This window comes from Candidatus Polarisedimenticolaceae bacterium, assembly GCA_036275915.1.
Lineage (GTDB): Bacteria > Acidobacteriota > Polarisedimenticolia > Polarisedimenticolales > DASRJG01 > DASRJG01.
In genome coordinates this window covers 1-114,980 of record DASUCV010000001.1, presented here as the reverse complement: position 1 = coordinate 114,980, position 114,980 = coordinate 1, and the positions used below count along the sequence as shown (strand labels likewise).

106 protein-coding genes (1 of these 106 running past the window's edge) are annotated in these 114,980 nt (G+C 68.9%); 65 read left to right on the top strand and 41 right to left on the bottom strand.

Annotation, left to right across the window (positions count from 1 at the left end):
- The 3 genes from VFV19_00530 to hutI form a co-directional block, all read left to right on the top strand.
- A protein-coding gene (locus VFV19_00530; protein HEX4822777.1) for a YggS family pyridoxal phosphate-dependent enzyme crosses the window boundary here: on the top strand, window positions 1-95 show its end. The gene continues 592 nt to the left of window position 1, outside the view; 95 of the gene's 687 nt are visible here — the last part of the coding sequence; its start codon lies beyond the left edge, outside the window; its stop codon occupies window positions 93-95.
- A 73-nt stretch (window positions 96-168) separates the two neighbouring features.
- On the top strand, window positions 169-681 hold the full coding sequence (locus tag VFV19_00525; protein ID HEX4822776.1) for a DivIVA domain-containing protein: 513 nt from the start codon (window positions 169-171) through the stop codon (window positions 679-681).
- A complete protein-coding gene (gene hutI, locus VFV19_00520) occupies window positions 678-1,958 on the top strand; it encodes an imidazolonepropionase (GenBank protein HEX4822775.1) in 1,281 nt (426 codons plus the stop codon). The genes VFV19_00525 and hutI overlap by 4 nt, the downstream gene beginning before the upstream one ends.
- On the opposite strand, the gene VFV19_00515 is transcribed toward hutI, so the two are convergent.
- The 3 genes from VFV19_00515 to VFV19_00505 all read right to left on the bottom strand — a co-directional run bounded on the left by VFV19_00515 (window position 1,959) and on the right by VFV19_00505 (window position 3,891).
- On the bottom strand, window positions 1,959-2,324 hold the full coding sequence (locus tag VFV19_00515) for a hypothetical protein (GenBank protein HEX4822774.1): 366 nt from the start codon (window positions 2,322-2,324) through the stop codon (window positions 1,959-1,961).
- Between the two features lie 66 nt (window positions 2,325-2,390).
- Window positions 2,391-3,323: a hypothetical protein gene (locus VFV19_00510; protein HEX4822773.1), complete on the bottom strand. Its 933-nt coding sequence runs from the start codon at window positions 3,321-3,323 to the stop codon at window positions 2,391-2,393.
- A 118-nt stretch (window positions 3,324-3,441) separates the two neighbouring features.
- The gene (locus VFV19_00505) at window positions 3,442-3,891 is read right to left on the bottom strand and encodes a hypothetical protein (GenBank protein HEX4822772.1); all 450 of its coding nucleotides are present in this window, start codon (window positions 3,889-3,891) and stop codon (window positions 3,442-3,444) included.
- Window positions 3,892-4,027: 136 nt separating this feature from the next.
- Between VFV19_00505 and VFV19_00500 the strand changes: the two genes are divergently transcribed.
- The 3 genes from VFV19_00500 to VFV19_00490 are packed head-to-tail and all read left to right on the top strand — an operon-like array spanning window position 4,028 to window position 7,382.
- Window positions 4,028-4,957: an ABC transporter ATP-binding protein gene (locus VFV19_00500; GenBank protein HEX4822771.1), complete on the top strand. Its 930-nt coding sequence runs from the start codon at window positions 4,028-4,030 to the stop codon at window positions 4,955-4,957.
- Complete coding sequence (locus VFV19_00495; GenBank protein HEX4822770.1) at window positions 4,957-6,234, top strand: ABC transporter permease; 1,278 nt, start codon at window positions 4,957-4,959, stop codon at window positions 6,232-6,234. The genes VFV19_00500 and VFV19_00495 overlap by 1 nt, the downstream gene beginning before the upstream one ends.
- A complete protein-coding gene (locus tag VFV19_00490) occupies window positions 6,231-7,382 on the top strand; it encodes an ABC transporter permease (protein ID HEX4822769.1) in 1,152 nt (383 codons plus the stop codon). The genes VFV19_00495 and VFV19_00490 overlap by 4 nt, the downstream gene beginning before the upstream one ends.
- Before the next feature lie 32 nt (window positions 7,383-7,414).
- Here VFV19_00490 and rocD read toward each other — a convergent pair whose 3' ends face one another.
- Window positions 7,415-8,635, bottom strand: coding sequence for an ornithine--oxo-acid transaminase (gene rocD, locus VFV19_00485; protein HEX4822768.1), 1,221 nt, complete (start codon window positions 8,633-8,635; stop codon window positions 7,415-7,417).
- Window positions 8,636-8,716: 81 nt separating this feature from the next.
- Here rocD and VFV19_00480 point away from each other — a divergent pair, with 81 nt between their 5' ends.
- From VFV19_00480 to VFV19_00470, 3 genes are read left to right on the top strand one after another with little or no spacing between them, the layout of a single operon-like run.
- The gene (locus VFV19_00480) at window positions 8,717-11,293 is read left to right on the top strand and encodes an MMPL family transporter (GenBank protein ID HEX4822767.1); all 2,577 of its coding nucleotides are present in this window, start codon (window positions 8,717-8,719) and stop codon (window positions 11,291-11,293) included.
- Window positions 11,290-12,069 carry an undecaprenyl-diphosphate phosphatase gene (locus tag VFV19_00475; protein HEX4822766.1) on the top strand — a complete coding sequence of 260 codons (780 nt, stop codon included), beginning with the start codon at window positions 11,290-11,292 and terminating at the stop codon, window positions 12,067-12,069. Before VFV19_00480 ends, VFV19_00475 begins: the two co-directional genes overlap by 4 nt.
- A 28-nt stretch (window positions 12,070-12,097) precedes the next feature.
- Window positions 12,098-13,528: a pyridoxal-dependent decarboxylase gene (locus tag VFV19_00470; protein HEX4822765.1), complete on the top strand. Its 1,431-nt coding sequence runs from the start codon at window positions 12,098-12,100 to the stop codon at window positions 13,526-13,528.
- A gap of 437 nt (window positions 13,529-13,965) precedes the next feature.
- Here VFV19_00470 and VFV19_00465 read toward each other — a convergent pair whose 3' ends face one another.
- The 3 genes from VFV19_00465 to VFV19_00455 are packed head-to-tail and all read right to left on the bottom strand — an operon-like array spanning window position 13,966 to window position 17,151.
- Complete coding sequence (locus VFV19_00465; GenBank protein HEX4822764.1) at window positions 13,966-14,817, bottom strand: SDR family oxidoreductase; 852 nt, start codon at window positions 14,815-14,817, stop codon at window positions 13,966-13,968.
- Window positions 14,814-15,080 (bottom strand): hypothetical protein, encoded by a 267-nt coding sequence (locus tag VFV19_00460; protein ID HEX4822763.1) that lies wholly within the window; start codon window positions 15,078-15,080, stop codon window positions 14,814-14,816. The genes VFV19_00465 and VFV19_00460 overlap by 4 nt, the downstream gene beginning before the upstream one ends.
- 28 nt (window positions 15,081-15,108) lie before the next feature.
- Window positions 15,109-17,151: a thiamine pyrophosphate-dependent enzyme gene (locus VFV19_00455; GenBank protein HEX4822762.1), complete on the bottom strand. Its 2,043-nt coding sequence runs from the start codon at window positions 17,149-17,151 to the stop codon at window positions 15,109-15,111.
- Window positions 17,152-17,322: 171 nt separating this feature from the next.
- On the opposite strand from VFV19_00455, the gene arcC reads away from it, so the two are divergent.
- A complete protein-coding gene (arcC, locus tag VFV19_00450) occupies window positions 17,323-18,285 on the top strand; it encodes a carbamate kinase (GenBank protein HEX4822761.1) in 963 nt (320 codons plus the stop codon).
- Window positions 18,286-18,356: 71 nt separating this feature from the next.
- Window positions 18,357-20,111: a hypothetical protein gene (locus VFV19_00445; protein HEX4822760.1), complete on the top strand. Its 1,755-nt coding sequence runs from the start codon at window positions 18,357-18,359 to the stop codon at window positions 20,109-20,111.
- A 38-nt stretch (window positions 20,112-20,149) separates the two neighbouring features.
- Here the strand turns inward: VFV19_00445 and VFV19_00440 are convergent, their stop codons facing one another.
- Window positions 20,150-20,284 carry a hypothetical protein gene (locus VFV19_00440; protein HEX4822759.1) on the bottom strand — a complete coding sequence of 45 codons (135 nt, stop codon included), beginning with the start codon at window positions 20,282-20,284 and terminating at the stop codon, window positions 20,150-20,152.
- A 21-nt stretch (window positions 20,285-20,305) separates the two neighbouring features.
- Between VFV19_00440 and hflX the strand changes: the two genes are divergently transcribed.
- From hflX to ilvE, 5 genes are all read left to right on the top strand, one after another.
- Window positions 20,306-21,919, top strand: a complete 1,614-nt coding sequence (gene hflX / locus VFV19_00435) for a GTPase HflX (protein HEX4822758.1) — start codon at window positions 20,306-20,308, stop codon at window positions 21,917-21,919.
- A gap of 75 nt (window positions 21,920-21,994) precedes the next feature.
- Window positions 21,995-23,503: a PLP-dependent aminotransferase family protein gene (locus VFV19_00430; GenBank protein ID HEX4822757.1), complete on the top strand. Its 1,509-nt coding sequence runs from the start codon at window positions 21,995-21,997 to the stop codon at window positions 23,501-23,503.
- 25 nt (window positions 23,504-23,528) lie between these two features.
- A complete protein-coding gene (gene pdxS, locus VFV19_00425; protein HEX4822756.1) occupies window positions 23,529-24,419 on the top strand; it encodes a pyridoxal 5'-phosphate synthase lyase subunit PdxS in 891 nt (296 codons plus the stop codon).
- Window positions 24,420-24,424: 5 nt separating this feature from the next.
- Complete coding sequence (pdxT, locus tag VFV19_00420; protein ID HEX4822755.1) at window positions 24,425-25,042, top strand: pyridoxal 5'-phosphate synthase glutaminase subunit PdxT; 618 nt, start codon at window positions 24,425-24,427, stop codon at window positions 25,040-25,042.
- Entirely contained in the window at window positions 25,039-25,932 is an 894-nt protein-coding gene (gene ilvE, locus VFV19_00415; protein HEX4822754.1) for a branched-chain-amino-acid transaminase, read from the top strand. Before pdxT ends, ilvE begins: the two co-directional genes overlap by 4 nt.
- Here the strand turns inward: ilvE and VFV19_00410 are convergent, their stop codons facing one another.
- From VFV19_00410 to VFV19_00400, 3 genes are read right to left on the bottom strand one after another with little or no spacing between them, the layout of a single operon-like run.
- Window positions 25,933-26,484: a DUF4252 domain-containing protein gene (locus tag VFV19_00410; protein HEX4822753.1), complete on the bottom strand. Its 552-nt coding sequence runs from the start codon at window positions 26,482-26,484 to the stop codon at window positions 25,933-25,935.
- Entirely contained in the window at window positions 26,481-26,957 is a 477-nt protein-coding gene (locus VFV19_00405) for a hypothetical protein (GenBank protein ID HEX4822752.1), read from the bottom strand. Before VFV19_00405 ends, VFV19_00410 begins: the two co-directional genes overlap by 4 nt.
- A complete protein-coding gene (locus tag VFV19_00400) occupies window positions 26,954-27,466 on the bottom strand; it encodes an RNA polymerase sigma factor (GenBank protein ID HEX4822751.1) in 513 nt (170 codons plus the stop codon). Before VFV19_00400 ends, VFV19_00405 begins: the two co-directional genes overlap by 4 nt.
- Window positions 27,467-27,530: 64 nt before the next feature.
- On the opposite strand from VFV19_00400, the gene VFV19_00395 reads away from it, so the two are divergent.
- A complete protein-coding gene (locus VFV19_00395; protein HEX4822750.1) occupies window positions 27,531-28,802 on the top strand; it encodes an MFS transporter in 1,272 nt (423 codons plus the stop codon).
- Here the strand turns inward: VFV19_00395 and VFV19_00390 are convergent.
- Both VFV19_00390 and VFV19_00385 read right to left on the bottom strand, forming a co-directional pair.
- Window positions 28,774-29,571 carry a phosphoribosylformylglycinamidine synthase subunit PurQ gene (locus VFV19_00390; GenBank protein ID HEX4822749.1) on the bottom strand — a complete coding sequence of 266 codons (798 nt, stop codon included), beginning with the start codon at window positions 29,569-29,571 and terminating at the stop codon, window positions 28,774-28,776. The two genes, VFV19_00395 and VFV19_00390, sit on opposite strands and share 29 nt — an antisense overlap.
- Entirely contained in the window at window positions 29,564-32,560 is a 2,997-nt protein-coding gene (locus tag VFV19_00385) for an AIR synthase-related protein (GenBank protein HEX4822748.1), read from the bottom strand. The genes VFV19_00390 and VFV19_00385 overlap by 8 nt, the downstream gene beginning before the upstream one ends.
- 96 nt (window positions 32,561-32,656) lie before the next feature.
- Here VFV19_00385 and VFV19_00380 point away from each other — a divergent pair, with 96 nt between their 5' ends.
- A complete protein-coding gene (locus tag VFV19_00380) occupies window positions 32,657-33,529 on the top strand; it encodes a LysR family transcriptional regulator (GenBank protein ID HEX4822747.1) in 873 nt (290 codons plus the stop codon).
- Between the two features lie 321 nt (window positions 33,530-33,850).
- On the opposite strand, the gene VFV19_00375 is transcribed toward VFV19_00380, so the two are convergent.
- From VFV19_00375 to VFV19_00350, 6 genes are all read right to left on the bottom strand, one after another.
- Window positions 33,851-34,309, bottom strand: coding sequence for a hypothetical protein (locus VFV19_00375; GenBank protein ID HEX4822746.1), 459 nt, complete (start codon window positions 34,307-34,309; stop codon window positions 33,851-33,853).
- 10 nt (window positions 34,310-34,319) lie between these two features.
- Entirely contained in the window at window positions 34,320-34,907 is a 588-nt protein-coding gene (locus tag VFV19_00370; protein HEX4822745.1) for a cohesin domain-containing protein, read from the bottom strand.
- Complete coding sequence (locus VFV19_00365; protein ID HEX4822744.1) at window positions 34,904-37,018, bottom strand: hypothetical protein; 2,115 nt, start codon at window positions 37,016-37,018, stop codon at window positions 34,904-34,906. Before VFV19_00365 ends, VFV19_00370 begins: the two co-directional genes overlap by 4 nt.
- 61 nt (window positions 37,019-37,079) lie before the next feature.
- Entirely contained in the window at window positions 37,080-37,751 is a 672-nt protein-coding gene (locus VFV19_00360) for a methyltransferase domain-containing protein (protein HEX4822743.1), read from the bottom strand.
- A 6-nt stretch (window positions 37,752-37,757) separates the two neighbouring features.
- Entirely contained in the window at window positions 37,758-38,540 is a 783-nt protein-coding gene (locus VFV19_00355; protein ID HEX4822742.1) for a polysaccharide deacetylase family protein, read from the bottom strand.
- A complete protein-coding gene (locus VFV19_00350; protein ID HEX4822741.1) occupies window positions 38,537-39,922 on the bottom strand; it encodes a class I adenylate-forming enzyme family protein in 1,386 nt (461 codons plus the stop codon). Before VFV19_00350 ends, VFV19_00355 begins: the two co-directional genes overlap by 4 nt.
- A 59-nt stretch (window positions 39,923-39,981) precedes the next feature.
- Between VFV19_00350 and VFV19_00345 the strand changes: the two genes are divergently transcribed.
- Genes VFV19_00345 through VFV19_00310 form a run of 8 tightly spaced genes read left to right on the top strand, consistent with a single transcriptional unit; the run spans window position 39,982 to window position 48,499 of the window.
- A complete protein-coding gene (locus VFV19_00345; GenBank protein HEX4822740.1) occupies window positions 39,982-40,272 on the top strand; it encodes a phosphopantetheine-binding protein in 291 nt (96 codons plus the stop codon).
- A complete protein-coding gene (locus VFV19_00340; protein HEX4822739.1) occupies window positions 40,259-41,497 on the top strand; it encodes a beta-ketoacyl-[acyl-carrier-protein] synthase family protein in 1,239 nt (412 codons plus the stop codon). Before VFV19_00345 ends, VFV19_00340 begins: the two co-directional genes overlap by 14 nt.
- Entirely contained in the window at window positions 41,494-42,690 is a 1,197-nt protein-coding gene (locus VFV19_00335) for a beta-ketoacyl synthase N-terminal-like domain-containing protein (protein HEX4822738.1), read from the top strand. Before VFV19_00340 ends, VFV19_00335 begins: the two co-directional genes overlap by 4 nt.
- A complete protein-coding gene (locus VFV19_00330; protein HEX4822737.1) occupies window positions 42,687-43,370 on the top strand; it encodes a glycosyltransferase family 2 protein in 684 nt (227 codons plus the stop codon). The genes VFV19_00335 and VFV19_00330 overlap by 4 nt, the downstream gene beginning before the upstream one ends.
- A complete protein-coding gene (locus tag VFV19_00325) occupies window positions 43,367-44,092 on the top strand; it encodes an SDR family oxidoreductase (GenBank protein ID HEX4822736.1) in 726 nt (241 codons plus the stop codon). The genes VFV19_00330 and VFV19_00325 overlap by 4 nt, the downstream gene beginning before the upstream one ends.
- Window position 44,093: 1 nt before the next feature.
- Window positions 44,094-46,571: an MMPL family transporter gene (locus tag VFV19_00320; protein ID HEX4822735.1), complete on the top strand. Its 2,478-nt coding sequence runs from the start codon at window positions 44,094-44,096 to the stop codon at window positions 46,569-46,571.
- Window positions 46,572-46,580: 9 nt separating this feature from the next.
- Entirely contained in the window at window positions 46,581-47,753 is a 1,173-nt protein-coding gene (locus tag VFV19_00315) for a methyltransferase (GenBank protein HEX4822734.1), read from the top strand.
- On the top strand, window positions 47,750-48,499 hold the full coding sequence (locus VFV19_00310) for a hypothetical protein (protein ID HEX4822733.1): 750 nt from the start codon (window positions 47,750-47,752) through the stop codon (window positions 48,497-48,499). Before VFV19_00315 ends, VFV19_00310 begins: the two co-directional genes overlap by 4 nt.
- Here the strand turns inward: VFV19_00310 and VFV19_00305 are convergent.
- The gene (locus tag VFV19_00305; protein ID HEX4822732.1) at window positions 48,496-49,440 is read right to left on the bottom strand and encodes a lysophospholipid acyltransferase family protein; all 945 of its coding nucleotides are present in this window, start codon (window positions 49,438-49,440) and stop codon (window positions 48,496-48,498) included. The genes VFV19_00310 and VFV19_00305 overlap by 4 nt on opposite strands.
- A gap of 24 nt (window positions 49,441-49,464) precedes the next feature.
- Here VFV19_00305 and VFV19_00300 point away from each other — a divergent pair, with 24 nt between their 5' ends.
- The 3 genes from VFV19_00300 to VFV19_00290 are packed head-to-tail and all read left to right on the top strand — an operon-like array spanning window position 49,465 to window position 52,128.
- Window positions 49,465-50,220, top strand: a complete 756-nt coding sequence (locus VFV19_00300; protein HEX4822731.1) for a class I SAM-dependent methyltransferase — start codon at window positions 49,465-49,467, stop codon at window positions 50,218-50,220.
- Window positions 50,217-51,521 (top strand): NAD(P)/FAD-dependent oxidoreductase, encoded by a 1,305-nt coding sequence (locus VFV19_00295; GenBank protein ID HEX4822730.1) that lies wholly within the window; start codon window positions 50,217-50,219, stop codon window positions 51,519-51,521. The genes VFV19_00300 and VFV19_00295 overlap by 4 nt, the downstream gene beginning before the upstream one ends.
- Window positions 51,522-51,537: 16 nt before the next feature.
- Window positions 51,538-52,128: a hypothetical protein gene (locus VFV19_00290; protein ID HEX4822729.1), complete on the top strand. Its 591-nt coding sequence runs from the start codon at window positions 51,538-51,540 to the stop codon at window positions 52,126-52,128.
- Between the two features lies 1 nt (window position 52,129).
- Here VFV19_00290 and VFV19_00285 read toward each other — a convergent pair whose 3' ends face one another.
- From VFV19_00285 to VFV19_00255, 7 genes are all read right to left on the bottom strand, one after another.
- Complete coding sequence (locus VFV19_00285) at window positions 52,130-52,651, bottom strand: tetratricopeptide repeat protein (protein ID HEX4822728.1); 522 nt, start codon at window positions 52,649-52,651, stop codon at window positions 52,130-52,132.
- A complete protein-coding gene (murD, locus tag VFV19_00280) occupies window positions 52,648-53,988 on the bottom strand; it encodes a UDP-N-acetylmuramoyl-L-alanine--D-glutamate ligase (GenBank protein ID HEX4822727.1) in 1,341 nt (446 codons plus the stop codon). Before murD ends, VFV19_00285 begins: the two co-directional genes overlap by 4 nt.
- On the bottom strand, window positions 53,966-55,321 hold the full coding sequence (locus VFV19_00275; GenBank protein ID HEX4822726.1) for a hypothetical protein: 1,356 nt from the start codon (window positions 55,319-55,321) through the stop codon (window positions 53,966-53,968). The genes murD and VFV19_00275 overlap by 23 nt, the downstream gene beginning before the upstream one ends.
- 11 nt (window positions 55,322-55,332) lie before the next feature.
- Window positions 55,333-57,492 carry a redoxin domain-containing protein gene (locus VFV19_00270; protein ID HEX4822725.1) on the bottom strand — a complete coding sequence of 720 codons (2,160 nt, stop codon included), beginning with the start codon at window positions 57,490-57,492 and terminating at the stop codon, window positions 55,333-55,335.
- 38 nt (window positions 57,493-57,530) lie between these two features.
- Entirely contained in the window at window positions 57,531-59,327 is a 1,797-nt protein-coding gene (gene lepA, locus VFV19_00265; protein HEX4822724.1) for a translation elongation factor 4, read from the bottom strand.
- A gap of 126 nt (window positions 59,328-59,453) precedes the next feature.
- Window positions 59,454-59,795, bottom strand: a complete 342-nt coding sequence (locus VFV19_00260; GenBank protein HEX4822723.1) for a hypothetical protein — start codon at window positions 59,793-59,795, stop codon at window positions 59,454-59,456.
- A 61-nt stretch (window positions 59,796-59,856) separates the two neighbouring features.
- Window positions 59,857-60,303, bottom strand: a complete 447-nt coding sequence (locus VFV19_00255) for an Rrf2 family transcriptional regulator (GenBank protein ID HEX4822722.1) — start codon at window positions 60,301-60,303, stop codon at window positions 59,857-59,859.
- 145 nt (window positions 60,304-60,448) lie between these two features.
- Here VFV19_00255 and VFV19_00250 point away from each other — a divergent pair, with 145 nt between their 5' ends.
- Window positions 60,449-61,717, top strand: a complete 1,269-nt coding sequence (locus tag VFV19_00250) for a radical SAM protein (GenBank protein ID HEX4822721.1) — start codon at window positions 60,449-60,451, stop codon at window positions 61,715-61,717.
- A gap of 30 nt (window positions 61,718-61,747) precedes the next feature.
- Here VFV19_00250 and VFV19_00245 read toward each other — a convergent pair whose 3' ends face one another.
- Genes VFV19_00245 through mtnA form a run of 3 tightly spaced genes read right to left on the bottom strand, consistent with a single transcriptional unit; the run spans window position 61,748 to window position 64,653 of the window.
- A complete protein-coding gene (locus VFV19_00245; protein ID HEX4822720.1) occupies window positions 61,748-62,530 on the bottom strand; it encodes an enoyl-ACP reductase in 783 nt (260 codons plus the stop codon).
- A gap of 23 nt (window positions 62,531-62,553) precedes the next feature.
- Window positions 62,554-63,585 (bottom strand): tRNA (adenosine(37)-N6)-threonylcarbamoyltransferase complex transferase subunit TsaD, encoded by a 1,032-nt coding sequence (gene tsaD, locus VFV19_00240; protein HEX4822719.1) that lies wholly within the window; start codon window positions 63,583-63,585, stop codon window positions 62,554-62,556.
- 51 nt (window positions 63,586-63,636) lie between these two features.
- Entirely contained in the window at window positions 63,637-64,653 is a 1,017-nt protein-coding gene (gene mtnA, locus VFV19_00235) for an S-methyl-5-thioribose-1-phosphate isomerase (protein ID HEX4822718.1), read from the bottom strand.
- 37 nt (window positions 64,654-64,690) lie between these two features.
- On the opposite strand from mtnA, the gene VFV19_00230 reads away from it, so the two are divergent.
- The 29 genes from VFV19_00230 to glsA all read left to right on the top strand — a co-directional run bounded on the left by VFV19_00230 (window position 64,691) and on the right by glsA (window position 94,719).
- Entirely contained in the window at window positions 64,691-66,283 is a 1,593-nt protein-coding gene (locus VFV19_00230; GenBank protein ID HEX4822717.1) for a methylmalonyl-CoA mutase family protein, read from the top strand.
- A 144-nt stretch (window positions 66,284-66,427) separates the two neighbouring features.
- Complete coding sequence (locus tag VFV19_00225) at window positions 66,428-67,402, top strand: ABC transporter ATP-binding protein (protein ID HEX4822716.1); 975 nt, start codon at window positions 66,428-66,430, stop codon at window positions 67,400-67,402.
- A complete protein-coding gene (locus tag VFV19_00220) occupies window positions 67,399-68,376 on the top strand; it encodes an ABC transporter ATP-binding protein (GenBank protein HEX4822715.1) in 978 nt (325 codons plus the stop codon). Before VFV19_00225 ends, VFV19_00220 begins: the two co-directional genes overlap by 4 nt.
- 134 nt (window positions 68,377-68,510) lie before the next feature.
- Window positions 68,511-70,121, top strand: coding sequence for a TolC family protein (locus VFV19_00215; protein ID HEX4822714.1), 1,611 nt, complete (start codon window positions 68,511-68,513; stop codon window positions 70,119-70,121).
- Between the two features lie 3 nt (window positions 70,122-70,124).
- Complete coding sequence (locus VFV19_00210; GenBank protein ID HEX4822713.1) at window positions 70,125-70,907, top strand: Yip1 family protein; 783 nt, start codon at window positions 70,125-70,127, stop codon at window positions 70,905-70,907.
- Window positions 70,904-72,211 carry an efflux RND transporter periplasmic adaptor subunit gene (locus tag VFV19_00205; protein HEX4822712.1) on the top strand — a complete coding sequence of 436 codons (1,308 nt, stop codon included), beginning with the start codon at window positions 70,904-70,906 and terminating at the stop codon, window positions 72,209-72,211. Before VFV19_00210 ends, VFV19_00205 begins: the two co-directional genes overlap by 4 nt.
- Window positions 72,208-72,909: an ABC transporter ATP-binding protein gene (locus VFV19_00200; protein ID HEX4822711.1), complete on the top strand. Its 702-nt coding sequence runs from the start codon at window positions 72,208-72,210 to the stop codon at window positions 72,907-72,909. Before VFV19_00205 ends, VFV19_00200 begins: the two co-directional genes overlap by 4 nt.
- A gap of 1 nt (window position 72,910) precedes the next feature.
- Window positions 72,911-74,125 carry an ABC transporter permease gene (locus VFV19_00195; GenBank protein ID HEX4822710.1) on the top strand — a complete coding sequence of 405 codons (1,215 nt, stop codon included), beginning with the start codon at window positions 72,911-72,913 and terminating at the stop codon, window positions 74,123-74,125.
- 49 nt (window positions 74,126-74,174) lie between these two features.
- Window positions 74,175-74,810, top strand: a complete 636-nt coding sequence (locus VFV19_00190; GenBank protein ID HEX4822709.1) for a MotA/TolQ/ExbB proton channel family protein — start codon at window positions 74,175-74,177, stop codon at window positions 74,808-74,810.
- 10 nt (window positions 74,811-74,820) lie between these two features.
- Window positions 74,821-75,261 (top strand): biopolymer transporter ExbD, encoded by a 441-nt coding sequence (locus VFV19_00185; protein ID HEX4822708.1) that lies wholly within the window; start codon window positions 74,821-74,823, stop codon window positions 75,259-75,261.
- Window positions 75,262-75,678, top strand: a complete 417-nt coding sequence (locus tag VFV19_00180) for a biopolymer transporter ExbD (protein ID HEX4822707.1) — start codon at window positions 75,262-75,264, stop codon at window positions 75,676-75,678. It abuts the gene before it with no gap.
- Window positions 75,675-76,397, top strand: a complete 723-nt coding sequence (locus VFV19_00175; protein ID HEX4822706.1) for a TonB family protein — start codon at window positions 75,675-75,677, stop codon at window positions 76,395-76,397. Before VFV19_00180 ends, VFV19_00175 begins: the two co-directional genes overlap by 4 nt.
- The gene (locus VFV19_00170) at window positions 76,394-77,485 is read left to right on the top strand and encodes a tetratricopeptide repeat protein (protein ID HEX4822705.1); all 1,092 of its coding nucleotides are present in this window, start codon (window positions 76,394-76,396) and stop codon (window positions 77,483-77,485) included. Before VFV19_00175 ends, VFV19_00170 begins: the two co-directional genes overlap by 4 nt.
- Window positions 77,486-77,545: 60 nt before the next feature.
- On the top strand, window positions 77,546-77,929 hold the full coding sequence (locus tag VFV19_00165; GenBank protein HEX4822704.1) for an NADH-quinone oxidoreductase subunit A: 384 nt from the start codon (window positions 77,546-77,548) through the stop codon (window positions 77,927-77,929).
- Window positions 77,930-77,933: 4 nt separating this feature from the next.
- On the top strand, window positions 77,934-78,392 hold the full coding sequence (locus VFV19_00160) for an NADH-quinone oxidoreductase subunit C (GenBank protein HEX4822703.1): 459 nt from the start codon (window positions 77,934-77,936) through the stop codon (window positions 78,390-78,392).
- A gap of 16 nt (window positions 78,393-78,408) precedes the next feature.
- Window positions 78,409-79,605 carry an NADH dehydrogenase (quinone) subunit D gene (gene nuoD / locus VFV19_00155; protein HEX4822702.1) on the top strand — a complete coding sequence of 399 codons (1,197 nt, stop codon included), beginning with the start codon at window positions 78,409-78,411 and terminating at the stop codon, window positions 79,603-79,605.
- 159 nt (window positions 79,606-79,764) lie between these two features.
- Complete coding sequence (locus tag VFV19_00150) at window positions 79,765-80,229, top strand: NAD(P)H-dependent oxidoreductase subunit E (GenBank protein HEX4822701.1); 465 nt, start codon at window positions 79,765-79,767, stop codon at window positions 80,227-80,229.
- A gap of 8 nt (window positions 80,230-80,237) precedes the next feature.
- Window positions 80,238-81,536, top strand: coding sequence for an NADH-quinone oxidoreductase subunit NuoF (nuoF, locus tag VFV19_00145; protein ID HEX4822700.1), 1,299 nt, complete (start codon window positions 80,238-80,240; stop codon window positions 81,534-81,536).
- Window positions 81,537-83,084: a 2Fe-2S iron-sulfur cluster-binding protein gene (locus VFV19_00140; protein HEX4822699.1), complete on the top strand. Its 1,548-nt coding sequence runs from the start codon at window positions 81,537-81,539 to the stop codon at window positions 83,082-83,084.
- Window positions 83,085-83,087: 3 nt separating this feature from the next.
- Entirely contained in the window at window positions 83,088-84,155 is a 1,068-nt protein-coding gene (gene nuoH / locus VFV19_00135) for an NADH-quinone oxidoreductase subunit NuoH (GenBank protein ID HEX4822698.1), read from the top strand.
- A 1-nt stretch (window position 84,156) separates the two neighbouring features.
- Window positions 84,157-84,654 (top strand): NADH-quinone oxidoreductase subunit J, encoded by a 498-nt coding sequence (locus VFV19_00130; GenBank protein HEX4822697.1) that lies wholly within the window; start codon window positions 84,157-84,159, stop codon window positions 84,652-84,654.
- Window positions 84,651-84,953 carry an NADH-quinone oxidoreductase subunit NuoK gene (gene nuoK, locus VFV19_00125; protein ID HEX4822696.1) on the top strand — a complete coding sequence of 101 codons (303 nt, stop codon included), beginning with the start codon at window positions 84,651-84,653 and terminating at the stop codon, window positions 84,951-84,953. Before VFV19_00130 ends, nuoK begins: the two co-directional genes overlap by 4 nt.
- A gap of 7 nt (window positions 84,954-84,960) precedes the next feature.
- Window positions 84,961-86,916, top strand: coding sequence for an NADH-quinone oxidoreductase subunit L (gene nuoL / locus VFV19_00120; protein HEX4822695.1), 1,956 nt, complete (start codon window positions 84,961-84,963; stop codon window positions 86,914-86,916).
- Between the two features lie 2 nt (window positions 86,917-86,918).
- Window positions 86,919-88,388: an NADH-quinone oxidoreductase subunit N gene (locus tag VFV19_00115; protein ID HEX4822694.1), complete on the top strand. Its 1,470-nt coding sequence runs from the start codon at window positions 86,919-86,921 to the stop codon at window positions 88,386-88,388.
- Window positions 88,388-89,902, top strand: a complete 1,515-nt coding sequence (locus tag VFV19_00110; GenBank protein HEX4822693.1) for a DcaP family trimeric outer membrane transporter — start codon at window positions 88,388-88,390, stop codon at window positions 89,900-89,902. The genes VFV19_00115 and VFV19_00110 overlap by 1 nt, the downstream gene beginning before the upstream one ends.
- Window positions 89,903-89,949: 47 nt before the next feature.
- The gene (locus tag VFV19_00105; protein HEX4822692.1) at window positions 89,950-91,455 is read left to right on the top strand and encodes a DUF3011 domain-containing protein; all 1,506 of its coding nucleotides are present in this window, start codon (window positions 89,950-89,952) and stop codon (window positions 91,453-91,455) included.
- On the top strand, window positions 91,452-92,489 hold the full coding sequence (locus VFV19_00100; protein HEX4822691.1) for an amidohydrolase family protein: 1,038 nt from the start codon (window positions 91,452-91,454) through the stop codon (window positions 92,487-92,489). Before VFV19_00105 ends, VFV19_00100 begins: the two co-directional genes overlap by 4 nt.
- A 14-nt stretch (window positions 92,490-92,503) precedes the next feature.
- Window positions 92,504-93,706, top strand: a complete 1,203-nt coding sequence (locus VFV19_00095) for a DcaP family trimeric outer membrane transporter (protein ID HEX4822690.1) — start codon at window positions 92,504-92,506, stop codon at window positions 93,704-93,706.
- A complete protein-coding gene (glsA, locus tag VFV19_00090) occupies window positions 93,706-94,719 on the top strand; it encodes a glutaminase A (protein ID HEX4822689.1) in 1,014 nt (337 codons plus the stop codon). The genes VFV19_00095 and glsA overlap by 1 nt, the downstream gene beginning before the upstream one ends.
- Window positions 94,720-94,808: 89 nt before the next feature.
- Here glsA and VFV19_00085 read toward each other — a convergent pair whose 3' ends face one another.
- A complete protein-coding gene (locus tag VFV19_00085) occupies window positions 94,809-95,732 on the bottom strand; it encodes a transporter (protein ID HEX4822688.1) in 924 nt (307 codons plus the stop codon).
- Between the two features lie 21 nt (window positions 95,733-95,753).
- Here VFV19_00085 and VFV19_00080 point away from each other — a divergent pair, with 21 nt between their 5' ends.
- Window positions 95,754-96,800 carry a glucose 1-dehydrogenase gene (locus VFV19_00080; GenBank protein HEX4822687.1) on the top strand — a complete coding sequence of 349 codons (1,047 nt, stop codon included), beginning with the start codon at window positions 95,754-95,756 and terminating at the stop codon, window positions 96,798-96,800.
- Entirely contained in the window at window positions 96,793-98,406 is a 1,614-nt protein-coding gene (locus VFV19_00075) for a SulP family inorganic anion transporter (GenBank protein HEX4822686.1), read from the top strand. Before VFV19_00080 ends, VFV19_00075 begins: the two co-directional genes overlap by 8 nt.
- On the opposite strand, the gene VFV19_00070 is transcribed toward VFV19_00075, so the two are convergent.
- The 3 genes from VFV19_00070 to VFV19_00060 are packed head-to-tail and all read right to left on the bottom strand — an operon-like array spanning window position 98,403 to window position 101,073.
- The gene (locus VFV19_00070) at window positions 98,403-99,014 is read right to left on the bottom strand and encodes a hypothetical protein (GenBank protein HEX4822685.1); all 612 of its coding nucleotides are present in this window, start codon (window positions 99,012-99,014) and stop codon (window positions 98,403-98,405) included. The two genes, VFV19_00075 and VFV19_00070, sit on opposite strands and share 4 nt — an antisense overlap.
- Entirely contained in the window at window positions 99,011-99,670 is a 660-nt protein-coding gene (locus VFV19_00065) for a VIT1/CCC1 transporter family protein (protein ID HEX4822684.1), read from the bottom strand. Before VFV19_00065 ends, VFV19_00070 begins: the two co-directional genes overlap by 4 nt.
- On the bottom strand, window positions 99,667-101,073 hold the full coding sequence (locus tag VFV19_00060) for a DASS family sodium-coupled anion symporter (GenBank protein HEX4822683.1): 1,407 nt from the start codon (window positions 101,071-101,073) through the stop codon (window positions 99,667-99,669). Before VFV19_00060 ends, VFV19_00065 begins: the two co-directional genes overlap by 4 nt.
- A 48-nt stretch (window positions 101,074-101,121) precedes the next feature.
- On the opposite strand from VFV19_00060, the gene VFV19_00055 reads away from it, so the two are divergent.
- Both VFV19_00055 and VFV19_00050 read left to right on the top strand, forming a co-directional pair.
- Window positions 101,122-101,586: a DUF2127 domain-containing protein gene (locus tag VFV19_00055; GenBank protein HEX4822682.1), complete on the top strand. Its 465-nt coding sequence runs from the start codon at window positions 101,122-101,124 to the stop codon at window positions 101,584-101,586.
- Between the two features lie 2 nt (window positions 101,587-101,588).
- Complete coding sequence (locus VFV19_00050) at window positions 101,589-103,010, top strand: alkaline phosphatase family protein (protein HEX4822681.1); 1,422 nt, start codon at window positions 101,589-101,591, stop codon at window positions 103,008-103,010.
- Here VFV19_00050 and VFV19_00045 read toward each other — a convergent pair.
- Genes VFV19_00045 through VFV19_00030 form a run of 4 tightly spaced genes read right to left on the bottom strand, consistent with a single transcriptional unit; the run spans window position 102,998 to window position 107,226 of the window.
- Window positions 102,998-103,498 (bottom strand): hypothetical protein, encoded by a 501-nt coding sequence (locus tag VFV19_00045; GenBank protein ID HEX4822680.1) that lies wholly within the window; start codon window positions 103,496-103,498, stop codon window positions 102,998-103,000. The two genes, VFV19_00050 and VFV19_00045, sit on opposite strands and share 13 nt — an antisense overlap.
- A complete protein-coding gene (locus VFV19_00040) occupies window positions 103,479-103,631 on the bottom strand; it encodes a hypothetical protein (protein HEX4822679.1) in 153 nt (50 codons plus the stop codon). Before VFV19_00040 ends, VFV19_00045 begins: the two co-directional genes overlap by 20 nt.
- A 17-nt stretch (window positions 103,632-103,648) precedes the next feature.
- Window positions 103,649-105,586 carry an LTA synthase family protein gene (locus tag VFV19_00035; protein HEX4822678.1) on the bottom strand — a complete coding sequence of 646 codons (1,938 nt, stop codon included), beginning with the start codon at window positions 105,584-105,586 and terminating at the stop codon, window positions 103,649-103,651.
- Window positions 105,586-107,226: a POTRA domain-containing protein gene (locus VFV19_00030; GenBank protein ID HEX4822677.1), complete on the bottom strand. Its 1,641-nt coding sequence runs from the start codon at window positions 107,224-107,226 to the stop codon at window positions 105,586-105,588. The genes VFV19_00035 and VFV19_00030 overlap by 1 nt, the downstream gene beginning before the upstream one ends.
- Before the next feature lie 133 nt (window positions 107,227-107,359).
- On the opposite strand from VFV19_00030, the gene VFV19_00025 reads away from it, so the two are divergent.
- The gene (locus VFV19_00025; GenBank protein ID HEX4822676.1) at window positions 107,360-108,034 is read left to right on the top strand and encodes a response regulator transcription factor; all 675 of its coding nucleotides are present in this window, start codon (window positions 107,360-107,362) and stop codon (window positions 108,032-108,034) included.
- A complete protein-coding gene (locus VFV19_00020) occupies window positions 108,031-109,401 on the top strand; it encodes a HAMP domain-containing sensor histidine kinase (protein ID HEX4822675.1) in 1,371 nt (456 codons plus the stop codon). The genes VFV19_00025 and VFV19_00020 overlap by 4 nt, the downstream gene beginning before the upstream one ends.
- Window positions 109,402-109,430: 29 nt before the next feature.
- On the opposite strand, the gene VFV19_00015 is transcribed toward VFV19_00020, so the two are convergent.
- From VFV19_00015 to VFV19_00005, 3 genes are read right to left on the bottom strand one after another with little or no spacing between them, the layout of a single operon-like run.
- Complete coding sequence (locus VFV19_00015; GenBank protein ID HEX4822674.1) at window positions 109,431-112,445, bottom strand: efflux RND transporter permease subunit; 3,015 nt, start codon at window positions 112,443-112,445, stop codon at window positions 109,431-109,433.
- Complete coding sequence (locus VFV19_00010) at window positions 112,442-113,512, bottom strand: efflux RND transporter periplasmic adaptor subunit (GenBank protein ID HEX4822673.1); 1,071 nt, start codon at window positions 113,510-113,512, stop codon at window positions 112,442-112,444. The genes VFV19_00015 and VFV19_00010 overlap by 4 nt, the downstream gene beginning before the upstream one ends.
- A complete protein-coding gene (locus VFV19_00005; protein ID HEX4822672.1) occupies window positions 113,509-114,717 on the bottom strand; it encodes a TolC family protein in 1,209 nt (402 codons plus the stop codon). Before VFV19_00005 ends, VFV19_00010 begins: the two co-directional genes overlap by 4 nt.
- Between the last annotated feature and the right edge of the window lie 263 nt (window positions 114,718-114,980).

Genomic DNA, 114,980 nt, shown 5'->3' with positions numbered 1-114,980 from the left:
CGATGGGGATGACCGACGACTTCGAGGTGGCGGTCGAAGAAGGCGCGACGCTGGTACGCGTCGGCCGCGCCATCTTCGGCGGTCGGCCCGCGTAAGAAGGCTTCCTATCCCGTTGTTCTTGCAACCCTTCGAGCGCGCGACTATGTTTCGCCGCGACGGAGGAGTGGGATGAGCACGCGCCTGACGGCGATGGACATCGAGAAGCAGGACTTCACGCGCAAGATGCGCGGGTTCGATCCGGACGAAGTCCAGCTATTCCTCAAAGCTGTGGCCGAAGAGATCGAGCGTCTGAACTTCGAGAACGCGACGCTGCGCGAGGAGAACGGAAGCGTACGGCAGCGGCTCGACGAGTTCCAGGATCGGGAGCGCACGCTCCAGGAGACGCTCGTCACCGCCCAGCGCATGTCGACCGACCTGCGCGATCGCTCCAAGCAGGAGGCCGAGCTCCTCGTCCGCGAGGCGCGCGTCAAGGCCGAGCGGCTGCTCGAGCAGGCCCAGGATCAGCTCCAGGCTCTCGAGAACGAGATCGGCCGCGTGCGGCTCGAGAAGGACGCCTTCGAGAATCGTCTCCGCGCCTCGATCGAGGAGCATCTTTCCCTCCTCGACTTGCGCCGGCAGGAGAAGGCCGACGGCGACAATCTTCGTTTCCTGAGGCGCCGCTCGACGACCGACGTCGGATGATCGAGGCCGACCTCGCCGTCGTCGGCATCTCCGAGCTCGCCACCCCCGAAGGAAATTCCGCACGGATCGGTCCGGACCTCGGCCGCATCCGGACGGTTCGCGACGCAGCGGTCGCTTGCCGCGACGGCCGGATCGTCTTCGCCGGCCCCGAGCGGGAATTCCGACAGGCGGTGAAGCTTTCGCCGGCCGCGCGCACCGTCGATGCCCGCGGCGGAACGGTCCTGCCCGGCTTCGTCGACGCCCATACGCATCTGCCGTTCGCCGGTTGGCGCGAGTCCGAGTTCAACGAGCGCCTCTCTGGGGCGACCTACGAGGAGATCGCGGCGCGGGGCGGCGGCATCCTCAAGACCGTTGCCGCGACGCGGGCCGCCTCCCTCGGCGATCTGACGTCGCTCGTCCGCGCGCGCCTCGACGCGATGCTCGAGCTGGGGACGACCCTGGTCGAGGCGAAGAGCGGCTACGGCCTCTCGTTCGAGGCGGAGATCAAGCAGCTCGAGGCGATCCAGGGCGGCGCGCAGGGACACCCGGTCGACGTCGTGCCGACCTTCCTCGGCGCGCACACGGTGCCGCTCGAGCACCGGGGCGACCGGGCCCGCTACATCGACGCGGTCGTGCGCGAGATGCTGCCCGAGGTGGCGAAGCGAGGGCTCGCCGCCTACGCCGACGCGTTCGTCGACGCGCGTGCCTTCTCGATCGGCGAGGCCCGCCGGATCTTGGGCGCCGCGCGGGAGGCCGGGCTCGGCGTGCGCGTTCACGCCGATCAGCTCGCCGACGACGGCGCGGCGCAGCTCGCGGCGGAGCTGGGGGCCGCGTCGGCCGACCATCTCGAGTACGTTTCGGAGGCCGGGGTCGCTGCATTGGCACGTGCGGGGACGGTCGCGGTTCTCCTCCCCGGCGCGCGCTTTTTCCTCATGCAGGAAGCCAAGCCGCCGGTACGGCGGCTCATCGAGGCAGGCGTTCCGGTCGCCGTGGCGACCGACTTCAATCCGGGAACCTGCCCGAGCGAGGCGATGGGAACGGTCCTCGAGCTGGCGTGTCTCACGCTCCGGCTCTCGATCGACGAGGCGATCGCCGCGGCGACCCTGAACGCGGCCGCCGCCCTCGGGAAGGCGGGGGAGACCGGGTCGATCGAGCCGGGCAAGCGCGCGGACCTCGTCGTCCACGCGGTGCCGGGCCGCTATCACCTGATCTATCGGTTCGGGGTCCGTCGCGTGCGCACCGTCATCGCGAGCGGGCGCGTCGTGGTCGACGAGGGCCGGATCCTGCCCCGGGCGTGATCAGAAGAGCGGCGCGCGCTCCTCGTGGTCGAACTTGTAGATGTACTGGGTGACCTTGAGATCGATCGTCTGCTGGTACTTCGCGGTGATGATCATCTCGCGGTTCGTGCGCTCGAGGGTGAGGTCCTTCTTGTCGAGCGGGAGCCTCAGCTCCTTCGCCTTGTCGAAGATCCGGTTGTAGATCTCCTGGTCGTGGTTCCGCGTCGCCGCGAAGCGGCATTCTTCCTGGATGAAGTCGCGGAACTCGTACGCGTTGATGCGGACCGGGATGATCTTCACGGCGAGGAAGATGCCCGACCCGAGTAGCGCCACCGCGATCAGGAGGCCGATGCGGCCTTCGCCGCGCTCGTTCTTTCGTCCGTTCATGGTCCCGTCCCTCGGCCCGGAATATAGGTTCCGGCCGGGAAGGGAACAACCGCGCGGAAATCGCGGTCATTTCCGCTGGTAGACCTGCTCCACGAACCGGTCGTCGAACGTCGTAGCGCTCGTCAGGGACACCTGGACGAGGGGGAAGATCCGCTTGGCGAGCAGGTCGACCTCGGCGATGTGGTACCAGGGGTGCCCGAGCGACCAGCCCCTCGGGCGGAACATCTTGTCGGCGATCCCCTGGCCAAGGGCGGTGGGCACGGCCTCGCCGAGCAAGGGAACGACCTTCGGCGGGGTCTCGTCGAGCTTCCGCGCGACCTCGAGCAGGTGCTTCTGGCGGTCGTCGGGGATGAGCCCCCAGAAGAAGTGCGACGTCTCGTGGACGATGACGCTGGCCTCGTCGGAGAGCGTGTCGCCCTCCCGGATCTCGAGGAGAAGGACCGTCCCGATCGCCTCGGCGTGCGTCCCGCCGCCGGGCGGGACCGGGACGAGGGCCAGGCGGGGCGGCAGCGCCGACTTCGGATCGACGTCGTAGAAGGCGGCGATGCGCTGGAGCAGCTCCTCGAGGCGGGGGATCGAGCGGTCGCCGCGTGCGCGCTCGAGGAACGCCTTCGGGATCGCGCCGTCGTTCCAGATCCGCGCGTACTTCGGGGCGAAATGCGACAGGGCGCCAGCGAGGCCGTCATAGGACGCCTGGGTGAGCTGTCCCCGCACCTGGGCGAGAGCGTCGTCGACCGTCGGCGCCATGCAGAAGACGCCGAGGAGCTTCGAGAACTTCACCGGAGGGCCGCCCTGCTCCGCCGCGGTCTCCTGCCGGCGGAGATTCTCCGCTCGCGCCGAGACGAACGCCTCGAGCGCCGCCTGGTCCTCGAGCGTGAACGCCCCGTAGAGATCGACGTACTGCTGCCGGTGCACGGGGATCGTCTTGCCGTTGCTCGTGCCGGCGAGCGAGTCGATCCAGTGGTAGAGCGCGCCCGGGTACGACGCCGCCGCCTGCATCGCGAAGGGGTGCGTGAGAAAAGGGGACGAAACAGAGGGGACAGAGGGGACAGCTTCCGAAACTCGAGTCGCGGGCGCGCAGCCGAGCGAGGCCGCGACGATCAGGACGAGCGCGAGCTCAGCGCTTGAACAGGTTCTCGAACTGCGACTTGGGATCATTCGACGTCCCGGAGGTTCCGGTTCGCTTTCCCGTGGCGTCCAGGACCAGGCGGGCTTCGAAGAACGTGCACGTGTTCGCCTTCGACTTCTCGGTGACCGGCGCGGTGATCGCCGCCCGGCACTCCCAGCGGGCGCCGGTGTCGAAATGCCGGCACGCCCGGCAGGCGTGAAGGCTCGCGGCGCAGTGCGGGCATCGTGATTCGGTCCCGACGGCGCCCGAGGCCGGAACGTCGCGCCCGCAGTTCGGACAGCGGAGCACCTCGTTCGCCTCGCGGGCGACCGCGTGGCGGAGCGAGCGTTGCTGCGCGCGCTCTTCGGGGGTCAGGGGGCGCGGCGCCGGCGTTCGAGGACGGTCGCGGTCCTCACGCGAAGACTCCTGGTAGCCCTTGTGGCCGTACTTCCGTTCCATGGGATTGCCTCTTACGGGGCCGGCGAGCCCGGGACGGGGAGTCCGGCTCCGGCGGCAACGTCATCCTACGGCGGTCGGGCTCTCGCGGCAACTCCCCTCGGGAAAAGTACAATGCGCGCCTTCTGACGAGGGGCCGATGATCCACGTGGTCGGGTTGGTCAAGAGCTACGGAGCCCTCCGGGCGGTCGACGGGGTCTCGTTCGACGTCGCCAAGGGGGAGCTGTACGGTCTCCTGGGGCCGAACGGCGCCGGGAAGACGACGACGATGTCGATGCTCTCGGGGCTGCTCGAGCCCGACGAGGGTCGCATCCTCTGCGATGGGGTCGACCTCGCGACCCACCCGCTCAAGGTCAAGGCGCAGCTCGGCGTCGTTCCGCAGGAGCCGGCTCTCTACGAGAACCTCAGCGCACGCGAGAACCTCACGTTCTGGGGCGGGCTCTACGGGCTCTCCGGCGCGGACCTTCAGCGCGCGGTCGACCGCGCCCTCGATCTCGTCGGCCTGAGGGAGCGCGCCAAGGACCCGGTGAAACAGTACTCGGGGGGAATGAAGCGGCGCGTCAACCTGGCCCTCGGGCTGGTCCACGGTCCGCGCGCGGTGCTCATGGACGAGCCGACGGTCGGCATCGATCCGCAGGCACGCCTCAACATTCTCGAGGCCGTGAAGCAGGTTGCCGCCGCCGGCACCACGGTCATCTACACGACGCACTACCTCGACGAGGTCGAGACGCTCTGCGACCGCATCGCGATCATGGACCACGGGAAGATCCTCGCCGAGGGCACCCTGGACCAGCTCAAGAGCCGCGTGGGCGGGCGCGACGTCGTCACGGTCCGCGGGACGTTCGACGTCGCCGCCGTCATGCCGAGGCTCGACGCGATCGAGGGAGTCTCGGTGACCTCCTCGGAGGCGGGGAAGCTCGTCCTCACCGTCGACGGCTCGGGCCGGGGCGCGGTCGACCTCCTGGGGCGCGTCCTCGCCGAGGGGCTCCCGATCGAGGGAATCTCGATCCAGCCCCCGAGCCTCAACACCCTCTTCCTGAACCTGACCGGTCGCGAGCTGCGCGACTGATGGCGCTCCTCGCCCGCCTCATCGCGAAAGATCTCAAGCGCAAGACGAGGGCCCCGCTCGGCTTCATGGCGGCGCTCGCCTTCCCGCTCGTCTTCTCCGGATTGATCGCGCTCGCCTTCGGCCGCGGCGACGAGGTCCCCAAGGTTCGCATGCTCGTCGACAACGAAGACGGCGCCTTCCTCGGCAACGCGCTCGCCTCGGCGTTCACGTCGCAGCAGGCGGCGAAATACTTCGACGGCAAGACGGTCGGCGCCGCCGAGGGGAAGAAGCTCATGGAGGCGGGGAAGGCGTCGGCCTTTCTCACGATTCCGGCCAACTTCACGAAGGACGTCCTGGACGGACGGCCCGTCACCCTGAGCCTCCTCAGGAATCCGGCCGAGGGGATCCTCCCGGAGATCGCGACTCAGGTCACCGGCACGCTCGCGGACCTCCTCGACGGTGCGCGCCGCGTGCTCGACAAGCCGCTCGGGCAGCTCCGCCCCTTGATTCGAGGCGACGCGAGCCCCGCCGACACCGACGTCGTCCAGGTGACGCTCGCGGTGAAGCGTGCGCTCGATTCGTCCGGCGCGCTCCTCTTCCCGCCCGCGATCACTCTCGACAGCGAGCTCTTCAATGGCGGAACGCAAGTGAAGGCGCCCGCCGAGACGAAGAAGAACGGCGACGCTCCTTCGCTCATCTTCCTCACGGTGCTCCCCGGCGTGGCGGTCTACGGCCTGTTCCTCGTCGCCGATCAAGGGATGCGCGACGTCATGACCGAGCGAACGCTCGGCACGCTGAGGCGCCAGCTCGCGGGCCCCGTGCGCCCCGAAACGATCATCCTGGGGAAGGCCGTCTATACCGCCGTCCTGGCCTCGGTCGCGATCACGATCTTGGCGCTCGTCGGTCTCACCGTCCTGAGCGTTCCGGTCAGCTTCGCGGGTTTCGTCGCCCTCTCGGCGGCGCTCGTCATCGCGGTCACCGGCACGACGTCGATCATCTACGGGCTCGCGAAGACGGAGCGGCAGGCTTCCACCTTCGGCAACATGATCTTCCTCGTCATGGGGTTCCTCGGCGGAGGATTCCTCCAAGTGGAGGCGCTGCCGCCGTCGGTGCGCGCCATCGCGCCGTTCACGCCGCTCTACTGGGGGACGAAGGGGTACCGCGAGCTCTTGGAGCACCACGCCTCACTCGCGGGGGTCGCGCAGCCGGTCCTCGTCCTCACAGCGATGGGGGTCGTCTTCCTCGCCGCGGGCGCGTTCGCGCTCAGGCGTATCGCCCGGCACGGTGCCGCGGCATGAGCCCGATCCTCCGCCTCGCCGCGAACGACGTACGCCTGACGGCACGCGACCGCGCGGCCTTCTTTTGGCTCCTCATCCTCCCGATCTTCCTGATCTGGATCTTCGCGAGGGTGGGCGGCGGCGGGGGAGCGAACGACGTCTCGCTCGCCGTGATCGACCGCGACGGCGGATGGCTCGCCTCGGCGTTTCTCGAGGAGCTCGCCGGCCCCAAGGTTGCGCTGAAGGTCTACCGCGGCGACCAGGCCGACGCGCCGGAGGCGAAGAGCGCGGCGCGGTGGTTGACGCTCCCTCAAGGGTTCACCGTGAACGCCCTCGCCGGCAAGCAGCAGAAACTCAAGATCGAAACGACGGAGAACGCCGCCGCCGACTACTCGCGCGCCGCGGAGGTCGTCGTGACGCGCGCGATCGTGCGCACGCTCGCCCGCGCGGCGGAGATCCGCGGCGGCGCGCTCCCGGAGAACACCGCCACGTACGACGCGCTCAAGGCGCGGCCTCCCATCGTCGCCGTCGAGACCGCCGAGGCCGGCACCGGCGTCGCGGTCCACGGCCTCGCGCAGAGCGTGCCGGGGAACATGACCTTCACCGTCATGATGATGACGCTCATCTACGGGGCGGTCTATCTCACGATCGAGAAGCGGGAGGGCGTGCTCCGGCGGCAGATGACGCTGCCGCTCCGCCGCTCGACGATCTTCGCCGGCAAGGTCCTCGGGCGCTGGATCATCGCGATGGCGCAGATCGCGATCCTCGTCGCGGCCGGCCGCTTTCTGTTCCGGCTCGACTTCGGGCACTCGCCGCTCTCGCTCTGGGCCGTGCTCTTTGCCTACGCCTTCGCCGTCGCGGGCATCGCGACGTTCCTCGGCGCGATCCTCGCGAACCCGGAGCAAGCCTCGACGGTCGGATGGCTCGCCGCCACGGTCATGGGGGCGCTCGGCGGCTGCTGGTGGCCCGCCGAGATCATGCCGTCATGGCTCCGCACCGCCGCGCACATCTTTCCGACGGCGTGGGCGATGGACGGGCTCCACGCCGTCATCAGCTTCGGGCGAGGGCTCGATGCGGTGCTCGTGCCGGTGGCAGTACTCGCGGGTTTCGGAGTGGTCTTCAGCTTGCTCGCTGCGCGGAAGCTGAGTGGGTTAACAGTCAACAGTTAACAGTCGACGGGACTGTCAACTGTGAACCCGGCTCAGTCGAGCTCGCGAAACACCGCTTCGACGCGCTCGAACGCCCAGTCGAGCTCCTCGCGCGTGACGTTGAGCGGCGGCGCGAAGCGGATCGTGTGGACGTGCGTCTCCTTGCAGAGGAGCTGCTTGTCGCGAAGGGCCTCGCAGAAGCGGCGCGCGCCGCCGGCGTCCGGCTTCAGCTCGAGGCCGATCCACAGGCCCTTGCCGCGCACTTCCTTGATGTGCTTGCTCTTCAGTCCGCGGAGCTTCTCGAGGAAGTAGGCGCCTTCGCGCGCCGAGTTCTCGATCATCCCCTCGTCGACGAGGACCTTGAGCGCTTCGCGCGCGACCGCCGCGGCGAGCGGGTTGCCGCCGAAGGTCGAGCCGTGATCCCCCGGCTTGTAGACGAGCATGATCGGATCGTCCGCGAGGATCGCCGAGACCGGGTAGAAGCCACCGGAGAGCGCCTTGCCGACGATGACGATGTCCGGGCGCACGCCTTCGTGCTGAAAGCAGAAGGCCTTCCCGGTGCGGCCGAGACCCGCCTGGATCTCGTCGCAGATGAAGAGCGCGTTGTTCTTCTTGCAGAGTGCCTCGATGCCGCGCAGGTAGCCCTCGGGCGGGAGGTGGATCCCGCTCTCGCCCTGGATCGGCTCGACGAGGATCGCGGCGACGTTCGGGTTGATGGCCTTCTCGATCGCCTCGAGGTCGCCGTAGGGGAGCATCGTGAAGCCGGGGGTGAGCGGGCCGAAGTTCTCCTTGTACTGCTGCTCCTCGGAGAAGCTGATGATCGTCGTCGTGCGGCCGTGGAAGTTGCCGGTGAAGACGAGGATCTCCGCCTTGTCCTTGGGAATCCCCTTGACCGTGTAGCCCCACTTCCGCGCGAGCTTGATCGCCGTCTCGACCGCCTCGGCGCCGGAGTTCATCGGCAGCATCTTGCGGTAGCCCGACAGCTCCGACATCTCCTTGTAGAGGAGGCCGAGCTGGTCGCTGCGGAAGGCGCGCGACGTGAGCGTGACGCGGTCCGCCTGCTCGATCATCGCCCGGCGGATGCGCGGGTGCGCGTGGCCCTGGTTCACCGCCGAGTACGCGGCGAGGAAGTCGAGGTACTTGACCCCTTCGACGTCCCACACCCAGCAGCCGGACGCCTTGTGCACCACGACGTCGAGCGGGTGGTAATTGTGGGCGCCGTAGTCGTCTTCGAGCTTGATCAGGTCGGCCGCGCTGAGCTTAAGGGTCTGCATCGTGTCCTCCGCGGGGATGGTCGGCCAAGATAGCACGCGGGCGTTGACCGCTCCCGCACCAATCGGAATAATCCGGTCCGCATGAGCACACCATCGTCCGGCGCGACTCCTGTCGGACGGAAGCAGCGCATCCTCCTCCGCATCGAGCGATTCAGCCGCGAGCGCTGGGGCCTCGTCTTCGCCGCGAGCATCGCGCTCTTCGTCGTGTCGTCCTGGCTCGCCACGCGCATCAAGCTCGAGTCGGACGTCCTGAATCTCATCCCGCACGGCGACCGCCAGGTCGACACGTTTCGCGAGGCGCTCCACGAGTTCGGCTCGATCGACTACCTGATCGCGCTCTTCGAGGCCGCGCCGGACGAGGGGCCCGACGAGCTGGAAGACTTCGCCGACGCCTTCGCCGAGAAGATGCGCGCGCGGACCGATCTCGTCGAGACGGTCGAGTACCGCTTCCAGCCCGATGCCGCGTTCATGGATCTGTTCACCGAGAACGCGCTCCTCTTCCTGCCGCCCGAGCAGCTCCCCAAGATCGCGGAAAAGCTCACCGACGGCGCGATCCAGACGCAGATCCGCGAGAACAAGAGCGCGCTCGCCTCGCCGACGGCGACGCTCGCCGGCGGGCTCATCCTCAAGGACCCGCTGGGGCTGATGCCGCTCTTCGTCGACCGCCTGCTCGCGCATAAGGGGGCGCTCAAGGTCGATCTCTCGGACGGCTACTACCTCTCGAAAGACAACCGCACGCTGATCATGCTGATCAAGCCGGTCCATCCGTCGCAGGACCTGGCGTACTCACGCAAGCTGATCGACGCGGTCCGCGAAGACTCCGAGAGGGTCCGCACCGATCTCCGCGCCGACAGCGCCGGCGGCGCCGCCACGGAGATCCGCCTCGGCGGCAACCCGGCGGTCCTCACGGAAGAAGCCGGGCTCTTGAAGCGCACCGTCGTGACGAACGGCATCGTCTCGTTCTTCGCCGTGACGTTTCTGTACTGGGTCTGCTACCGGAGGTTCGCGGCGCTCCTGTATTCGTCGATCCCGCTCATGGTCGGTCAGGCGGCGACGTTCGCCGTCGCCGCGGTCGCCCTGGGGAGCTTGAACTCCGCATCCGCCTCGCTTCCCGCGCTGCTCATGGGCCTCGGCACCGACTTCACGATCCTCATGTACGCGCGCTACGTCGAGGAGCGCCAGGCGGGCGCGTCGCTCGCCGTCGCGACCGAGAAAATGGTGGGAGAGACCGGGCTCGGCGTCTTCACCGGCGCGATCACCTCCGCCGGCACGTTCTACGCCATGTGCGTCGGCAGCTTCCGCGGCCTGTGGGACCTCGGCTTCCTCATCGGCACCGGCATCCTCATCTGCGCGGTCGCGATCGTCTTCATGCTCCCGGCAATGATCGCGTGGAACGACGGCGTGCGCCGGCGGCGCGAAGGGAAGATCCAGCGCTTGCACCTGCAGTCGCTCGGCCTCGAGCATCTCATCACCTTCTCGGTGCGGCACCGCGCGCTGGCAATCGGCGGCATCGTGATCGCGACGATCGTCGCCGGAGTCCTCGCGCTCAACCTCGGCTTCGAGGAGAGCATCAACGCGCTCCGGAGCAACGACGCCCCCTCGTTCAAGGTCCAGCAGGAGATCGCCGACAAGTTCGGCGCCTCGCTCTCCTACATGATGGCGATCGCGGAAGGCTCGACATTCGACGAGGCCGTCCACCGCGCGCAGGCGATCGAAGAGCGCGTGAAGCCGTTCCAGGCGAACGGGATCGTCGCCTCGAAGGAGTCGATCCTCGACTACCTGCCGCTCCCCGCGAGGCAAGCGCAGGTCATCGACGCCGTCAAGAAAGACACGACCGGCGCCTTCGACGTCGCGCGCATCCGCGGAACCGTCACGCAAGCGCTCGAGGAGAACGGCTTCCGGACCGAAGCGTTCCAGAGCTACCTCGACCGTATGGCCACCTTCCTCTCGCCGAAGCGGCCGATCACCCTCGAAGACCTCTACGGCAAGGGACTCGGGCGCGTCGTCGACCGGTTCGTCCACCAGAGCGAAGGTCGCGTGCGCATCGTCACCTATCTCTACAGCGCCGACCCGCGCTTCCGGCGGAACCCGCCGCCGGGGCTCGTCGAGGCGCTCCAGGAAGGCGATCCCGGCATCGTCGTCACCGGGACCAACGTCGTCGGACGGCAGCTCCGCCGCATCTTCCTTCGCGACTCGCGTGTCGCGGTCGTCCTCGGGCTCGTCCTCGTCGCCGTGCTCCTGTGGATCGACTTCCGCAGTGTCAAGCTGTCGGCGATCGCGCTGGCGCAGCTCGTGTCGGGCGTCATCCTCATGCTGGGCGTCATGAAGATCTTCAAGATGGACATCAACTACGCCAACGCCTTCGTCGCCACGATGATCATGGGGGTCGGCATCGACTATTCGATCCACCTCGTCCATCGCCTTCAGGCGAACGGCGGCGTCGTCGACGAAGGCGTGCTCGAGACCGGCAAGGGGGTCGCGATGGCGGCCGCGACGAACGTCGCCGGTTTCGGCACGCTCTGCTTCGGCCACTACCCCGCGATGATGAGCGTCGGAATCGTGGCGCTCATCGGCTCGTTGACGTGCCTCGTCACCGCGCTCATGCTCGTGCCGCCGCTCATGGCGGACAAGATTGACGACCGCAAGGAGCCTTCATGATCTGGCCGCTGCCGCTCATCGCGATCATCCTCGGCATCGTCGAGGGGATCACCGAGTTCCTACCGATCTCCTCGACCGGCCACCTGCTGCTCACGAACCACCTCCTCGGCTTCGAAGGCGACCGGGCGGAGGCGTTCGCGATCTTCATCCAGCTCGGCGCCATCCTCGCGATCGTCGTCGAGTACCGGAAGCGCCTGATCAGCGACGTGGCCCGAAAACCCGGCTTCGCCGTCAACCTCGGCGTCGCGTTCCTTCCTGCCGCGGTCATCGGGCTCCTCACGCACCACTGGATCAAGGAGCACCTCTTCGGGCCCAAGACGGTCGCCGCGGCCCTCATCGTCGGCGCGATCGCGATCGCGCTCGTCGAGCGGTTCCGGCCGACTGCCGTCGTCGCGCGCGCCGAAGAAGCCGGCGTGGGGCGCTCGTTCCTCATCGGGGTCGCGCAGTGCTTCTCGCTCTGGCCCGGCTTCTCGCGTTCCGCGGCGACGATCCTGGGCGGCTTGCTCTGCGGCCTCGAGCGGCAGGCCGCCACCGAGTTCTCGTTCTTCCTCGCGATCCCCACGATGGGCGCTGCGACCGTGTGGGACCTCTATAAGAACCGTCAGGCGCTCGACTCGCACGACTTCGTATGGCTCTTCGTCTCCACCGCCATCGCGTTCCTCGTCGCGTGGGCGGCGATCCGCTGGTTCCTGCGGTTCGTCTCGCGCCACTCGCTCACGCCGTTCGCCTGGTACCGGATCGCGCTCGGCCTGCTCGTCCTCGCGCTCGTGCGCTAGCGGGCAAAAAACGCCGTAGGATGAGCGCGTGAAGCGCCCTTCCCTCGGCGACATGCCGCCCGACGAGTTCCGCGACGCCGCCCACAAGGTCGCCGACCTCGCGGCGGACTATCTCGACCGTCTCGAGGACTACCCGGTCCTACCGCGCACCACGCCAGGGGAGACGCGCGCACAGATCTCATTGTCGCCACCGCGCGAGTCGGAGCCGATGGAGAAGATCCTCGACGACTACCGCACCATCGTCGAGCCCAACATCACGCACTGGCAGCATCCCGGCTTCATGGCCTACTTTCCCAGCGTCGCCTCCGGACCGGGCATCCTTGGCGAATGGCTCGCCGCGACGTTGAACTCGAACGTCATGCTCTGGCGCAACGCGCCGTCGTCGACGGAGGTCGAAGAGGTCGTCATCTCGTGGCTTCGCCAGATGCTCGGCCTGCCCGACACCTTCGACGGCATGCTCACCGACACCGCGTCGATCTCGTCGCTGCTGTCGATCGTCGCCGCGCGCCACGCCGTACCCGGATTGAACGCGAGAGACGAAGGCCTCGCCGGCCGTCCCGGCATCGGCAGGCTGCGGATGTATCTTTCGGGCGAAGCGCATTCATCGATCGACAAGGCCGCGATGGTCGCCGGCATCGGCAAGGCCGGCATGCGCCGCATCCCCGTCGACAAGGAATACGCAATGCAGCCCGACGCGCTCGCGAAGGCGATCGCGGAAGATCGCGCCAACGGCTGGACGCCATTCTGCTGCGTCGCCACGCTCGGCACGACGAGCTCAACGGCCATCGACCCCTGCGACGCGATCGCGGTGATCTGCAAGAAGGAACAACTCTGGCTCCACGTCGACGCCGCCTACGCCGGCATCGCCGCGATCGACCCCGAGTCGCGCCCCCTCTTCGCCGGCTGGGAGCACGCCGACTCGATCGTCGTCAACCCGCACAAGTGGATGTTCACGCCGTTCGACGCGTCGCTCCTCCTCTGGCGCGATCGCGAAGGCTTCCGCGACGCCTTCTCACTGGTGCCCGAGTACTTGCGCACCCCCGACGCCGGCGCCGTCCACAACTTCAACGAGTACGGCATCCAGCTCGGCCGCCGCTTTCGTGCATTGAAACTGTGGATGCAGATCCGCTGGTTCGGCGTCGACGGCATCGCCGCGCGCTTGCGCGAGCACATGCGCCTCGCTCGCCAGCTCAAGACGTGGGTCGAGGCCGATCCCGACTGGGAGGTTGTGGCGCCCGTCCCATTCGCGACCCTTTGCATCCGCCACAAGAGCGACGACGCGAAGAATCAGGCGATCATCGACGCCGTCAATGCCTCGGGCGACATCTTCCTTTCGCACACGAAGCTCGACGGCCGCTTCGTGATCCGCGTCTCGATCGGGAACCCGCGACAGACCGAGGCGCATGTGGCGAAGTGTTGGGAGTTGTTGAGAGAGGCGGGGCGAGCTAGTGGAGGGTAGATTCCCATCGGCATGAGCGGACGATTGCTTCGGCTTCCGTAATCTCATCCACGCAAGCGGGGTTGTGAAGTCCTTCCGCGGACCACCGATAGACCCCAAGCAAGAGATCCGCTCCTCTGAGTGTGTACCAGGCTCGGCCTTGTCCGTCCTTGCCAACAGGAGCACTCCCGAATTCTTCCAAGCGATCGCCTCGCATCGCGAGTTCGCCCACCGTGTCTTCCGCAAGCCATCGCCGGATGCACGATTCGCACTGGGTCGCTGAAACACCGTCGCCAAATTCACGTCGAAACGCTGTGCTGAGTTGGAGTGTGCCGCCGCGCGAGTTCCGTATGCCGAACACTAGGTTTTGGAACTCATGAAAGCGCCATGAGCTCGGTGCTGACAATCGAAGCCCGGCGATTACAAAGGAGGTCACCTGGCTCCTCGTGACCCCGTCCCTACTTCTTTCTCAGAACGGCGATCATCTCTTTGGGCACATCCACCAGATCATTGAACTCGCCGGCCCCTCTCAGCCACTCCCCGCCATCAATCGTCACGACGTCGCCCGTCATCCAGGCGGACGCGTCGCTCACGAGAAACGCGGCAAGCTCGGCGAGCTCATCGGGCGTCCCGAAGCGGCCGGCGGGGATGCGCTTCAACCGCGCTTGCTCCAACTCTTCCGTCGGAAGGAGACGCGAGAAAGCACCTTGGGTGGGAATCGGGCCGGGGGAGATCGCGTTTAATCGGATGTTGTAGCGCGCCCATTCAACGGCGAGGGAGCGCGTGAGAGCGACGACGCCGGCTTTGGCGCACGCACTGGGGAGCACGAACCCGGAGCCGGTCTCGGCATAGGTCGTTGCGATCGAGAGGACGCTGCCGGGCTTCTTCGCTTCGATCCACTTCTTGCCGATCGCTTGCGTGCAGTGAAACGTTCCGTGCAGGACGATGCGTACGACGGCGTCGAAGCCGTTCGGCGTGAGGTCTTCCGACGGGCAGAGGAAGTTGCCGGCGGCGTTGTTGACGAGGATGTCGGGAAGCGTAAGCGCCTTCTCGATGAGATCGAGCGCGGCGTCGACCTGGGCGGCGTCGCGGACATCGCAGGTCGCGAACGCGGCGCGGCGTCCGACGGCCTCGATCTCCTTTGCTGTCGATTCGAGCGGCTCGCGACGCCGGCCGCACAGCGCGATGTCGGCCCCCAGCGATGCGAAGCGGAGGGCCATGGCGCGGCCGAGGCCGGTGCCGCCGCCGGTGATCCACGCGGTCCTGCCGCGGAGGAGGTCCGCGCGCAGGGCCGGCTGGAACGCGCTCACTTCGAGGTGGAAGTTGCTGGGGTCGAGGTGCCGGGGAAGAATCTCGCGAGCCACGCGGCGAGCGCGGCCCACCCGAAGATGACGACGCCGAAGAAGGCGCCCGCCGTCAGATAGGCCGTGTGCGTGCCGGCGCGCACGAGGTCGGTCATGGAGCCGGCGGGGACGGTCTTGTCGAAGATCGCGAAGAACTTCTGACCGGCCATGACGCCGATCACAACGCTGCCAATGAGGTTCAAGACCAGCCCGATCATCTTCTTCGACATCGCGCCCCTCCCGGGTCCGTCGATCGATCTACCAGTTGGCCAGCTCGCGCAATGCGGCCGTCACGTCGTCTTGCGACGGCAGGATAGCCGCCTCGAGGCTGGGCGCATAGGGCGGGAAGCAATCCTTCGCGGCGCAGCGGCGCACGGGGGCGTCGAGCGCGTCGAAACACTTCTCGGCGATACGCGCCGCGACCTCACCGCCGAAGCCGTTGTTGAGCGGGGCTTCGTGGACGACGATCGCCTTACCGGTCTTCTTGACCGACGAGAAGATCATCTCCTCGTCGAGCGGGACGAGCGTGCGGAGATCGATGACCTCGACGGAGAAGCCGTCCTTCGCGAGCTCCGCGGCGGCGCGCTGGCATCGGATGACGCCGCTGCCCCAGGTGATCGCGGTCATGTCGGTGCCGGGGGTGACGATGGCGGCCTTGCCGAAGGGGATCAGGTAGTCGGCGTCGGGCTCGGGCGACTTCGTGAAGACCTGGCGGTAGAGCCCCTTGTGCTCGAAGAAGATCACCGGGTCGTCGATGCGGCACGCGGTCTTCATGAGGCCCTTCGCGTCGCGCGCGTTCGACGGGTAGACGATGTACCAGCCCGGCGTTTGGAGGTAGAGCGACTCCGGGCACTGCGAGTGGAACGGGCCGCCGCGGATGTAGCCGCCGGTCGCCATGCGGATGACCATCGGGCACGACCACACGCCGCCGGAGCGCCAGCGGAGAGTCGGGATCTCGTTCCGGATCTGCATGAAGGCGGGGAAGGAGTAGTCGGAGAACTGCATCTCGATGACCGGCTTGAAGCCGCCGGCCGCCATGCCGCAGGCGACGCCGGCGATCGTGGCTTCCGCGAGCGGGGCGTTCTCGACCTGCTTGGGGAAGGCGTCGGTGAGGCCGCGTGTCACGCCGAAGACGCCGCCCTTGGGGTCGGCGATATCCTCGCCCCACATGACGATCTTCGGGTTGCGCTGCATCTCTTCCTTGAGCGCGTGGTTCAAGGCGTCGACCATCGTGATCGGCGCTTCGGAGATCGGCTTGGGCTCGCGCTCGGCGGTAACCGGCTGCGTGCCGGAGAAGATGTGGAGCGCGGCGGTCGAAGGGTCGGGGTTCGGCGCCGCGTCGGCTTCGTCGCCCGCGGCGTTGACCTTCGTCTTGATCTGATCCCGCATCTCCTTGAGGCCGGCGTCGTCGATGAGGCCCCACGAGACGACGCGGCCCGAGGTGTGGGCGATCGGGTCCTTCCTGCGCACTTCTTCGAGCTCTTCTTCAGTTCGATACTTCGCCTGATCGTCGGACGACGAGTGCGAGTCGATGCGAACGACGTGCGCCTCGACGAGGAGCGGGCCGCCGCCGTGGCGCATCTCTTCGATCAGGGGCTTCAGCGTCTTGTACATCTCGGTGAACTGCGTGCCGTCGACTTCCACCGAGCGGACCTTGAAGCCCTTGGCGATCGTGTGGATCTCGGAGCCGGTCTGCACCGACTGCGGGACGCTGATCGCATAGCCGTTGTTCTGCACGAGGAAGAGGACCGGGAGCTGATCGCGGCCGGCGTAGTTCAGGGCCTCGAAGAACTCTCCCTCCGACGTCGCGCCCTCGCCCGAGGAGACGTAGACGATGTCGTCCTTGCCCTCGGCCTTGACCGCCTTTGCCATCCCGGCCGCCTGGAGGTACTGCGTGCCGGTGCACGCCGTCGGCGAGACGACGCGCAGCTCGCGCGACGAGAAGTGCTCGCTCATGTTCCGGCCGCCGCCACAGGGGTCGTCGGCCTTGGAGAGCATGTGGAGGAAGATGTCCTTCGCCGACATCCCGAGGCCGACCATGAGCGCCTTCTCGCGGTAGTACGGGAAGAACCAGTCGCGCCCCGGGCGGAGGAGCAGCGACATCGCGATCTGCAGTTTCTCGTGGCCGCGGGTCGACGCATGGAACGAGACCTTGCCGGCGCGCACGAAGGTCTTGAGGCGCTCTTCGATGGCGTCGACGGTGAGCATCTTGTGGAGGAGGTCGAGATAAATGGCCTTGCCGAGCTCCGGACCTGCTTTCGTCGCGGTGCCCGTCGCGGCGCTACCAGCTTTGCGCGACATGCATCTCCCTTCGAGAAAAACGCCGCCGCTTGAAAGCTGCGGTCGGCCGGCCCATCTTGGCCCATCTGGGCTGGAGTTTCCAGGGGCCAGAGGGGACAGCTTCCGAAACTCAGCGGGAGAGTTTCGGAAGCTGTCCCCTCTTTGATAGCGTTGCGCCCGACGGAGGTCTCGATGGGGGAAGCGGCCACCAAGCCGATCGTGCTCGTCGCCATGGGCGGGCACGCGTTCATGCAGAAGGGTGAGAAGGGGACGATCGAGGAGCACGAGCGGAACGCGGAGGAGATCGCGCGCCTGCTCATGACCCTCGTCGAGAAGGAGTACCACCTCGTCATCTCGCACGGGAACGGCCCGCAGGTGGGGGCCCTTCTCCTTCAACAAGAGTCGGCGGACGGTGAGATTCCGCAGATGCCGCTCGACGTGCTCGTCGCGATGACCGAGGGCAGCCTCGGCTACATCCTCCAGCAGAACCTCCTGAACCAGCTCCGGAAGAAGGACGTGCGGCGGTACGTGGTCACCGTGGTCACTCAGGTGCTCGTCGACGGCGCCGATCCGGCGTTCGCCAAGCCCACGAAGCCGATCGGACCGTTCCTCTCGAAGGAAGAGGCCGAGCGCCGCCGCGACAAGCTCGGGTGGAGCGTGAAGGAGGATGCGGGTCGCGGGTGGCGCCGTCTCGTGCCGTCGCCGCACCCGCTGCGCGTCGTCCAGCGTCACATGATTCGGGACGCGGTGCGGGCGGGCCACATCGTCGTCGCGTGCGGCGGCGGCGGGATCCCGATCAAGAAGGACGCGAGCGACCAGTACGTCGGCGTCGAAGCTGTGATCGACAAGGACCTGACGTCGAGCGTGCTCGCCTCCGACATCGGGGCGGCGCTGTTCATCATCCTGACCGCCGTGCCGCAGGTGTACCTCGACTTCGGCACGCCGAAGCAGCGCGCGCTGGGCGCCGTCACGCTCGACGAGATCGAGTCGCTGATGGCCGAGGGGCACTTTCCGCCCGGGAGCATGGGACCGAAGATCGAGGCCGTGATCAATTTCCTGAAGGCGGGCGGCCGCCGCGCGCTGATCACGAACCCTGAGAGCCTGCCGCTCGCGATCGAGGGACGCGCCGGCACCCACGTCGTGGGGCGCATCTGAGCGCGAGACGACTCATCGGCGCCGCCTGTCTCGCGGCGGCTGGCCTGGGCTCCGTACATGCGACCGAGCCGATGCGGATCGAGGTCGATCTGACGACGATCCCGAGGCGCATCGTGCACGCCGACCTGAAGATCCCCGCGGCGCCCGGACCGCTGACGCTCTACTACCCGAAGTGGATGCCGGGCGATCACGGTCCCACCGGGCCGATCGACAACCTCGCGGGCATCTTCTTCCGTGCGGGCGGGAAGGACCTCGCGTGGACGCGCGGGCCCGAGGACATGTACGTCTTCAAGGTCGTCGTGCCGGAAGGCGCCGGCGAGGTCGACGTCGCGCTCGACTACCTGATGCCGCCGGAGCCCGAGGGAAATCCCGAGGGCGCCTCGGCCTCGGAGAAGCTGGCGATCTTCAACTGGAGCCACGTGCTGCTCATGCCGTCCCCGCGCGGCGACGACGTCATGGTCGAGGCCGACCTGAAGGCGCCCGAAGGCTGGACGGTCATGCCGGTGCTCGAGAAGAAGCCGGTCTCGCTGACGACGCTCATCGACTCGCCGGTTCTCGCGGGGAAATTCACGAAGACGATCGCGCTCGACCCACACGTGTTCGTCGATCTCGCCGCCGACGCACCCGCCGATCTCGCGATGCCCGAAACGATGATCACGGCCCTCAAGAAGCTCGTGCGCGAGACCGATGCCGTCTTCGCGCCGCGGCCGTTCAAGGATTACCACTTCTTGGTCGCGCTCTCGTCCCAGGTCTCGCGCTTCTCCGTCGAGCATCAAGCGTCGAGCGACAACCGGTTTCGCGAGCGGACGCTGATCGACGACGACATGCGCCGCGTCGCCGCGGACACGCTCTCCCACGAGTACGTCCACGCGTGGAACGGCAAGTACCGCCGGCCGGCGGGCCTGAGGCCCGGCGACTTCGAGACCCCGATCGATTCGTCCCTGCTCTGGGTGTACGAGGGTTTGTCGCAGTACTACGGCTGGGTGCTCGCCGCGCGGAGCGGAGAGCTCAAGAAGGACGAGGCGCTCGACACCCTCGCGGTCACCGCCGCCGAGCAGGAGACGCGCGCCGGCCGGCGCTGGCGCGATCTCGTGGACACCGGGAGGTCGGCGCAGCTCCTCTACTACAGTCCCGACGCGTGGACCTCGTGGCGCCGCGCCACCGATTTCTACGACGAGGGAGCGCTGCTCTGGCTCGACGTCGACGTCGCGATCCGCAAGCTGACGAAGGGGACGAGGACGCTCGACGATTTCTGCCGGCGGTTCTTCGCAGGCGCCGTGCCGATGCCGCCGGTGAAGACGTACGAGATCGGCGACGTCATCGTCGCGCTGAACGCGGTGGCGCTGAACGATTGGGCGGCGTTCCTCGACGCGCGCGTTCACGCCCACGGCGAGCACGCGCCGCTCGGCGGCGTCGAGGGTGCCGGATGGACGCTCGCCTGGGCCGAGAAGCCGTCGCCTCTCATGGAGGCGACCGCTACGGTCTCCGAGGTCGTCGACCTCCGTTACTCGATCGGTCTCGTCGTCGAGACGAGCGGGACCATCGCCGACGTGATTCCCGATTCGCCGGCGTGGAAGGCAGGACTCGCCCCGGGCATGAAGATCGTGGCCGTGGACGAGCGGCGTTTCACGAAGGAAGGAATCGACGACGCGGTGCGCGCCGGGAAAGACGCTGCTGCGACGATCGCGTTCCTCGTCGAGAACGCCGACTATTTCCGAACGATCCGCGTCGAGACGCGCGGCGGCGCCCGATTCCCGGTCCTTTCGCGCGCAAAAGGTTCCGACCTGCTCGAGGCGATCCTGGCGCCGCGGGCGCGAACGCCGTAAGAATGAAACGACAGGATCAAAGGAGGTAACGCCCGATTTCAGACCTTCACGGTAACGTTCTCGGTCTTTCCCCCGCCGACAAGCACCGCCTCGAGCGCCTCTATCGCAGGCGGATCGATCCGCACGACATCCTCACGCACGATCTCGCCCGCGAGCTCGCCGAGGCCACGCACGCCGTCGGGCGGCGCGTCGGGGTGCTCGTCGATCGCGGCGGCCGCATCGAGCGCGTCGCCATCGGCGACGCGCGCCGCGTCGACGTTCCGCGCGAGCCGTCGGCGCCCTCGGGGCGCGACCGCTTCTGCACCCTCCGGTGGATCGCGACGAAGCGCGAAGACGAGCCGCTCACACCGACCGATCTCTCGCCGCTCGCGCTGCACCGGCTCGACGCGATGGCGGTCGTCGCCGTCGAGGAGGACGGGACGCCCGGGCCGGTGCGCATCGCGCACCTTCTTCCCGCCGAGGAGCGGGAGCGTAGCCGCGCCGCCAAGGAGCCCCCGCGCCGGCCGGACCTGATCGTCCCGCGAGGGCTCGCTCGCCCCGCGCGCGAGCGTCACGTCGAAGACGTCGTCGCCGACGGCGAGCGTTACCGGCTGCTGCCGCCGCGCCCCGCGAGCCTGATCGACGAGGACTTCCTCGATCTCATCGGCGCGCTCGAAGAAGAGTTCGAGCGCACGCGCAAGCGCACGCGCGTCTCCGGCAAGGCCGGGCGCGCGATCCTCGTCCACGTCACGACCGGCAGCCGCATCGCCGGCGAAGAGTCGATCGACGAGCTCGAAGAGCTCGCGACCTCCGCCGGCCTCGGCGTCGTCGAGCGGATCGTGCAGCGGCGCCACCATTTCGACCCGCGCACGCTCATGGGCTCCGGGCGCCTCGACGATCTCATCATCCGCGCGTCGCGCCTGCAGGCCGACTACATCATCGTCGACCAGGACCTGACGCCGGCGCAGGCCCGCGCGATCGCCGAGTCGACTGCGATCAAGGTGATCGACCGCTCCCAGCTCATCCTCGACATCTTCGCCCGAAGAGCGCGCACGCATGAAGGGAAGATCCAGGTCGAGCTGGCGCAGCTCAAGTACCTGCTGCCGCGCCTGATGAGCCGCGGCGACTCCGGCCTTTCACGACTCGAAGGCGGCATCGGCGGCCGCGGCCCCGGCGAGCAGAAGCTCGAGGTCGACCGCCGCCGCGTCCGCGACCGCATCAAGTCGCTCGAGAAGATGCTCCAGGCCGAGCGCACGCGCCGCGAGCAACGTCGAGCGCGTCGCCGCGAGCGCGACGTCCCCGTCGTGTCGCTCGTCGGCTACACCAACGCCGGGAAGAGCACCCTCCTGAACGTGCTCACCAAGAGCGAGGTCTTCGTCGAGCAGCGGATGTTCGCGACCCTCGATCCGTCGTCGAGGCGCCTTCGTCTGCCGCGCGAGCGCGAGATCGTCATCAACGACACCGTCGGGTTCATCCGTGACCTCCCCAAGGACCTGCTCGCCGCCTTCCGCGCGACCTTGGAGGAGATCAGCGACTCCGACCTCCTCGTCCACCTGGTCGACATGTCCCACCCGCGCCACGAAGCGCAGATCAAGGCGGTCACCTCGATCCTGGAAGAGCTCGGGCACCGCGACATGCGCCGCCTCCTCGTCTTCAACAAGGCCGACGCCGTCGATCCGCAGCTCGTGCTCCACATTCTCGAGAATTACCCTGGAGCGATGGCCATCTCCGCGTTCAAGCGGGAGGGGATCCAGGCGCTTCTCAGGAAGGTCGACGACCTGCTCGCGGAGGATCGGGCCGCTTCGAGGCTGAATACTCAATTGGCCTAGCTCGGCTTAGTTGCAAGGTGGCAAATCCGCCGTACAATCCTCAGCCTAGGTAGGCCAAGAGGGTTAAGGCGGACCATGACAATCCCCGGACTCACGATCGAGCTCGAAGGCGCTCTCCCGGTCTACCGGCAGATCGCCGATGGGATCCGTTTCGCCCTCGCGGCAGGGCGCCTCACCGCCGGCCAGCAGCTCCCTCCGACCCGCGATCTCGCGAAGCAGCTCGGCGTGAATCGGAACACGGTCATCGCGGCGTACGAGCTGCTCGTGGAGACCGGCGTCGCGACGGGGCAGACCGGGCGGGGGACGTTCCTCGTCGGCACGCGCGAGCCGCGGTCGATGGTGGCCGACGCTTCGTTCGGCGCGTTCTCGCGTGCGGTCGAAGGGTCGAAGGTCGGGAGCCTCCTCACGATCTACCGGGTCGCGACATCGCACGAGGGGATCTCGCTCGCCGGCGGATACCCCGCCGCCGACCTCATGCCGATCGACGCGTTCACACGCTCGATGAAGCGCACGCTCGAGCGGCGCGGCTCCGAGGTGCTGTCGTACGGGCCGACCGCGGGCTACGGTCCGCTCCGCGAGACGATCGCGGCGGAGATGACCCGTCGGGGCGCGCCGGTCGAGCCGTCGTCGGTTCTCATCACGAACGGCTCGCAGCAGGCGGTCGAGCTGGCGCTCCGCACGTTCGTCGATCCAGGCGATCCGGTGGTCGTCGAGGACCCGACGTACACCGGCGCGATCAGCGTGCTGTCCGCGCTGGGCGCGCGCCCGGTCGGCGTTCCGCTCGACGACGAGGGGATCCGGCCCGATCTCCTGGCGCTCGCGCTCGAGCGGCACCGCCCTCGGGTGATCTACCTGCAACCGACCTTCCACAACCCGACCGCGCGGGTCATGGGAGAAGAACGCCGCCGTCGGGTCCTCGAGATCGCGCTCCGCCACCGGTGCTTCATCGTCGAGGACGATTGGGCCGGCGACCTGCGGTTCGAGGGTAAGGACCTCCCGACCCTTCACGCGCTCGACGGAGGACGCCACGTGCTCTACGTGAGCACCTTCTCGAAGAAGCTCCTGCCGGGCCTGCGCGTCGGCTGGGTCGCGGCGCCGGATCCGGTGAGCGACCGGCTGATCGCGCTCAAGCAGATCGAGGACTGCGGGACGAGCCCGCTCGTCCAGGCGGCGCTCCACGAGTTCATCGAGGAGGGCGGGCAGGAGGAGCATCTCGCCCGCGTGCGCACCGCGTACCGGTCGCGCAGCCTCGCGATGGATGAGGCGATGCGCGTTCATTTCCCGCCGGGTGCGCGTTGGATGCGCCCCGCCGGCGGGCTCTTCCTCTGGGTGACCTTGCCGGAGGCGGTCGACGGCGACGAGCTGTTCGTCGCGGCCCGCGAGCGCGACGTGCTCGTCGGGCGCGGCTCGCTCTTCCATGTCGCCGGAACGGGCAAGAACACGCTGAGGCTGACCTTCTCCTCGGCGACGGAAGACCAGATTCGCGCCGGGATCCGGGTGCTCGGCGATCTCCTGCGTGACCGCTGGCCGAAGGATCGTGCGGGCACGCGCGAGCGAGCGTTCGAGGCGGTACCGATTCTCTGATCGTGGGTGGACGGAGGCGAGGACGATGGCAAAGACGGAAACGGGAACGACGAGGCTCAAGACCGGCCTCGCGGAGATGCTCAAGGGCGGCGTCATCATGGACGTCACGAACGACGAGCAGGCGCGGATCGCGCAAGATGCCGGCGCGTGCGCGGTCATGGCGCTCGAGCGCGTGCCGGCCGACATCCGGCGGGACGGCGGCGTCGCGCGCATGTCGGACCCCGCGATGATCGAGAAGATCATGAAGGCGGTGACGATCCCGGTCATGGCCAAGTGCCGGATCGGGCACTTCGCCGAGGCGCAGGTGCTCGAGGCGCTCGGGGTCGACTACATCGACGAGAGCGAGGTCTTGACCCCCGCCGATGAGGAGTTTCACGTCGACAAGTTCGCGTTCAAGGTGCCGTTCGTCTGCGGCTGCCGGAACCTCGGCGAGGCGCTTCGCCGGATCGGCGAGGGCGCCGCGATGATCCGGACGAAGGGCGAGGCGGGCACCGGGAACATCGTCGAGGCGGTGCGGCACATGCGCTCGGTTCAGTCCGGGATCAAGCGCCTGACGATGCTCGGCCCAGAGGAGATGATGACCGAGGCGAAGAATCTCGGTGCCCCGGTCGACCTGGTCCGCATGGTCGCCGCGGACGGCAAGCTGCCGGTGCCGAACTTCGCCGCGGGCGGGATCGCGACGCCGGCCGACGCGGCGCTCATGATGCAGCTCGGCGCCGAGGCGGTGTTCGTCGGCTCCGGCATCTTCAAGTCGGCCGATCCGGCGGTCCGCGCGAAGGCGATCGTCCGCGCGACCACGCATCACCGCGACCCCAAGACGGTCGCCGAAGTCTCGCGCGGGCTCGGCGACGCGATGCACGGCATCGAGACGGCGAAGCTCCCCGAAGGCGAGCTGATGCAGACCCGGGGATGGTGAGACGCATGACGAAGGTCGGAGTCCTGGCGCTCCAGGGCGGCTTCGCGGCGCACATTCGCCGCCTTCGATCGCTCGAGGTCGAGCCGGTCGAGGTACGCCGCGTGCGGGAGCTGTCGGGCCTGGCCGGTCTCGTCATTCCGGGGGGCGAGAGCACGACGCTCCTCAACCTCATGGCCGACGAGCCGTGGTTCGACGCCCTCGGGGAGTTCCACGAAGAGGGCGGCACGCTCCTCGGCACGTGCGCCGGCGCGATCCTCCTCTCGCGAGAGGTCGTGCCGGAGCAGGAGAGCCTCGGACTCTTGGACGCGCGCATCGAGCGGAACGCGTTCGGGCGGCAGGTCGACTCGTTCGAGACGACGCTCGACGCGCCGGCGGCGCTCGGCGGCTCTCTCGACGCCGTGTTCATCCGGGCGCCGCGCTTCCGCGCGCTCGGCCCGACGGTCATTCCGCTCGTCTCGCACCGAGGCGAGCCGGTTCTCGTTCAGCAGGGACGCGTGCTCGCGCTCACGTTCCATCCGGAGCTCACGCGTCATGGCTCGGTCCACGCGTACTTCGTCGCCATGACGAAGCGCGAGACGAAGGCAGAAGCCGGGGGTCTCGTTCCGGCCGGGAGGATTTCGTGAAGATCTACGTCGACGGCACGCTCTATGGCAAGGAAGACGCCAAGGTCTCGGTGTTCGATCACGGCTTTCTTTACGGCGACGGCGTGTTCGAAGGGATCCGCGCGTACGACGGCAACGTCTTCCGCTTGAAGGAGCACATCGACCGCTTGTACCGCTCGGCGCACACGATTGCGCTCGAGATCCCCCTGACGCCGGAGCAGATGACGCAGGCGGTGCTCGACACCGTCGCGGCCAACGACAAGCGAGATGCCTACATCCGCCTGGTCGTTTCCCGAGGCCCGGGCGACCTCGGGATCGAGCCGGCGAACTGCGAGCACGCGACCGTCGTCATCATCGTCGCCGACATCAAGCTCTACCCGAAGGAGCTGTACGAGACCGGCGCCAACATCGTCACCTCTTCGGTCCGCCGGATCCCGATCCAGTGCCTCGACCCGCGGATCAAGTCGCTCAACTACCTGAACAACATCATGGCGAAGCTCGACGCGCGCCGCGCGGGGGCGCTCGAGGCGGTCATGCTCAACCACCAGGGCCGCGTCGCCGAGTGCACGGCGGACAACCTGTTCTTCGTGGCGGACGGCGGACTCAAGACCCCCGACCTGATGAACGGCGCCCTGCCGGGCATCACGCGCGCGACGGTGCTCGAGATCGGCGTCGCGCTCGGAATGCCGACGGAAGAGGGGAACTACGGCCTGCACGACCTCTACAACGCGGACGAGGTTTTCCTCACCGGAACCGGGGCCGAGATCATGCCGGTCATCTCCGTCGACGGGCGCAAGGTCGGCACCGGCAAGCCGGGGGCCGTCACGAAGAAGCTCCTCGAGGAGTTCCGCAAGCGGCGGACGAAGGACGGGATCGCAGTCCCGTACGCGGGGGCGGTCGCGAAGAGCTGATCAGTGCAGGCCGGGGACACCGTTCAGCCCCGGCACGTGGAGCTTCTCGCCGATCTCGCCGATGCGGTTCAGATCGATCTCGCCGGCCAGATTGGCGAAGACGATCTCCTTGTCGTCGGTGTCGAAGATGAGGGCGACGAGTCCGTCGATCTTCTCGCCGGTCGTATGGGTCAGCACCGAGACCGTCGACGACTCGTCCTTGATTCTCGCGATGCGCTGCCAGCCCGCGGCCGCGAGCTTCTCGTCGGTCTTCTTCACGAGCGCGAGCGCCTCGGAGGCCGGTCCCTTCACGGTGCCGATCACCGCGTGGATCGCCTTGAGCTTCGAGAAGAGGTCCTTCGAGCCCGGATCGTCGCCGTCCTTGCTGTTGGCCATGGCCTGGAGGATCGCGCCCTCGAGGTTGACCTCCACGACCTCTGCGTTTTCGTCGATGAGCGCACGGAAGGCGTTGACGTCGACGTACCCCGCGGACGACGAGGCGGGCGACTCGGCGTGCGCGAAGGACGCTGCGGCGAGAACGGCGGCGACGGAAAGAGCGCGGAGCGAGGTCATGACGATCTCCTGGAGTTACGGACGGCGGGTGACACCTTGTCCTCGATGACGTGCCGGGCGGTCGCGTCGCGCGTCGCGGCGAGCGCCCGGGCGGTATAGCCGAGGACGAGCTGGGCCTGGGCTTGGGCCTTGGCTACCTCGGCCCGGGACGGCCCGCGATCGGGGGAGTTGACGAGGTAGAGCGTGCCTGCGCCGAGGATCGTCACCGCGACCGCGGCGGCAGCGGCGCGGACGAGCGAGGTGCGGGAGCGCGGTGCGCGCACCGTCCGATGCCACACCGCGTCCAGAGCGGCCGGCGGCAGAGGGACGCGAGGAAGCTCGCGCAGATCGAGCTGCAGGTGTTCGAGATCCTCCAGGAGCTCGGCGCACGCGTTGCAGACCTTGAGATGGTCGACGAGCTCGCCCTGGAGCGGCGCGGGAGTGTCGGCATCGAGCGCTTCGTGGATCAGGTCGCGTGCACGATCGCAGCTCATGGCGTTACCTCGGCGCGCACGAGGGCGGTGCGCAGCTTCTCGCGCGTCCGGTGAAGGGTCGCTTTCAGGGTTCCCAAGTTCAATCCCAGAGTCGAGGCGATCTCCTCGTAGGGCAGTCCCTCGACCTCCCGGAGGAGGACGACCGCGCGATCGCGCTCGGAGAGCTCGAGGAGCGCCGCTTCGAGGCGACGCGCCGCTTCCCCGGATTGCGCGACGCGCAGCGGATCCGGCCGTCCGTCGACGGGCTCCGGCGAGGTGTCGTTCTGGCTGACCTCGACGTGCTTGCCCTTCCGGCGCATGCGGTCGACGCACAGGTTGTGCGCGGCGCGGAGGAGCCAGTTCCGGCAGCCGGGCCCAGGGTCGACGCGCTCGCGATGGCGCCACAGGCGGACGAGGCACTCCTGCGCCACGTCCGAGGCATCTTCGGCGTCCCGCAGGAGGTAACGGGCGTAGCTGTGCACGCGATCCTTGTGCTCCAAAACGGCGGCCTGGAATTCGGTCGTGGTCATCGTCCAAGCCTAGGAACGCCGGCGGCCGCCGAAAGTTGCGGAGGGGTTGCTAGAGTGAGCGGCGGTGCGACCGTACGAATCCCTCCGGCATCGCGATTTTCGCTGGCTTTGGACCTCGCAGATGGTGTCCCTGACCGGCTCGCAGATGCAAGTCGCGGCGGTCGATTGGCACGTCTACCTGCTCACGAAATCCCCGCTCGCCCTCGGGCTCGTGGGCCTCTCCCGGGTCATCCCGATCGTCTCGTTTTCGCTCCTGGGAGGGGTCGTCGCCGACCGGTACGACCGGAAAAAGGTGATGCTCGCGACGCAAACGACGATGACATGCGTCGCGGCCCTCCTCGGTTTCCTCACCCTGACGGGGCACGAGACCCTCTGGACGCTCTACGTCCTGACCGGGATGACCTCGGCGGCCGGGTCGTTCGACAACCCCGCCCGGCAGGCCCTGATCCCGCGCCTCGTTCCCCGCGAGCACCTCCCGGGCGCCCTGGCGATGAACCTCACGATGTTCCACGTGGGGATGATCGGCGGGCCGGCGCTCGCGGGCGTCCTCATCGCGGCGTCCGCGGACGGGACCCGCGGGCTCGCCTGGATCTACTTCGTCAATGCGCTCTCCTTCCTCGGCACGCTCATGACGCTCCTTTCGCTCCGGGCCTCGGGAAAGGTCGAGGGAACGGCGCACGGGGAGACGCCGTGGCGTTCACTCAGGGAGGGTCTGCGCTTCGTCTTCTCGACCCCGATCATGGTGTGGACGATGGCGCTCGACTTCATCGCGACGTTCTTCTCCGGCGCCAACTCGCTCCTCCCGATCTTCGCCGATCAGATCTTGAAGGTCGGCGCCGTCGGCTTCGGGTGGCTGCGCGCGGCGCCCGCGCTCGGCGCGCTCGCCGGCTCGCTCTACACCTCGCTGCATCCCATTCCGGCGCGCCAGGGACGGGTGCTCCTCTGGGCGGTCGCGGGGTACGGCACGGCGACCGTCGTCTTCGGGCTCTCCCGCAGCTACCTCCTGACGTTCCTTGCGCTGGCGGTTGCCGGTCTCGCTGATCTCGTCTCGACCGTCGTGCGGCAGATCCTGCGGCAGCTCATCACCCCGGACGCGATGCGTGGGCGGATGACATCGGTGAACATGATCTTCTTCATGGGCGGACCGCAGCTCGGCGAGCTCGAGGCGGGGCTCCTCGCCTCGCTCTTCGCCACCGCGACGCTCGGCGCCACGGTCTCCGTCGTCTCCGGTGGGCTCGCGACCGTCGCGGCGGTCGCGGTCGTCGCGTGGGCCACTCCGATCGTCAGGGACTACGTCACCGCGCCGCCTAGCTCACCGCCGCCACCCCGTTCCTGAAGATCGCGAGCCCCGCGCCCTCCGCCGGCAGAGTTCCCAGGGCGCGCTTCCGCGTCCACTGCGGATGATGGAACGGGTAGAGATAGGCGTCGGGGTGGGGCATGAGGCCGAAGAGCCGGCCGGACGGGTCGCACACGCCCGCGACGCCCCCTTCCGACCCGTTGGGGTTGTCCGGCCACGCTTCGGTCGGCTTTCCGTCGGCGCCGAGGTAGCGCGCGGCGACGAGGTGCTCGCGATCGAGACGCGCCGCGACATCCGGCTCGGTGACGAACCGGCCTTCTCCGTGGCGCGCGGGCAAATCCATCGTCTCGATCCCGCGGGTCCAGACGCACGGGGAGGCCGGATCGAAGCCGACGCGCACCCACGCGTCCCGGTAACCGGGGCGCGCGTTCGGGGCGAGCGTCGCGCGCGGTGTCCGGTAGTCGCCGTCGAGACCGGGCAGCATCCCGAGCCGCACGAGGGTCTGGAAACCGTTGCAGATCCCGATCGCGAGACCACCCTTTCCGATGAAGGCGAGGAGGTCGTCGTAGAGCCGCCAGCGGATCTTGTTCGCGAAGACCGATCCGGCGCCGAGGTGGTCGCCGAAGGCGAAGCCGCCGATGAAGGCGACGATCGGGTAGTCGGCGAGCCGCTTGCCCGTGCCGCGGTCGAGGAGATCGAGGAGCGGGACCTTCTCCGGATCGGCGCCCGCGAGACGGAACGCGGCCTCGGTCTCGGCCTCGCAGTTCAGCCCGAGGCCGGTGATGACGAGGACGCGCGGCCTAGGCATGGGCGAGCGCCTCCTTGTACGCGGCCTTGATCGCGGCCACGGGGAGGTCGAGCCGCAGCTTCCGCCTCATGGTCGCGCGGAGGTACGGCTTCGTCGTGACGGTTCCGATCGGGCGGCAAGCGCTCCCCGCGAAGAGCGCCTCGAACGCCGCGGCGTGCTCGGGAGCGACGGTGACGACCAAGCGGCCGCACGATTCCGCGAACAGCGCGACGTCCGGTTCGAGAGCGAGGAGATCGGCGCAGCCGTCGAGGTCGAGCTGCATTCCCATCTCGGCGGCCATGGTCATCCGGGCGAGAGCGGCGGCCAGTCCTCCCTTGGCCGGCACCGCCGCCGCGCGGACGAGACCGCGCCTCGTCGCCTCGGCCAGCGCGCGGTAGAGCGGCCGGGTCGTCGCGGGATCGACGACCGGAACCGTGCGTCCGACGTAGGGAGCGGGCTTCCCCGTCTCGGCCGCGAGGCCGTCGCGCTCCCCGCGCCAGCGCAGGTACTCGCTCCCGCCGGTCTCGTCGCGTGTCGTCCCGAGGAGGTAGACGCGCTCGCCGTCGGCCTTGGGATCGAGCGTCACCGCGGTGACGACGTCGTCGATCTGGCCGAGCGCCGAGACGAGAAGGGTCGGGGGAACGCTGATCTTGACCCCGCCCATCGTCGAGTCGTTCTTCATCGAATCCTTCCCCGAGATGAGCGGCGTCCCGTACGCGATCGCGAGGTCGGCGAGGCCGCGGCAGGCGCGTACGAGCTGGGCGAGCTTGTACTCGCCGTCGGGGGTCGCGGCGGAGGCGACGGGATCGGGCCAGCAAAAGTTGTCGAGGACGGCGATGCGGTCGATCGACGCGCCTGCCGCGAGCTGTTTCCGCACCGCCTCGTCGAGGACCGCCTGTGCCATCGCGTACGTGTCGAGATCGGAGAAGAACGGGTTGATCCCCTCGGAAAGCACGTAACCGCGGCGACCGCCATGGCGGGCGAGGAAGACCGTCGCTTCGGCCGGCACATCGCTCCGCACGCCGACCCAGGGCTTCACGACCGTCAGCCCTTTGACCTCGTGATCGTAGTGCCGGGCCATGTTTTCGTTCGAGGCGAGGTTGAGGCGGCTCATGAGCGCGAGGAGCGACGCCGACAGGTCGCCCGGCGGCGCCGACGCCGGCTCGTCCCACGCCGGCGGCGACCACCGCGCAGTGAGATCGAGGTCGGGATCGCCCTCGTGGAGGAACTCCATGTCGAGCCGGCCGACCGTCTCGTCGCCGTAGGTGACGACGAGGAAGCCCGAGTCGGTGAACGTGCCGAGGACCGACGCTTCGACCTCGCGCCGGGCCGCGAGCGCCAAGAAGCGATCGACGTCGGCCTCGGGGACGGCAAGCGTCATTCGCTCCTGCGCCTCGGAGAGGAAGATCTCCCACGGGGCGAGGCCCGCGTACTTGAGCGGGGCCTTCGCGAGATCGAGGATCGCGCCCCCCGACGCCTTCGCCATCTCCCCGACCGACGACGAGAGCCCGCCGGCGCCGTTGTCGGTGATCGACGCGTAGAGGCCGAGATCCCGCGCCTCGAGGAGGAAGTCGAACATGCGCTTCTGCGTGATGGGGTCGCCGATCTGCACCGCCTGGATCGGGGCCGACTCGTCGAGCGCCGCCGACGAGAAGGTGGCCCCGTGGATGCCGTCGGCGCCGATGCGGCCGCCGACCATGACGATGCGGTCGCCGGGTGTCACCGTCTTCGCTTCGCCGGGCGATCCGGCGATCGTCTTCGGAAGACGCCCGACGGTCCCGCAGAAGACGAGCGGCTTTCCGAGAAACCGCGCATCGAACAGCTCAAACCCGCGTCCGTAAGGGACGCCGCTCTGGTTCCCGCCGTCGATGACCCCGCGGTGCACGCCGTCGCGGATGCGCCGGGGGTGGAGGAGCCCGGCCGGCAGCGTGCCTTCATGGAACGGCGACGCGAAGCAATAGCCCCACACGTTCGCGAGCAGCTCGGCCCCGCGGCCGGTGCCGAACGGGTCGCGGTTCACGCCGACGATCCCGGTCATCGCGCCGCCGTACGGGTCGAGCGCGGACGGCGAGTTGTGCGTCTCGACCTTGTAGACGAGGTGGTCCTCGTCGTCGAACGCGACGACGCCCGCGTTGTCGTGGAAGACCGAGACGAGCCAGGGGCTGGCGATCGTCTTTGTCGCGCCGCGGATGTACGTCGCGAACAGCGACGGGATCTTCTCGGGGGTTTTCCCCGGCTCGTGATACGTGATCGTCGCGTTAAAGATCTTGTGCTTGCAGTGCTCGCTCCACGTCTGGGCGACGCACTCGACCTCGACGTCGGTCGGATCGGCGCCGAGTCCGGCCGCCGTGCGACCCGGGTCCGACGCGGCGTCCCGAAAGTGGTCGCGGAGCGCCCTCATCTCCGGAAGCGTCAGCGCGAGGAGGCGCTCCTTCGAGACGGCGAGGAGCTCGTCGTCCGAGCCGTGCAGCGGAACGCGCCGGACCGGCGGGCGCGCGTGTTCCGCCACCTTCGGCACCGTGAGATCGGGAGGCGCCGATCGCCAGGCCTCGTACGCCGCGACCTCGATCGTCTGAATCACGGGGTTCGCGAGGATGCCGGTCGCGATCCGGCGGGCGTCCTCGATGCCGGCGCCGTCGAGGAGGACCATCGTCGAGGTATAGACGGCCTCGCCTTCGCGGAGCCGCCGGCCGAGGGTGTCCTCGATGCACACGCGGGCGGACTTGCCGACAGGGTCGGTCACGCCGGGCTTGAACCCGACCGTCACCGCGACGTCGAACGCGCCGTCGTCGTGACGTCCGAGCGACCCGCGCTGGGCGACGGGGTCGACGAACTCGTGGAGAACGCGCGCGGCCTCTTCGTCGGAGAGGGCGGCGTCGATGCGATACACGTCGCGCGTCCTCGCCGCGCGGAGCGTGAGTCCGAGAAAGGCGCGGGCGGCGCGCACCAGCGCCGCGCCGCGTGGATCGGCGAGCCCCGGCCGCGATGCGATCTCGAGACGATGGACCATGGACGACCCTCCGGGGCCACGTTAGCGCGCGCGAGCTATAAGATCCAAGAGATTGCTCGACTACAAGGTATTGACCTAGACGATATCATGGGCGCCATGGCGGACCCGGCGGCTCTCGAGACGTTCGTCGCGATCGCCCGGCACGGCAGCGTGCTGCGCGCGGCGGAGCGGCTGAATCGGACCCAGCCCAGCCTCTCGGCACGCCTTGCGGCGCTCGAGGCGTCGTGGAAGACGAAGCTCTTCCGCCGGCACGCCCGCGGCATGACGCTGACCCCCGAGGGGGCTCGCTTGCTGGCGATCGCGGAATCCGCCCTTGCAGGATTGGCCGAGGTCGATCGCGCGGCGGGTGTCGCCACGGCCGGTGCCTCGGAGCTGCGCGTCGGGTCCGGAGACGCGCTCGGTCGCGAGCGGCTCCCCCGGGCACTGACCGCGCTGAGGCGCGAGCGTCCGGGGATCGAGGTGCGCGTCCTCGAAGGCCCCACCTCGCGGCTGCTCGAGGCGCTCCGCGCGGGAGAGGTCGACGTCGCCCTCATCACCGGCCGGCCCGAGGGCGTGCCGGGGATCGACGTCGCGGACCTCGCGTCGAGCGCCGTCGACCTCTTCATCCGCCGCGGCGGAACGTTCCCGCGCCCGGCGACCCTGGAGAGCCTCTCATCCGAGCCGATGGTCGCGCTCCAGCCCGGGTCGGGGTTCCGGCGTCACCTCGAGGCCGCGTTCACCAGCAAGGGCCTACCGTTCCGTCCGGCGATCGAGGTCGGCAACCTCGCCTTGGTCCGGCGCTTCGTCGCCGCCGGACTCGGCCTCGCCCTCGTCCCCGCGATCGCGTTCCCCGGGGCGGAGGGTGCGGCCGGAATCGCGCGCCGCGAGATCCGCGGGATCCCTCCGATTTCCTATTCGATCGCGTCGCGAGCGGGCATTCCCACCTCGGAGCTCTCGCGGCGATTCATCGAGATCGTGAAAGGAATTTAAGGTATCCGCTACTTTCCGGGGCTGCGGAGTAGGTGCAGCGCGGAATCGCTAAAGAAGCGAAGAGACTTCGCGACTCTCGGTAACATTCCACCTGACCTCCCCAACGACTTGGGCACGCGAGCCTCTCGCGTGCCTTTTTTTTCCTCTGCGGACGTGATTGCCGCAAGCGAGTGCAATGCGACGTCAACACTGAGGGGTTGTCGTACGTATCAATCGGTGTTGGCCCGGCGTCGAAGACACCGAACCGACAACCCTCCTCTGTGCCGGGCACGCGGGACCCCCCCTCTCCCGCGTGCCCTTCTTTTTTGGGGAAGTCGACAGTCAGTTCGCCGCGGGAATTCCGCGAAGGATCCCCGACAGCAGAACGATCAGGATCACGAGCGCCGCGCTGACGCCCGTCCAGAAGCGCGCGTTCGCGCGGATCTGCGCGAGCGCGGCGGAGCGGCCGGTGAGCGCGGATCCAAGGAAGAACACCACGAGCGCGGCGAGGAACTTGATGCCGAAGATGCCGTGGTACAGGGCCTGTCCGCGGTGCGCGGGAGATTGGTACAACAGGAAGTTCAGGAGTCCGCTCGCGAGCAGCAGCGTCACGCACACCATGAACACCACGCGCCAGCGGCGGACGACCGCCTCGCGGAGGCGTGCAGCCTCGGCCGCGGGGAGCTCGCCGAGCGCGGGGATCAGCGCGAGAAAGGTGTAGACGGTCGCACCGCCGGCGACGACCGCCGGAACGATGTGACACCACCTCAGGATCAGCGCGGGAAGAACGACGCCCGACATCTCCGCTCCTTTACTTGGCGGACAGGCCGCCGCCGGACCAGGTGACGGTGATCGGGTTGCAGCCGGGAGGATTGACGGTCCCGTCGCACACCTGCTTCGGATCGCCGAAGTCGACGCGACCGTCGGCGGCGCCCGCGGCGATCGCCTTGCGCGCAATGAAGGTGACCGTGAACAGCGTCGACGTCGTCGTGACGTCGACCGGGGACTCGACCGTGGGATCGACCCGGGTGGCGACGACGACCATGGTGCCGCCGATCGTCGTGTGGTCCTCGCTGAAAAAGACGTCGCCCGGCGAGACCAGTCCTTGTGACAAGAACGACGAGCTGTAGTCCCAGCTTCCGAACAGGAGGGCGTCCGGGTCGTAGGTGATATGAAACGCGGCGCCGAAGAAGCTCGGCACGCCGGTGACGGTGACCTTGATCGTGACCGCGGCGCCGTTCGCCGAGGCATGGGCGAGCGCGACGGTGTAGGGACCGGGGGACGGAGTGTCCGCGGTGAAATGCGCGCTGGGCGCCGAGGTGGTCGACGTCGACGAGCCGCCACAGGCCGTCACGAGCACCGTCAGGACGGCGGCCAACAGAGGAAGTCGGATCGTCACGGGGTACTCCCTGTCGGAGCGGTACAGCTCTGCGCGAAGAACGCCGCGACGTAGGCGAGATCGTCGCCGTCGATGAGACCGGAGAAGTCGCGGTCGGCGGCGGCGAAATAGCGAGGATCGCCGCTTGCGGCGTTGAAGGAGACGGCGATGCCCATCACGTCGAGGCCGTCGACGACGCCGTCGCCGTTGACGTCGGGCAGGGTCCGCGCCGCATCGATCGAATTGCCGAGATGGCCGATGTTGACCCGGTTCCCGTTCGGCTCCGGCTCGTTCGCGGGCGAGAGCGCGGGATCGCCGGCATCGATCGTGAGCGAGCAGAGGAGCGGCACGTAGAGGGTGTCGAGGCCGGGATCGACCGAGATGTTGCCGTTCGTTCCGCTCGAAGCGCCGAGCCCCGGTGCGTAATCGCCGGCGACGTTGCCGAGCGCGTCGTTGTACGCGACCGTCGTCGTGATCGCGCCTCCGGGGACGACCGACCCGCCGACGCCGAACCCGTCGTTCCCCTGCACGATCGAGTTCGAGAGCTCGAGCGCGATCGCGCCGACGCCGCCGATCGAGTCGGCCTCGGAGAGCGCGCTCCAATCGATGCCGCCGGCGCCCGCGGGCGCGACGTTCGCTTCGACCGTGAGGAAACGCTGCGTGGCGGTGACCGTCGATTGCGCGCCTCGCGAGCGTGCGAAGACGGCGACCCCGCCGCCGAACGCCGTGCCGGCGGTGCCGCCATCGTTGGTCGCGATGAGGTTGTTCTCGAAGGTGAGCGCGACGGCCGACGGGGCGGTCGCGCCGTCGTCCTGCGGATCGTCGTTCGCGAAGAGACTGAGCGTCGCTCCCGCGCCGAAGACGATCGTGTGGTTGCCGCGAATCTGGTTCTTCGTCAGGTCGAGCGCGAGCAAGCCGGAGGCGCTGCGAAAGCTCGAGGCGTCGAGGTAGAGGCCGCCGCCTCCGACGGCCGCGGGATCCGCGGGACGACTCTGGGCGAAGTTCCCGATGATCATGTTCGCGTCGAGGTGGAGCGCGCTCGTGCCGGTGCTCAGGTCCGACGCGATCGTCTGGGCGTGGATGCCGCCGCCTCCGAGACGCCCGGTGTTGACGGAGACGTCGTTTCCCACGACCGTGATCGTGTCGGCCGCTCCGTCGCGCGGCGCCATCACGACGGAGATGCCGCCGCCGATCCCTTCGGACGTGTTGAGACGCACGGCGTTCACCGCCGTTCCGGTGCCGCCCACCGTCACGGATTCCGTGCCGAGGCCGTTGATGCCGGCAGTCCGCACGAAGATGCCGCCGCCGGTCGAGATCGCGCCGCCGGTCGGGCTCTTGACTGTGTTGTCGTGGACGGAGTTGCCGGTGACGGCGACCGTCGACGTGTCGGTATCGCTCGCGGTGTCGGTGATGACGGCGATCCCGCCGCCGTGCGCGGTGAACGCGAAGCCGCCCGCCGATCCCGCCGTGTTCCCGAAGACGCCGTTCGTGTCGACCGTCGCGACGCTCGCCACGCCCGCCGCGGATGCGTCGACGAAGACGCCGCCGCCGTCTCCCTGCGCGGTGTTGTCGTGGATCGAGTTGGATCCGATGAGTGCCGACTTCGTCGGGTCGGTGAGGAACGAGCCGGTCGTGAGAGAGACGCCGCCGCCGTTCCCGTCGGTCGTGTTGCCCGAGATGATGTTGAAGGAGATCGTCACCGCGCCCAGGCCACGGACACCCGACCGCCCGCCGTTAATGATCCCGAACCCCGACACCGTGCTGAGGTCGTTGACGGTGACGACCGGTCCGGGGGCCGCGCTTGCGACGTCGCAGACGCCCGTGCCGTCGAGCACGGCCAGGCCCGGAGTGCTCCCCGTCTGATAGCCCGCGGCGACCAGCGTGATCGCGCCGGGGCCGGTGCCGGGCACCACGACGATGCATTCCGCGTACGTACCGGTGGCCACGATCACCGTATCGCCGTCGTCGGTGAGGTCGATCGCATGCTGGATCGTCTTGCAGGGAGAGGTCGTCGTGCCGCACGTCGGCGAGTCGGTGCCGGTCGTCGCGACGTACCAGTTCGTCGCCGCGGCCGCGGGACCGGCGACGAGCGCGAGCGCGAACGCGCCCGCCGCGAGCCTGGCCGACTTCATCGAGGAGAGCCTCCCGGACCGCACGAGGGACAACCGACGGTAGAGAGCACCCGCCCGCCTGTCAAGCCGAGGCGCGGGCTTCGAGCAGCACGTTCCGGAACGGCGTCCCCGCACCCATGGGCGTGACCTCGACGGCCAAGCCGAGCAACTCCAGCCGCCGCCGCCAGTCCTCCGCCGAGCGGTAGGCGAAGGGGCGCCGGCCCTCTCCTCGAAGGAGCGCGAAGAAACGCTCGCTCGCCTGGACCGCGCGGAAGCCCGCGCCCGCGCCGCCGTCCGCCTCCCGGACGAAGAGCCGTCCGCGCGGCGGGAGCACCCGGGCGATCCGCTCGAGGAGGCGGTCCTGGTCGACCGAGGCGAGGTAGTGCAGCACGTCGATCGCTGCGAACACGGTGGCAGGGACCGGCGGCGCCGTGGCGAGATCCTGGATGGAAATCGTCGCGGCGGCACCGCACGCGGCCTGCGCCTGCCGGGCGAGCGACCCGCCGACCTCGACGCCGGTGAGAGCGGGAGGCGTGCGGCCGTCCGCCGCTTCGAGGACTAGCGCCAGAAGAAGCCCACGTCCGCACCCCAGATCGGAGAGCGAAGGGGACTCGGCGATCCCGCGCTCGAGGAGCGCGCGGTAGACCGGGTCGCCGGCGAGCTTCCCGCGGGCCATGCCCATCGCGAAGCGGCCCGACGCCACGTAACGGCGCGCGGTCCGATCGACGAGACGCCGGAACGACGCGTCGTCCACCGCGCGCTAGCTCGGATCGGGAAGCGGCACGGGGCGGAGGCCGGCGCCACCGATGCGATCGAGGAGACGGGGCAGCGTCTCGAGCACCGCGGGCGCCGCCGCGGTGTCGTGGAGCACGAGGATGTCCCCCGCGGCGAGATCGCGGAGGAGCCGCGCCGCCACGCGCTCCGGGCGGCGATCGACCGTGTCGAATCCACGGCGCGTCCATGAGACGAGGGTGAGGCCGCTCCTGGCGAGCGCGCTTCCCACGAGAGGACTGCGGATCCCCGCCGGCGCGCGGAAGAACACGGGCGCGCGTCCGCACGCCCGCACGACCGCCTCCTGGCACGCGTCGATCTCACGCCGCAGGGTCGCGGGCCGGTGGAAGTAGAAGCCGCCGCGGTGGTGCTCGGTGTGGTTCTCGAGGCGGTGGCCGCGTCTCGCGATCTCGGCCGCGAGCTCGCCGAAGCGGCGAGCGCGCTCGCCGATGACGAAGAACGTCGCCTTGGCACCGGCCGCGTCGAGCCGGTCGAGGATCTTGGGGGTCACCGCCGGGTCCGGGCCGTCGTCGAATGTCAGGACGACACCATTCATTGCCGCCGCCGCGGAAGAGCGTACGACGTTCGGGCCGAGGAGCGCGCTCCGCGGGGCCAAACCGCCCCCGAGGATCGCGAGGTGGTCGGTCACGAGCGTGCCGACGATCCACGGCCAGAACCGCGGCGCGAGCGCGGCGGCCGGAACCGCGGCGGCGTGGAGGGCGAGGGACGTCGCGACGAGCGGGGCGGGACGAGGACGCGCCGCCGCCGTCATTCGACGACGGGGGTGAGGGCCGCGCGATCGATCTTGCCGCGGGCGTTCCTCGGAATCTCGTCGACGAGCTGGACGCTGCGCGGCACCTTGTGCGGCGCGAGACGTGCGCGGCACCACGCGGTCACTGCGTCGTAGGTCGTGCGCGTCGGATCGCACGCGACGACCGCACGGACGATCTCGCGGCAGCCGGGCGCCTCGAGCCCGAACACCGCGACGTCGCGTACGCCCGGCATCGCCCGCAGCACGCTCTCGATCTCCGCGGGATGGACCTTCTTGCCGCCGACGTTGATGAGCGCGTCCGCCCGGCCGAGGAGGCGAAGCTCGCCCGACGGAGTCCACGCGGCGAGATCGGCGGCGAAGAAGGCGCCGCCGTGGAGCTCGTCGCGCGGGACTGGCACGTAGCCCGACCCGACCGCCCCCGAGGTGACGCGCAGGCCCGTCTCGTGGAGCGTCACCGTCACCCCGGCAAGCGGTGTGCCCACCGTCCCGCGGAGCGCGGCGCCTCCCTCGCGGTCGTAGCAGATCCCGCCGCACTCCGAGGCGCCGTAGAAAACATGAGCGCGGATTCCGAAGGCCTCCTCGAACCGCGCCGCGGTCTCGGGTCGCAGCGGCGCGCCCGCCGAGATCAGCGTCCGGATCGTCCGCGGCCACTCCGGTGTCTCCGCAAGCGCGGCGATCGCGTGCAGGTAGATGGGGACCGTCGGAAAGACGGTGGCCTCGAGGACGCGGCCGGCGTCGAGGGGTCCCCACGGACCGCCGGTGTCGGCGAGGACGAGGAGGAGCCCGCGCCTGAGCGCCGGCACGACGGCCGACGAGAGCGCATACGAGTGCGACCACGGAATCTCGGCGAGGAGCCGGTCGTCGGCGCCGATCCCCATCGTCGTCGCGATCTGATCGTCGTCGATCGCGAGCGCTTCGGTCGTCGTCGCGATTCCCGCGGGAGTCCCGCTCGAGCCCGAGGTCATCTTCACGCAGCCGGCGGCGGGCGGGGGCGAGGCCGCCGGCCGGCCGAACGCAAAGGTCCGGGGCGCGGTCTCGCGCGTGGGGAAGGCGAGATCGCAGGCAACTCCTGCCGCGATGCCGAGCGCTTCCGCGATCCGCTCGCGCTCTCCCGGAGGGGCGCTCCAGTCGGCGAGTACGGGAACGCGGCCGGCGCGGACGATGCCGAGGAGGGCGCCGAGAAAGCCCGCGCCGTTCGCAGAGGCGAGGAGGACGTAGCCTCCGGGCGGCGCGGCGCTGTGCTCGATGTCGCGCGCGACGGCGAGCGAAAGGGCGTGAATCTCCGCTCGGGTCGCCTTGGTCGTCGGAGAGGCGACGAGCGGTGCATCGCCACGGCGCCGCGCGAGCTCGTCGAAGGTGCTGAGGATCGGATCGTTCGTCATCTTGGGGAGGCCCGCGTGTGCTAAGCTCTGCCGCCTCCGAGCCCGCTCACGGATCCATTATGCCGAACGACGCGACCACAGCTCAAAGGATCAAGCAGCTCCTGGTCGAAAAGCTCCACCTGGACGGCCTCTCGCCGGAGACCATCGACGACCAGATGCCTCTGTTCGGCGAAGGGCTCGGCCTCGATTCCGTCGATGCGCTCGAGCTCGTCGTGGCCTTGGAGAAAGAGTTCAGTCTCCGCATCCAGAGCCACGAGGTCGGCAGGGAGGCCTTCGGCTCGGTCGCCACGCTCGCCGCGTACGTCGACGGCCGTCTCCAGACGGCGGACGACGCTCATGTCCGGAGCTGAGCGCAGCGTTCCCACATCCGCGGACATCGTCGTCACCGGGCTCGGCGCCGTCACCGCATACGGCTGGGGAGTCGACCCGCTGTGGGACGGTCTGCGCGAAGGCGCGGGCGCGATCGCTCCTTTCTCCCGCTTCGATGCGACACGTCACCGCACGCGACTCGCGGCGCAGGTCCCGCCTTCGCCCGCGGGCGCGCGTTACGAGCGCCGGTCAAGTTTCGCCGACCGGTTCGCGGTCGAGAGCGTCCGCGAGGCGCTCCGCATGGCCGGGCTCGAAGGGGCCGCCTCGGGGCCGATGACCGGCGTCTTCTTCGGCAGCTCCACGGGCGGGATGCTCGAGAGCGAGCGTTACTACGAGCGCCTTCTCCACGACCCGAGGCACCGCGCGCGCCCGGGTCTCCTGGCCAGCCAGCAGCTCAACGGCCCGGGTGACGCCGTCGCGCGCGAGATCGGGGCTCAAGGTCCGAGCGAGACGTTCTCCTCCGCCTGCGCCTCCGGCGCGATCGCGATCGGCGCCGCGCTGCGGGCTCTCCGCCGGGGCGAGGTCGATCTCGCCGTCGCCGGCGCGTCCGACGCGCTGTGCCAGCTCACCTACGCCGGGTTCAACGCGCTGCGCTCGGTCGACGAGCGCCCGTCGCGTCCGTTCCGCGCCGATCGCGCGGGCCTCTCGATCGGCGAAGGCGCCGGGGTGCTCGTCCTGGAGCGGCGCGCCCGGGCCCTCTCTCGCGGCGCGCGGGTCCTCGCGACGGTGGCCGGCGAAGCGGCGACGTGCGATGCGTTCCACATGACGGCGCCGCAGCCGCAAGGACACGGGGCCGCGCGCGCGATGCGGCTCGCGCTCGAGGACGCCGGTGCGACGCCCGCGGAGGTCGACTTCGTCAACGCCCACGGGACCGGGACACCGCTCAACGACGCGGCGGAGGCGGCCGCGCTCCAGGCCGTGTTCGGTGATCGCGTTCCGGCGATTCCGGTCACTTCCACGAAGGCGTCGATCGGGCACCTCCTCGGCTCGGCCGGTGCGGTCGAGGCTCTCGTCACGGTGATGTGCCTCGTGCGCCGTGAGGTCCACCCGATGCCGCCTGCCGGAGATCCGGACGCCGCGCTCGGGCTCGATCTCGTCCTCGGGCGGCACCGTCCGCTTCGGCGCGCCGGCTGTGCCCTCTCGACGAGCCTCGCCTTCGGGGGCGCCAACGCCGCGCTGGTCCTGCGGCACGACGAGGCCGCGTGAGCCCGCGGGTGGTCGTGACCGGGCTCGGCGCGGTCGGCCCTCACGGCGTCGGGAGGGAGGCTCTCGCGGCGGCATTCGCCCGAGGCGAGCCGCTGGCGAGCGCGGTCGACCGGTCGGAAGGGTTCCACGACGGCGCAGGATCGCGCCTCGCCGCAGCGGTCGGTGCCGCCGACCTCGGCGCCTGGCTGCCGCCTTCGCAGGCGCGACGCCTCGGCAAGCCGTCGCGATGGGCCGTCGCGGCGAGCCGCATGGCGCTCGCGGAGGCCGGGCTCGCCGATCTCCAGGGGAAGCGTGCCGCGGTCTTCCTCGCGACCGCGTTCGGCGCCGTCCATTACACCGAGAAGCTCGTGAGGCAGCTCCTGGATGAGGGCCCCGAGGCGGCGCAGCCGTTCTACTTCTCGGAGTGCGTCGCGAACGCCGCGGCCGGCCAGGTCGCGATCGCGCTCGGCGCATCCGGCGCCAACGTGACGGTGACGCAGCGCGAGGCGGGGCCGCTCATCGCCCTGGCGCGGGGAGCGCAGGAAGTCGGCGAGGGACGGGCCGACGTCGCGATCGTCGGATCCGCCGACGAGATGACGCCGCTCCTCCACGCGATTCTCGATCGCTATCGCGCGACGACCCGCGCCGAAGGCGAATCGCCTAGGCCCTTCGACCGCGACCGTGACGGGATGCTCGCGGGGGAGGGCGCGACGATGCTCGTCCTCGAGCGCGAGGCCGACGCGACGGCGCGCGGCGCATCCCCGCTCGCACGGATCGCCGGGTCGGCGTCGGCGTTCGACCCCACCGCCACCCCGAGCGACTGGGGCGACGGTGCGGACGGCCTCGGCCGCCGCCTCCGCGTCATGCGAGAAACGCTCGGGCCGATCGACGCGATCGTCTCGGGAGCATCGGGGACCCGGCGAGGGGACCGGCTCGAGGCGCTCGTTCTCCGCAGCGGATGGGACGGCGGCGCGCTGCCGCCGGTTCTCGTTCCGAAAGCGGTCGTCGGCGAGTACGCCGGAGGCGTTCTCTCCGGCGGCCTGCTCGCCCTCGCGGGAGCGTCGTTCGGACCGGTCGCCGGCTTCCGCTCGCCCGATCCCGAGCTCCTGGTCATGCCGCACGACGGGAGCCGCTTTCCGCGCCCCGCGCGGATCCTCGCGTCCTCGCTCGCCGCGGGGGGAGCGGCCGCATGGGCGGTCCTGGAGCGGGCGTGAGCGGCCGGCGTTTCGCGATCGCGATCCCTGCGCTCGACGCGGCGGCCACAGTCCCCGCGGTCATTCGACGCGCGCTCGCCGTGCATGCCCACGTGATCGTCGTCGACGACGGCTCGACCGACGGCACCGGCGACGCGGCACGCGCCGCGGGTGTGAGCGTGCTCGTGCACCCGGAGAACTTCGGCAAGGGACGCGCGCTCAAGACGGCGTTCGATCATCTCTTCGGAGCCGGGTTCGACGCGGTCGTCACGGTCGACGCCGACGGCCAGCATCCGCCCGAGGAGACGCCCAGGCTCATCGACGCATGGCGCGACGGCGCCGACCTCGTCCTCGGCACCCGCGACCATCTCTTCGCCAAGATGAGCGCGGTCCGGCGCGCGTCGAACGGGACCTCGTCGTGGCTCATCTCGCACGTCGCCGGCGCCTCGCTGCCCGATTGCCAAACCGGCTTCCGCCTCTACACGCGCGAGCTGATCGCGGCGGTCGGGTTTCCCGAGGCGCGCTTCGAGGCGGAGAGCGCGGTGATCGTTCGCGCGGTCCGTCACGGGTTCCGTATCATCGGGATCCCGATCCGGCTCGACGAGCCGGACGGCCGGGCGACGAGCCACTACAGGCCGGTCGTCGACTCGATGCGGATCGCAGGAGCCGTGGCGCGCGCGCGATTCGAGGGACGCGGATGAACGGCACCGTTCTGGTCACGGGGGGGACACGCGGCATCGGCCGCGCCGTCGTCAGAACGCTGCTCGCCGCCGGTCGCCGCGTCGCCTTCACCTATCGACAGCGCGAGGACGACGCGCGCGCGATCGTCGAGGCGGCGAACGGTCACGCGCTCGCCTGGCGCTACGACCTCGCCGATCGTACGCGTCCGGGCGACCTCGTGCCGGAGATCGAGGCCGCGCTCGGTCCGATCGACGGCCTCGTCAACAACGCGGCGATTCGTCGGGACGGCCTCCTCGCCACGACCGCCGACGCCGACTGGGATGCGATCCTCGACGCGGACTTGGGCGCGGCGTTCCGCTGCTGCCGCGCGGTCATCCCGGGAATGATCTCGAGGCGCCGTGGGAGCATCGTCAACGTGTCGTCGCTCACGGCGGTGCGGGGTGTCGCGGGGCAGGCGGCGTACGGCGCGGCGAAGGCCGGTCTCATCGGCATGACGAAGTCGCTCGCGCGGGAGCTGGGACGGCGGAGCGTGCGCGTCAACGCCGTGGTGCCGGGTCTCGTCATGACCGAGATGGTCGCGGACGCGCCGCCGGAGAAGCTCCAGGCCCTGCGCGCGATCGAGGCGCTCCCTTCGGGGACTCTCCCCGAGGACGTGGCGGCGACGATCGTCTTCCTCCTCTCCGACGAGGCGCGCGCGATCACCGGGCAATCGTTCCTCGTCGATGCCGGAAGCACCGCCTGACGTGAGCGGAAGCTCGCCCAGCCGGCTCGCGCGCTCGATCGCGATGCGCCCCCGGCTCACGCTCGCGATCGGCTGCTTGCTCGCCGCCGTCTCGCTCTGGCCGGCGGCGCGCCTCGGGATCCGGAGCGACGTCGAGGCGATGCTCCCCAACGGGACTCCGGCCGCCGAGGCGTACCGCGCCTTCCTGGGCACGTTCGGCGGCATCGAGCGCGCTTACGTGACGATCCGCCTGCCCGACGGCGTTCCCGCCGACCCGGATCGTCTCGCCGATGCCGCGGAGACTCTCGCCGACGCGCTCGCGGCCTCGCCCGAGGTGGCGCGCGTCCGTTACGCGCTCGACGCCTCGGACGAGGCGTTCGCCACGGCGGAGCTCGCGCCGCGCCTCCCGCTCCTTCTCGGCGAGCACGCCCCGGAGTCCGTCGCGGCCGCGACGACGCCCGGCGCTCTCGCGGCGCGCGTCGACGCGCTGCGCGACGCGGCGGAGGGGCCGGCGGCGCTCTTCCTCTCGTCGATCGCCTCCGCCGACCCTCTCGGGCTCGCCGAGCACGGCCTTCGCGGGCTCAGCCCGGGGAGCGCGCTGCCGTTCGATCCCGTGACCGGGGTTCTCCTCTCGAAGGATCAGCGTGCGGTGCTCATCGTCGTGACCCCGAAGCGCGGCGAGGCCGACGCCGAAGGGGGCCGGGCGCTCAGCGCCGCGCTCGATGCGGCCTACGCGGCGGTGCGGAAGGAGCAGGGCGGCGATCTCGTCTTCGATGCGATCGGCGGGCCGCTGTACGCGGTGCACGACGAGGCGGCGCTGAAGGACGATCTCGTCCGCATCCTCACCGCAGCGGGCGTCGTCGTCCTCCTCATGATCGTCGTCGCGTTCGAGGGGATCTCGATTCCCGCGATCTCGATCGCCGCGGTTGCGATCGGGCAGCTCTGGTGCGCGGCGCTCGTCGCGCTCGCGCTCGGCAACGTCACCGCGGTCGGCGTCGGGTTCGCCGCGATCCTGCTCGGCCTCGGCGACGATTTCACGATCCACCTCGGCGCAAGGTTCCGGGAGATCTGGGCGTCCGGACAGGAGCCCCGGACGGCGATGATGCAGACGGTCGACGAGACGTGGCCGGGGATCTCGACCGCCGCGTTCACGACCGCGATGGCGTTCGCCTGCCTCGGGCTCGCGCACTTCCGGCCGCTCCGGGAGCTCGGGCTCGTCGTCGCCGTCGGCGTCTTGCTCTCGCTCGCCGCGACGTTCTGGTCGGCGGGGCCGATGCTGATCCTCGTCTCCCGCCTGTGGAAGCGCGTGCGCGCTCCAAGGTGGCGCGGATTCGGATGGTTCGTGACGTGGGGTGTCCGGGCCGGCGGCGGATTCCCGCGGGCTTCGCTCGCGGCGTGCGCCCTCCTCACGCTCGCCTCGATCGTGGGGGTAACTCGGCTGTCCCTCGATACCGACATGCGGCGACTCCGGCCGTCCGATCATCCCGCCGCGCGTGCGGAGGAGCGGCTCGTCAAGGACTTCGGTATCGGCCTCGACACGTCGACGATCACGGTCGAGGGGCGGGATGTCGATCGAGCCCTCGACCGGGCCGCCGCGGTCGCGTCGATCGTGCGCGAGCGGTACCCGGATGCGGAGATCGTGACGCCGTCCGATTGGCTCGTGCAGGGCGACCGGCTCGCGGCGCGCGTCGCGGCGCTTCGCCCGCTCGGGCTCGACGCCGCGGCGCAGCGACTCTCCGTGGCGCTCGACGGCGCGGGCTTGAACGTGCACGCCTTCGACCCCGCGCTCGACGTCCTCCGCGGCATCGCGGACGGGAAGGCGCCGCCGCCGATCGCGCCCGCGAAGTGGCCCGACTGGATCGCCGACGGGATCCGCGAGGGGCCGCAGGGGACCGCCGTCGCCGTGCGGGTCCGCATGCCGGCGGACGCCTGGCCCTTGGGACCGCCGGCCGCCCTTCTCGACGCGATCGAGAAGGCAGCTCCCGGGGCGAAGGTCGCGAACGCGAAGCGCCTCGGCGCCGAGCTGCGTAACGTCGCCGTCCGCGATCTCGAGCGGCTCGGGAGCCTGGCGATCGCCGTCGTCCTCGGCCTCGTCGCGTTCTCGTACCGCGGCAACGTCGCCGCAACGGCGCTGACGTTCCTCCCGGTCGTCCTGGGGACCGCGTGGACCGCGGGTTTATGGGGCGCGCTCGGCCTGCCGCTCGATCTCTTCTCGCTCTGCGTCCTGCCGGTCATGGTCGGGATCGGGGTCGACGACGGGCTTCACGTCATGCACCTCGCCCGGCAGCGCGGCGAGGACCTCGAGCGCGCGGCGCTGGACGCCGGCCGCGGCGTCGTCCTCACGAACCTGACCACCTGCGCCGGATTCGCCGCGCTCGCGCTCTCCCACGTCCCGGCCCTGCGGAACGGGGGCCTCCTCATCTGCACCGGAAATCTCCTGTGCCTCGTCGCGACGCTCGTCGTGCTGCCGGCCGTCGCGCGCCTGAAGGGCTCTCGGTAAAATCCCGCCATGCCCACGACCAGCCGGCGGCGCGGGATCGACGAGCGTGCGTCGTACCTCGCCCCGGAGCTGCTGCCCTTCTTCGACGACGCGTTCGTGCGCTCGTGCGATCTCTTCGAGGAGTACGTCGGCCGCCTGACCGGCGACGTGTTCGCGCGCTCGGGGCTGTCCCAGGCCTGCCGCGAGCCGGTGACCGTCGCCGAGGCGATCGAGCGAGCCGGGCTCGACCCGCGGGCCGCCACCGTCCCCGTCGATTGGATGTTCCGTATGCTCGCCTCGCGCGGGCGGCTGGCGGAAGCCGGTGAGGGCCGTTACCGCGTCGTCCGCGACGACGCCGAGGATGCCGCGACGATCCTCGCCGCCCAGGAGGCGCACGATCCCCGCCCCCTTCCTTCCTTCGCGATCGCGGCGCTCGCCGCCGAGCGCTACCCCGCCGTTCTCAGGGGCGAGACCACCGGCGAGCGCGCCCTCTTCACGGCCGAGCACATGTCGACGTGGGCGGCGTACTTCTCGAACGCCAACGTCATCTACTCGATCAGCAACAAGCTCGCCGCGGTGGCGGGGGAGGCGGTGCTTCCTTCGTCCGCCGCAAGCATCCTCGAGATCGGCGGCGGCCTCGGGAGCGGAGCGGCGGCGCTGTGCGGGCGGCTCGTCGCGAGCGGCCGCGACGTTTCCCGGATCGCTTACCGGTTCACCGAAGTGTCGATACCGTTCTTGAGGCGCGGGCGGGCGCTGCTCGAGGACGCCTTTCCGGGAGTCGCGCTCTCGTTCGCGAGGCTCGACATGAATGCCCCGTTCGGCGACGCCGGGGTCGAGCGCGGATCGGCCGATCTCGTCCTCGCTGTCAACGCGCTCCACGTCGCCAAGGACCTCAGCTTCACGCTCGGCGAGATCCGCGAGGCGCTCGCGCCGACGGGGAGCCTCGTCGCCGGCGAGTGCTTGCGTCCGTTCCCCAGGCAGGCGGTCTACGTCGAGTTCGTGTTCAACCTCCTCGAGTCGTTCCGCGACCCGGTCTTGAACGCGGACTGGCGCCCGAACGGGGGCTTCCTGACCCCCGAGCAGTGGACGGAGGCGCTCACACGGCACGGCTTCCGTGACGTCCGTTTCGTCCCGGATGTCGCGTCGATCCGCGACGACTACCCGTCGTTCGTCATCGCGGCGATCGTCGCGCGCCGCGCGTGAAGGCCGCCCTCGAGGTTCCCGCGGCGGGGCCGATCTTCGACGGCCATTTTCCGGGGCGACCGATCCTGCCGGGGGTCGCCGCCTTGGCGATGGTCGCATCGGCCCTGGGAAACGGCCGGCCGCTCACGGGAGTTTCTTCGGTCCGCTTCCGTGACCTCGTCGCCCCGGGAACGACCCTGGACGTCGACGCCGCCGATCGCGACGATGGCTCGATCCGCTTCGACGCGCGTGACGGAGGCCGCGTCCTCTTGAACGGCCGACTCGCGTTCGGGACGCCGCGCTCGACGGCGCCGTCGGCGTTCGCCGTCGCGACGCGCCGGGCGAAGGACGTCCCCACCTTCGACAGGCTCCTCCTCCACCGCGGACCCGCGCGCCTCGTGCGCGCCGTCGCCGGAGAAGCGGACGACGGGGCGACCTGCCTGGCGCGCATCCCGGCGGGCTCGGGCCTGGCTGCGGGAGGGGAGGCACCGGCGCTCGCCGCGCTCGAGGCGGCGGCGCAGACCGCGGCGGTCTGGGAGGCGCTGCGCCGGCTCCGGCGCGGCGAGGACGAAGGGATCCAGCTCGGCTACCTCGTCGGTCTCCGCGACGTGACGCTCTACGTGGCGTCCCTTCCGGTCGAGGTCGATCTCTACGCGACGGTGCGCCTCACGGCCGCGGTGCCGCCGCTCACGCACTACGCCGTCGAGGTCGTCGCCGAGGGCGAGCCGGTCGCACGCGGGACGATCGCAACCTGGCTCGCCGGCTAGCTCCAGATCTCGCGGAACACGAACCACTGGTGGGGCGCGGACCGCACGGCACGCTCGACCGCTTCGCCGACGCGCGCCGTGGCCTCGGCCACCTCGTGCTGACGGTCGGCCGTGCCCCACGGTTCGATTGGCGGCGCGAAGACGCAGCGGTAGCGCCGCCGCCCCTCGCGGATCGCGAAGACGGGGAGGAGCGGGACGCCTGCGGCGCGGGCGAGCGAGGCGGGACCCGCGGGGAGCGACAGCGGCCGCCCGAAGAGCGTCGCCGGCACGATGCGTCCACCGGTGCGCGGGCGGTCGCCCTGGATGGCGACGATCTCGCCCCTGCGCAGTACGTCGAGGAGGAACATCCCCTGCAGGGGATCCTCGCTCTGAAAATGCATCGAATAGTGCTCGGTCTCGACCGCGCGGACACTCTCGCGGATGAACTCCTGCGCGCGGGGATCGATCTCCGGCTCGCGGATCAGGTGGACGTGCCGCTTCTCGACCGTCGACGGCATCATCGAGCCGACCTCGTAGAGGCCGAGGTGCGCCGTGACGAGCACGCAGCCGCGGCCGTTCGCGGTCGCCGCCTGCCAGTGCTCCATGCCGTCGACCGCGACGTCGAACTTCCGGTCGGTCGCGAGGCGCTCGTAGCGCTCGCTCAGGCACCACGCGAACGCCCACATGGTCGCGTAGATCCGCCGCTGCCGCCGGAAGAAGCCGCAGGGCCCGAGCACATTTTCGAGGTTGGCGCCGATCGCGCGCCTGATGTTCCAGATCGTGAAGAAGAAGAACGTCGTGAAGATCGTGATCCAGATGCCGAGCGTCCACTCGGGCGTGGAGGAGACCGACCATCGGTGGAAGCGGTACCAGAAGAGCCCCGTGACGTGGTAGTCCCCGAGGACGCGGCGGGCCCACCCCGTCCGCGGCGCGTGGGGGGGCGCTTCCGCAGTGACGCTCATGTGGCGGCATTGTAGACTCGGCGGGTGCACGGCCCGTCTCGATCCGAGTCCGACGTCCATGCCCCGCACGCGCCGCTGACCGAGTACTACGCGGACGAGAAGCAGCGGCGGGGGTTCGTCAGCGACCTCTTCGACGAGACCGCGGGGGACTACGACCGGATCGAGCGGATGATGGCCCTCGGCACCGGCCCCTGGTACCGGCGGCGTGCGCTCCTCCGGTCGGGGCTCGTCCCGGGGATGGAGGTGCTCGACGTCGCGACTGGCACCGGGCTCGTGGCCGCTCAGGCCGCCGCGATCACGGGTCGATCGGTCGTCGGTGTCGACCCGAGCTTCGGCATGCTCCGCTCGGGCTCGAGGCCGAACGAAATCGTCGCCGTGCGGGCGGCCGCCGAGCGCCTGCCGTTACCGTCGGACCGGTTCGACTTCTTGAGCATGGGCTTCGCCCTCCGCCACATGTCCGACCTCGCGGCGGTGTTCGCCGAGTTCCACCGGGTCATCAGGCCCGGCGGAACGGTCTGCGTCCTCGAGATCACCCGCCCGGAGAGCGCGCTCGGGCTTCGCGCGCTCAAGACCTACATGAGGCTCGTGATCCCGGCGTTGGCGCGGGTCGTCGGCCGGCATCGCGACACGCCCAAGCTCTACCGCTACTTCTGGGACACGATCGAGGCGTGCGTGCCGCCGCAGGCGGTCATGGCGACGTTGACACAGGCCGGTTTCGCCGACGTGAAGCGCACCGTCGAGATCGGCATCTTCTCCGAATACACGGGGCGCAAGGCATGACCGAAGAGACCGCGGTTCTCATCCTCGGCGGCGGGCCGGTGGGCAGCGCGGCGGGGATCGTCCTCGCCTCGCGCGGCGTGCCGGCGATCCTCCTCGAGTCCGACCGGCACCCGAGGTTCCACGTCGGCGAGTCGATGCTGCCGCACGCCCTGCCGCTCTTCGACCGGCTCGGTGTGCACGACACGGTGCGTTCGCTCCCGCGGACGATCGTGAAGCCCGGCGCGTCGTTCGCGAATCACGACGGGACGCGGAACGTGATCTTCTGGTTCGACGAGGCGTTCGCGCCCGCGCTGCCGCATGCGTACAACCTCAGCCGCGACGAGTTCGACGGTGCACTCTTCCGGATCGCGGGCGAGCGCGGGGTGGACGTGCGCGAGGGGTGGAAGGCGGTCGCCCCCGAGTGGGACGGCGACCGGCTCAACGGCGTCCGCGTGCGCACGCCGCAAGGGGACGAGCGGACGATCAAGGCCCGCTGCGTCCTCGACGCGACCGGTCAGGGCGCGTTCCTCGCGACCCGCATGGGGTGGAAGAGCGTCTACCCCGACCACAAGAAGCTGGCGATCGTCGGCCACTACGACGGCTGCTTCCGGCCCGAAGGTCGCGAGGCGGGGAACATCGTCATCACGATCACGGAGTCGGGGTGGTTCTGGTTCATCCCCTTCCGCGACGGAGCGACTTCGGTCGGCGCCGTCCTCGATGCGCGCCGCTTCGGGGCGATCGAGGGCGGCCTCGAGGCGCAGTTCGATGCGGCCGTGGCGGCCACCCCGGACGCCGCGCGGCGACTCCAGCACGCGACCCGGACGATCCCCGCCGCCGCCGTCCAGAACTTTTCCTTCAAGGTTTCGCGCACGCACGGCGACGGCTTCGCGATGGTGGGTGACGCCGCCGGCTTCCTGGATCCCGTCTTCTCGACCGGCGTGTACATCGGGATGACGGTCGCCGAGAGGGCGGCGCACGACGTCGCCACCGCGATCACCGCGAAGGGACGCGTCGACGCCGCCGACACCGCGGGCGCGGCGGCGCTCAACAAGAAGCTGCAGCGCCTCTTCTTCAGCCTGATCCGCTCGTACTACGACCCCGACTTCCTCGCGTTCTTCTTCCACCCCCGCCACGGACTTCAGCTTCCTGCGGCGGTCGTCTCGGTCCTTGCGGGCGATGTGCTCCGCGACGGCGCCTGGAAGACGATCGGGCGGTTCCGCGTTCTCCAGGGACTGGGGAAGGCGCAGCGGATCGCCCGGAAGTTCGGCCGCCCGATCGTGCCGCCGCTCGACGGGTCACCTGGAGACGTTCGGCTCCAATGAGGGGACGGGTACCCAGATGAGAAAACTACTGGTCCTGGGCGTTCTCGCGCTCGCTTTCCTCGGGTACCGATCCGCTCGCGCCGAGGACATGTCGGGGAACGTACAGTTCTTCGTCGGCCAGCGTTGGCTCGGCGACGACTGGAAGCCGGTGAATCAGCCGGCGATCTTCGGCGTCGAGGTCGACTTCGCTCCGACCTCCTCGCCAATCCGCGTCGCGCTCGCGACGATGATCGCGAGCGACAGCGGGACGGCGGTCGCTCCCGTCCTCGGCCATGTCGGCGACGTCAACGTCGCCTTCTTTGAGATGTCCGCCGGATTCCTCTGGGTGCCCGTGAAGAAAGGCGTCGCACGCCCCTATCTCGGCGGCGGGGTCGTCCTCATGGGGGCGGGCTTCGGCAAGGACTGGAACTTCTGGGACTCGGGCAGCCACGACCACTCGTTCGGCTTCTACGAGAACGCCGGCGTTTACTTCAAGGTCGGCGACACGTTCAACATCGGCATGGACGGGCGCTTCGTGCAGGGCACGAAGTTCACGTTTGCCGGTCAGGACGTGAACGCGAATTACGAGCAGGCGAGCCTGCTGCTCGGGTTCTCGTGGGGGAAGTGATCTAGAACGGCTTTACGCCTTCGTACGACCCCGCCGCGAGAGCGTAATGCCAGATCTCGTTCGGCGAGCGCGCGAACGCCTTGTCGAACAGAGCTTCCGCGTGGGCGCGGTCGCCGTTCAGGTTGTACCAGCATCCCACCCGGAGAAGGCCGCGATCGTCCTCCGGATCCATCGAGATGGCGCGCTCGTAGATCGGCTTGGCCTTGTCCCACTCGCCGGCGGTGGCGTACACGTCGCCGATCCGGTAGAGGTCGCTCTTCGCGACCTTGCCGCCGATCACGCCGTCGAAGATCGCCTGCCCCTTCGCCTTGTCACCCGACAGGTAGTAGACGCGGCCCACACCGATCCGCTCCCATGAGCCGTCGCCGGCGATCGTCTCGGCACGCGCGAGGAGCGCGGCAACCGCTTCCTTCGGCTCCTTGCCGGCGTAGTAGGCCTTCGGATCGAAGACGGTCTTGGCCGCGTGGACGGCGAGCCCACCGAGCACGAACGAAACGAGAGCGACGACGACGGTTCTCTTCATGACGCCTCCTGGACGTAGGCGCGCAGTCTATCCCCGCGCTCCTCAAAGTTGGCGAACGGACCGTAGCTCGGGGAGGCGGGGGAGAAAAGCACGGTGCGTCCCTGCGGCGTGAGGCGGCGCGCCAGGGCCACCGCGTCCGCGAGGTCCCGCGCGGCGTGGAGCCGGCTCGCGGCGGAGGGGTCGCGGGCGAGGACGGCCTCCTTGATCCTGGAGCCGGTCTCCGGAACCAGCACGACATTGGGGATCGCGCGCGCCAGGAGCGCCTCCGCGAGCGGCGCGAAGTCGAAGCCGCGGTCGGTGCCGCCGCCGATGTAGGTCGCGACCTCGCCGCCGAACGCCTCGAGCGCCGCGACCGCGGCTTCCGGCGCGGTCGAGATCGAGTCGTTGATCCAGCGGATGCCGCCGTGGAGGCCGAGGTCCTCGAGACGGTGGGGGAGTCCCCGGAAGTCCGCGAGCACCTCCTCGAGGTGAGCGGGGCTCGCGCCGAAGAGCGACGCGGCGGCGAGCGCGGCGCACGCGTTGGCGCGGTTGTGAGGCCCGCGCAGGAGCATCCGGACGTCGCTGAAGAGGACCTCGTCGCCGCGGCGGAAGGCGCCGCCTTCGAACCGGAACCCCGAGCTGCCGCCGTAGGCGACGTGGCGGGCGGGACCGAACGGGAAACGGCGCGCCAGCTCGAGGTCGCCCGCGTTCCACACGGTGACGTCGTCGGGTCGCTGCGTCGCGGCGATGCGCAGCTTGGACGCGTAATAGGCTCCGGCATCGCCGTGCCAATCGAGGTGCTCGGGGAAGAGGCGCGTGATCACCGCGACCGAAGGGCCCAGCGTGAGATCGTGCGTCTGGTAGCTCGACATCTCGTAGACGACGACCGGCCGCACGCTCACGGCGTCTTCCAGCACGTCGAGCGCCGGACGCCCGATGTTCCCGACGAGAACGGACGGGACGCCGGCCGCTTCGAGCGTGCGGTGGATCAACGACGCCGTCGTCGACTTTCCCTTGCTGCCGGTCACGCCGACGACGGCGAGCCGCTCGCGCCGGGCAAGCGCGACGAAGATCGCGGTCGCGCTCGTCACGGGTAAGCCGCGCGACGCCGCCGCGAGGAGGAGCGGGTGCGACGGCTTGATCCCCGGGGACTTGAGGACGAGATCGAGGCCGTCGAGAGCGGCGGAATCGCGCTCGTCGATCCACGGGACGCCGTCGGGCAGATCGGCGGGGCGCGCGGCCGCGATGACGCGGACGGCGAGGCAACGCCGCCTCAGGAGCCAGGCCACGCTCGCGCGTCCTTCGGCTCCGTAGCCGAAGACCCCGGCGCGCGTCTCAGTGCCGAGCGAGATAGCCATCGAGTGCCGCGAGGAGCGCAGGGGAGAGCGCGTGATCGTCGCCGCGGGCGAGGGCGCGAGACGTCGCGCCGGCCCAGTCGATGTCGCGAAGGGTCAGCTCTTCGTGGAGCGCCGTCATGACGCCGTGCGGCAACGGCCGTCCCGCCTCCTTCGCGAGCTTGAGCGCGACTGCGCTCTCGTCGGGGGTACCGACGCACTCGAACGGCTTCATGCCGCGCAGGCCGAGCAGCTCCTCGACGTAGGACACGTTCTCGGGATCTGCGAGCGGGTCGCCGCCGAAGAGGCGGTGGTAGTCCGTCTCGGAGAGGAAAGGCCGCGCCATGAGCGCGACGAAGACGCACTTCGCGCACGCGAGGCACCACCGCGCGGGCGCGTCCGCGGTCTGCCGGAAGTTGCGGTTGCACGAGCTGACCGCCTCGAAGTACGCAGGATGCGTGGTGAACGCCTTCGTGATTCGAAGCTCCGAAAGCGGCCGCAACAGGCTGACGTAATCGAGGGTACCGCCCGTGTGGCGCGAAAGCCACGCGCGTGCCGCGCGCTCGAACTCGAGCGACTTGCTCCACTGATGGTTGACGTCGAGCCCGTTCCAGATCGTATTGCCGGAGGAGGCGCTCGCCTCGTTCGAGGCGATGACGGCCTGGCGGCCGCCGAGCGCGGCGAGGAGGAGCCCCGCGAACGCGAGATAGGCGCTGACCGGCACGTGCCCGTTCCACGCGCCGGAGGCGTTCAGCTCGAAGAGCTTCGGGTCGAGCGTCCGCTTGGCCACGTGGTGCGTCGTCCCGGCGACCACCCCCGACCGGGCCGTGGGCTCCCACGCGCGTCCGATCGTGAGGAGATCGTGGTCGATGCCGCCTTCACGGAGCGCCTCGTGCGAGACGACGGAGTCCTTCCCGCCGCCCCAGAGGAGGAGCGTTTCGCCGGATGGTTCCGCGGTGGAAGGAGCCGCCGTCTTTCGCTCCCCGGAAAAAGGAGCGAGGCCGGTCGGATCGATGCCGTTCCGGTAGAAGAATTCCGCGAGTCCGGCCGTGTAGACGCGGTTCCAGAACGCGGCGTCGTCTTCGGACAGCGGATCGCCCGGGACGACGATGCGCGGCGGGAGGCAGGTCTTCCAGTACGACGTGCCCGCGGCGAGATGGAGCGCGGCGAGGAGGCGAGGCGCCCACGCGCCGTCCCGCAGCGGTCCGAGCGACGGCGGAATCTCGAGCGTCTCCTCGAGATCGACCCGCGCTAGGGCCGGTGCGACCAGCGCGTAGCCCAGCCGCACGCGACGCCCGTCGATCGCGCGGTGGGTCAGCTCGAGGGTGTCGTAGGGCAGCGGCCGTCGCTCGATCACGAGCGAGGAGTCTAGCGCGCGGCGTCGAGCCAGGCCTTGATCCCCTCCGCGAACGCCGGGTCCGCCCAGTCCTGCGCCCCCTGCCGCTCCTCGAGCACGCCGCCCTTCCCGTCGACGACGTAGGTCCGCGGGACGCGGAACGCCGGATCGATCTTGCCGGCCACGCCGCCCTGCGGTGCGCGATAGGAGTGGAGATCGACGCCGAGCGTCTTCTGGAAATCCGTGATGCGCTTCCCGTCTTCCTCGCCTTCGACCGAGACGAGGACGACCTTGCCGGTGCCCGCCTTCTCGATCGTGTCGCGGAACTTCACGAGCGACGGCAGCTCGGCGACGCACGGCTTGCACCACGTCGCCCAGAAGTGGACGAGCGTAGGGCCGCCCACCGCCTTCGCGAGCTCGATGCGCTTGCCGTCGGACGACATCACGCTCATCGACAGCGCCGGGCGGTCCGGCTCGGCCGGGGCGCTGCATGCCGTCGCCGCCCCGGCCTTCGCCGTCGCGAGCGAGCGGTCCATCGCCGCGTCGAAGCCCTCTTCGTGCGCGTAGTACCAGACGTCGGTCACGGTGCCCGACGGCGAGACGAAGAACGTCGTCGGTGTCGAGATGCTCCGGTACGTTCGGGTGACGACGCCGTCGGGGTCCTCGACGACCGTCCACGAGATTCCCTGCGCCTTGATGTACTGCTCCGTGATCGCACGGTGCGAGGGCTGCCCGGCCTGGTCCTTCTTGATGATCGTGACGCCGACGATGTCCGCGGCGTTCGGGTGCGCCTTGACCCACTTGACGAGCTGCGGCACGTCGACCTGGCAGTGCTTGCAGGTCGACGACCAGAACATGACGAGCGTCGGGCGCCCGTTCCCCTTTCCGGTGAACGCGTAAGGTGCGCCGGTGCCGAAGGTCTTGCCGCGGAACGGCGGTGCGCAGTGCCCGACGAGCTCCGAGCCCGGGTAATACGGGAACATGCGCTGGATCTGCGGGACCTCGGCCCCCTTCGCCACCTGCTGCAGGACGTCGCTCGCCGGCTTGTTCCCGCCCCCCGTGATGAGGAGCTGATCGGGGCTCTTGATCTTCGCGACGACGAGCTGCCCCATCGCGGAGAACACGGCGACGTTCGGCACGTCCTCGACGGCGAGGGCCTTGCTCACCGCGAACCCGTCGTCGGCGAGGAGCGGAAGCGACGCGGGAACCTCGAGCATCGCGAACCGCTCGACGAGATCCTCGTCTTTCTGGTCGTCGCGCTTCCCCGCGACTGCGTACACCTCGAACGCCGGATAATCCTTCGCGAGCGCCTGCGCCATCGACACGAGGGATCGCTCGGACCAGGCGAAGTTCGGCGCCCAGAAGATGAGCGCGACCGGCTTCCCCTTGCCGAGGCGTCCCTGGAGGTCGAACGGGGCGGCCTTCCCGCCGTCGAGCTTCCGGAGAGGACCGGCGAGCTTGTACGGCGCGGGGGGCGCAGGCTTCTCGTCGGCGTAGGCCGGAGGAACGAGGGAGAGGCCGGATGACGGACCCGAGGGCGTCTCGGGCACCGCCGGCACCGTCGGGCCGCCCTCCTGCTCGATCCGATGGCGCTCCGCCGCCGCCTGCGCCTTGACGTGCGCGCGAAGGGCGCGATCGCCGGCGACGGTGATCCCGAGGAGCACGACGAACGCCGCACCCGCGCGAACGACGGCGGGCCGGAACCGGCGGAGATCGTGGAACGTCGCCGCGACGAGCGACTGGGGCGAGCGGCGCGCGGCGAAAGCCGAGAGGATCGGGATGGAGAGGTTCACGGCGTAGAGCCTCATGCACCACAGGCAAAGGTACCCGACGACCGTCTTCGAGACGACGAAGAGGAACGCCGAGTAGGCGACGCAGAGCAAGCCGATCGTGAACACGTGGGCGAGGACGGCGGGATTGCGGCGGCAGACGGCGAGCATGCCGAGGAGGAGCAGGTACGTCGGTATCGCGAACGCCGCGATCGGCACGCCCAGGACCTCCGAGAAGCCGCTCGAGTTGACGACGTCGCAGTTGATCGTCTCGGTCTCGGGGCAGTTCGCGAGGCTGAGGGTCGCGTCGCCGTAGACGTGGTTCTCGTGATGGACGGCGAGATACCCCGCGATCGCGACCCCCGCGAGGAGGAGCACGGCGAGAATCGCCGCCACAAGGGGCCTGGGGGCTGCATCGGCCACGTCGCGGGAGATTACGCCCAAACGGCCGGGCGCGCGAATCAGTCGACTTTGAGGATGGCCAGAAAGGCGTCCTGGGGGATGTCGACCCGCCCGACGCGCTTCATCCGTTTCTTGCCTTCCTTCTGCTTCTCGAGGAGCTTGCGCTTACGGGAGATGTCGCCGCCGTAGCACTTCGCGAGGACGTTCTTGCCCATCGATTTCACGACCTCGCGGCAGAGGATCTTGCCGCCGATCGCCGCCTGGATGACGACCTCGAAGAGCTGCCTCGGGATCAGCTCCTTCATCTTGGCCGCGAGCGCCCGGCCCTTGATCTCCGACTTGTCGCGGTGGCAGATCACGGAGAGGGCGTCGACCGGCTCGGCGTTGACGAGCAGGTCCATCTTGACGAGCTTATCGGCGCGGTATCCCGCGAGGTGGTAGTCGAGCGAGGCGTAGCCGCGCGACCCCGACTTGAGCTTGTCGAAGAAGTCGAGGACGACCTCGTTGAGCGGCATGTCGTACTCGAGCAGCACGCGCGTCTTCGAGAGGTAGCTCAGCTTCTTCTGGATCCCGCGCCGCTCGTCGCAGAGCTTCATGATGTTCCCGAGGTACTCGGGCGGGCTGATGATCATCGCGGTGATGATCGGCTCCTCGATGATCTCGATGTTCGCCTGCGGCGGCAGCTTGCTCGGGTTGTGCACCTCGAGGACCTCGCCCTTGGTCGTCGTCACACGGTACGACACGCCGGGCGCCGTCGTGATGAGGTCGAGGTTGAACTCGCGCTCGAGGCGCTCCTGCACGATCTCCATGTGGAGGAGGCCGAGGAACCCGCAGCGGAACCCGAAGCCGAGCGCCCCCGACGACTCGGGCTCGTAGCTGAACGACGAATCGTTCAGTCGGAGCTTCTCCATCGCATCCCGGAGATCCTCGTATTGCGCCGAGTCGGTCGGGTAGAGCCCGGCGAAGACCATCGGCTTGACTTCCCGGAAGCCGGGGAACGGGTCCGTCGTCGGGTTCTTCTCGTCGGTGATCGTGTCGCCGATCTGGCAGTCGCTGATCTTCTTGATGTTCGCGATGACGAAGCCGACCTCGCCGACCGACAGCGTGTCGCGGACCGTCGCCTTCGGCGAGAACACTCCCATCTCTTCGATCTCGTACGAGCCGCCGGTGATCATGAGGCGGATCTTCATCCGCTTCTCGAGCGTGCCGTCGACGACGCGCACGAGCATCACGACCCCGCGGTACGGGTCGTACCAGGAGTCGAAGATGAGCGCCTTGGGCGGCGCCTCGTACGACCCCTTCGGGCTCGGGACGAGGGTGCAGATCGCCTCGAGGATCTCGTCGATCCCGATCCCTTCCTTCGCCGACGCGGCGATCGTGTGCGCCGTGTCGATGCCGATGATGTTCTCGATCTGCTCGCGCACGCGCTCCGGCTCGGCGCCGGGGAGGTCGATCTTGTTGAGGACCGGGATGACCTCGAGCGCGCCGTCGACCGCGAGGTAGGTGTTCGCGAGCGTCTGCGCCTCGACTCCCTGGCTCGCGTCGACGACGAGCAGCGCCCCCTCGCACGCGGCCAGCGAGCGGCTGACCTCGTAGTTGAAGTCGACGTGCCCGGGTGTGTCGATGAGGTTGAGGATGTAGTCCTGGCCGTCCTTCGCGCGATAGCCCAGGGTGACGGCGTGGGCCTTGATCGTGATGCCGCGCTCGCGCTCGAGGTCCATCGCGTCGAGCATCTGCGCGGTCATGTCGCGCTCGGCGACGGCTCCCGTCCGCTGGAGCAGACGGTCGGAGAGCGTCGTCTTCCCGTGATCGATGTGCGCGATGATCGAGAAGTTGCGGATTCGCAGGGACTTCATCAGGAAGAGCGCCCCGGAAAGTGGCTCAGTATAGCAACGGGGCGGCAGTGGCCGGGAAGTCGACAGTTAACAGTCAACAGTTCACAGTTCCGGAACTGTCAACTGTCAACTGTCGACTGTGAACCTTCAGGACGTCTTCTTCGCCGTTTCCATCTTGGCGACCGTGACGTTGCCGTTCTTGTCGACGGTGCCGGTGACCGCAACCTCGTGGCCGACGTTGGCCAGCGCGAGCTTCTGGTCGGAGAGGCCGTAGGTCTTGCCGTCCACGTAGAGCACGAGCTTGGCGCCGTTCTTCTGGCACATCTTGATGCAGTCGGCGCCGGCGGCGTTCGCGTTCTTCGCGCCGCAGTCGTCGTCGACGACCCAGCCCTTCAAGGTCGTCTGTCCGGCCGGCTCGCCGGCACGCGCGGGCGCGGCAACGAAGAGGGCGAGGGCGACGAGACAGGCGATCGAGATCAGTTGCTTCATGGAGCCTCCTGGCGACCGCAATGCGGCGCGACGCAGGGGAGATTACGTCGGGACGTCCGGATTAGCCACTGATCCGGTACATCACCCGCCGGTTGCGCCGGGGCGCCGACAGGAGCGCCTCGAGGCTCGTCTCCCGGAGGAGACCGGTCATCCGCTGCTGGACCTCGAGCCAGACGCCGCTCGCGGGGCAGTCGTGCGAGAGGGTGCACCGCTCGGGATCGGGGGAGCAGTCCGTAAGCTGGATCGGGCCCTCGATCGCCTCGACGACGTCCAGGAGGCTGATGTCGCCGGCGCCGCGCGCGAGGCCGAACCCGCCGTGGACGCCGCGCGCCGAACGGAGCAGTCCGGTGCGGACGAGCTGCCGGAGGATCTTCGCCATGAAGCTCGGAGGGATTCCTTCGGCGAGCGCGATCTCGTCCTTGAGCGCCACGCCACCGTCGGGGAGCGAGCCGATGTGGATCATCGCCCGTACCGCATAGTCGCCTGCGCGAGTCAGTCGGAGCGCCATGAGTCACCCACCTCTCGGGGCCTCGGGAGTAATTTCCTTTCGAGACCCGGATGCTCGGTTATAGAACTCCGCGCGCACCTTGGAAAGGGATTTACGGACAAATTCGGTCCGATGCACGGACGCCCGCGGACGTATTCTGTCCGCAATGGAAACCGACGTTCGCAAGAATCCGGGGCTCCTCAAGCTCGACCTCTACTGCCGAGGCGCGCGCATCGACGACTCGGACGCCGTGGAAGAGCACGGCGGGCGCAAAATTCTGAGGACCCGGGCGGGTCTCGGCTCGGGGCTCGAGGTCATCCTGCCGGGAGGCCTCTGGACGAACGTCCCGGTCGTCGAGTCGTTCGCCCAAGCGTCGCCCTACGTCTTCCGCTGGCGGGGGGATGCGCTGTGGCTCGACCACGACGCCGTCGGGCCGGTGAGCGCGGTGCAACTCTCTCCGCAGCCCGCCTGGTACAACCGCAAAACGACCTCGGGCAAACGGATGACCATGGTGGGGACGCTCCAGGGGACCTATCTGGGGGTCTATCCGTCCAAGGTCTGCGAGTACTGGCTCAAGCAGCCCGACAAGGAGCAGTGCAGGTTCTGCTCGGTCGGCCTCAACCTCGGCGCCGACGACGGCGACTCGAAATCGATCGAGGAGGTCGTCGAGGTCGTCCAGGCGGCCCGCGCCGAGTCCGGGATCACCTACGTCGACTTCAACACCGGCCACTACGACGGGGACACCTACCTCGACATCCTCGAGCCGTACATCCAGCGGGTCAAGGAAGCGACGAAGGTGATGGTCGGCGTCCAGACGCCGCCGCACCACGACCTCGCCCGCTACCGCGAGCTACGCCGCATGGGGGTCAACCGCGTTTCCTTCTGCTTCGAGATCTGGAACCGCGACCGGTTCGCCGCCGTCTGCCCCGGCAAGCACCGCGAGTACGGGCTCGACCGCTACCTCGAGGCGATCCGCTACTGTGCGCAGGAGGTCGGAACGACGGGCCGCGGCTTCGAGCCGTGGGTCGTCAACGGCGAGATCATCGCCGGGCTCGAGCCGCCGGAGGACTCGATCCGCGCCATCGACTGGATCGCGAGCGTCGGCGCCATCCCGACCGTGTGCGTTTTCCGCCCGCTCCAAGCCACCGACTTCGCCGACGTGCCGCCGCCCAAGACCGAGGAACTCGTCCCCGTCTTCCGCCGCCTCTACGAGGCGTGCATGACGAACGGCCTCCCCATCGGCGTCGCGGACAACGTCCACGTCTCGCTCGTGATGCTCCCCGAGGAGGCGCGCTGGCTCCAGCACGACCCGCGCCGTTTCTGGGCCGGCGAGCTCAAGCTCAAGCTCATGCGGAAGGTGTTCGCCGCGCAGCTGCGGAGAGAGCTCAAGAGAGGGGACAGCTTCCGAAACTCGGAGGTCCGGGCTACCGCCTGAGTTTCGGAAGCTGTCCCCTCACCCTCACCCTCACACGCCCATCACGTTGTAGCCCGCGTCGACGTAGAGCGTCGATCCGGTGATCCCCGACGCCATCGGCGAGCAGAGGAAGAGCGCGGCGTCGCCGACCTCGCGCGCCTCGATGTTCCGCTTGAGCGGCGCCGTCTTCTTGTGATGGCTCGCCATGCTCGAGAACCCCGAGATGCCGCGCGCCGAGAGGGTCGGGATCGGACCGGCGGAGATCGTGTTGACCCGGATGTTCATCGGGCCCAGCTCGAAGGCGAGCTGGCGGGTCGCGTGCTCGAGCGCGGCCTTGGCGCTTCCCATGACGTTGTAGTTCGGGAAGACGCGCTGGCTCGCCTGGAAGGTGAGCGACACGATCGACCCGCCTCCCGCCGCCTCCATGAGCGGCGTGGCGCGGTTCGTGAGGGCGAGGAGCGAGTAGGCGCTGATGTCGAGCGCCGTGTGCCAGCCGTCGCGGCTCGTGTTGCGGAAGTCGCCGTCGAGATCTTCGCGACGCGCGAAGGCGATCGAGTGGACGAGGATGTCGAGACGCCCGTCGTTCGCCGCGGCGATGCGCTGGAAGAGCGCGTAGATCTCGACGTCGTTCGTGACGTCGCACGGGAACATGAGAGTGCCGGGGCGCTCGGCGGCCAGCTCGGCGACGTTCTTCTGGAGGCGCTCGCCCTGATACGTGAGGATGAGCTTCGCACCGGCGTCGGCGAGCGCCTCGGCGATCGCCCAGGCGAGCGAACGTTGGTTGGCGACTCCGGCGACGAGCGCGACCTTGCCTTCGAGATCGATCGTCCTCATGCGGGGCGTTAGGGTACTCCCATTCACGTGCCGAGCTTCCACTGGGCGTCGGCGTTCACGTCCCACGGCGCGACATCCCCGCGCTCGAGGTGAAGGAACGCCGCCTCCCCGATCATGGCGGCGTTGTCGGTCGTGTAGCGGGGCGAGGGCGCGTAGACGCGGAGTCCCTCGGCGACTTCCGCTTCGGCGAAGGCGCGGCGCAAGCGGCGGTTGCACGCGACCCCTCCGGACAGGAGCACCGTCGGCACCGACTCGCGCCGGCACGCGGCGAGCGTGGTCGCGACGAGGGTCTCGGCCACGGTCCTCTGGAACGATGCGACGAGGTCGCGGACCGCGTCGGTCGCCTCGCCGCCGGACGGGCGCGCGTGCGCGAGGCCCAGCTCGGTCGCGCGGATCCTCACGGCGGTCTTGAGCCCGCTGAACGAGAAGTCGAGCGACTGGTTCTTCATCGTCGCGCGCGGGAACTCGAACGCCTGCTCGTCGGCGCCGTCCGACAGGCGGTCGATGACCGGCCCGCCGGGGTAGCCGAGGCCGAGAAGCTTCGCGACCTTGTCGAACGCCTCGCCGGCCGCGTCGTCGCGCGTGCGCGAGATCGGCCGGTAGACCGCCTCCTCGGGGCAGAGGTAGAGCGCCGTGTGCCCGCCCGAAACGACGAGCGCGATCGCCGGGAACTCGATGCCGGGATTCTCGAGGAACGGCGAGCGCACGTGGCCTTCGAGGTGGTTGATGCCGAGGAGCGGGAGGCCTCGCTGCCAGGCGATCGCCTTCGCCGCGCAGAGGCCCACGAGGAGCGAGCCGACGAGGCCGGGTCCGCGGGTCACCGCGATGGCGGAGAGGGCGTCGAGGCCGCCCCCCGCCTGGGCCAACGCCTCCACGATCACCGGCCCGATGCACTCGACGTGGCGGCGCGACGCCAGCTCGGGAACGACCCCGCCGTACTTGGCGTGGATCTCGTCCTGAGACGCGACGACGGAGGAGAGGACGTGGCAGCGGTCCTCGACGACGGCGGCGGCGGTCTCGTCGCACGAGCTTTCGATCGCGAGGATCCGGGCCATGGCCGCGCATGGTAGCGCCGCCTGTGCGGTCCCGGTCGTCGTGGTCTCCGTTCAGCGCAGGAGAGCGGCGAGCGAGGCCTCGTAGGGCGCGCGCGCGATCCCGCGCTCGGTGACGATCGCAGCGACGTAGCGCGCGGGGGTCACGTCGAACGCCGGATTCAGGACGCCGACACCCGCGGGCGCGATGCGCGTCCCGAAGAGCTCGGTGACCTCCGCGGCGTCGCGCGACTCGATCGGGATCGCCTCGCCGTTCGGGCAGGCGAGGTCGACCGTGGAGACCGGCGCCGCGACGTAGAACGGCACGCCGTTCTCCTTCGCGAGGACCGCGGCAGAGTACGTTCCGATCTTGTTGGCGACGTCGCCGTTCCGCGCGATGCGGTCGGCGCCGACGACGACGAGGTCGATCGCGCCCGAGCGGAGAAGGCTTCCGGCCGCGCTGTCCGCGATGAGCACCGTCTCGATCCCGTCCTGCATCAGCTCCCACGCGGTGAGGCGCGCGCCCTGCAGGAACGGCCTCGTCTCGTCGGCGAGCACGCGGATGCGCTTGCCCGCTTCCACCGCCGCGCGGATGACGCCGAGCGCCGTTCCGTAACCGGCGGTGGCGAGCCCGCCGGCGTTGCAATGCGTGAGGATCGAGGCGCGCTCCGGGACGAGTGTCGCGCCGTGACGCCCGATGGCCCGGCACGCCTCGAGGTCTTCGTCGTGGATTGTCTGCGCTTCGCGCTCGAGACGTGCGGCGATCCCGGCGTCGTCCGCGCCTTCGCTCCGTGCCCGTGCGGCGGCGGCCATCATCCGGTCGAGCGCCCAGGCGAGATTGACCGCGGTCGGCCGCGCGGCGCGGAGGACGCGCTCCGCCTCCCTGAGCGCGGCGTCGCCCTGCGGCGCTGCGAGCGTGAGCCCGAAGGCGGCGGTCACGCCGATCGCCGGCGCGCCCCTCACGACCATCGCGCGGATCGCGCCGGCGACTTCCTCGGCGGTCCGGAGGGTCACGTAGTCCGTCACGCCCGGAAGGCGCCTTTGATCGAGAAGGCGCACGCCTTCCGGCGTGCGCGCGACGGTCGTGAACATGGCCGGATTATAGGGAGCGGTCGCTATACTCCCGTCGATGGCCCGCCCGAAGGATCGCCTCGAAACGACCTCCGGCATCCCGATCGAACCGGTCTATACCGAGGCCGACGGTGAGGCGCGCGATCCAGCCACGATCGGGCTCCCCGGCGAGTTCCCGTTCACCCGCGGCATCCAGCCGTCGATGTACCGCGGGCGCCTCTGGACGATGCGGCAGTACTCCGGCTTCGGCACCGCGAAGGAGACGAACGCGCGGTTCCACTACCTGCTCGAGCAGGGCCAATCGGGACTGTCGGTCGCCTTCGATCTCCCGACGCAGATGGGGTACGACTCGGATCATCCGATGGCGGCGGGCGAGGTCGGGAAGGTCGGGGTCGCGATCTCGTCGCTCGAGGACATGGACGAGCTGCTCCACGGCCTCCCGCTCGAGCGGATCTCGACCTCGATGACGATCAACGCGACGGCGTCGATCCTCCTCGCCCTCTACGTCGCCGTCGCGAAGCGGCGCGGTGTCGAGGCGAGCGCGCTCTCGGGGACGATCCAGAACGATCTCCTGAAGGAGTACATCGCGCGCGGGACCTACATCTTCCCGCCCGAGCCGTCGCTCCGGATCACGACCGACCTCTTCGCCTGGTGCGCCGCCGAGGTGCCCCGCTGGAACACGATCTCGATCTCCGGCTACCACATGCGGGAGGCGGGAGCGACGGCGGTGCAAGAGGTCGCGTTCACGCTCGCGAACGCGATCGCCTACTGCGAGGCGGCGATCTCGCGCGGCCTTCCGTTCGAGACGTTCGGCGGGCGCCTCTCGTTCTTCTTCAACGGGCACTCGAACTTCTTCGAGGAGGCGGCGAAGTTCCGCGCCGCGCGGCGCCTCTGGGCCCGGATCGTCCGCGAGAGGTTCGGTGTCGCCGCCCCCGAGCTGGCGAAGCTTCGCTTCCACACGCAGACCGCCGGCTCGACCCTCACGGCGCAGCAGCCCGAGGTCAACGTGGTGCGCACGACGCTGCAAGCGCTCGCCGCGGTTCTCGGGGGCACGCAGTCGCTCCACACGAACTCGATGGACGAAGCGCTCGGCCTTCCCACCGAGAGCGCCGCGCTCCTCGCCCTGCGCACGCAGCAGGTCATCGCCGAGGAGACCGGCGTCGCCGACACCGTCGATCCCCTCGCCGGCTCGTACTTCGTCGAATCGCTGACCGACGCGGTGGAGGCCGGCGCGGCCGCCTACCTGAAGAAGATCGACGCACTCGGCGGCGCCGTGCGCGCGATCGAGCGCGGATTCCAGCAGCGCGAGATCCACGAGGCGGCCTATCGCTGGCAGAAGCGCGTCGAGTCCGGCGACGCCGTCGTCGTCGGTGTGAACCGTTACGTCAGGAAGGACGACCCGCGGCCGCCGGTCCTCAAGATCGACCAGGCCGCGGAGCAGAGCCGGCGCGAGCGGCTCGCGGCTCTGCGCAAGCGGAGGAACGCGCCGGCGGTGGAACGCGCCCTCTCGACGGTGGGCGAGCGCGCGCGCGGCGACGCCAACGTGATGCCCGCGATCCTGGACGCCGTCCTCGCCGACTCGACCCTCGGCGAGATCGCCGACCGCATGCGTGCGGTATTCGGCCAGCACCACGACACCTTCGCGTTCTGACGGAAATAAGGGGACAGCTACCGAATTTCAAGGGTGACAGGAACCAGGTTTTTCTTGCGCGCGCAGTTCGCGCGTAAGAAAAACCTGGTTCCTGTCACCCTTGAAATTCGGTAGCTGTCCCCTTATTTCCGTAGAATCGCATCGATGGCGCCGCTCCTCGCGATCGAGAACCTGCACGTTCGCTACGACGATCCGCGCGGCGAGGTGCGCGCGGTCGACGGGCTCGATCTCATTCTCGAAGAGGGTGAGACGTACGCCCTGGTGGGCGAGTCGGGGTGCGGGAAGACGGCGACGGCGTACTCGGTGCTGCGCGTCGTCGAGCCGGGCCGCATCACCGGCGGCAAGATGATCTTCGGCGGCCGCGATCTCATGGGCTTGACGGAGCGGGAGATGCGGCGCGTGAGGGGAGCCGAGATCGGCCTCGCCTTCCAGGAGGCGGGCGCCGCGCTCAACCCGGTGCTCAAGATCGGCACGCAGGTCGGCGAGTCGCTCCGCATCCACCGCGGCCTCTCGCGGAAGGACGCGTGGCGGGAGGCGGTGCGCCTCCTCGGCGAGGTGGCGCTGCCGGATCCGGAGCGGCAGGCGTCGTCGTACGCACACGAGCTGTCGGGCGGCATGAAGCAGCGCGCCATGCTCGCGATCGCGCTGTCCTGCCGGCCGCGCCTGCTCATCGCAGACGAGCCGACGAGCGCGCTCGACCTCACGATTCAGGCGCAGATCCTGGCGCTCCTCCGCACGCTCAAAGCCGACCGGCGCCTCACCGTGCTCCTCATCACGCACGACTTCGGCGTCGTCGCCGAGATCGCCGACCGCGTCGGCGTCATGTACGCGGGACGTCTCGTCGAGGAGGCGCCGGTGCGTGAGATCTTCGCGCGGCCGCGGCACCCGTACACGCAGGCGCTCCTCGCCGCGATTCCCGAGGATGCCGGGGACGGGCGCGGAAAACGCCTCCGCGCGCTCGCCGGCCAGGTTCCGGACCCGGTCGCGTACCCGGCCGGCTGCCGGTTCCATCCCCGGTGCCCGGAGGCGTTCGCGCCGTGCGGCACGATCGAGCCGCCGAACGTCGATCTCGAGGCCGGCTGTCGCGTGGCGTGCCACCTCTACGGGAGGGACGCTTGAACGAGGGGCCGCCGCTCGTCCAGGCGCGCGGGCTCGTCAAGTCGTTCACCGCGAGCACCGGTTGGCTCGGCCGCCCTGGCCCGGCGCTCCGTGCCGTCGACGGGGTCGATCTCGAGGTCGGGGCGGGTGAGACGCTCGGTCTGGTCGGGGAGTCCGGCTCCGGGAAGTCGACGACCGGCCGGCTCATCGTGAGGCTCGCGGAGCCGGACGCCGGCGCGATCCGCTTCGACGGGGTCGATCTGCTCGCGCTGGCGGCGCGGCCCCTGCGGCGGATGCGCCGCCACTTCCAGATCGTCTTCCAGGATCCTTACGGGGCGCTCAACCCCCGGATGAAAGTCGCCTCGCTCGTTGCCGAGCCGCTCACGATCCACGGCATCGGCGCCTCGCGCGCCGAGCGGCGCGAGCGCGCCGCCCTCCTCCTCGAGGAGGTCGGCCTCGACCGCTCGGCCCTCGACAAGTACCCGCACGCCTTTTCCGGCGGGCAGCGCCAGCGGATCGGGATCGCGCGGGCGATCGCCTGCGAGCCCCGATTCCTCGTCGCCGACGAGCCGGTGTCGGCCCTCGACCCCTCGATTCAGGCGCAGATCGTCAACCTGCTCGTCGACCTTCAGCGGCGCCGGGGGCTCGCCTATCTCTTCATCGCGCACGACCTCCGCCTCGTCCGGCACGTCGCGCACCGCGTCGCGGTCATGTACCTGGGGAAGATCGTCGAGGAGGCGCCCGCGGAGGACCTCTACCTCGCCCCGAAGCACCCGTATACCCGGGCGCTCCTCGAGGCGACGCCGCGCCGGTCGCCGGACGCCCCTCCCGCCCGCGTGCTTCCCGGCGAGCCTCCTTCGCCCCTCAGGCCGCCCTCCGGCTGCCGCTTCCACCCGCGCTGTCCGCTCGCCGAGGCGGTCTGCCTGCGCGAGGAGCCGCCGCTTCTCGCGATCGACGACCGTCGCCGGGTCGCCTGTCACGTCGCCACGCGGTAGGCCGCCGTTGTATCCTCCCGGCCCTCGTCGCTGAAACCGCCTGCCGGGGTCGAGCGTAATACGCCAGACGATGGCTGGGGATCGGGCGGGGGCAAGGTCCGGGGAGCACGGGCTCTTTCAAGCGGAGGATTGACGTGAAGCCGAGATGCGTGATGTTGGTGTCCCTCGCGACGGCGGCGGCGCTCGTCGCGTCGTCCGTACCGCGGGCGTACGCCCAAGATGCGGGGACTGTGCCGCTCAGCCTGTCCGAGGCCCTTTCGAAGGCGCTCGAGAACAATCTCGATCTCGCCGTCGCCAAGAGAGACCCGCAGATCGCCCTGAACGACGTGCTGTTTCAGAAGGCCGCCTTCGACCCGTTCTTCACGTCGCAGCTCGGCCACACCGAGACCAAGTCCGAAGGGCAGCCGCTGTTCATCGGCGGCCGGGTCGTCTATGCCTCACCGAAGCAGAAGACCACGGACATCTCGGCCGACTTCAAGCAGCTCCTGAACTTCGGCGCGACCTGGGAAGCGTCGCTCAGCTCCGCCTACATCGATGCAAAGCCTTTTGGCGACTACAACCCCAAGTACAGCAGTGCCCTCAACCTGGCATTCACGCTCCCGCTTCTCAAAGGCCTCGGCAAGGAAACGACCGAGTACTCGCTCCTGGTGGCGAAGACGAACGTCGACATCAGCCACGAGGTGCTGCGCGGTCAGGCGACGAGCGTGATCCAGACGGTCGAGAACGCCTACTGGGACCTGCTCGCCTCGATGAAGGCGCAAGAGGTCGCCGAGCAGGCGCTGAAGCTCTCGCAAGATCTCTACGAGCTGAACAAGAAGAAGGTCGAGGTCGGGACGCTGGCCCCGATCGAGATCACGCAGGCCGAAGCGAACGTCGCCTCGAACGTCGAGGGCGTCATCACGACGAAGCTTGCCGTGAAGAACTCCGAGGACGCTCTTCGCCAGCTCCTGGCCATTCCTCCCGACGACCCTCTCTGGAACAAGTCGATCAATCCGACGGAGGAGCCGGCGCAGGACCAGCGGCAGCCGAGCCTCGACGAGGCGATCGCCACCGCGCTGAAGTCGCGTCCCGAGATTCTCCAGTCCGGCTATCAGGTCGAAACGGCGCAGCTCGGCGAGCGGGTGGCGAAGAAGAACGCCCGGCATCAACTCGATCTCACCGCCAGATTCTCGCCGACGGGGAACAATCTCAATTCAATCACGAACAATCAGCTTCCCGGCCCGGACGGCATCCTCAACACCGCCGATGACATCTTCTTCCAGACGTTCAATACCGGCGGGCTGGGATCCGCGTTGGGAGAGATTCCGAAGCTCGACAACTACACCTGGTTCGTCGGCCTCACCTACGCCGTTCCGATCAACAACCGCGCCGCCGAGGCGAACTACGCCAACGCCCAGATCAACCGCCAAAAAGCCGAGTTGTCCGAGCAGAACACCGAGGAGATCGTCCGCGTCGACGTGCGCCGCGCCGTTCGCGCCGTCGAGTCGGGCTACGAGCGGGTCGTCGCCGGGCGCAAGAACGTCGAGCTCCAGCAGAAGAAGCTCGAGGCCGAGCAGAAGAAGTTCGACAACGGGATGTCGACCTCGTTCGAGGTCTTCACCTTCCAGACCGACCTCAGGAACGCTCAATTGCAGCTCATCCAGGCCGTGCTCGACTACAACAAGGGGCTCGCGGATCTCGAGCGCTCGAAGGGCACGCTCCTCGAGTCGCAAGGCCTCAAGCTCGACGCCGAGGCCGGGAGGTAAGGAATGACCGAGTCCACGGGGGCACCGAGCCAGGGGCCGGAGCTGTCGCCGGTCGCGCGGCTGATCGGCGTCTTCACGTCGCCGACGAAGACCTTCGAGTCGATCGCCCGGAGGCCCGGATGGGACTGGCTGCTTCCGGTCTTCCTCCTCATGATCGCGTTCTTCGTCGTGCAGAGCGTCACCGTGACGAAGATCGACGTCGATCAGGCCGTCAAGAACCAGATGAAGTTCGTCGAGAAGATGTCGAAGGGCAACATGACCGACGCCCAGCGCGATCAGGTCGAGCAGAAGACGCGCGAGGGGTTCGAGAACGGCAAGAAGCCGGTGCGGCGGGCGTTGACGTCGCTCTTCGTCCTGATCCCGATCTTCTTCGTGCCGCTGCTCTATCACGGGCTCGCGGCGGCATTCGGGGCGAAGACGAACTATCTCAAGGTCGTCGCCGGGTACGCGTACACGCAGACGATCGGGCTCATCCCGCTCCTGCTGACGACGATCGTCGCGTATCCCAAGGCGTCGTTCGATCCGCCCGATGTCCAGTTCGGGCGCATCCTCAAGTCCAACGTCGCCGCGTTCATGGACTTCGAGACGACGAACAAGGCGCTCCTCGGCCTGCTCTCGAGCGTCGACGTCTTCGACATCTGGCTGTTCCTCGTGGGATCGATCGCGCTCTCGAAGACGACGCGCCTCTCGAAGTCATCGGCCCGTAATGTCGTCCTGGGCGTTTGGGTTGCCTACATCGTGGTCAAGGTTTGTCTGGGCCTCCTGTTGTCGGCGTTCATGGGATGACCAAGCTCCAGAAATCGCTGATCGTCGCGGGGGCCGTCGTCGTGGTCGGCGGCATCATCGCGGCGTCGGTGCTCAGCAAGCCCAAGGAGCAGGGCGAGGAGGTCTACATGGCCAAGGCGGCCGTGAAGGACCTCGCCTCGTTCGTCTCCGCGACCGGCCGGATCGAGGCCCGCACGAAGGTCAACATCCAGTCGTCGGTCGTCATCGGCGAGATCGTCCAGCTCCCGGTGAAGGAAGGCGACCTGGTCAAGAAGGGGGACCTCCTCGTCCAGATCGACCCCCAGCGTTACAAGACCGAGGTCGACCGGCTCCAGTCCGCCGTACGGATGCAGAAGATCGCGATCGACCAGGCGAAGGTTGCGCTCGCGAACTCGGAGCGTCAGAACAAGCGTAACAAGGCTCTCTTCCAGACGAGCGGGCTCGTCTCGCAGGAGACGCTCGACCTGAGCGATCTCGACCTCAGGCAGCGCGAGATCGAGCTCGGCAGCCTCGAGGAGCAGGTCGCGCAGGCGGACGCGAGCCTCGCGCACGCGCAAGACGACCTCTCGAAGACGACGATCCGGTCGCCGATGGACGGCACCGTCACGAAGCTGAACGCCGAGAAGGGCGAGATCACGCTGACCGGGACGATGAACAACCCCGGCACCGTGATCATGATCGTCTCCGACATGGGCGAGATCCTGGCGACGGTCGACGTCGACGAGACCCGCGTGACCCAGGTCAAGCTTGGGCAGATCGCCCGCGTCGTCGTCGACGCCGTCGGCGAGGCGAAGCCGTACGCCGGCAAGGTCATCGAGATCGCCGGCTCGGCGATCCAGCGCGCCGGCCAGCAGACGCAGATCTTCGAGGTCAAGATCGCGCTCGATACCGTGGATACGAAGCTCCGTCCCGGAATGACCGCCAAGGCGCGCATCGAGACCGAGCGTGCGGATCACGCGCTCACGGTGCCGATCCAGGCGATCATGCTCAAGAAGCCGTCGGAGCTCGAGGCGAAGGACGGCAAAGACAAGAAGGACGCGAAGGATCCCGCGCCGGCTCCCGCCGCGAAGGCGGACAAGGCCGACACGCAGGAGTGCGTCTTCGTCGTCGAGAACAAGAAGGCGGTCCTCAAGAAGGTGAAGTCCGGCATCAGCGACGAGACCTCGGTCACGGTCGCGGACGGTCTCAAGGAGGGCGAGACGGTGATCACGGGCCCGTACCGCGCCCTCCGCGACCTCAAGCCCGGCGATCTCGTCCGCGAGAAGAAGGCCGAAGAGAAGAAGAAAGGAGACGACGAGGGCAAGGCCCAAGTCGAAATCGATTGAGCGCGCTCATCGACATCAAGGACGTCCACAAGACCTATCAGATGGGGGCGGAGACGATCGTCCAGGCGCTCGACGACGTATCGCTGTCGATCGAAGGCGGCGACTACGTCGCGATCATGGGACCTTCGGGCTCGGGCAAGTCGACGCTCATGAACCTGATCGGATGCCTCGACACCCCGACGTCGGGGTCGTACGTCCTGAAGGGCCGCGAGATCGCCACGATGAACGACGACGAGCTCGCGCAGATCCGCAACAAGGAGATCGGCTTCATCTTCCAGACGTTCAACCTGCTGCCGCGCGCGGACGCCGTCCAGAACGTCGAGCTCCCGCTCGTCTACTCGGGCGTGCCGCGCCGCGAGCGGCGCGAGCGCGCCGAGAAGGCGCTCGATGCCGTCGGCCTCGGCACGCGCAAGCACCATCGCCCGAACGAGATGTCCGGCGGCCAGCGGCAGCGCGTGGCGATCGCGCGCGCCCTCGTCAACGGCCCGTCGATCCTCCTCGCCGACGAGCCGACCGGGAACCTCGACTCCAAGACGGGCGAGGAGATCCTCGCGCTCATGGACGATCTGCACCGCCGCGGCAACACGATCATCCTCGTCACCCACGAGGACGACCTCGCGCAGCACGCCGCCCGCGTCGTGCGCCTCAGGGACGGAAAGATCATCAGCGACGTGCGCAACACCCCCGTCGGAGCCTGAGGTGTTCCTCGAAAACCTCCTGATGGCCCTGAAGGCGATCTGGGCCAACAAGATGAGGTCGATGCTGACGACCCTCGGCATCGTGATCGGCACCGCGGCCGTCATCGCGGTCGTCTCGATCGTGCAGGGGTTCAGCCAGGTCATCACGCAAGAGGTGCAGAATCTCGGAGCGAACACGATCATCGTCGAGCCGTTCCGCCCGCCGGGGAAGGAAGGCGACAAGCTCGGGAAGATCGTGCTCACGTGGGAGGACGGCCAGGCCGTCATGCGCACCTGCCCGTCGGTCACCGTCGCGACGCCGATCGTGCAGCACTTCGGCGAGGTGAAGTTCGGCGAGGAGCGCTCGCAGTACCAGGTCATCGGCGTCCAGCCGGTCTTCCAGGACGTGAGGAACTACTACGTCGATCTCGGGCGCTTCTTCGGCGCGCTCGACGAGACCGGCAAGACGAACGCGTGCGTCATCGGCCACGGCGTCCTCACCGATCTCAAGCTCCCGGAGAACCCGGTCGGCAAGGACCTCCGCGTCGAGGGGCGGACCTGCCACATCATCGGCGTCATGGAGCCGAAAGGGCAGCTCCTGGGACAGGAGCTGGACAAGTTCGTCATGATCCCGTTCGGCACCGCGGTGTCCTTGTGGGGACACGACGTCGAGGAGAACACCGCGTTCCTCGTCCGCTCCCGCACGCCCGAGCTCGTCGACCAGGCCGCGGACGAGATCGAGAACACGCTCCGTGTCCGCCACCGCTTGCGCGCCGACCAGCCGAGCGACTTCAAGGTGTCGACGCAGAAGGAGTTCCTGAAGTCGTTCACGAAGTTCGCGAACGGCGTGACCTACGTCGTGGCGGGCGTCGTCTCGATCGCGCTCCTCGTCGGCGGGATCGGGATCATGAACATCATGCTCGTCTCGGTGACCGAGCGGACGCGCGAGATCGGCGTCCGCAAGGCGGTCGGCGCGCGCCGGAGCCACATCCTCGCCCAGTTCGTCATCGAGGCGATCACGCTCGCCCTCGTGGGCGGAATCATCGGCATGGCGATGGGGATCGGGGTCGGCGCGCTCGCGGCGAAGCTGATCCCGAATTGGCCCGGATTCTTCGTGCCGCTCTGGGCGCTCGCCCTGGCTTTCGGCTTCTCGTCCGCCGTCGGCCTGTTCTTCGGGATCTACCCCGCCGCAAAAGCCTCACGTCTGGATCCGATCGAGTCGCTGCGCTACGAATAATTTGCCCTCCCGGCGTGGTTCCGGGGCTTGGGTTATCCTTTTTTGCACGATGCTGGGTGACCTGGGACGCCTGTATCTCGCCGGTGGACCGATGATGCACCCGATCACGGTGTGCAGCGTGGTCGCGGTCGCCGTCATCGTCTACAAGCTCATCCAGTTCCGATCGCTCCAGATCGATGTACGCGATTTCTTCGCCCACGTTCGCAAGGAGCTCTTGAACGGCCGCGTCCGCGAGGCCGCGGAGGTCTGCGAATCGCGGCGAGGGCCGGCGGCCTCCGTTCTCCATGCCGGGGTGCTCAAGATCGGCGCGCCCCGGAACGAGGTCGAATCCGCGATGGAGGCAACCGCCCTCTACGAGCTGGCCCAGCTCGAGGGAAAGCTCGGCCTCCTCGCGACGATCGCGAACTTGGCGCCGATCCTCGGTTTTCTTGGAACCGTCTGGGGGATGATCGTCGCGTTCGACGTCATTCACGTGGGCGGGCTGTCGGACCCCTCCCGAGTTGCCGGCGGGATCTCCCAGGCGCTGTACACGACGGCCTGGGGACTGATCGTGGCCGCGATCGCGCTCCCGTTCCACAATTACTTGGCGGGGCGCGTGGCCGCCCAGAGCCGTACCTTGGAGATGGCCGCCAGCGTCGTCGTCGAGACCTTCTCGGAGATGGAGCGGATGGGGACGAAGGCCTAGAGCCGAAGCGATGCACCTGCCAAGGCCCCGGCCGTTGCCTCCCGCGGTGCCCGCTGCCGCTCTGGCAAACCTCGCGCTTCTGCTCGTGTTCTTCTTCTTTCTCGCCACTCGCTACGACCCTCAGGACTCCGCCACGGAGCTGCCGCGCGCGCCGGGCCCGTTCGAGGCGCCCGCCGGTGCCGTGACGATCGTCGTCGAGCGCGGTCCGGACGATGCGCTCGAGTGGCGTGTCGAGCGCGAGCCGGGCAAGTTCCAGGATCTCGGCGGCCCGGAGGGGCTGTACTTCGAGGCGTCGCGGATCGTGGACAAGGATTCTGAGAGAACCTTTCTCCTGCGCGTCGACGGGTCGATCCGCTTCGCCGTCGTCGACGACGTCCTCGAGATGCTACGGAAGGCCGGCGTGAAGAACGTCGTCCTCGGCGCCCGTCCGACGATCGCGGCGGGAGCCTAGATGCACCTGCGGCGCGCGGTCACGCGGGTCACGGCGGTGCCGACGACGCCGATGGCCAACCTCGCCCTGCTCATCTTCACGACCGTCATGATTTCGGGGATGTTCGGAGCGGTGCGCGGCCCCGCGATGCGCTTCGCCAGCTCGTCGGGGGGAGGCGTCTTCGACGACCGCGGGGCGGTCAAGGTCGAGGTCGGTTCGGAGAACGAGATCGCGGTCGACGGCTCGTCGATTCCGGCGGGCAGCTTGGAGAGCGAGCTGCGCGCGCGTCTGGCCGGCTCGCAGCGGCCGGCGGTGATCCTCATCGTCGCGCCCGACGCGAGCTACCAGGCGATGATCGACGCCTACGCGGCGATCGCCTCACTTCCCGGACCGCCCCGCATCGGCTTTCCACCGCGGTCGCGGAGGGCCTCGCTGTGAGCTCGCTGCGCGGTCTTCTCAAGCTCGAGGACAAGCTCGAAGCCGAGAAGCGGCGGCTGGCGCACCTCGGCGGACCTTCGCTCGGCCACCTCCTCCCGCTCATCGTCGTCGCGACGGTCGCGCTCCACGTCGTCGTGCTCCTCCTTCCTACTTTTGCGACCCCCGCCGGGGTGTCCGTCCCCTCGACACCGCCCGATTTCCCGATGGTCTGGCGGCCGGCACCGCCGGTCGCCGAGGAGGGGTCGGCGCCGGTCGCCGAGCCGGGAGGGCGTCCGGCCGGAACACCGGCGCCGCTCGTCGCCCGGGAGATGCAGGTCACGTTCGAGCCCGTCGCCGAGCCGGCGCCACCGATCGCGATCGCGGTCAACCCGGAGGTCGACCCTCTGATCCCACCTCCCGATGCCGTTCCACCGTCGGTCGAGCCGTCGTCACCGCAAGCCGGGCAGGCTGCGGCGGGGCTAACCCTGGTCAAGCGCGCGCGGCCGGTCTATCCGCCCGCGGCGCGGGCGCTTCGCGTGGATGCGCGCGTCACGGTGCAGCTCGTCGTCGCCGTCGACGGAACGATCGCGGACGCGACGGTGATCGGCAGCACGAGGACCGGCTTGGGTTTCGAAACGGCGGCGATCGACGCGGTGAAGCAATGGCGGTACGAACGGCACGACGGGGGAACGGCGCCGCGCACGATCGTCGTGGCGATCGACTTCAAGGGGGCCCGATGAGGGGCCGCATGGTCGTCGCCACCGCCCTTGCCCTTACCTTCGCGTTCACGAGGCCGGCCCGGGCCGTGGACCCGCACGATGCCATGTCCGATTTCAAGGCGGGCCGATACCTGGAGGCGGTGACGAAGTTCCAGGCGCTCGTCGACCGGTCCCCCGATTACGACTTCGGCTTCTTCATGCTCGGCCATTGCATGCTCAAGATGCGGTCACCGGGGGCGGCCGAAGGCCATTTCCGGCACGCGATCGAGCTCAACCCCACGCGCCCCGAGTACTACATGGGCCTCGCGTTCGCGCTCAGGGACGAAGCGAACTGGGAGCGCACGATCCAGGCCCTCACCGAAGGGTTGGGGCACACGCAGGACCCGTTCAAACGCTACAACCTGCTCCTGTTCCGGGCACAGGCCTGGTACGCGCTCCAGCGCTGGGATCAGGTGGTCGCCGACCTCGAGGTGGCCAGGCGGATTCACCAGGATCCGGCGGTCTTCGCGCAGCTCGGCAAGGCGTACTTCGGGAACGGCGACCCCAAGGCGGCGATCCAACCCCTCCGCTTCGCCCTCGAGTCGTCCCCGGACGACACCGGCGTGCTCCGGGTCCTGAGCGAGAGCTACATCCGGATCGCGGCGGATGAGACCGACGTCGTGAAGAAAAAGATCCTCTACGGCCAGGCGCTCGAGTTCGCGCAGCGCCTCTCTTCCCTGACGCCTGACGACATGGACGCGATGCACCTCGTGGGCCGCGCGGCGCTCGGCGCCGGGCAGCTCGACAAGGCGGAGTCGGTGTTCCGCCATGTCCTCGACCGCGAGCCCCGCCAGTGCTACGCGATGATCAACCTCGGCCGGACCTTTTGCGCCGCGCAGAAATATCCCGAGGCCAAGCAGTGGCTCCAGCGCGCGGAGGCCTGCGCGCCGCGCCTGGGGCTCGTCTACGAGACCCTGGGCGACCTCTACTTGAAGATGGGGCTGCCCGACGAAGCGGCGAACGCGTTCCGGCGCGCCGACGACCTTTCCCCCGACGACGACACGCTCCTGCCCCCCGGCCGACCCCGTCCTTCGCGGGACGGAACGATCAGCGTGTCCGCCCCTCGCTGACCCCCAAAAGCACCGTCCGGACGCTGTGTTAGAGTACCGCCCCTTCGGCGCGGAGCTTCCATGGAAGGCAGCCTGATCACAGTCCTGCTCACGATCGTGATGGCAGTGGTGATGATCGGCGCGATGCTCGTGGCGAGCTGGCTCGTTCCCAAGCTGATCAACAAGAGCTGGCTCAAGGCGAAGGTCGACACGACCCCGTACGAGTGCGGGTCGCGACCGTTCGAGCCGGTCACCAAGCATCGCTTCTCCGTGAAGTTCTACCTCGTCGCCATGCTCTTCATCCTGTTCGACATCGAGGCGGCGTTCCTCCTCCCGTGGGCCGTGACGTTCCGCGGGTTCGCGGGAAGCAAGGGGTTCGTCCTCGCCGAGATGGCGGTCTTCCTCGGGATCCTCGTCGCCGGCTACGTGTACCTCTGGCGGCGCGGCGCCCTCGAGTGGGAGTGAGCCGATGGCCGAAGGCGAAAAGGCTGTCGAGCTCCTCAAGGCGCGGTTTCCGGACGCGGTCCTCGAAACGGCCTCGTTCCGTGACCAGTGGTGGGCGGTCGTCACCTCGAAGGATTGGTTCCGCGCGGCGCAGTGGCTCCGCGACGACCCGGAGACCGATTTCACCGTTCTGCTCGACGTGACGGCGGTCCACTGGCCTCACCGCGCCGAGCCGATGGAAGTCGTCGCCCACCTGTACAGCCCGAAGCGTAACGACATCCTCCGCCTCAAGACCCGTACCGGCGACCGAGGGCCGGTCGCCTCGCTGACCCCCCTCTGGCGCTCGGCCGATTGGAACGAGCGCGAGGCGTTCGACATGTTCGGCGTCGTCTTCGAAGGCCACCCCGACCTCCGGCGCATTCTGATGCCGGAGGACTACACCGACTTCCCGCTCCGCAAGGAGCTTCCGCTCTTCCGCGGCTGAAGCCAGGGCGAGGACGATGCCGGTCGCGTTCGATGTCTCCCCGGATCACGGCGATACGCTGACGATCAACATGGGCCCGTCGCACCCGGCGACCCACGGCGTGCTCCGCTGCATCCTCAAGCTCGATGGTGAGACGGTCGTCGGCTGCGACGCGGTCATCGGCTACCTGCACCGCGGGATGGAGAAGATCGCCGAGAACCGGACCTATCTCCAGTTCATCCCCTACACCGACCGGATGGACTACCTGAGCCCGCTCGCGGCGAACGTCGGCTTCGCGCTCGCGGTCGAGAAGCTCCTCGGGATCGAGGTCCCGCCGCGGTGCGAAGTGCTCCGCGTCATGTGCGCCGAGCTCGCGCGCATCGGCTCGCACCTCGTGTGGCTCGGCACCTCCGCGCTCGATCTCGGCGCGGCGACGATGTTCTTCCACACCTTCAAGGACCGCGAGTGGCACTACGACCTCGTCGAGGACCTGACAGGTGCGCGGCTCACGACGTCGTTCACGCGCGTCGGCGGCGTGGCGTACGACGCCAGCGCCGATTGGCTCAAGCGCCTCCGTGAATTCGTCGACGCGATGCCCGGCCGGATCGACGACTACGAAGGCCTCCTCACCAAGAACACGATCTGGCTCAAGCGCACGCAGGGAGTCGGCAAGCTCACCGCCGCGGAGGCGCTCTCGTACGGCTGCACCGGGCCGGTGCTGCGCGCGTCGGGGGTCTCCTACGACGTGCGGAAGGCGAAGCCGTACAGCGGCTACCAGAATTACGACTTCAAGGTGCCGGTCGGCACCGAGGGCGACGTCTACGACCGCTACCTCGTCCGCGTCGAGGAGATGCGGCAGTCGGTCCGCATCCTCGACCAGGCCCTGAAGAACATTCCCGACGGCCCGGTCAACGTCGACGATCCGAAGGTCTTCCTCCCTCCCAAGAAGAAAGTGCTCACGAAGATGGAGGAGCTGATCCATCAGTTCATGATCGTCACCGAAGGGTTTGAGTGCCCGCCCGGTGAGGTTTACCTCGCAACCGAGGTCCCCAAGGGCGAGCTGGGCTTCTACATCGTCTCCGAGGGCGGCCGCTCGCCCTATCGCCTGCGCATCCGCGCGGCTGCATTCAACAACCTCGCGAGCCTCGCGCATCAGGTGCAGGGCGAGCTCGTGGCCGACGTCGTCGCCTGCATCGGGAGCATCGACCCGGTCATGGGCGAGGTCGACCGATGATTGGGGACATTCTGCTTTTTCTTTCAAATTCGGAGAGGGGAATAAGGGGACGGCTAGCGAATTTCGCAATTCAGAAGTTCGGAAGCAGTCCCCTTATTCCCCTCTCCGAATTTGAAAGAAAAAGCAGAATGTCCCCACGAGGTCCCTCTGAGAGATCGCATGTACGGCGCTGACTTCGAGAAGAGGGTCGACTCCCTCGTCGCGCGGTACCCGCAGCCGAAGGCGGCGCTTTTGCCGGTGCTGTGGGAGGTCCAGCGCGCGCACGGCTGGGTGCCGCTCGAGGCCGAGGAGTGGGTCGCGCGGCGCTTGAACGTCGCCCCGTCGCACGTTCACGGCTGCGTGACCTTCTACACGATGTACAAGCAGCGGCCGACCGGGAAGTACCACATCCAGGTGTGCACGACTCTCTCGTGCATGCTGCGCGGGTCGGATCCGCTCCTCGAGCACCTCGAGAAGAAGCTCAAGATCAAGACGGGGGAGACGACCCCCGACGGCAAGTTCTCGCTCGTGCGCGTCGAGTGCCTCGGCTCGTGCGGCACCGCGCCGATGTTCCAGCTCAACGACGACTACCACGAGAACCTCACGCTCGAGAAGGTCGACGGCCTCCTCGAGAGCCTCCCGTAGGACGAGCGATGGAACGCATCCTCACGCGCAACGTCGACAAGGAGAATTCCACGACCCTCGCCGTCTACGAGGCGTCGGGTGGCTACCAGGCGCTGCGCAAAGTCACGTCGTCGATGACTCCCGACCAGGTCACCGACGAGGTCAAGAAGTCGGGCCTGAGGGGACGCGGCGGCGCCGGGTTCGGCTGCGGTCTCAAGTGGTCGTTCATGCCGAAGGAGGTCGCGGCGGGCCGTCCGCACTACTTCCTCATCAACGCCGACGAGTCCGAGCCGGGAACGTTCAAGGACCGGCTGCTCATGGAGAAGGACCCGCACCTCGTCATCGAGGGGTCGCTCCTCGGGGCGTACGCGATCAGGGCGTCGAAGGTCTACATCTACATCCGCGGCGAGTTCGTCCATGCCGCGAACGTGCTCGACCGCGCGATCGAAGAGGCGTACGCGAAGCGCTATGCGGGCGCGAACATCCTCGGCACCGCATGGAGCTGCGACGTCATCGTCCACCGCGGCGCCGGCGCGTACATCTGCGGCGAAGAGACGGCGCTCATGTCGTCGCTCGTCGGAGACCGCGGCTACCCGCGCCTCAAGCCGCCGTTCCCGGCGGCCTCCGGCGTCTGGGGCTGCCCGACGACGATCAACAACGTCGAGACGGTGGCGAACGTGCCGTTCATCATCGAGCGCGGCGCCGACTGGTTCCTGTCGGTCGGCAAGGCGCCGAAGAACACCGGGCCCAAGCTCTACTGCCTCTCCGGGCACGTCAAGCGCCCCGGCGTCTACGAGGCGCCGCTCGGCCTGCCCCTTCGCGAGCTGATCTACGACCTCGGCGGCGGGATGCTCCACGACGATCGCCCGCTCAAGGCGGTCATCCCCGGCGGGTCGTCGGTTCCGGTCCTGCGGGCGGACGAGTGCGACGTCGATCTCGACTTCGACGCGCTCGCAGCGAAGGGCACGATGCTTGGCTCGGCGGGGCTCATGGTCATGGACAGCAGCACGTGCATGGTCGGGGCGATGGCTCGCATCGCGCACTTCTACCGCCACGAGTCGTGCGGGCAGTGCACGCCGTGCCGCGAGGGATGCGGCTGGCTCGAGCGGATCCTCCAGCGCATCGAGAGCGGGCGCGGCCTCCAGCAAGACCTGGATCTGCTCCTCTCGATCTCGAACAACATCATCGGCAACACGATCTGCGCTTTAGGAGATGCCGCGGCGATGCCCGCGATCTCCTTCGTCACGAAGTTCCGGGACGAGTTCCAGCACCACATCGACCACAAGGCGTGCCTCGCGTCGACGCGCGCGCTCCAGGGGGTCGGCTAGATGCCGAAGGTCACGATCGACGGCCAGGAGCTCGAGGTCGCCGCCGGGACGACGATCCTGAACGCGTGCCAGCAGCGCGGCCGCGAGATCCCGCACTACTGCTACCACCCGGGGCTCACGATCGCGGGCAACTGCCGCATGTGCCTCGTCGAGGTCGAGAAGGCGCCGAAGCTCGTCATCGGCTGCTACACGCCGGTCGCCGAGGGAATGGTCGTCCACACGGCGAGCGAGAAGGTGGTCACGGCGCGCGCGGCGATGATGGAGTTCTTCCTCATCAACCACCCGCTCGACTGCCCGATCTGCGACCAGGCGGGGGAGTGCCGCCTCCAGGAGTACGCGGTCGAGTACGGCGACGGCGAGAGCCGCTACACCGAGCCGAAGCTCGCGCTCTCGAAAGCGGTCGACATCGGGCCGCACGTCATGCTCGACCAAGAGCGCTGCATCCAGTGCAGCCGCTGCATCCGCTTCTGCGACGAGGTCACGAAGACCGGCGAGCTCGGCTTCTTCGAGCGCGGCGAGCGCAGCCAGATCGGGATCTTTCCCGGCAAGCGGCTCGACAACGCCTACTCGGGGAACGTCGTCGACCTCTGCCCGGTGGGCGCGCTCACGCTCAAGGAGTTCCGCTTCGCGACGCGCGTCTGGTACCTGAAGAACACGCCGACGATCTGCGGCGGCTGCGCGCGCGGCTGCAACGTCGTCGTCGGCGTCGGCCAGCAGCAGACGATGATGACGACCACGGGGCAGCTCGACGATCGCGTCAAGCGCATCGTCCCGCGCGTCAACGAGGCGGTCAACGGCCACTGGATCTGCGACGAAGGCCGCCTTTCCTACGAGCGCGAGCAGCAGGCGACCCGGCTCGAGACGCCGCAGAAAGCCGGCACCGGGACGACCTACGACGAAGCGGTGCAAGCGGCCGCGGCGACCCTGAAGGCGGGCAAGCCCGCGATGCTCGCGTCCGCGCGTCTCGTCGCCGAAGACCTCTTCGCCTGGAAGTCGCTCATCGTCGCGCTCGGCGGGACGTCGACGAGCTTCCGCCGCGTCGTCCGCGGCGGGGACGACGCGATCCTCTACCGCGCCGACAAGGGCGCGAACTCCAAGGGAGCGGAGTGGATCCTCGGCTCGGCCGCGAGCGAGGCCCCGGGCTCGGGCCCGCTCCTCGTGCTCGGCGACACGCTCGACCCGCAGGACACCGCGCCGAAGGTTGCCGGCCGGCCGGTGGTCTTCGTGGGGCCGTTCGTGTCCGGCGCCGCCGAAGGCGCCGCCGTCGCGATCCCGTCGGCATCGTGGTCGGAAGCAGACGGCACCTTCGTCAACTTCGAAGGGCGCGCGCAGCGCGTGCGGCGCTGCCACCTGCCGCTCGGCGAGGCGCGTCCCGGCTGGCGGATCGCGATGGACATCGCGGAGGCCGCGGGCGTTTCGCTTCCCGCGTGGGGGTCGGCCGACGACGTGCTCGCCGATCTCGCCAAGGCGGTGCGCGAGTTCGAGGGCGTGACGCCCGAGACCCTCGGCCTTCTCGGCGTGCCGGCCGCGGCGGCGGCGCGGGCCTGAGCGATGGATCTCCTCGCCCTTCTCACGTCGGATCCGGTGATCGCGCTCGTCAAGATCGTCGTCGTCTTCAGCCTGCTCATGCTCTGCGTCTCGATCATGACGTGGGTCGAGCGGCGCGTGTCCGCGATCATCCAGTACCGTCTGGGCCCGAACCGCGTCGGCCCGTTCGGGCTCTTCCAGCCGTTCGCCGACGGGATCAAGTTCATTCAAAAGGAAGACATCGTCCCCGCCGAGGCGAACAAGTTCTTCTACCTCATGGCCCCGGTGCTCGCCGTCGTGCCGGCCCTGTGCGCCTTCGCCGTCGTTCCGTTCGGCCCCGAGGTCGTGATCTTCGGGAAGAAAGTGTCGCTCGTCATCCTCGACCTGGACGGCGGCCTCCTGTGGGCGTTCGCCGCGACCGGCCTCGGCGTCTATGCGCTCGTGCTCGCCGGCTGGTCGTCGAACAGCAAGTTCTCGCTCATGGGCGGGCTTCGCTCATCCGCGCAGATGATCTCGTACGAGCTGCCGCTCATCCTCGCGGTGACCTCCGTGGTCCTGGTCTCGGGAAGCCTCCGGCCGACGACGATCGTCGCGCAGCAGGCGGGCGGGTTCTGGCACTGGTATGTGTTCTCCGGCGGCATCCCGCTGCTCGGGTTCATCCTGTTCACCGTTGCGGGCTACGCCGAGACGAACCGCACGCCGTTCGATCTCCCCGAGGCCGAAGGCGAGCTCGTTGCCGGCTACCACACCGAGTACTCGGGGATGCGCTTCGCCGCGTTCTTCATGGGCGAGTACATCAACATGATGACCAGCTCCGCGCTGGGGATCACGCTCTTCCTGGGCGGCTGGCAGGTCGGGCTTCCCAAGGCGTGGCTCCCCGAGCCGGGCTGGGCCCTGTGGTCGATGCAGATCGGCGCGTTCGTCGCGAAGATGGCGTTCTTCCAGTTCCTGTACGTGTGGGTCCGCTGGACGCTGCCGCGCTTCCGGTACGACCAGCTCATGAACCTCGGCTGGAAGGGGCTGCTTCCGATCTCGCTCGCGAACCTCGCGGGCACGGCGATCCTGGTCGTCTACGGCGTCGTGGGGCACTGAGATGACGCTCGTCGCCTTCTACGTCCTGGCGCTCCTCATCGTCGCCTCGGCGCTCGTCGTCATCACGAGCCGGAACCCGGTGGGCTCTGCCGTCGCGCTCGCGTTCAACCTGTGCGCGATCGCCGGCGTCTTCATGGTGCTCGACGCGCAGTTCATCGGCCTCTTGCAGGTCATCGTCTACGCCGGCGCGATCATGGTCCTCATCCTCTTCGTGATCATGCTCTTGAACCTCCGCGAGGAGCAGCGCGCGCATCCGGCCGGCACGTTCCAGCGCATCCTGGCGCCGGTGGCCACCCTCGTCTTCGCGATCGTCCTCGGCCGCGCGCTCTGGGCGTCCGTCCCGTCGGCGTTCCCGCCGGCGCCCGACCGGTTCGGGACGGCGGCGTCGGTCGGGCAGGACCTCTTCGGACGCTTCTACTATCCGTTCGAGGCGATCTCGCTCCTGCTCGTCGTCGCGATGGTCGGCGCGGTCCTCCTCGCCAAGAAGAGGCTCTCGTGATCGACCCGCGCCTCGTCCTCCTCCTCTCTGCCGTGCTGTTCTCGATCGGCGTCGCCGGCGTGCTCCTGCGCCGCGGCGCGATCACGATCCTCATGTGCGTCGAGCTGATGCTCAACGCCGCGAACCTCGCCTTCATCGCGTTCGCGCGGATCACGGGCGGGACCGAAGCGCAGATCTACGTCTTCTTCATCATGGCGCTCGCCGCGGCCGAGGCCGCTGCGGGGCTCGCGATCGTCATCGCCCTGTTCCGCCTCCGGGACACGACGGACGTCGACGAGATCAACCTCCTCCGGTGGTGACGCGGCGATGCTGAAGCTCATCGGCCTCATCCCCGTTCTGCCCCTCGTCGGCGTCGCGATCAACGGCCTGTTCGGCCGGCGGATGTCGAAGCGCGCGGTCGGTCTCGTCGGCTGCGGCGTCGTGCTCGCCGCCCTGATCGTCTCGGCGGGGGCCGTCCTCGACCTCTCGCATCTTCCGGCGGACGCGCGCTACTTCGAGACCTCGTTCGGGACGTGGCTTCCGCTCGGCCCCGCGGGTCCGCACAACGAGGCGGTGACGATCGACTGGGGATTCGCGCTCGACCCGCTCTCGGCGATCATGATCCTCGTCGTCACCGGCGTCGGGTTCTTGATCCACGTCTACAGCGTCGGCTACATGGCGCATGAAGAGGGGTTCGCCCGCTTCTTCGTCTACCTCAACCTCTTCCTGTCGATGATGCTGACCCTCGTCCTCGGGTCGAACCTCCTCGTGACGTTCGTCGGCTGGGAAGGGGTCGGGCTCTGCTCGTACCTCCTCATCGGCTTCTTCTACGACCGTCCGTTCGACGTGCGCACGGGGCTCACCTGCGCCGACGCCGGCCGGAAGGCGTTCCTCGTCAATCGCATCGGCGACTTCGCGTTCGTGATCGGCATGCTCTACCTCGTGACGCAGTTCGCGACCCTCCACTACCGGACGGTCGCGACCGCCGTCGCCGGCGCCGGCGACACGCACCACGCGCTCCTCGTCGCCGTGGGCCTGCTCCTCTTCATCGGCGCGTGCGGCAAGTCGGCGCAGATCCCGCTCTACGTCTGGCTCCCCGACGCGATGGCCGGCCCGACTCCGGTGTCGGCACTCATCCACGCCGCGACGATGGTGACCGCCGGCGTCTACATGGTCACGCGGATGTCGGGACTCTACGTGCACGCCCCCGAGGCGATGGGAGTCATCGCCGCCGTCGGCGCATTGACGGCGGTCTTCGCGGCGACGATGGGGATCACCGCGACCGACATCAAGAAGGTCCTCGCCTACTCGACGGTCAGCCAGCTCGGCTACATGTTCGCCGCGGCGGGGGTCGGCGCGTGGACGGCCGCGATCTTCCACCTCATGACCCACGCCTTCTTCAAGGCGCTCCTCTTCCTCGGCGCCGGCAGCGTCATCCACGGGCAGCACGGGGAGCAGGACATCACGAAGATGGGCGGCCTGCGCACGAAGATGCCGGTGACGTTCCTCACGTTCCTCGTGGCGACCCTCGCCATCTCGGGGATCGTCCCGCTCGCCGGCTTCTTCTCGAAGGACGAGATCCTCTGGGGCGCCTGGTCGGGCGGGAACAAGATCGTCTGGGGGGCGCTCGCCTTCGCCGCGGGCCTCACCGCGTTCTACATGTTCCGCCTCGCGTTCCTGGTGTTCTACGGGTCGTACCGCGGCGAGCACCACGTCTTCGACCACGCGCACGAGTCGCCCCGCTCGATGACGGTGCCCCTCTCGATCCTCGCCGTCCTTTCCGCGGTCGGCGGCTTCGTCGGGATTCCGGCGGCGCTCACGGGCGGTAAGGACCTGAACGTCTTCCATCACTGGCTCGCGCCGGCGGTGGCGGTCGCGGAGGCCGGAGCCGAGGAGCACAGCGTCGCGCTCGAGGTCGGTCTCATGGGGCTCGCCCTCGCGATCGCCCTCACCGGGATCGGCTTCGCGTGGCTCGTCTACCGCAAGCGGCCGGGCAGCGCCGGCGCGATCGCGGGCCGCTTCCGGCCGGTCTACGCGCTCTGGCGCAACCTCTACTGGGTCGACGAGCTGTACGAGGCGGTGATCCTGAAGCCGTTCTACGCGGTCTCCCGCTTCTTCGCCGGCTTCGACCGCTGGGTCGTCGACGGGCTCGTCAACGCGAGCGCGATCGGCACCGACGTCGTCGGCCAGCTCCTCAAGCTGTTCCAGACGGGCTACGTGAGGAACTATGCGCTTCTCTTCCTGATGGGGGTCGCCGCGATCCTCGTCTACCTCACGGTGTGACGATGGCGGAATTCTCGATCCCGCTCATTCTCCCCGTCCTGATCCTCGTCGCCTGGGCGCTCCTCATCCTGCTGTTCCATTCGGCGTTCGAGCGCGAGCAGACGGGTCTGCTCGACCGCCTGCTCTCGCCGTGGACGTGGTCGCTCCTCGGCACGGGGTTCGCGGCGTGGGCGTGCCTCAAGCAGTGGGCGATCACGGTCGTCGAGCCCCAGACGACCGCCTACGGGATGGTCCGCGTCGACCGCTTCGGCATCTACATGAGCCTCCTCGTGCTCGCGGCCGGCTTCCTCACGCTCGTCTTCTCGTCGCGCTTCCTCTCGCGCGAGGGGGCGGAGGAGCCCGAGTTCTACGCGATGGCGCTCCTGGCGCTCGCGGGCATGGTCCTCATGCTCGAGACGACGAACCTCATGATGATCCTGATCGGGCTCGAGACCTTCTCCCTGACCCTCTACGTGCTCTGCGGCCTCACGCGCGGACGCGTCCGCGCGATCGAAGCCGCGCTCAAGTACTTCCTGCTCGGCGCGTTCTCCTCGGGATTCCTCGTGTACGGCCTCGCCCTGACGTACGGCTCGACCGGCACCCTCTCGCTCTCGCAGATGTCGGCCGACCGTACGTCGCCGATGCTCGCGATCGCGCTCGGGCTCGTCGTCGTCGGGTTCGCGTTCAAGATCGCCGCGGTGCCGTTCCACCAGTGGGTGCCGGACGTCTACACCGGCGCCCCGACGAACGTCACCGGGTTCATGGCGGCCGCGACGAAGGCGGTCGCCTTCGCCGCGCTCCTGCGCGTCCTCGTCGGCGCCTTCGGCGCGAAGGCGGCGCTCTGGGTGCCGCTCGTCACCTGGCTCGCGATCGTCACGATGACGGTCGCGAACCTGGTCGCGCTCGCCCAGACGAACATCAAGCGCCTCCTCGCCTTCTCGTCGATCGCGCACGCGGGCTACCTGCTCATCGCGGTCGTCTGCCTCCCCGCGCTCGGCATCCGGGCGATCCTCTTCTACCTGACGACGTACGCTTTCATGACGATCGGCGCGTTCGCGGTGGCGGCGGCGGTCGGCGGCGGCGACGAGCGCGGAGAGAGCGGCTACGACTTCATCTCGTCGTGGGCGGGCCTCGGGCGGCGTCATCCGTGGCTCGCGCTCGCGATGACGGTGTTCCTGCTCTCGATGGCCGGGATCCCGCCGACCGGCGGCTTCTTCGGCAAGTACCTCATCTTCCAAGCCGCCGTCGAATCGCGCGCGTGGCTGCTCGTGATCGTCGGCTCACTCAACGCCGTCGTGGCGGTGTACTACTACCTCGGCGTCATCATGACGATGTGGTTCAAGGAGCCCGACGGCGAGGTCGCGACCGCGGGCCCGGTGCCGCCGTCGTTCGCGGCGGTGCTCACGATCGCCGCTGCCGTCGTGCTGTGGCTGGGCCTGGCGCCGTCGTTCCTCCTCGATCTCGCGAGCGGTCTCTGGACCACGTTGACCTAGTGCGCCGCCTCGCGCTCGCCCTCGCGGTCCTGCTCGCGATCGCCGTGGCGAACGCCGCCGACCCCGCTCCGCCCAAAAAAAAGGCCGCGCCGAAGCCGACGGTCGCGCAGCTCCAGAAACAGCTCGACGAGCAGAAGGCGACGATCGAGGCCCAGGAGAAGCTCATCGCCGACCAGGCGGCGAAGCTGGCCGATCAGCAGGCGGCGCAGGGCGCGCAGGCCGCCGCCTCGAAGGCCGCGCTCGACGCGCTCCAGGCGGAGCTCGACGCGATGAAGGCGCGCCTCGAGCAGATCGAGCAACAGATCCCGGCGATCGAGGCGCAGAAGGACCTCGCCGATCGCCTCGCGAAGATCGAGCGGTCGGCGCAGGAGACCCCCGAGCTGGTCGCCGCCGGAGATTTCCCCGGATCGATCCGCATCCCCGGCACTGACGCCGCCATCAAGTTCGGCGGCCGCATCCGGACCGCGGGGGTGTTCACGCTCCAGGCGCTCGGGTCGGACGATCGTTTCTTGACGAACTCGATCCCCGTCGAGACGACCGAGGCGGGCGAAGGATCCCGCACGCGCTTCACGGCGAACACGAGCCGTCTCAACTTCGAGCTGCGCACGCCGACCGGCGCCGGCTACATGCGCGCGTTCATCGAAGGCGACTTCTACGGATCGAACTTCGACGATGCGAACGTCAACTTCCGCCTGCGGCACGCCTTCGCCCAGTTCCGTGGCTTCCTGCTCGGCCAAACGTGGTCGACGTTCTCCGACCCCTCGAACGCTCCCCTCGACCTCGACTTCGAGGGGATCAACGGCGAGAACGTCGTGCGCCAGGCGCAGATCCGGTATTCGGCCGACATCTCTCCCATTCTCTCGGTCGCCGGCGCCGCGGAGACTCCCGCGGTCTCGATCACGGGCGGAGAAGGGGTGAACGTCGTCCCCGATCTCGTGGCGCGCATCACCTGGAAGTTCAAGGATATCGGGCACCTCCAGGAGGCGTTCGTCTTCCGCGAGATCCGCGGCGAGGCCGACGCGCCGCTCACGGCTTCGGGCTCCGCCATCGGATGGGGCGCGGGCATCTCCGGAGTCATCCCGTTCCGCCGCTTCGGGCTCCTCGACCGGTTCGTGTTCCAGATCAACGCCGGCCGCGGCATCGCGCGCTACATCAACGATCTGCAATCGCTCGGCGGGCAGGACGCGGTCTTCAATCCCATCGACGGGACGCTCCACGCGCTGCCTGCGGTCGGCTTCTACCTCGACTACGAGCACACGTGGAAGGAGTGGGAGCGCACGCGCAAGATGAACTTGCGGTCGGCGCTCATCTGGAGCTTCGTCACCGTCGACAACCTCGACTTCCAGCTCCCCGAGGCCTACCACAAGACGAACCGATACTCCGCCAACATCGTCTTCTCGCCGATCGAGCGGATCGATTTGGGTGTTCAGTATCTTTACGGCACACGTGAAAACCTCGATGGTCACAAGGGGAGCGCGGACCAGATTCAGCTCGTCGGCATCTTTCGTTTCTGAGCGCGATTTGTCGTCTTGACAATCGCGATCCGTACTAGAGTTTGCGCGTGACGCGCCGGATCGTTCTCGCGACGCTCTCCTTCGCAATCATGGGCGCTGCGCTCGCGCAAGAACCGCAGCTTCCTCCGAAAGCCGCGCGCATCGAATGCGCGTCGCAGCCCGGCGAGCGTAACCACTGCAAGGCGAACACGACCTCCGGTGTCGTGCTCGCGCGCTCGAGCGGGAGCGCGGCGTGCCTCCTCGGAAAGACCTGGGGGTACGACGAGACGGGAGTCTGGGTCTCCGACGGCTGCACCGGTGTCTTCGTCGCCGCGGCGCCCGCCGAGGGCGAGGAGGTGACGGCGCCGACCCGCGAGCGGACGCCGCGCTACGTGCCCAACGCCGGATTCCTGCTCTTCGAGGGGGACAACGGCCAGATCTACATGCGTCTCTTCACGTACGTCCGCTATCTCAACCAGCTCAACCTCGACCCGAGCTACACCGATTTCTTCGGGAACACGCACAGCGTCAAGCAGCGTCAGGACATCCAGCTCACCAAGTTCTTCCTGCCGTTCTCGGGCTGGTTCATGACGCCGAAATTGCGCTATTACCTCTATGTCTGGTCGTCGAACGCTTCCCAGGGCGATCCGGCTCAGGTCGTCGGCGGCGGGAACATCTCCTACACGTTCAACCGCTGGGCGACGCTCGGCGGCGGCATCACGAGCCTTCCGGCGGTGCGGAGCACGGAAGGGCAGTTCCCGTACTGGCTCGGCGTGGACGACCGCCTCATCGCCGACGAGTTCTTCCGGGGTTCCTACACGACGGGAGTGTGGGTGAAGGGCGAGATCGTATCGAACGTGAAGTACATGGCGATGATCGCGAACAATCTCAGCACCCTGGGCGTGAGCGCGGCGCAGCTCGACAACGGCCTCAACACGCAGTCGTATTCGGTGACCTGGCTCCCGACGACGGGCGAGTTCGGCCTCTACGGGACGTTCGGCGACTTCGACTATCACGAGAAGGTCGCGACGCGCTTCGGCCTCCACTACACGCGCAGCCGTGAGGACGCGCAGGCGCAGCCCGGGACGAACTCGATCGAGAACAGCCAGATCCGGCTGACCGACGGCAGCGTGATCTTCACCCCGGACCTCTTTGGCCCCGGGATCACCGTCGAGAAGGTCACGTATCAGATGGGGAGCTTCGACGCCGGGGTCAAGTGGAAGGGCTACGCGCTCGAAGCGGAGTACTACCAGCGCTGGCTCTCCAACTACAGCGGACCCGGGACCGACGTCATCGCCGGCATCGACGATCACGGCTTCCAGGTCCAGGCTTCCGCGATGCCGGTGAAGAACATCCTCCAGGTCTACACGAGCGGCTCCGAGATCCTCGGCGACTACGGCGACGGGTCGGACTTCCGCATCGGAGCGAACTGGTATCCGCTCAAGCGGCGCGGCCTCCGCGTCAATGCCGAGTGGATCCACCTCCACCACTGTCCCGTCGGCTACACCGCGGTTCCCTACCCGGTCGGCGGGAACGGCGACGTCTACACCGCCGTGGCGGAGATGAATTGGTGAGGTCCCTCAAGGTCTTCGCGGCGGTCCTCGTCGCCGCGCTGCCGCTCCGCGCCTACGAGGTCGACGACTCCCACTTCCACCTGACGAACTACGTCCAGCAGGGAACCGACATTCACAAGTTCCTCGAGATCATGGGGGACAAGGTCGGCCGCGTCGCGCTCTTCGGGATCCCGCTGCAGCAGACCTGGGACCACGACAACAGCGGCGACTTCGCGCCGACGTATTACTTGCAGACCGACGCGCCGCTCTACTACTACTCGTTCACGGACGCGTACATCGCGATGACGTACCGCTCGCTCACCAAGGCCGAGCAGGCGCGGTTCGATCCGATGATCACCGGGTTCAACCCGGCCGACATGTACGCGGCCGATCACGTGCGCCGCGTGCTCACGACGTTCCCGGGAGTCTTCTCCGGGATCGGCGAGTTCACGATCCACAAGGAGTTCGTCTCGTCGAAGGTCGCGGGGAAGACCGCGAGCTTGACGAATCCAGCGCTCGATCGCCTGCTCGACTTCTGCGGCGAGGCCGGCCTCGTGGCGATCATGCACAACGACGTCGACATGCCGTTTCCGAAGCCCGGCCAGGATCCGTACCAGCTCGTGCAGCTTCGCGACCTCTTCCTGCGCCACCCGAAGACGACGATCATCTGGGCCCACATCGGCCTGGGGCGGGTCGTCCGCCCGGTCAAGGACCAGCTCGACCTCGTCGAGCGCCTCCTCTCGGCCCCGAACATGAGCCACGTCTACGTCGACATCTCGTGGGACGAGGTCGCGAAGTACCTCGTCTCGTCCCCCGAGGCGATCGATCAGGTTGCGGCGCTGATCAACCGCCACCCCGACCGCTTCCTCTTCGGGACCGACGAGGTCGCGCCGACGACGCAGGACGGCTACCTCAAGGTCTACCGGATGTACGCGCCGCTCTTCGCGAAGCTGACACCCGAGGCGAGCCAGATGGTGCGGATGGGGAACTACGAGCGTTTGTTCGACGAAGCTCGCGCCAAGGTGCGGGCTTGGGAGAAGGCGAACGTCAAATGACAGGAGGTGAACGGATGAGACGATCAATGGGCGTGCTCGCCCTCGTCGCGGCCGCGATGCTCTCGCGCGGCGCCTCTGCGGAGGAAGGCGACAAGGCGAAGATCAGCCTCTACGGATTTGCGATGCTCGACATGGGCTACGACTTCAACCAGAACGATCCGAACTGGTTCGACGTCATGCGGCCGACGAAGCTGCCGGCCTTCGACAACGAGTTCGGCCAGGACGGCCGGTTCTACTCGGGCGTGCGACAGAGCCGGCTCGGCGTCAAGAGCTGGATTCCCACGAAGGACGGCGAGGTCTACACGATTTTCGAGTTCGAGCTGTTCGGCACCGGCGTCGATGCCGGGCAAACGACCTTCCGCCTGCGCCACGCGTACGGGCAGTGGAAGCAGATCGGCGCGGGGCAGACCTGGAGCCCGTTCATGGATCCGGACGTCTTCCCGAACTCGATCGAGTACTGGGGACCTAACGGCATGGTCTTCTTTCGCAACGTCCAGTTCCGTTGGATGCCGATGCAGGGCGACAACGCGCTCACGCTGGCGCTCGAGCGGCCCGGCGCGTCGGGAGACGGCGGTGTCGTCGACGAGCTCGTCGCGAGCCAGGGCCTCCAGGGCCGCTTCCCGTCGCCCGACGTCACGGGGAACTTCCGGATGACTCGCCCGTGGGGTCACCTTCAGTTCGCCGGCGCCCTGCGCTACATCAAGTGGGACGACAACGTCCCCGACGCCATCGATCTCTCGGGCGACACGATCGGATGGGGTGTCAACGTCAGCACGAACGTGAAGTTCCTGAAGAGCGACGTCTTGCGCGCGTCGATCGTCTACGGGGAGGGAATCGAGAACTACATGAACGACGCCCCGGTCGACGTCGGCCCCGAGAGCAACTTCGGCAACGCGGTCACGCCGATCAAGGGCAAGGCGTTGCCCGTCTTCGGTCTCGTCGCCTTCTACGACCACACGTGGAACGAGAAGATGACGAGCACGATCGGCTACTCGCGCGTCGACATCAGCAACTCGGATCTCCAGGCGCCCGACGCATTCAAGGTCGGCCAGTACGCGCTCGTCAATCTCCTCTTCTACCCGACCGATCACGTCATGTTCGGTCCCGAGCTCCAGTGGGGCCGCCGCGAGAACAACTCCGACGGATGGAGCGTCGACGACTTCCGGGTGCAGTTCTCGGCCAAGTTCAACTTTGGCAAGACCTGGGGAGGGCAGTGATGATCTTCCGTAAGACGCTCGCCGCGGTGGTTCTGATCTCGGCCGCGACGCTGGCCGCAGCGCAATCGCCGGCCGACATCAACGCCGCGATGAAAGCGGCTTTCGACAAGTACAAGGACCTGAAGGAAGGCGCGAACGCCGATTACATCCCGGCGCTCGCCAAGGTCGACTCCAAGATCTACGGCATCGCCCTCGTCACGGCCGACGGCAAGGTCTACACCACGGGCGACATCAAGTCCGAGGTCTCGATCCAGTCCATCTCCAAGGTCTTCACACTCGCCAAGGTCATCGAGGAGCAAGGGCCGGAGGCGATCGCCTCGACGATCGGCGTCGACGCGACCGGCATGCGTTTCAACTCGATCATCGCGGTCGAGATGGCGCAGAAGATGCTCGGCGGTCCCGAGATGAACTCGCTCGTGAACCCGGGCGCCATCGCGACTACCGCCATGGTCAAGGGCGCGAACCGCGACGCGATCTGGAAGAACATCCTCGACTTCTACGGCGACTTCGCCGGCCGGCCGCTCTCCGTCAACCAGGAAGTCTTCAAGTCGGAGTCGGACACGAACCAGCGGAACCAGGCGATCGGCATGCTCATGTACGCGTACGGCTACATCAAGGCCGAGCCGAATCGCGCCACCGACATCTACACCGAGCAGTGCTCGGTGAGCGTCAACGCGAAGGACCTCGCGACGATGGCGGCCACGCTCGCGAACGGCGGCAAGAATCCGATCAGCGGCAAGCAGGTCATGAAGAACGAGAACGTGTCGAAGGTGCTCGCGGTCATGGCGACCGCCGGCCTCTACGACGACTCGGGCAAGTGGCTCTACCGCACCGGCCTTCCCGGGAAGAGCGGCGTCGGCGGCGGCATCATCGCGGTCTCGCCGGGCAAGTTCGGCATCGCCGTGATCTCACCGCCGCTCGATGCGGCGGGCAACAGCGTGCGCGCGCAGAAGGCGATCGCCGACATCTCGAACGCCCTCGGCGGCAATCCGTACGCGGTGAAGCCCAAGTAAGGAAATTAGAAATGGGGACATTCTGCTTTTTCCTTCAGAGCTTCTGCACTTCGAAGCTCTGAAGGAAAAAGCAGAATGTCCCCATTTGGCTAGGGGTTTCCTCGCTCGAACCAGAGCACCTGCCACGCGAGCAGATAAGTCGTGAAGTTGCTGCCGGTGCGCGCCGAGGCGCCCTTGCTCGCGGCGAACTTGAGCGAATGGAGCTTGGCGACCGGCAACGAGAATGTGCCGCCGTAGCGGCTGTTGCTGAAGCGCGCCGAGGGAGGGCCGTCGTCGAGCGTCACCTGACCGCCGCCGTACCACGTCCCGTCGAGGGCCAGCCACGACCGGTTCTTGAACGTGTAGGCGACGTGGAACTGCGCCGACGTCAACGGATCCTGTTGCTTGACCGACGTCCCGGGGTAGAAGTTGACGTTGTTCGTGAAGAACCACGCGCCGGCGTACGCCTCGAGGTACCAGTGCCCAACCGGCACCGAGACGCCGAGCTCCGGCTTGAACGCCCACCGGTTGGTGCCGAGGTTGACCAGCTTGGTCGCATCGTAGGCACCGGTCGGCGCCTGCACGGTGACGCTGATCCCGAAGACCGTCTTGCGAGGCGCCGCGGCGAACTCCGCGGGGCTCATCGCCTTGCCGCCGATCAGGTTGAGCGACGCGCGGAGCCGTAGGTCGGCGAGCCCGGAGCGTGTCACCGCGTGCGCCTGTTCCTGGACCATCCCTTCGACGTGGGCGACGGCATAGGGGAACGCGATGGTGAAGAGTCCCTGCTTGCCGCCGATCCCGTACGACCGCCCGTAACCGGCGGTCGCGCTGCCGACGTGCGCGCTCACGTCGGTGATCGGAATCGACGGATCGAAGATGACCGATCCGCTCGACCGGCCGAGCGCCAGCAGGAAGAAGTTCGTGCCGAGGGGGGAAGACGAGTAAGCTCGCGGCTCGAGCTCCTGGGCGCTCGCCGCGCAAGTGGACGCGAGGAGGACGACGATGAGGAGTCCGATGCGGGACGGGCGCGCCATGCCGGGCGCGATTGTCGCACGATGAAGGCGATCACCGTCGAGCCGAAGGTCCCCGGGAGCGCACGGCTCGAGGATGTCCCGGATCCGGACCCGCGCAACGGGTCGATCGTCGTCGAAGCGGTCGCGGTCGGCGTGTGCGGCACCGACGTCGAGATCGCCGAGGGCAAGTACGGTTGGGCACCGGAGGGACGGACCCGGCTCGTGCTGGGGCACGAGTCGCTCGGACGCGTCGTCGATCCGGGGCCGACCGGGTTACGGGCGGGGGATCTCGTCGTCGGGATCGTGCGCCGGCCCGACCCGGTGCCGTGTCCCAACTGCGCCGTGGGCGAGTGGGACATGTGCCGGAACGGCCAGTACACGGAGCGCGGGATCAAGCAGATCGACGGATTCATGTCGGAGCGCTGGCGTATCGAGCCCGAGTACGCGATGCGTGTCGATCGATCGCTCGGACTCCTCGGCGTCCTCCTCGAGCCCACGACGGTCGTGGCGAAGGCGTGGGAGCAAGTGGTGGCGGTCGGGCAGCGAGCCTTCTGGGAGCCGCGCACGGTTCTCGTGACGGGAGCGGGTCCGATCGGACTCCTCGCGGCGTTGCTCGGGCGTCAGCGCGGGCTCGAGGTGCACGTGCTCGACCGCGTGACGACGGGGCCGAAGCCCGATCTCGTGAAAGCGCTCGGCGCGACGTACCACAGCGGCTCGGTCAAGGACGTCGGATTCCAGCCGGACGTCATCGTCGAGTGCACGGGGGTCGGCCAGGTCATCTCGGACGCCCTTCAATGCATCGGCGCCGGTGGGATCGTCTGCCTTACCGGCGTCGGGAGCGGCGGCGCCGCGAGCGGCTTCGCCACCGCCGATCTCGCGGCGGAGATGGTCCTCAGGAACAACGTCGTCGTCGGGAGCGTCAACGCGAACAAGCGCCACTGGTACAAGGCGGGCGAAGCCCTCGCGCGCGCCGACCGCGAGTGGCTCGCACGGCTCATCACACGGCGTATCGCCCCGAAAGACTTTGCCTCGGCGCTCGCGCGCCAGCCCGACGACATCAAGGCCGTCATCCAGTTCGCCGATGTCTGACCGGGCGAACCTCCGCTTCGACCTGCTCGCGGGTGCGACGACCGCCGCGGTCGTCATCCCCAAGGCGATGGCGTACGCCACGATCGCGGGCCTCCCCGTTCAGGCCGGCCTCTACACCGCGTTCATCCCGATGCTCCTCTACGCCTTCCTCGGGTCGTCGCGCGTGCTCTCGGTCTCGACGACGACGACCCTCGCCATCCTCGTCGGCGCGCAGATCGGTCAAATCGCGGAGGCCGCCGACCCGATCCGCGCGTCGGCCACGCTCACGCTCCTCGTCGGGGCGATCCTCGTCGCCGCGGGGGTGCTCCGCCTGGGGTTCGTCGCGAACTTCATCTCGGAGCCGGTGCTCGTCGGCTTCAAGGCGGGGATCGGGCTCGTCATCGTCGTGGATCAGATCCCCAAGCTCCTCGGGACCCACATCGTGAAGGGCGGCTTCCTCCACAATCTCGCCGCGATCGCGAAGAGCCTTCCCGAGACCTCGTGGCCCACGCTCGCCGTCGCTCTCGGCACGATCGCTCTCCTCGTCGCATTCGAGCATTTCGCCCCGCGCTGGCCGGCGCCGCTCATCGCGGCCGGTCTCGGGATCGCAGGGATGGCCCTCTTCAAGCTCGACGCCTACGGGATCGCCGCGGTCGGGGCGCTGCCGAAGGGCCTGCCGGCGATCACGCTTCCGGATATCGCGCTGGCGAGGGAGCTCTGGCCGGGCGCGCTCGGCATCGCGCTCATGAGCTTCACCGAGACGATCGCCGCCGGGCGCGCGTTCTCGTCGCCGGACGAGCCGCTCCCCAGGGCGAACCGAGAGCTGCTCGCGACCGGCGTCGCCAACGCGGGCGGCGCCTTCCTCGGCGCGATGGCGGCGGGCGGCGGCACCTCGCAGACGGCGGTCAACCGGATGGCCGGCGCCAAGACGCGCCTCGCGGGCGTCGTCACCGCGCTCGCGGCGCTGCTCACCATGCTCTTCCTCGCGCCGTACATCGGATTGATGCCGCACGCGACGCTTGCGGCGATCGTCATCGTCTACTCGTTCGGCCTCATCAAGCCGTCCGAGTTCCTGGCGATCCGCCGCGTGCGCTTCATGGAGTTCCGCTGGGCGCTCATCGCGTGTCTCGCCGTCATCGCGCTCGGCACCTTGAAGGGGATCCTCGTCGCGATCGTGATCTCGCTCGCCGCGCTCGCGCGCACCGGATCGAGCACGCGGATCCACATCCTCGGCCGGAAGCGCGGCACGAACGTCTTCCGGCCCCTCCGCGCCGATCACCCCGACGACGAGACCTTCGCCGGTCTTCTCATGGTGCGCCTCGACGGATCGATCTACTTCGCGAACGCCGGGCTCGTCCTCGAGAAGCTACGGCCGCTCATCGAGCGGGAGAAGCCCAAGGTCGTCGCGCTCGAGCTGGGCGGCGTGCCCGATCTCGAGTACTCCGCCCTCAAGACGCTGACGGAAGCCGAGCGGCGCATCCGCGATTTCGGAGTCTCGCTCTGGCTCGTCAAGCTCAACCCCGATGTGCTCGAGATGGTGCAGCGCGCGCCGCTCGGTGCGACGCTCGGGCGCGAAGGGCTCGTCTTCAACATGGAGACCGCGGTCGCGCGCTACCTCGGGGCCTAGAAGTCCAAGCGCAGGGCGAGCACGTACGTCGGGTCGTCCCACGGGTTGAAGACGTACGCCGCCGCGTCGAACGACTTGAAGGTGAATCCGACGTAGGCGCCGCGCTGGATGGAGAGATCGCTCTGATAGGCACGAGTCCGCTGGGCCGCGAGGCCGAGGCGGAACCACGAGACCGGGTAGCCGCCGGCCTCCGTCCAGCTGTAGAGATAGTCGCCGTCGTCGCCGTGGCTGCTGATGAAGTACTCGCCTTCGCTCGCCAGGTAGAACCACTTGTGCTCGAGCGAGAGCCGGTAGCCCGGGGCCACGCCGTCGAGATCGCCGAAGACCCCGCCGAGCATCGCCGTCGCATCGAACGACCAGCTCTTGCCGGCGTGGAAGTTCGCGCCCGCCCAGACCGAGGTCGTATCGATGGCCTCGTACTGGTAACGCACCTCGAGGTGGAGACGGCCGCGATCGGCGGTGAAGTTCGGGTTGAGGTAGTCTTGCGACTCCGGCACGTCGTAGCCCCAGAGGGAGACGGAGCACGCCCACTCCGGCTTCGCGTCGTCCGCAAAGACGGGCGCCGCCGCGAGCGCCAGGAAGGCCACGATCGGGATGAGCTTCTTCATCCGCCGAGCACGATCGTCAGGCCGACGAGGGCGAGCCCCAAGACGAGCATCCCGAGTCCGAGGAGCCACGGCCTCCCGCCGGCGTACTTGCCGAGCGAATGCCCGAGAAGGAACAACATGACGAGGGCGACGGCGTTCGAGAGCCGGAGCGCCCGATGCGCGTCGTGGATGAACATGAACGGGATCGTCACCGGGAAGGTCGACAGGAAGACCAGGACACAGATCGCCACCGCTTGCAGCCACTCCTGACGCGACGGCATCACCTTGGCGGGCGGCGCGGGGAGCGCGGCGAGGCGCCGTCGCATCGACTCGAGGTCCTCCGGCAGCAGCACGGCGGCGAGGCGCTCGGGAAGAACCTCGGCGATGCTCGCGGCCGCCGCCTTCTTGTCCGTGGCGGCCTGGAGCGCGCGGAGCAGCGTGTGGCCGCGGGCCCTCAGGGTGAGCGAAGAGATCAGGAACATGATCGCGTCGACGATCCCCCAGGCGAGGTTGCATCCGAGCGCTCCGACGAGCATCTCGCGAACCTCTTGTCGCCCCGCTTCCGCGACGCTCAGCGTCCCGGTGAACGTCAGGACCATGATGAGACCGAACAGAATCTCGGAGAAGCGATCGGTCGGGTCCAGCAGGCGGCGGCGCGGGGCGTCGGCGGTCGTCATCGTGTCACCCACATGAGCCACGGGAGCCCCACCGCCAGGAACACCACGAGACAAGCTCCCGTGGTCGCCGCTCCGGCCCGGTACATCTCGCCTTGCGAGAGATAGCCGCTGCCGGCGAACAGGAGATTGGCGCTCGAAGCCTGCGGCGTCAACGACGAAAAGAAGTTCGTCGCGAACAGGAGAAGGAAGGCGAGCGGCGCGGCCGGGACGCCGAGGCGAACGCCGACGTCGAGGAACACCCCGAACAGGGCGAGCAGGTGCGCCGTCTGGCTGACGAAGAGGTAGTGCAGGGCGACGTACGCCACCACCAGCACCACGCCGGCGACCCCTGGGGCGAGCCCGCCGAGATGCGAGGCCAACCTCTCGCCGAGGAACGCCATGAACCCGAGCTCATTGAGCTGGCTGCTGAGCGTGAACAAGATCGCGAACCAAAGGTAGACGGCCAGCACGTCGCCTTCCTTCGCGAGAAGAGAAGGCGTCAGCACGCCGGTGACGAGCAGGACCGCGAGCCCTGCGAACGCCACCGCAGTCGCATCGATCCCGAGCCGCCCGCCGGCCGCCCAGAGGACGACCATCGCGACGAACGTCACCGCGACGATCTTCTCGCTCCGGCGGAGCGGTCCCATCGCGGCCAGGGCCTTCTTCGCGGCCGCGGGCGCTTCCGGCGTCGACCGCACTTCGGGGCGGAAGATCGCGAAGAGCAGCGGCGGCAGGACGCCCATCGCGACGAGGGACGGGACGGAAGCCGCGATCAGCCACGAGCCGAAACCGATCGAGACGCCGAACGGCTTCGCGATTTCGGCACCCACGGGGTTCGCCGCCATCGCCGTCAGCCAGAGGCCGGACGACACGCTGAGGCTCGCGATGCCGGAGAACATGAGGAACGCCCCGAGTCGCCGACGCGCCGGCTGCGCGGGCTCGGCGCCCGCCGCCTCGGCGAGCGAGTAGGTCAACGGGAAGAGCACCCCGGATCGCGCCGTGTTGCTCGGGAACGCCGGCGCGATGAGCGCATCCACCACGAACACGCTGTAGGCGAGACCGAGCGTCGACCGGCCGAAGAGCGCGACGACGCCATAACCGATGCGTTGACCCAGGCCGGTGGTGACGACCGCGCGCGCCACGAGGAACGCGACGACGATGAGGAGGATCGTCCCGTTCGAGAACCCGCCGAACGCGTGCGCGGGGGCGAGCGTCCCCGTCAGGACCGCCAGCGCGGCCGCGATGAGCGAGGCGGTCAGGATCGGGAGGGCGCCGGCCACGACTGCGAAGATCGCGCCCGCGAAGAGCGCGAACAGGTGCCACGCCGGCGCGCTCAATCCGTCCGGAACAGGGGAAAACCAGAGCGCCGCCGCCGTCGCGATCACCGCCGTACGCGCGATCCAGATACGGCGTCCCCCGGCCATCGGCGCGCAGTCTACCGGAGTTCGGGCATCGGGTAGAATCACTCCGCCTTGCCTTCCCCCTCCAAACGAGCCCCCACCCTCTACGCGATCATCGCGCTCAAGCTCCTGCGCGGGGTCCTGGGCATCGTCCTGGCGGTGAAGGCGTACGAGCTCGTCGGCGAGGACCTCCGGCCCCACTTCGACGCGACGGTCCGGCGGTTCAAGCTCGACCCGGAAACGAAGTTCTTCGACCGGCTGGGCGACCGCATCGACGAGATCACCCCCGGCAACGTCAAATGGGCGGCGACCGGGGCCTTGCTCTACGGCGCGCTGTCGCTCGGCGAAGGGCTCGGTCTGATCTATCGCTCGCGATGGGTCGGCCGCCTCGTCCTCGCCGAGTCGGCCTTCTTCGTGCCGATCGAAACGTACGGGCTCGTCAGAGAGCCGTCGATCACGATCGTCGTGATCCTCGTCGTCAACGTCGCGATCGTCGTCTACCTGTACCGGAATCGCGAGCGGCTCTACCGCCACTGACGGTGCGCAAAGCAGTCATCGCCTTCGTCGTCCTCGCGCTCGCCGCCGCCCTCGCGTGGTGGCGTCCGTGGGGCCCTTCGTACGCGCCGGTCGCCGGCAATACCGCGCTCGATACCTGGCGCGCGCCGTGGAACGCGGCGCCCGCTTCGGCGGAGGGCCGCCTCCCCAAGCGATGGATCGTCGTCGGGTGGGACGGCGCCGGATGGGACCTCCTCCTGCCGCTCGTCGATGCGGGGAAGATGCCCGCGCTCTCGAGCTTGATGCGCGAAGGCGGCTACGGCGCCATGAGGAGCTTCAAGCCGACCTTCTCGCCGGTGCTGTGGACGACCGTCGCGACCGGCGTCGATCCCGCCCATCACGGCATCCTCGCGTGGGGGCGTGTGGAGAACGGAGAGACGCGCCGCCTCTTCACGAATGCCGACCGGCGCGCGCGCGCGTTGTGGAACTTGATGACCGACGCCGGACGCCCGTCGCTCGTCGTCGGCTATCACAACACCTTCCCCGCCGACCGCATCGACGGCCTCATGGTCTCGAACTTCCTCTACCACGAGCACCTCGAAGACCGGATGGCGATCCACGACGACGCGACGAAGACCGGCGCCGGCCTCGTCTATCCGACCTCGCGCCTCCCGGAGATCTTGGCGATCCAGCGCGAGGTCACGCAGGCGATGCCGCCCGCCCTGCGCCGCTTCGCCGCGTACGGCCCCGCCGATGCAGCCGAATTCCAGGCGCCGCTCGCGCGCGCGCTGCGTGCGGGCGAGGACGAGCGCAAGTTCTTCCTCAAGAAGGCGTGGCTCTTCGACACGATGACCGGACGCATCGCCGAAGCCGAGTACCCCGCGATCCGCCCCGAGCTGGCGATGGTCCACTTCCAGTGCATCGACTTCGCGTCGCACTATTTTCTCTACTTCAAGGACCCCTCGCGCTTCGCATCGATGAAGTGGAGCAAGGACGAGCGCGCGTCGCTCGAGGCGCAGCAGCCGCTCTACGCCGGCACCGTCGAAGCGTTCGCGCGCTACGCCGACGAGTGGCTCGACAAGCTCTTGGCGCTTCGCGACGCCGACACCGGCGTGCTCTTGCTCTCCGACCACGGCTTCGAGCCCGAGGACAACCCCAAGCGCACCGGCGACCATCCCGACGCGCCGCCCGGGATCTTCGTCATCGCGGGTCCCGGCGTGAAGACCGGAAAGCTCCCCGACGCGACGCTCTACGACGTCATGCCCACGTTGGCGGCGGCTCTGGGATTGCCCGTCGCGAAGGACTTGAGATCATCACCGCGAGCCGACTGGTTCACGGCGCCGCTTCACGCCAAAGAGGTTGCGCATTACGGATCAGGGCAGGGCTATGTCCCCGACATCCCGCTGCCCGACGAGACCGAGAAAGAGCTGCTCGATCAGCTGCGCGCGATCGGTTACGTGCGATGACGGCGACTCTCCGCGAGCGTCTGCTGGAGAATCGGGATCACCGCGCGATCCTTGTCCCGTCCGGCCTCCTGCTTCGTCTCGATGAGTGCGTCGAGATCGAGGACGCGAACGCGGACTCCGTCGCCGAGATCCACCAGGCGTGATCGCGGTTCTAGCGACTGAAAGTCTCTTCCGGCGCCGATCGTGCCGAGAACGTCGAGAGGGCCAGAGCGTGTCGACAAGAGGTTGTGGCCGGGCCCGCCAAGGCGCGAAGCGTCGGGCTCGATCGTGCGACCGGCGGGGTCTCGATGGACAGCTCCCAAGCCCTTCAGCACTTCGAGCAGCCTCGCGACGTTGTCCGGCGACCGATCGGGAACGATGTCGAGATCGAACGTCGAGACCGGAGCGCCATGCAAGACGGCGCAGACGCCTCCGATCACGATGAACTTGACGTCGTGCGCGGCGAGGACGCGAAGAAGCCCCGAGACGTCAGCGGCGGTTGGCGGCACCGCGCAACGCCTCCAGCGATCGGATGTTGGACTCGAGCACTTGGAGCCGCTCGGCCGGCGTCAGCGACAGCATCCACCGGATGAGGGTGAGGTCGACGCCGTCCTCGGAATGGGTCCGCTCGTCTCGGTCCATGCGGCCATTGTAGCGTCTCAGCGATTCTCCGCGACGCTCGGCGCATCCTTCTTGATCGTGTAGTCGCCGGCGCGCAGCATCTCGTCGGCGGTCTGGAATACGGCCGCTGCGTCGTCCTCGAGCGATTGAAGGGCGGGGCTGCTCGCGCAGGTGGCGGCGCGGGTGAACGCGTCGCTGTCGCGGCCGCTCCGCGTGTAGCAGATGTCCGCGTGCTGGAGGCCGAGGGTGACGAGCGCTGTGTCGGTGAGGAGGCCGACGTCGCGGTTGTGCTGGACGAAGGCGCGGCCGCCCTCCGCGGGGAGATCGGTCAGGTCGGTACCGAGGAACGGCACGGGGCTGTCGCGGCCGGTGAGCGCCAAGAGCGTCGGGGCGAGATCGATCTGCGAGGCGAGCCGGTCGAGACGGCGGCCCTTCCACGCCGGGTCGGGCACGAGGAAGAGGCCGGGGATGCGGTAGCTCGGCGTCGGGATCACCTGCTCGCCGTAGACGCGCGCCCCATGATCGCCCTCGATGAGAACGAGCGTGTGATCGAGCAGGCCCTCGGCCCTCGCCTTGTCGAGGTAGTCGGCGAGCGCCCAGTCGGCGTAGGCGACCGCCGCATCGCGGTTCTGCCTCGCGGCCGGAAACGCGGTGCCGCGCTCGGGGACCTGGAACGGCCGGTGGTTGCTGACGGTCAAGACCGTCATGAACAGGCGCTCGCCTTTCGCCGCCGCGGCCTTCTGGCGCGCGAGCGCTTGCGCGAAGATCCACTCGTCGGCGACCCCTAGGACCGTGCTGAAGGCGTCTTTCGGATAGGCGTCGCGCTCGATGAACTCGTCGAAGCCGTTGTTCGGGAAGAACGGCTTCATGTCGTCGAACCGCCCCCAGCCGCCGTAGACGAAGGCGGTCTTGTACCCCTCGAGCTGGAAGACGCCGGCGAGCGTCGCCACCGGCGCGTGCTTCATCCGCTTCAGGACCGCGGCGCCGGGGAGCGGGACCATCGAGCAGAGCGTTCCCTCGAGACCGCGCACCGTGCGGTTTCCCGTCGCGGTGAGGTTCGTGAGCAGGAGCCCTTCGTTGCTCCAGCGGTCGAAGCCCGGCGTCTTGCGCTCGTGCCCGAGCGCGCCGATGAACTCGCTCCCGAGGCTCTCTTCGAGGATGACGACGACGTCCCAGGGCTTCGGCGAAGTGTCGGGAGTGGGGTCCGGGGGGGCGGCCGTCTCGGCGTCCGGCCCCATCCATGACGCATCGAGCACGACGGCCGCGCGGCGCCGCGCCAGGTTCTTCGGAAGCGTGCGGTAGTAGAGGGCGTAGTCGAGGTTGCCGGTGCGCACGGCGTGGGCGAAGCGCGCGACGCCGTTCTGTGCGATCTCGTTGACGATGCGGTCGGCGCTCACGTCGGAGGGAGCGAGCGCGAGGGCGCCGGCCGCTGACGTCGCAGCGACGAGCGTCACGGCGAGGCGCCGGACGCGGTCGCGCCGCCTCGGGGCCGGGAGCGTGAGCCCACGCATCGCGCGCATGCCGGCGGCGGCGAGGACGAGCCCGGCGACGACCGAGCCTGCCGCGACGAGCCCGACCCGGTAGCTCTCGTGGATGTTGCCGAGGACCTCGCCGGGGTTGCGCACGTAATCGACGGCGATGTTGTTGAAGCGGGAGTTGAACTCGTCGAAGAAGTACCACTCGACGGTGGCGAAGAACGTGGCCACGGCACCGAACGCGGCGAGCGCGGCGAAGCGGAGCGCCGGCCGCTCGAGCCACCTGAGCCGGAACAGCGACAGGCACAGCGCGAACGGGAGCGCGGCGAGCACGCCGACGAGGCCATCCATGAGCGCACCCACCGCGAGCGCGAGCACGGCGTCGCCGGCGCGGAAGGTTTCGTGAAACCCGACGTAGAGTAGGGTCCGCAGGACGGCGCCCACGACGACGAAGACGAACGGCACGTAAGCCGCCAGCCGCAGGCGAGAGGACCCGCTCATCAGAAGGTCTCCCCGGTCGTGACGAGGAGCTGGGGATGGAGCCCCGTTCCACCGGCATCGAACGGTAGCGCCACGTCGATGCGAACGACGTTCGCATGGGCCGAGCGCGTTTGCCCGATCCGGACGCCGAGGCCGACGTCCTTGAGCACGCCGAGGTGCGACGCGGGGTTCGGGTCCTCGCTGTGCGCCTTTCCGACGTCGGCGAAGACCGCGGCCCCGAGGCGGAAGAGGTGCACGAACTCGCGGTCGAGGTAGAAGCGCTGCTCGACGGTGAGGAGGATGCTGCGGTCTCCGACGGCGTACCGGAGCGGGTAGCCCCGCAATCCGTTGTCGCCGCCGAGGGTGATCTGCTGGTCGGCGTCGAGGTTGGTCGCCTCGGTCCACGACAGGCTGGAAAAGAACAGAGACCACTCGGCCCAGCGGTGGTAATAGCGCACGGCGGCGGTGGCGATCCCGTTCTCGACGCGGGTCGAGGTCACGCGGCCGTCGGCGGTGGCGGCGAGCGTGATGACCTGCCCCGCGCCCGGGGAGAAGCCCGACGTCCACGCGATGTCGACCATGCCCGCGCTGCGGTCGGCGCCGAACGCCGGTGACGCGAACCCGAGCCGGACGTTGAGGTCGCGCCCGAGGTTGAAGTCTTCCGTCCGGCCGAGCTTGTCCATGTCGTGGGCGCGGACGTACGCCTCGTGGAAGATCTCGAACCCGATCCACGGGTAGGAGAGGGTGCGGTCGGCGGGGAGCACGTTCGTCGCCCCCGGCTGGGGCAGCGGGGAGAAGAGCGAGTGGTCGTACGTGAACCCCGACAGGATGCGGTACGTCACGGTCCCGACGGTGGCCAGATGCCGCCCGTAGTACCCCTCGAAGAAGGTGCGGTCCTCCCGGAACTGGTCGGTGATCATCCCGAGCGCGTAGAGCGGGTCGGTCCTGAGGTTCGTCTCACCCCGGATCCCGGCGGCCCAGTCCTCGTCGACCTTCCAGAACCCGCGGTCGATCGCGGCCACGCTGGCCTTGCCGTCGCTGTTGTTCGAGTACCCGGCCTCGAGGCGCGCGTGCGTGCGCGCGAACATCGGGTCGACGTAGTCGATCCCGGTCTCGACGCGGTCAACCGAGCTTCGCCGCTCGATCTGGACGTTCTTGCCGAGGCCGAGGAAGTTCCCGTCCTGGATCCCGAAGTGGAGCGTGTTCGTGCCGCCGCTGCGCTTGAAGTTGAGGCCGGGCCGCAGCGTCCACACGTCGCGCGTGTGCACGATCACGTCGACCGTGTGTCCGTCGTAACGGACCGGCCGGATCGTGGCGTCGTAGAGGTAGCCGTTGTGGCGGAGGTGGCGCTCCGACTCGTCGAGCGCCGCACGGGAATAGCAATCGCCGGTCTTGAACGTGAGCTGCCGGAGGATGACGTTCGGGCGCGTCGTCACATGAAGCTTGTCGGCGGCCCGCAGGAGCTTCTTGTTCTCTTTCGGATCCTCTTTGTCGAAGATGTTCGCCGCGTCGACCGTGATCGTGCCGATGACGGCCCCCTGCGCTTCGAGCGCGGCGTCGTCGGGGACCTCGTCGTCGGACGGGTCCCGGAGCGGACCCTGAGGCACGATCGCCGCCTCGAGAGGGGCGGGGTCGCCGGCGGGCGCTTCCTGGGAGCTCACAGGGGGAATTCCGATACTACCCAGGACGAAAAGACACGCGCCCGCCCGCACGACCCCGCGCATAGGCCGAACGTACGGCCTTGACCCGAACGCAACCCGAACATCGGCGGATCCTGCGGTATCCTCTCCGTCCATGCGGATCTTGGTCGTCGAGGACAACGGCGAGGTCCGGGCTTTCGTCGAGACCACGCTCAAGGAAGCCGGATTCGACGTCCGCGGCGTCGCGACGTGCGCCGCGGCGGAGGCCGCCCTGCGTGAGGGCGGCTTCGCCGGCGTCGTGCTCGATTGGATGCTCCCGGACCGGCCCGGCATCGATCTGTGCCGCGGACTCCGGAGGGACGCGGACGCGACCCCGGTCCTCATGCTCACCGCTCGCGGCGACGTCGAGGATCGCGTCGCGGGGCTCGAGGCCGGCGCGGACGATTACCTGAAGAAGCCCTTCGCCGCCGCCGAGCTGCGCGCGCGCGTCAAGGCGCTCCTCCGTCGGGGCCCGCGTCTCGCGGACGAGATCGTCCGCATCGGTCCCGTCGAGGTCCAGACGTCCGCGCGCCGCGTCGTCGCAGGAACGCGCGAGGTGCCGCTCACGGCACGCGAGTTCGACATCCTCGAGACGCTGGCGCGCCAGCGCGGCCGTGTCGTTCCGCGATCGTCGCTCCTCCTCTCGGTCTGGGGGACCGACGACGACGCGTCGTCGGGGAGCCTCGAGGTCCTCATCGCGCGGCTGCGCCGGAAGCTCGCCGATGCCGGTGCGCCCGACGCCGTCCGGACACTCCGCGGCGTCGGCTACTCGCTGCGGTCGGAAGCGTGAAGCGTCCGACCCTCATCGGGCAGCTCTTCCGAGTTCACACGCTCGTCGTCACCATGGCCTGCGCCGCGCTCGTCCTCGCGACGATGGGCGCGTCGGCCATCCTCCTGCGCGAGCACCAGGACGAGACCCTGGAGGCGATCGGTGTCGAGGTCGCGAACGGGATCGAGGTCGAGGCGGCCGAGCAGAAGTTCGGCATGCTTCGGGCCGCACGCGAGTACTTCGCGGAAGCGGGGCTGCAAGGGTTCCGCTTCGAGCTCCTCGACAAGGAGGGCCACGTCGCCGAAGCGCTGGGCAAGGTCGCGGACTGGGACCCGGACGCGTTCGACGTCGCCATCAACGCCGCGGCGGTGACCGCGGTCCCCAAGGAGCGAGGAGCCGCCTCGGGGCACTTCCGCGCGTGCGCGCGCTGGTGCGGATCGGAGTACGTCGTGCGCGTCGTCACGACCGACGTCCTCCACCAATCCGAGGTGCGGCGATTCGGGGCGGTGCTTCTCGGCGCGCTTCCCGTCGCGGCGATCGTCGGCGCGCTCCTGGGTCGAGCCCTCTTCTCGCGGCGCCTCGTTCCGCTCGGACACCTCGAAGCCGCGGCCGCCGCATCCGCCGCCGATCCCGAGGTGCGGCTCGTCGTCGAAGCGAACGCACGCGAGATCGCGACGCTGCAAGATTCGTTCAACGGCCTCCTCGCCCGGCTGGGCGACGCGCTCGCGCGCGAGCGCCGCTTCAGCCAGGAGGCGAGCCACGAGCTGCGCACGCCGCTCGCGGCGATCCGGGGACGTCTCGAGCGGCTCGTCGTGGAGGGGTCGCTCTCCGCGCCGCAGGCCGCGCACGCGTCGCACGCGCTGCGCGAGGTCGATGCGTTGAACGCGCTCGTCGACGCGCTCCTCCTCCTCGCGCGCTCCGAGGCGGCACCGCTGCCGCAGACTCCCGTCAACCTGTGCGACCTCGCGCGGGCGATCGGCACGCGCCAGTCCGCGATGGTCGACGCTCCTGACGAGATCCTCGTGCGCGGGAGCGAGGAGCTGCTGGAGCGCGCGATCGCGAACCTCGTCGAGAACGCGCGGAAGTTCGCGGGGAGCGAGGCGCACGTGCGGGTGCGTGCCGTGAGGAACGGCACGACCGCGACCGTCACGGTCGACGACGACGGGCCCGGCGTCGCCGAGTCCGAGCGCGCGAGCGTCTTCGAGCGGTTCCACCGTGCCCCCGCGACGCGCCACACGACCGACGGCGTCGGCCTCGGGCTCGCCGTCGCCCGCGCGATCGTGCTCCGCCACCGCGGCACGATCGACTGCGGCACGAGCGACCTCGGCGGCGCCGCATTCCGCATCGTGATTCCGGTGCTGGAAGAACAGTTCACAGTCAACAGTTGACAGTCGACAGTACTGTTAACTGTTAACTGTTAACTGTTGACTGTCGACTTTCTTCGCTCGCGCCACGCCACATAGATCGCCGGAACGAGGTAGAGCGTTCCGAGCGTCGACAGCCCGAGCCCGCCGATGACGGCGAGCGCCAGCGGCTTCTGCAGCTCGGCGCCCGAGCCGAGGCCGAGGGCCAGCGGCAGGAGTCCGAACAGCGTGCAGAGCGTCGTCATGAGGATCGGGCGCAGCCTGACGATGCCCGCCTCGACCATCGCGTCGCGAGGAGGGAGGCCGTCCTGCTCGAGGCGGTGGGAATAATCGATGAGCATGATGCCGTTCTTGACGACGAGACCGATGAGGAGGATCAGTCCCATCGCAGACGAAACGTTCAGCTCGGTCCCCGTCACGAGGAGCAGGAGGAAGGCGCCCGCGAACGAGAGCGGCGCGACCGCGAGGATGACGAGCGCGGGCGCGAACGCGCGGAACTGCGCGACGAGGATGAGGAGCACGAGCGCGGCGGCGGCCCCGAGCACGAGCGCCAGCTCGCGGAACGCTTGGCTCTGCGCCTCGTCCTGGCCCCCGACCTCGATCAGGTAGCCGACGGGCAGCTCGAGTGACCCGAGCGTCTTCTTGACGTCGGCGACCGTGCCGCCGAGATCGCGATCCTCGATCCGCCCGGTGATCATGGCCATGGAGCGGAGGTTCTCCCGGAAGAGAAGCGCGGGGCCGTCCGACGGCGTCGCCGCGGCGAGGCTCGACAGGGGGACCATCTTTCCCTTGTCGCCCTCGATCGGCGTCGTGGCGAGCTTGGCGGGGTCGAAGCGGAAAGCGTCGGTGTAGCGCACGCGGACGGGAACGGTCCGATCCTCGAGCTGAAGGTCGGTCGCCGCCTCGCCGAGCCACGCCGCGGAGAGCTGATCGGCGACCTCCTGCACCGAGACGCCGAGGCGCGTCGCCGCGGCCCGGTCGATCGTCCAGTTCATCTCAGGGTTTCCGGTCTGCGGCCCGACGAGATCGACGAGCCCGCGGACCTTCTCGAGGCGCTCCTCGGCGCGATCCGCGATCGTCGCGAGGACCGCGGGATCGTCGCCGAAGATCTTGACCTCGACCGGCGCCGCCGCGCCCTCGAGGTCGCCGAGGACGTCCTGGAGGAGCTGCACGAACTCGACGTCGACCCCGGGGACGGCATCGTGCACCTTCCCGCGCAGCTCGTCGACGATCTCGTCGGCCGACCGGTGGCGGCGGCTCCGAGGAACGAGCCGGACGAGGATGTCGCCGCGGTTCTGCTCCGTGGCGAGCGGTCCCAGCTCCGATCCGGTGCGCCGCGAGAACGACGCGACCTCGGGGACCTTCGCGAGGAGCGCCTCGATCGCCTTGACGTCGCGATCGGTGTCGACGAGGGCCGTACCCGCCGGCGTGATGTAGTCGACGACGAAGCCGCCCTCATCCATCTTCGGGAGGAAGCCGGACGGGATGAGCACGTAGAGAACGGCGGCCCCGGCGATGAGGAGCGCCACCGCCGCCACGGCGAGGCGAGGGCGGGCGACAGCGCGCGCGAGCGTCCGGGAGTAGAGCGCGGGCCGCCAGGTGCGCTCGCCCTCCGCGCGTTTCTTGGGCAGCGCTCGCGCCGCAAGGACCGGAATGAGCGTGAGCGCCAAGACGAGCGAGAGGAGCACCGCCGACGACAGCGTCAGCGAGAGAGCGCGGAAGAACTGGCCCGCGACGCCCGAGAGCAAGCCGAGGGGAGCGAGCACGACGACGGTCGTCAGCGTCGATCCGACCACCGGCGCCACCAGCTCGCCGGTCGCCTCCGCGACGTCCTCGCGCCGGCGGTAGATGTTCTCGACGACGACGACCGCATCGTCGATGACGAGACCGATCGCGACGGCGATCCCGCCCATCGACATGAGGCTGATCGGCTCGTCGAACAGGCGCATGAAGACGAACGTCGCGAGGACGGTGAGGGGGAGCGTGATCGCCGCGATGACGGTCATGCGAAAGTCGCGAAGGAAGAAGGCGAGCACGAGGACCGCGAGGACGCCGCCGATCAGGATCGCGTCCCGCACGCTTCCGATCGCCGCCTCGACGAACTCGGCGAGATCGTAGACCTTCGTGATCGTCAGCCCCGACGGGAGGCTCGAGGCAAGGCCCGCCATCGCGCGCTCGACCTCGCCGCGTACCGAGACGGTGTTCGCGCTCGGCTGCTGGCTGATGCTGACGATCGCCGCCTCCCTGCCGTTCCCCGCGATGAGCCGCGTGCGGTCGGGCGAGCCCGGCGTCACCGCGGCGAGATCGCCGACGCGAACGACGGTGCCCTTGTCGAGAGCGATCGGCACCGCGGCGATGTCGTCCACCGACCTGAAGAGTCCCGCGGCGAGCTCGAGCGTCTGCCGGCCGCCCCGCACCGTCCGGCCGATCGGCTCGAGGCGGTTCGCGGCGCGGAGTGCGTCGGCGATCTTCGGGACCGTGACGCCGGACGCGGCGGCCTTCGCGGGATCCACCACGACCTCGATCTCCCGCGTGTCGCTCGCGAGCACCTCGATCTTGCCGACACCCCGCGCGCGCGCCAGCGCCGGGCGCATGACGTAGTACCCGTAGTCGTAGAGATCGGGGACGGAGAGGCCGCCGGTCAGGTTGAAGCTCAGGATCGGGAACTCGGAGAGGGTCACCCTCTCGACGTCGAGGTCGATGTTCTCCGGCAGCGACGAGCGGATCTCCGCGATGTGCGACTGCGCCTGCTGCAGCGCATTGTCCATGTCCGTCGTGTCCTCGAAGAGGGCCGAGATCTCGGTCGCTCCGCGGAAGGTCTTCGAGCGGACGCGGCGGATCCCCGGCACCTCCATGAGCGCTTGCTCGATCGGCCGCACGACGGTGAGCGCCATCGTCTTCGGGGGAAGAGTCCCGCTGTGGGCGATGACCATGACCCGCGGGAAGGCGAGCCGCGGGTAGATCGAGCTCGGAAGGAACGGCAGCGCGACGGCGCCCGCCAGGCACAGGAGCACGGTCGCGAGGACGACCGTGCGCTTGTGGGCGAGCGCGGTCTTGGCGGGGTTCATCCGCGGACGGCGATCTTCGCGCCGTCCGGCAGGCCCGCGGCGCCGCGCGAGACGACCTGCTCGTTGCCTTCGAGGCCGGAGACGATCTCGGCGTCGGGCTCGGCCACGATCCCGACCTCGACCTTGCGGCGGTGGGCGGCGTGGTCGTCGCCGGCGACGAACACGAACGCGTCGTCGCCGTCGCGGACGATCGCGGCCGCCGAGACGATGAGCACGTTCGCGTGCTCGCCCGCGACGATCTCGACGTGCACGGGGGTCCCCGAGGGCAGCCGCGTCGCCTTAGGAAGGCCGAGCCGCACGGTCGCGATCGCCGTCGTGGAATCGACGGCGCCGGGGACCGCGAGCACCGTCGCGGTCTCGGGCGGAAACGTCGCCGGGCCGATGACGCGCGCCGACGCTCCCGCCGTCACGTGCGGCAGGTCGGTCACCGGAACCGAGGCCTCGACCTGAAGCCGGGCCGGATCGACGAGCTCGAGGATCGGGTCGCCTCCCGGCTCGACGAGGTCGCCGGGATTGTGCGTGCGCACGGTGACGACGCCGTCGAACGGTGCGCGCACGACCGACCGCGCCGCCAGCTCCTTGGCGGCGGCGAGGGCGCTCTCCGACGCCGCAAGGGCCGACTCGGCGCTCGTCCGGTCGCGCCGCGCAGCCTCGAGGTCCTTCCCGGCGGCGATCCCGCGCTCGACGAGGTGGCTCTCCCGGTCGAAGGCGGCTTGGGCCGCCTCGAGGGCCGCCCGCGCGCTCTTGACGTCCGACTCGCGGGCGGAGAGGTCCGACGCGAGCGTCGGCACCTCGAACCGCACGAGAACTCCGCCCTTCGCGACGCGGTCGCCGACCGAAGCCGGCAGCTCGACGATGCGCGCCTCGGCGGGAGGGATCACGTCGAGCGCGGCGCCGGTCGCCGGCCTGACGACGGCGGCGGCGCTGACGAGCGCGCGGATCGTTCCCTTGCGCACGGTCTCGACCGATACGGGGACGACGCCGGTCGTCTCGACCTCCTCCTCGCCCTTCTTCGCGCAGGAGACCGCGAGAAGCGCGATCGCAAAACCAGCGACGATACGTCTCATGGGATCGGCGCTCCGATCTCTTCCTCGAGATCCGCCAGCGCCTCCTGGTACGAGAGGCCGGCGTCCACGGCGCGGCCGCGCGCGTCGCGCACCGCCGAGATCGCCTGGATCAGCTCGACGAGGCCCGTCTGCCCCGCGTGGTACGACTCTTCCGCCATCGACTCCACCTCGCGTGCCGTGGGCAGGATCTCGTCACGGTAGCGCGCGTACTGCTTGCCGCGCGCGTCCGCGAGCGTCCATGCCGAAGCGACCTTGGAGCGTACATCGGCGATCTGCGCTTCGCGCTCGGCCGTGAGCTGCGCGAGCGTCGCCTCCTCGAGCTTTGCCTCGGCGCCGTGATTGTGGAACACCGGCAGCGTCAGGGACACGCCCGCGCGCCAGCCCCAATCGAATTCCGGGTCGCGGTGCGTCACCGCTCCCATCACGCCGAAGTCCGGCCACCGCTGCGCACGCGCCAGGCTCACGCGATGATTCTGCTCGCGAAGGCGTCCCTCGAGCACCGTGAGATCGCCGTTGTGCGACAGGGCCGTCGCGGTCGCCGTCGCGAGATCCGGGATCACCCCTTCGCCGAGGTCGCCGGCCGTCGTCGTCTCGGCGTCGGTCGCGCGGCCGAGGAGCACGTTCAGCTCCGCGCGGCGCGAGGCCGCCAGCGCGAGCGCCGTCACCGCCTCGTTCTCGTTCTGTGCCGCCGCCATCTCCGTCTGGAGCTGCTCGAGACGGGGGGCATCGCCACTCTTGACGCGCTCGCGGACGGCGTCGCGCGAGCGCGCCGCCAGCGCGGCCATGCCCTGCGCCTCGGCGGCCGAGCGCTCCGCGGCGGCGAGCCCGAAGTACGCGCGCCGCACCTTCGCCCGTACCTCGATCGTCACCTTCGCGAGCGACGCTTGGCTCGTTCCCACGGCGGCCTCGGCCACGTCGATGCGCTTGCCACGCTTGCCGCCGGTCTCGATCGGGAACGTGAGGCTCAGCGCGTCGTGGGGCGTCTCCCGATCCTCTTCGAGAGCCAGCTCCGGGTTCGGCCGCTGCCGCGCGACACCGATACCGGCCTGCGCCACCGGCACCTGAAGGCGCTCGGCCGCGAGCGACGGGTTCGCGCGCTCGGCGAGCGCCATCGCCTCGTCGAGCGAGAGCGGCTCGGCGCGGGCAGCCGAGAGCGTAAGCACCGCGGCCAACGCCGCGGCCGGCAGGATGAGTCGACCAGGCATGTCCAGCGCCCCTTGGACGCCTATCCTACGTTCGGAAGCCGAACCCTGCCCAAATCGAAAGAGCAGGGCCAGGGGACGCCGTAGCGCAACCGTTCTATCGGGAACCATACGGCGATGCCAGGTGCTGTCAAGCAACAATTTCATCCCGCCGCCGCTTGACGATGCGCGTAGAATTCCGTCATGCCCAGCCGCGCTCTGGCGATCTCCCCCGGGGTCGCCCAACTCTTGCGAGACCGACGACAAGCCCTCGGCCTCACGCTGAG

Coding starts and splice junctions, on each gene's coding strand:
- VFV19_00015 (HEX4822674.1), bottom strand. CDS start 112,445: ATGAACCCCGCCAAGACCGCGCTCGCCCACAAGCGCACGGTCGTCCTC.
- VFV19_00205 (HEX4822712.1), top strand. CDS start 70,904: ATGACCAAGCTCCAGAAATCGCTGATCGTCGCGGGGGCCGTCGTCGTG.
- VFV19_00170 (HEX4822705.1), top strand. CDS start 76,394: ATGAGGGGCCGCATGGTCGTCGCCACCGCCCTTGCCCTTACCTTCGCG.
- VFV19_00480 (HEX4822767.1), top strand. CDS start 8,717: ATGAGCACACCATCGTCCGGCGCGACTCCTGTCGGACGGAAGCAGCGC.
- VFV19_00525 (HEX4822776.1), top strand. CDS start 169: ATGAGCACGCGCCTGACGGCGATGGACATCGAGAAGCAGGACTTCACG.
- VFV19_00410 (HEX4822753.1), bottom strand. CDS start 26,484: ATGACCTCGCTCCGCGCTCTTTCCGTCGCCGCCGTTCTCGCCGCAGCG.
- VFV19_00130 (HEX4822697.1), top strand. CDS start 84,157: ATGACGCTCGTCGCCTTCTACGTCCTGGCGCTCCTCATCGTCGCCTCG.
- VFV19_00010 (HEX4822673.1), bottom strand. CDS start 113,512: ATGAGACGTATCGTCGCTGGTTTTGCGATCGCGCTTCTCGCGGTCTCC.
- VFV19_00475 (HEX4822766.1), top strand. CDS start 11,290: ATGATCTGGCCGCTGCCGCTCATCGCGATCATCCTCGGCATCGTCGAG.
- VFV19_00345 (HEX4822740.1), top strand. CDS start 39,982: ATGCCGAACGACGCGACCACAGCTCAAAGGATCAAGCAGCTCCTGGTC.
- VFV19_00040 (HEX4822679.1), bottom strand. CDS start 103,631: ATGGACCGAGACGAGCGGACCCATTCCGAGGACGGCGTCGACCTCACC.
- VFV19_00460 (HEX4822763.1), bottom strand. CDS start 15,080: ATGTCGAAGAAGATGATCGGGCTGGTCTTGAACCTCATTGGCAGCGTT.
- VFV19_00365 (HEX4822744.1), bottom strand. CDS start 37,018: ATGAAGTCGGCCAGGCTCGCGGCGGGCGCGTTCGCGCTCGCGCTCGTC.
- VFV19_00495 (HEX4822770.1), top strand. CDS start 4,957: ATGGCGCTCCTCGCCCGCCTCATCGCGAAAGATCTCAAGCGCAAGACG.
- rocD (HEX4822768.1), bottom strand. CDS start 8,635: ATGCAGACCCTTAAGCTCAGCGCGGCCGACCTGATCAAGCTCGAAGAC.
- VFV19_00455 (HEX4822762.1), bottom strand. CDS start 17,151: ATGTCGCGCAAAGCTGGTAGCGCCGCGACGGGCACCGCGACGAAAGCA.
- VFV19_00095 (HEX4822690.1), top strand. CDS start 92,504: ATGAGACGATCAATGGGCGTGCTCGCCCTCGTCGCGGCCGCGATGCTC.
- VFV19_00060 (HEX4822683.1), bottom strand. CDS start 101,073: ATGGCCGGGGGACGCCGTATCTGGATCGCGCGTACGGCGGTGATCGCG.
- VFV19_00250 (HEX4822721.1), top strand. CDS start 60,449: ATGGAAACCGACGTTCGCAAGAATCCGGGGCTCCTCAAGCTCGACCTC.
- VFV19_00245 (HEX4822720.1), bottom strand. CDS start 62,530: ATGAGGACGATCGATCTCGAAGGCAAGGTCGCGCTCGTCGCCGGAGTC.
- VFV19_00375 (HEX4822746.1), bottom strand. CDS start 34,309: ATGTCGGGCGTCGTTCTTCCCGCGCTGATCCTGAGGTGGTGTCACATC.
- VFV19_00285 (HEX4822728.1), bottom strand. CDS start 52,651: ATGAAGAGAACCGTCGTCGTCGCTCTCGTTTCGTTCGTGCTCGGTGGG.
- nuoH (HEX4822698.1), top strand. CDS start 83,088: ATGGATCTCCTCGCCCTTCTCACGTCGGATCCGGTGATCGCGCTCGTC.
- VFV19_00305 (HEX4822732.1), bottom strand. CDS start 49,440: ATGAGCGTCACTGCGGAAGCGCCCCCCCACGCGCCGCGGACGGGGTGG.
- pdxT (HEX4822755.1), top strand. CDS start 24,425: ATGACGAAGGTCGGAGTCCTGGCGCTCCAGGGCGGCTTCGCGGCGCAC.
- arcC (HEX4822761.1), top strand. CDS start 17,323: ATGGGGGAAGCGGCCACCAAGCCGATCGTGCTCGTCGCCATGGGCGGG.
- VFV19_00035 (HEX4822678.1), bottom strand. CDS start 105,586: ATGAGCGGGTCCTCTCGCCTGCGGCTGGCGGCTTACGTGCCGTTCGTC.
- VFV19_00405 (HEX4822752.1), bottom strand. CDS start 26,957: ATGAGCTGCGATCGTGCACGCGACCTGATCCACGAAGCGCTCGATGCC.
- VFV19_00325 (HEX4822736.1), top strand. CDS start 43,367: ATGAACGGCACCGTTCTGGTCACGGGGGGGACACGCGGCATCGGCCGC.
- VFV19_00180 (HEX4822707.1), top strand. CDS start 75,262: ATGCACCTGCGGCGCGCGGTCACGCGGGTCACGGCGGTGCCGACGACG.
- mtnA (HEX4822718.1), bottom strand. CDS start 64,653: ATGTTCACGACCGTCGCGCGCACGCCGGAAGGCGTGCGCCTTCTCGAT.
- VFV19_00380 (HEX4822747.1), top strand. CDS start 32,657: ATGGCGGACCCGGCGGCTCTCGAGACGTTCGTCGCGATCGCCCGGCAC.
- VFV19_00510 (HEX4822773.1), bottom strand. CDS start 3,323: ATGCAGGCGGCGGCGTCGTACCCGGGCGCGCTCTACCACTGGATCGAC.
- VFV19_00230 (HEX4822717.1), top strand. CDS start 64,691: ATGGCCCGCCCGAAGGATCGCCTCGAAACGACCTCCGGCATCCCGATC.
- murD (HEX4822727.1), bottom strand. CDS start 53,988: ATGGCTATCTCGCTCGGCACTGAGACGCGCGCCGGGGTCTTCGGCTAC.
- lepA (HEX4822724.1), bottom strand. CDS start 59,327: ATGAAGTCCCTGCGAATCCGCAACTTCTCGATCATCGCGCACATCGAT.
- VFV19_00315 (HEX4822734.1), top strand. CDS start 46,581: ATGCCCACGACCAGCCGGCGGCGCGGGATCGACGAGCGTGCGTCGTAC.
- VFV19_00185 (HEX4822708.1), top strand. CDS start 74,821: ATGCACCTGCCAAGGCCCCGGCCGTTGCCTCCCGCGGTGCCCGCTGCC.
- VFV19_00355 (HEX4822742.1), bottom strand. CDS start 38,540: ATGACGGCGGCGGCGCGTCCTCGTCCCGCCCCGCTCGTCGCGACGTCC.
- VFV19_00430 (HEX4822757.1), top strand. CDS start 21,995: ATGACAATCCCCGGACTCACGATCGAGCTCGAAGGCGCTCTCCCGGTC.
- VFV19_00085 (HEX4822688.1), bottom strand. CDS start 95,732: ATGGCGCGCCCGTCCCGCATCGGACTCCTCATCGTCGTCCTCCTCGCG.
- VFV19_00255 (HEX4822722.1), bottom strand. CDS start 60,303: ATGGCGCTCCGACTGACTCGCGCAGGCGACTATGCGGTACGGGCGATG.
- VFV19_00190 (HEX4822709.1), top strand. CDS start 74,175: ATGCTGGGTGACCTGGGACGCCTGTATCTCGCCGGTGGACCGATGATG.
- VFV19_00400 (HEX4822751.1), bottom strand. CDS start 27,466: ATGACCACGACCGAATTCCAGGCCGCCGTTTTGGAGCACAAGGATCGC.
- VFV19_00490 (HEX4822769.1), top strand. CDS start 6,231: ATGAGCCCGATCCTCCGCCTCGCCGCGAACGACGTACGCCTGACGGCA.
- VFV19_00160 (HEX4822703.1), top strand. CDS start 77,934: ATGGCCGAAGGCGAAAAGGCTGTCGAGCTCCTCAAGGCGCGGTTTCCG.
- pdxS (HEX4822756.1), top strand. CDS start 23,529: ATGGCAAAGACGGAAACGGGAACGACGAGGCTCAAGACCGGCCTCGCG.
- VFV19_00080 (HEX4822687.1), top strand. CDS start 95,754: ATGAAGGCGATCACCGTCGAGCCGAAGGTCCCCGGGAGCGCACGGCTC.
- VFV19_00445 (HEX4822760.1), top strand. CDS start 18,357: ATGCGGATCGAGGTCGATCTGACGACGATCCCGAGGCGCATCGTGCAC.
- VFV19_00260 (HEX4822723.1), bottom strand. CDS start 59,795: ATGAAGCAACTGATCTCGATCGCCTGTCTCGTCGCCCTCGCCCTCTTC.
- nuoF (HEX4822700.1), top strand. CDS start 80,238: ATGGAACGCATCCTCACGCGCAACGTCGACAAGGAGAATTCCACGACC.
- VFV19_00390 (HEX4822749.1), bottom strand. CDS start 29,571: ATGCCTAGGCCGCGCGTCCTCGTCATCACCGGCCTCGGGCTGAACTGC.
- hutI (HEX4822775.1), top strand. CDS start 678: ATGATCGAGGCCGACCTCGCCGTCGTCGGCATCTCCGAGCTCGCCACC.
- VFV19_00165 (HEX4822704.1), top strand. CDS start 77,546: ATGGAAGGCAGCCTGATCACAGTCCTGCTCACGATCGTGATGGCAGTG.
- VFV19_00115 (HEX4822694.1), top strand. CDS start 86,919: ATGGCGGAATTCTCGATCCCGCTCATTCTCCCCGTCCTGATCCTCGTC.
- nuoD (HEX4822702.1), top strand. CDS start 78,409: ATGCCGGTCGCGTTCGATGTCTCCCCGGATCACGGCGATACGCTGACG.
- VFV19_00065 (HEX4822684.1), bottom strand. CDS start 99,670: ATGACGACCGCCGACGCCCCGCGCCGCCGCCTGCTGGACCCGACCGAT.
- VFV19_00500 (HEX4822771.1), top strand. CDS start 4,028: ATGATCCACGTGGTCGGGTTGGTCAAGAGCTACGGAGCCCTCCGGGCG.
- VFV19_00515 (HEX4822774.1), bottom strand. CDS start 2,324: ATGAACGGACGAAAGAACGAGCGCGGCGAAGGCCGCATCGGCCTCCTG.
- VFV19_00210 (HEX4822713.1), top strand. CDS start 70,125: ATGACCGAGTCCACGGGGGCACCGAGCCAGGGGCCGGAGCTGTCGCCG.
- VFV19_00340 (HEX4822739.1), top strand. CDS start 40,259: ATGTCCGGAGCTGAGCGCAGCGTTCCCACATCCGCGGACATCGTCGTC.
- VFV19_00005 (HEX4822672.1), bottom strand. CDS start 114,717: ATGCCTGGTCGACTCATCCTGCCGGCCGCGGCGTTGGCCGCGGTGCTT.
- VFV19_00505 (HEX4822772.1), bottom strand. CDS start 3,891: ATGGAACGGAAGTACGGCCACAAGGGCTACCAGGAGTCTTCGCGTGAG.
- VFV19_00070 (HEX4822685.1), bottom strand. CDS start 99,014: ATGAAGAAGCTCATCCCGATCGTGGCCTTCCTGGCGCTCGCGGCGGCG.
- VFV19_00290 (HEX4822729.1), top strand. CDS start 51,538: ATGAGAAAACTACTGGTCCTGGGCGTTCTCGCGCTCGCTTTCCTCGGG.
- VFV19_00150 (HEX4822701.1), top strand. CDS start 79,765: ATGTACGGCGCTGACTTCGAGAAGAGGGTCGACTCCCTCGTCGCGCGG.
- VFV19_00075 (HEX4822686.1), top strand. CDS start 96,793: ATGTCTGACCGGGCGAACCTCCGCTTCGACCTGCTCGCGGGTGCGACG.
- VFV19_00140 (HEX4822699.1), top strand. CDS start 81,537: ATGCCGAAGGTCACGATCGACGGCCAGGAGCTCGAGGTCGCCGCCGGG.
- VFV19_00350 (HEX4822741.1), bottom strand. CDS start 39,922: ATGACGAACGATCCGATCCTCAGCACCTTCGACGAGCTCGCGCGGCGC.
- VFV19_00385 (HEX4822748.1), bottom strand. CDS start 32,560: ATGGTCCATCGTCTCGAGATCGCATCGCGGCCGGGGCTCGCCGATCCA.
- tsaD (HEX4822719.1), bottom strand. CDS start 63,585: ATGGCCCGGATCCTCGCGATCGAAAGCTCGTGCGACGAGACCGCCGCC.
- nuoL (HEX4822695.1), top strand. CDS start 84,961: ATGCTGAAGCTCATCGGCCTCATCCCCGTTCTGCCCCTCGTCGGCGTC.
- VFV19_00025 (HEX4822676.1), top strand. CDS start 107,360: ATGCGGATCTTGGTCGTCGAGGACAACGGCGAGGTCCGGGCTTTCGTC.
- VFV19_00225 (HEX4822716.1), top strand. CDS start 66,428: ATGGCGCCGCTCCTCGCGATCGAGAACCTGCACGTTCGCTACGACGAT.
- glsA (HEX4822689.1), top strand. CDS start 93,706: ATGATCTTCCGTAAGACGCTCGCCGCGGTGGTTCTGATCTCGGCCGCG.
- VFV19_00295 (HEX4822730.1), top strand. CDS start 50,217: ATGACCGAAGAGACCGCGGTTCTCATCCTCGGCGGCGGGCCGGTGGGC.